The sequence below is a fragment of the Pseudomonas sp. Tn43 genome (assembly GCF_014192635.1).
GTDB lineage: Bacteria > Pseudomonadota > Gammaproteobacteria > Pseudomonadales > Pseudomonadaceae > Aquipseudomonas.
The window spans coordinates 172,771-287,388 of record NZ_JACHYG010000002.1; the positions used below are offsets into that span (position 1 = coordinate 172,771).

Consider the following 114,618-nt stretch of genomic DNA (forward strand, 5'->3'; position numbering starts at 1 on the left):
GCCAAAAATTCAGCTGCCTTAAGCACTGAGCTGGCCCGAGCCGATACGTTGTGACAAGGCTTGGGCGGCGGGAAGCGAGGTGAGTGGACCACTGATAGCCTCGCCGTCCTGCATCAGATACCAACAAGCGAGTAACCCTCTCGCCCTGAGCGTTGCGGGAACGGCGCTGCCGATAACAGACATGATCTGGACCTGAGTCATAAGTACCTCCATTAATCTATGGAGCTACCTTACGGATCGGACGCTTGAACGGACAATCAACGCTTTCGATAGTCGTCATTGATGCCAATGAGTCCTGCGTTCAATCCACTACTTGATCGAGCATATGCACCAGTTCCCGCTCATTGAGCAGGCCTTTGCGCACCAGGTTTTCTGCCAGCAGCGAGAGAAACTTTGCGCTGCGATGGCCTTCCAGGTGTTTGAGTTCGGTCAGTGCGTTGTACACCTTGCCGGAAGTGCACAAGCCGACAATGCGATGCGGGTTTTGTGTGGGCATGTAGGCCGTCCTAGTTGTTATCAACCTGTTGTTTATGGACAGTTCCAAGCTTGCGGACCTGACATGGCATCAATATGACCAACTTTAGCTGTCGATACTGTCCCGACAGCGACCTTGGCGAGATGTATTCAGACTGCGTCCAGCCAGTGGTCATAAAAAGGCCCCGCTGTTACAGCGGGGCCTGATGAGCGTGTTACCAGCGGTCGCCACGATAATAGCCATGGGGATGGCCGTAATAGCCGCGCGGTGGACCATACGCACGTGGCGGACCGTAATAGATAGGGGCCGGGCGGTAGTAATAGATCGGTTGTTGTACGTACACCGGCGCCGGTTGGTAATAAACAGGCGGTGGCTGCACGTATACCGGTTGTGGCTGCACGTAAACCGGTTGCTCGACATACACTGGCCGGTCACGACTGATAATTGCTGAGCCGATGATTGCCGAGCCGACGATCGCACCAAACACAGCCGGACCTTCCCAGCCACGACCACCTGCATCTGCCTGCCCTGCGATAGCGAGAGCACCGATCAGCAGGGCTACTGTGGGGATTTTACGGATCATGATAGTTCCTCGGTTCTTCGACCCGGCGCTCGCGTCTGCAATAGACTCAAGTTGTCGCGGGGATACTTCTAAGACAGCTTTTTTCTGAAAATCAGCACAGCCATTGGGTAAATTTTGTGTAAGGTCTGTACCGGCTTCTTTACGCTCCTGTGTGCCTACCGTGGACAGGCTTTTATGATTGATCAGACCTGATGGAATGGCTAATCCCGTCCATCTGAAAGTGTTATTGAAGGAGATTGCAATGCAGATGAACCCCAACAGAGACACTCAATTGTGCATGTCGCTTTCGGGGCGTCCCGGCAACTTCGGCCTGCGGTTTCACAACCATCTGTACGAACAACTGGGTCTGAATTTCTACTACAAGGCTTTCAGCAGCCAGGACTTGCCGGGCGCCGTGGGCGGCATCCGCGCCTTGGGCATTCGGGGGTGCGGGGTATCGATGCCATTCAAGGAGGCTTGTATTGCGTTGGTCGATGAGCTGGATGCATCGGCTGAGGCTATCCAATCGATCAACACTATCGTCAACACCAACGGTCACCTGAAGGCTTACAACACCGATTACATTGCCATTGCCCAATTGCTTGAAACCCATCAAGTGCCCAAGGATTCGACTTTTGCCCTGCGCGGCAGCGGCGGCATGGCCAAGGCTGTGGCCAGTGCGTTGCGTGATGGCGGCTACGAAAACGGCGTAATCGTGGCCCGTAACGAGCCCGCCGGGCGTGCATTGGCTGAATCGTTGGGTTACTCATGGCAGGCGGAGTTGGGAAGCGACCGCCCGCGGATGCTGATCAACGTCACGCCCATTGGCATGGCGGGCGGGCCGGAAGCGGATCAACTGGCGTTCGAGCCAGAAGCCATCGCTGCGGCCGAGACTGTCTTCGATGTGGTAGCAATCCCCTCGGAAACACCGTTAATCGTGCGCGGTCGTGCCGAAGGCAAACGGGTCATCACCGGGCTGGAAGTGATTGCGATCCAGGCACTGGAACAGTTCGTGTTGTACACCGGCGTGCGGCCGACTGATGAGCAATTCCGCAAAGCCGTGGCGTTTGCCCGCAGCTGACAGTTGACTGTACTGGCCCCATCGCGGGCAAGCCCGCTCCCACAGGTCCAGCGTTGGGAACGGACTTGCCCACTCGGTCTCCTGCCAACCCCCCAAGAGTTGAACGCAAACCCGTGGCGAGGGGGCTTGCCCCCGTTCGGCTGCGAAGCAGTCGTAAACCTGTTACTTGGGATTTTAATTTGAAATGCCGAGGCCGCTTCGCGACCCAACGGGGGCAAGCACGGGCGTCTGTTTGGCTATTCGAGGCGAGCCAAGCGCTCTTCCAGTGCCGCAATCCGCGCTTCAAGCTCTTCGATTCGCTCAACCGACACGCCGCTACTGGTACTACGTTCCACCGGATTCTGTCGGGCAGCCAGGATCGCTTCGATGTCCGCCGGATCGCCCAGTGCATGCATGTAACGGTCTTCGCGCTGGCCAGCCTGGCGCGGGATCAATAGCGCCAGGCCTCTGGCGATCAAACGCTCAAGTTGATGCACCACCTGCTCGGCGTCTTCGAAGTCGTGCATGCGGCCACTGCGGGTCAGCAGTTCGTTGACCGTCTGCGGGCCACGCAGAAACAACAACCCCGTCAGAATCACCTGCGCCGGCACCAGTTCCAGCGCCTTGTCGACCCGATGCTCCCAGCGGTCGGCACGGCTGCCCATCACCAGTCTGGTAAAGCCGCGCCCCTCCAGGACGCGCAAGCTCTGGCCGACCTGGCCCTGGCTCAAGTTCATCACCGGTTCGCGGCTGGTTTTCTGATTACAGGCAATCACCAGCGCATTGAGCGTCAGCGGATAAGTTTCCGGGCTAGTGGCCTGTTTCTCGATCAACGAGCCCAGAATACGAATTTCCGTGCTGTTGAGCCGCGGTTCGTCGAAGGTCGTTTCTTGCTCAGTGCTCATCGCGCTTTTCCCTATGCAGTCGAAGCATGCAGTCGAAGCCGACTAGCCTAATCCTTGCAGGATAAAAGACAAGCCGCAGGGCAGTCGCGCATGGCTATAATCGCTCCACGTTTTTACTCCTGTCACCACACGAGACCAATCATGACTATTTCCCTCTACGCCGCTTCCGTTCCGGTTTTCCAGCAAATGCTCAATGCCCTGAGCAACAACCTGAGCAAGGCCGAAGCCCACGCTACCGCGAAAAACATCGACCCGAACGCGTTCCTGCAAGCCCGTCTGTACCCGGACATGTTCCCGTTGGTGCGTCAGGTACAGATCGCGGTAGATTTCGCCAAAGGCGTATCGGCGCGTCTGGCTGAAGTCGAACTGCCGAAATATGACGACACCGAAACCACCTTCGCCGAACTGCAAGCATTGATCGCCAAGGTTCTGGCCTTCATCGGCGAGATCAAGCCTGAGCAGATCAACGGCAAGGAAGGCATCGAGATCGTTACCCGTCCGGGCACCCCTAAAGAGAAGCGCTTCACTGGCCAGGCTTACTTGCTGAGCTACGGTTTGCCGCAGTTTTTCTTCCACGTCACCACCGCTTACGCACTGCTGCGTCACAATGGCGTGGAAGTGGGCAAGCGCGATTACATGGGCGCGTTCTAAACCGCCAGGAACAAAAAAGCCCGCCAAGGTGTAAGCCTTGGCGGGCTTTTTCGTTTTGCTGTCCTACGGGAACGTTGTTACGCCAGACGCCGGGCTTCCCGGGCTTTCTGGGTCTTTTGATCCTCGCCCTGGCACGCCGCTGCGGTGAACAACACGTCAGTGGAGGAGTTCAGCGCGGTTTCCGCCGAGTCCTGCAACACACCGATGATGAAGCCGACCGCGACCACTTGCATGGCGATTTCGCTCGGGATGCCGAACAGGCTGCATGCCAGCGGAATCAGCAACAGCGAGCCGCCGGCCACGCCCGAGGCGCCACAGGCGCAGATTGCCGCGACAATGCTGAGCAGGATGGCCGTCGGAATATCCACGGCGATGCCCATGGTGTGCACGGCGGCGAGGGTCAACACGGTGATGGTGATCGCCGCACCGGCCATGTTGATGGTAGCGCCGAGCGGGATCGACACCGAATAGGTATCTTCGTGCAGACCCAGACGCTTGCTCAGCTCCAGGTTGACCGGGATGTTCGCCGCCGAACTGCGAGTGAAAAACGCAGTGATGCCGCTCTCGCGCAGGCAGGTGAATACCAGCGGATACGGATTGCGACGCAGCTTCCAGAACACGATCGCCGGGTTCATCACCAGCGCCACGAACAGCATGCAGCCCAGCAACACGGCCAGCAGATGCATGTAACCGATCAAGGCGCCGAAACCGGAAGTGGCGAGGGTCGAGGCCACCAGGCCGAAGATCCCCAGCGGCGCAAAGCGGATCACCACCCGCACGATAACCGTTACGCCATTGGACAAATCACCCAGCACCTCGCGGGTGGTTGCACCGGCATGGCGAATCGCAATGCCCATGCCGATCGCCCACGCGAGAATACCAATGAAATTGGCGTTCATCAGTGCGCTGACCGGGTTATCGACCACGCTCAGTGCCAGGCTTTGCAGCACTTCGCTGATGCCGCCCGGTGCGCTCACCGCAACATCCTGGGTAGCCAGCACCAGGCTCGACGGAAACAGCGTACTGGCGACCACTGCCACGACGGCTGCCGCGAAGGTGCCCAGCAAATACAGAAACAGAATCGGCCGGATGTGGGTTTCCTGGCCATGTTTATGGTTGGCAATCGACGCCATGACCAACACGAATACCAGAATCGGCGCGACAGCCTTGAGTGCCGACACGAACACTTTGCCAATGAAGGCGGTGGATTTGGCCAACTCGGGCGCGAACAACGCCAAGGCAATCCCGGCGATCAGGCCGATGATGATTTGGGTGACCAGGCTGCTGCGTTTCAGGCGTTGCAAGAGCGAAGGGGATGAAGCGGTCATAACGGCATCTCTGATTTTATTAGGGTGCAGGGTTCTACTCATGCAGCAAAAAGCCGGGCAGGCCACATGGAGGGAACCGAAGGGTCGCTACATCAATGCCTTGAGGCCGATGAGCAAAGTATAAGTACCGCGGGCCGCGGACTTTATCACAGCGTAGCCATGATCCTTCAGACCTGTGACGATCTGCCGCCCGATGGCTCAACGCGATTTGCAGGTTCGTGCAACCTCGTCCGCAAACACTCTGTTAAGCTTCGCCATCCTCATTTTCAAGTTTTGCCAGTGAGCCTTCGGGCTGTCGCTGGTGTCGTCGTTTTCTGGAGTTCTGCATGCTGTTGCCCATTCTTCTGTTGTCCGCCGCCGGTTTTACGGTGTTGACCACGGAATTCATCATCGTCGGCCTGTTGCCGGCAATCGCCCGTGACCTGAACGTCAGCATCCCTCAAGCGGGTTTGCTGGTGACCCTGTTCGCCTTTACCGTGGCCGCTTTCGGACCGTTCCTGACCGCGTACTTTGCAAGGTTTGAACGGCGCAAGCTGTTCATCAGTGTGCTGATCATGTTCGGCCTGGCCAACACGCTGGCGGCACTGGCGCCGAACATCGGGGTGATGGCCATTGCGCGATTGATTCCGGCGCTGGGGTTGCCGGTGTTCTGGGCGTTGGCCAGTGAAACCGCAGTGGATATCGTTGGGCCGGACTACGCCGGGCGAGCGATCGCCAAGATCGGTTTCGGCATTGTCTGCGCCACGGTGTTCGGCATTCCCGTCGGCACGCTGATTTCCGATGCGTTCGGCTGGCGCAGTGCTTTCGGCATTCTGGCGGTGATCGCGTTTGCCAAGGCGTTGCTGCTGTTTATCTACCTGCCGAAAACCAACCTGCATCAGCATCAGGTGAGCTTCCGTTCGCAGTTCAAAATCCTGCGCAGCCCATTGATGTTGGGGCATGTGCTGTTATCGATCCTGGTGTTCAGCGGCATGTTCACCGCGTACACCTACCTGGCGGACATTCTTGAGCGGCTTGCCGGTTTCAACGGCACGGTAGTCGGCTGGTGCCTGATGGGCTTTGGCGCGGTCGGCTTGATCGGCAACTCGCTGGGCGGCCGTGCGGTGGATCGACATCCGTTGATCGCTTCGGTGACATTCTGTGCCTTCATGATTGCCGGCATGGTGGCCTTGGTGCCGAACATTCACTCACCCCTCGGTCTGGCGGCAGCGATGGGAATTTGGGGCGTGACTCAGGCCGCGCTGTTCCTGGTCAGCCACGTGCGCCTGATGAAGGCTGCTCCTGAAGCACCGGCCTTCGCTGCATCGCTTAACATCGCCGGGGCCAATCTCGGAATCGGTCTGGGCGCGATGGTCGGTGGGCGAGTGATCGACCATGTGGGCCTGGGTGGCCTGGGATTCGCGGCGGCCGCTTTTATCCTGGTCTCGATCTTGTTGGCGATGGCGCTGATGACGTTCAAGCCTCGGGAAATCTGCGCCTGAGGCCTCACATCTCGACAAACAGCTCGCGTCGGGCGCCTTCGGTAATGGCGACAATGCCGGGGTGCTTGACTTTGCGTTCCACGGAGATGGCGTAGAACGACTCTCGTACCGCATCGGTCTGGCCGATCAACTCCACGTCGCATTGGCGTTTCACTTCGTCGGCAATCACGCTCGGGCCGATGAATATTCCGCTGCCGGATTGGCCGAAGGCCTGCATCAGGGCGCTGTCGTCGAATTCGCCGACGATCCGCGGCTGGATCTGCTGTTCGGCAAACCAGCGTTGCAAGCGACTGCGCACCACGGTTTCCGGCCCGGGAATCAACAGTGGGGCGCCGTGCAGGCTGTGGGGGAATTGCTGGCCATACCGCGTCGCCAATTCTGTGGTGGCGAAGAAGCTGATGCCGCATTCGCCGAGCTTCTGGCTGTAGCCCTTGATGTCCAGATTGGAGGGCATCGGGCTGTCGGAAATCACCAGGTCAAGGCGCTGAATCGCCAGGTCGGCAAGCAAGCGTTCCAGTTTGTCTTCGCGACAGGTGATACGCAGGGGCTCGCTCAATTCCATGGTCGGTGCGATCAGGCGATAAACGATGGATTTGGGCACCACGTCGGCGACGCCTACCCGAAACAGAATCTGTTGCTCATTGGGCTGCGCCCGCAGCATCAATTCCAGTTCGCCACCGAGTTGGAACATCTGCTCGGCGTAAGGGAGCGTCTGACGCCCGGCTTCGGTGAGTTCCAGCTGCCGGCCGACCCGGCGAAACAACTCGATGCCATAGGTTTGCTCGAGCAGGGAAATCTGCCCGCTGATGGTCTGTGGCGTCAGGTTCAATTGCTCGCAGGCGCGCACAATGCTGCCGGTCTTGGCCACCACCCAGAAATAATGCAGCTGCCGGTAATTCAACATGTTGGTGAAACCCCTTGTTCACATCATCCGTAGGCGTACGCCATATGGATTCGTCAAAACCGAAGTATAACCGCTGAAAATACGAATTTTTCTGAAGTGTTTGCTTCCTTAGAATGCTTCGTCATCGACGGATCGCCTTTTCGGTTCTGTCTGTTCTATCGAGGGAAGCATCATGAAGCTTAAAACCACGGCACTGTTAATCACGTCTTTACTGGTGTTGGCCGGTTGCGACCAGGCCGAGAAAAGCGCTCAGCAATTGATGGGCAAGGCTGCCGAAAGCGCCAAACAGGCGATTGACGATACCCACAAAGCGGCAGAGCAAGCGCTTAGCGATGCCACGGGCGGTTTGATCAGTAAAAAAGAACAATCGGCCAAAGAGACGGACAAAACCGACTCTTCGTCCCAGGAAATCTAAACCGTTTAAACGAGTCAGGACTGACCCATGGAATATTTTTTAGAACTTGCTGCAAGCCCCACCGCCTGGGTCGCCCTGGCCACGCTGGTGGTGATGGAAATCGTACTCGGCATCGATAACCTGATCTTTATCTCGATCCTCACCAACAAACTGCCCGAACAGCATCGCCAGAAAGCGCGGCGCATCGGTATTGGCATGGCGTTGATCCTGCGCCTGGCGCTGTTGAGCACCATTGCGTTCATCGTCCAACTGACCGAGCCGGTGATCGATATTCTCGGCCAGGCGTTCTCTTGGAAGGACATGATCCTGATTGCCGGTGGCCTGTTCCTGTTGTGGAAGGCGACCACCGAGATCCATCACAGCCTGGACCCGGCGCCGGATGATCCGACCTCGGCCACCTCGACCGTGACCCTGGGTTTTGCTGCTGCGATCGGTCAGATCCTGATGCTGGACATGGTGTTCTCCATCGACAGCATCATTACCGCCGTCGGCATGACTGAGCATTTGCCCATCATGATCATCGCGGTGGTGGTGTCGGTACTGGTGATGTTGCTGGCCGCAGACCCTCTGGCCAAGTTCATCAACGACAACCCGACGGTGGTGATGCTGGCGCTGGGCTTCCTGATCATGATCGGCATGACGCTGATCGCCGAAGGTTTCGGCGCCCACGTACCGAAAGGCTACATCTACGCGGCCATGGCGTTCTCGGCCACCATCGAAGGCTTGAACATGCTGTCGCGTCGGGTAAAGCAGAAGCGCATCGCCGCTCAAGCGTAACCTTCGTTAAATGAAACGGCCGCCTGAACTTGAAAAAAGTCCAGGCGGCCGTTTTCGTTTGGATAATCGAGAAACGCCGGTCAGTGCGCGGTGACGGGGCGGGCAGCCGGCTGATCGGTTTTCGCCGCGGGCGCCGATTGAGCCGGGTGGTGATGATGCCGGCGGGTAATGCGCAAAACGCCCCACAGCATGGCTGTGGCCACGGCCAGCCAGCCGAAGATCAACATTACAATGGTCATTGTCAGGCTCATCAGTGCCTCCTCTTTGCCCTGCATCGGGCACTCGCACACACTTTGCAACTGACAGTCTAGCCCTTGCTGTATTTCAGGCTATTGACCAAAGGTCGTTTGGCACCAACCTGTTCGCTCTATCGAATGCAATCAACTGCCGGTTAAGGCTATACCGCTGCCGTGCGGCGTCCTATGATCGACGGCCAAGCCGGGAGTGCCGATACCCGGCGTTTGAACAAGAGAGTGATGATGGTGCGGGTATTTTCTCGAATTCGATCTTTAGTGCTGATCGCTGGCTGTGTTGCCGGCCTGGCGGGTTGTGCGGGAAGCGTGGCGCCTGAGATCAAACGTCTGCCAGAGCGTGTCGAACTCAGCGGTACATTTTATCGAGGGCAAAGTTACCAAAGCGGGCCCCAGGTGCTGGCCAGCCTGCTGTCCGGGCAGGGCATCGTGATAACCCCGGGGTTGCTCGACAAACCCCTGCATTTGCCGGGTGCCGAGGACCGTTTGCAGCAGAACATGCAAGATCTTGCCCGTGAATACGGGATGGTGGTCTATCCCCTCGACAGCCATTTGCCGGCGCTGCTGGCCCAGGTTGCGGCCGGTTACCCGGTAATGGTGCGCTTCACTGAAGGCGCGGCGTTCTGGGCAGAACCCCGATACGCCATCCTTGCCGGTTATAACCGGCAGAAACAGACAGTGTTGCTGCGCGCCGGGATGGATCGTCGGTTGCTGATGGGGTTCAGCGCCTTTGAATCGGCGTTCGAGAATGCCGGTGGCTGGGCCGTATTGATCCAGAAGCCCGACCAGATTCCGGCCAATGTCGATCAGCAGCGCTGGCTGAAAGCGGCGAGCGATCTTGCCCAGTCAGGTCAAGAACGAGCGGCAGCCCGGGCGAAAAAAGCGTTGAGCGCACCGTAGTTCCGTTCGTCATCTTGCAGGGCACCACTCAGGGTTATTGGTCTCTCATATAAAGGGCCCGGTTACTTTACCGGGTCGTGATCAGGAGGCGCCCATGGCTCATTCCAATACCCCTGTCGGCCCGCACTCATCCGAGCATTCGTCTGATAATGAGTTGGGCTTCGACCCCGATTCTCCGGACCTCGCCGATCCTCAGGTCGATCCCATCGGCCCTGCCAAAGCGCCGAAGGATGTAAAGCCGGGTGAGGCGGGAAAAAAGGCTCCCGCGAAGCCTTACGATCCACTTGGCGATCTCAAACCCAAGTCCTAGTGAGGTGCATATGTCTACCGATTCGAGCTTCGACGACAAACGTCCAGATCCTCCAGACAGTGTTCCAACCACCCCCGAGGCGGATCTGGATCCGGTGATGGACCCGGACAGCCCATTGCGGGACCCGTTGGCCAGGCCGACCGTGGTACCCACCAAGCATCCGCAAGGCTGGAAAGACCCAAGTGCGGGGGATGGCATTCCGGATGACGATCAGATGCCGTTGCCCAATGATTAGTCCTGGATAAAAAAAGCCCCGAAAATTCGGGGTTTTTTTATTTTGGAGGCGTTTGGGGTTTATTTCGATGCTTCAACCACGCCGGTTTGGCGATGCTTGAGATTTTTGTCGGATTTGTACTGCAGGGCTACGGCCGGCACGCTGGCGCTCTTGCCGGTTTCGACCCAGCTGCGAATCCGGCTGGCATCGGCAAAGTGCGTGTACTTGCCGAAGGCATCGAGAATCACCAGTGCCATTGGCCGATCGCTCATATGGGTCACCAGCACCAGGCAGTGACCGGCCGCGTTGGTAAAGCCGGTTTTGGTCAGTCTGATGTCCCAGTTTGGCTTGTTGACCAAATGGTCGGTGTTGCGAAAACCCAGGCTGTAATTGGGTTTACGGAACCTGACGGTTTTTTCCTTGGTGGTGCTCAGTTGAGTCAATAGCGGGTATTTATGTGCAGCGATCAGCAGCTTGCTCAGGTCGCGAGCGGTGGACACATTGCGAGGAGAGAGGCCTGTCGGTTCGACAAAATGCGTACTGGTCATTCCCAGCGCTTTGGCTTTGGCGTTCATGGCGGCAATGAACGCAACATAACCGCCCGGATAGTGATGAGCCAGGCTGGCAGCTGCACGGTTTTCCGAGGACATCAGGGCAATCAGCAGCATCTCTCGGCGGGGCAATTCGCTTTTGAGCTTGACCCGGGAAAACACGCCTTTCATTTCCGGGGTGTCGCTGATGTTGATGGAAAGATATTCGTCCATGTTCTGCCGGGCTTCTACCACCACCAGACCAGTCATCAGTTTGCTGACGGATGCGATTGGCACTACGACGTCAGGGTTGCTGGCATAGATCACTTTGTTGGTTTGCATATCCATCAGCAAGACACTGCCGGAAGCGATCTTCAGTTGTGAGGTGTCTCGAGGTGCGGCGGTGGTTTCTGCAGCGTTGATCGTTGGCGTGGTGAAAGTCCCTGTAAATGCAAAAAACAGGCTCAGAATTGAAAGACGGATTTTCACGCTGGCGGACTCATAAAAGGTGGATATACCGTTTTGTAACGGGCTGTTTCTTTAAAAAGCGACGCATTTTAGGAGTATGGCTGAAGAACTGTCGATGGTTGTTCGATGTTCGATGAAAGTGCCTGGGCGCCCGATAAAAACGGTTTTTTCCGGCGGATGGTCGAGTTTTTTCTGCAGGCAAAAAGAACCCCGCGACTGGCGGGGTTCCTTTATGCGGCGTTGCAAGCCAGGGTGAACTCAGCCGTGCAGCGTTTCCGCGGCGTACAGCGTGTTTTCCAGCAGGCAGGCGCGGGTCATCGGGCCAACGCCACCCGGCACCGGAGTGATCCAGCCGGCGCGGGGCAGGGCGGTTTCATAGATCACGTCACCGACCAGCTTGCCGTCTTCCTGGCGATTGATGCCGACGTCGATCACGATCGCGCCTTCCTTGATCCACTCACCTTTGACCAGGCCCGGCTTGCCAGCGGCCACTACCACCAGGTCGGCGCGACCGACATGGCCCGCCAGGTCTTTGGTGAAACGGTGGGTAACGGTCACGGTGCAACCGGCCAGTAGCAGTTCCATTGCCATCGGACGGCCAACAATGTTGGACGCCCCGACAATGACCGCGTCCATCCCGTACAGATCGGCACCGGTGCTTTCCAGCAGCGTCATGATGCCTTTTGGTGTGCACGGACGCAGCAGCGGAATACGTTGGGCCAGACGGCCGACGTTATAAGGGTGGAAACCGTCGACATCCTTGTCAGGACGAATGCGCTCCAGCAATTTGGAGGCGTCCAGATGCTCGGGTAGGGGCAGCTGAAGCAGAACGCCGTCAATTGCCGGGTCCTCGTTCAGGCGATCGATCAGATCGGCCAGTGCTTCTTGAGTGGTTTCGGCAGGCAGGTCATAGGCTTGGGAAAGGAAGCCGACCTCTTCACAGTCTTTACGCTTGTGCGAGACATAAACCTGAGAGGCAGGATCGCTGCCGACCAGGATCACCGCGAGGCCTGGCGTGCGCAGACCTTGCTGGCGACGCTCGGCGACTCGTTTGGCGATCTGCTGGCGCAGGCTGGCGGCGATCGATTTGCCGTCGATTAGTTGTGCAGTCATTGCGCGTGATTAACCATCGAGAGGGGAAAAAAAGAGAGCGCATTCTCGCATGTCATGAGGTGAGGGCAAAGGCGCTTGGTCTGCAAATTCCCCTAACTCCTTTAATTAAATGAATTTTTTTTAAAAAGGATTTGACGACCTCCGGGGGGCTCTATACTATTCGTCGCACTTGTCGGGCACAGCCTAGCACTGGTTGAGAAGGTCGAGCGGAGTTACGCTTCCGCAAGACTGTAAAGCACTTAGTTTGTAGTCCTTCAAGGGTACAGATTAACAAGGCGCCCGTAGCTCAGCTGGATAGAGCATCCGCCTTCTAAGCGGATGGTCGCAGGTTCGAGTCCTGCCGGGTGCGCCATTAGGCAGCTTTGGCACAAGTAGCGCGATATGGTGGGCGTAGCTCAGTTGGTAGAGCACGGGATTGTGACTCCCGTTGTCGTGGGTTCGATCCCCATCGTCCACCCCATATTTCGAAAGGCGCCAGATTAACAATCTGGCGCCTTTGCTTTAACAGCTTCAATCCGCGGATGTGGTGGAATTGGTAGACACACTGGATTTAGGTTCCAGCGCCGCAAGGCGTAAGAGTTCGAGTCTCTTCATCCGCACCAAATAAAGCTTCACTCTTGCCAGTCGGCTTGGTTGGGGCTCAGCAAAGAAGTTGTTTGGCTTCTTTGTCACGCAATATGGTGGGCGTAGCTCAGTTGGTAGAGCACGGGATTGTGACTCCCGTTGTCGTGGGTTCGATCCCCATCGTCCACCCCATATTTCGAAAGGCGCCAGATTTAACAGTCTGGCGCCTTTTTTGTTTCAGTGGTTTGAGTATTGGCGGCTGCAGGTTGTGGTTCATCGTATTTATATTTCTCGATGATGCTCGATTTGCCCGCCGATCCCCTTCGCAGGGGCGACTGTCAGGGATGTATTGCCGAATGCTTCTATATATAGAAGGATGGGGGCAGAGCCCTGGCATGACTGGCTGTATTTGCTAACAAGGCGAGGCACAACCGTTTGTCCCCGCCTATAAATTGCCTGCTGCTTTTTTACCCGTTTTCAGTAGGGTGACTTCTTGAGTTTGACCCACTAGAATGCATGCCCTTGATTCTGGGGTCGGAAACGGCCGGCTAACGTCTGTGCAACGAGGAATATCCATGCAAGTTTCTGTTGAAAATACTACTGCTCTTGAGCGCCGCATGAGCGTCACCGTGCCGGCTGAGCGCATCGAGAGCCAGGTCAACAAGCGTCTGCAGCAGACCGCCCAAAAGGCCAAGATTGCTGGCTTCCGTCCAGGCAAAGTGCCAATGAGCGAAATCAAGCGCCGTTTCGGTGCTGACGCTCGCCAGGAAGCTGTAGGCGACGTGATCCAGTCTTCTTTCTACGAAGCTGTGGTTGAGCAGAAGCTGAACCCGGCTGGTCAGCCTTCGATCGAGCCTAAATCCCTGGAAGCAGGCAAGGACCTGGAATACGTCGCTACTTTCGAAGTATTCCCTGAGTTCACCGTTGCCGGTTTCGAAGGCATCACTGTCGAGCGCCTGAGCGCTGACGTGGCAGACGCCGATCTGGACAAGATGCTGGAAATCCTGCGCAAGCAGAACACTCGTTTCGAAGTTGCCGATCGCGCTGCCCAGAACGAAGATCAACTGAACATCGATTTCGTCGGCAAAGTCGACGGTGAAGTGTTCGCTGGCGGTTCCGCCAAAGGCACCCAGCTGGTACTGGGTTCCGGTCGCATGATTTCTGGCTTCGAAGACGGTCTGGTTGGCGCTAAAGCCGGCGAAGAGCGCGTTCTGAACCTGACCTTCCCTGAGGACTATCAGAACCTCGACCTGGCAGGCAAAGCCGCTGAGTTCACTGTAACCGTGAACACCGTTTCCGAGCCTAAACTGCCAGAGCTGACCGAAGAATTCTTCGCTCAATTCGGCATCAAGGAAACCGGTCTGGAAGGCTTCCGCACCGAAGTTCGCAAGAACATGGAGCGCGAACTGCGTCAGGCGATCAAATCCAAGGTCAAGAATCAGGTTATGGACGGTCTGCTGGCCACCAACCCGATCGAAGTGCCAAAGGCTCTGCTGTCCAATGAAGTTGACCGTCTGCGCGTGCAGGCTGTTCAGCAGTTCGGCGGCAACATCAAGCCTGACCAACTGCCGGCCGAGCTGTTCGAAGAGCAAGCCAAGCGCCGTGTTGTGCTGGGTCTGATCGTGGCTGAAGTGGTCAAGCAATTCGACCTCAAGCCTGATGAAGCCCGCGTTCGCGAGATGATCCAGGAAATGGCTTCGGCTTATCAGGAGCCTGAGCAAGTTGTGTCTTGGTACTACAAGAATGACCAGCAACTGAACGAAGTTCGTTCGGTTGTGCTGGAAGAGCAAGTTGTGGATACTGTTCTGCAGAAAGCTAGCGTGACCGACAAATCGGTCTCTTACGAAGAAGCGGTCAAGCCGGTAGAAGCTCCACAAGCCGACTGATTGTTTTTGCGGTAAGAAGCACACACCATAAGCCAGCTCTCGAGCTGGCTTATGCGTATTCAAGACATAACTATTTGGGAGTGACTGCAGAGCATGTTCCGTAATTCGTATATTCAGCAGAACTCTGATATCCAGGCCGCAGGCGGCCTGGTCCCGATGGTTGTCGAGCAATCTGCTCGTGGCGAACGCGCCTATGACATCTACTCGCGCCTTCTCAAGGAGCGAGTGATCTTTCTGGTTGGTCCGGTAGAGGACTACATGGCCAACCTGATCTGTGCGCAACTGCTGTTCCTTGAAGCGGAAAACCCGGACAAGGACATCCATCTCTATATCAATTCGCCGGGCGGTTCGGTGACGGCAGGCATGTCGATCTATGACACCATGCAGTTCATCAAGCCAAACGTGTCGACCACCTGTATTGGTCAAGCGTGCAGCATGGGCGCGTTTCTACTGACGGCCGGTGCCCAGGGCAAGCGTTATTGCCTGCCGAACTCGCGTGTGATGATTCACCAGCCACTGGGTGGTTTCCAGGGCCAGGCCTCGGATATCGAAATCCATGCCAAGGAAATCCTCTTCATTCGTGAGCGTCTCAACACGCTGATGGCCAAGCATAGCGGGCGCACGCTTGAAGAAATCGAGCGCGATACCAACCGCGATAATTTCATGAGTGCAGAAGCCGCGCGTGAATACGGGTTGATCGATGAAGTGATCAATCAGCGCCCCGCTTAAATTAAGCAGCTCAAAATAAGGTGGGTCGGCAGGTCCGATCACCTGCGGGCTTGAAAAAGCCCGCAATAGCCTTCATCTTGTGTTGCAAGCCTATCGGATTTGGATCGAACGAATGACTGACACCCGCAACGGCGAGGACAACGGCAAGCTGCTCTATTGCTCCTTCTGTGGCAAAAGCCAGCATGAAGTACGCAAATTGATTGCCGGCCCCTCGGTCTTTATCTGCGACGAGTGCGTCGACCTGTGCAATGACATCATCCGTGAGGAGGTGCAGGAAGCCCAGGCCGAAAGCAGCGCGCATAAATTGCCTTCGCCTAAAGAAATCAGCGGCATCCTTGATCAGTACGTGATTGGTCAGGAGCGTGCGAAAAAGGTTCTGGCCGTAGCGGTGTACAACCACTACAAGCGTTTGAACCAGCGTGACAAAAAAAATGACGACGTCGAACTCGGCAAAAGCAACATCTTGCTGATCGGCCCGACAGGCTCGGGTAAAACCCTGCTTGCCGAAACACTGGCCCGCTTGCTGAACGTTCCGTTCACCATCGCCGACGCAACCACCCTCACCGAGGCGGGTTATGTCGGTGAAGATGTCGAGAACATCATTCAGAAGCTGCTGCAGAAGTGCGATTACGATGTAGAAAAAGCCCAGATGGGCATCGTCTATATCGATGAAATTGACAAGATCTCGCGCAAGTCTGACAACCCGTCGATCACCCGGGACGTTTCCGGTGAAGGCGTGCAACAGGCCCTGCTCAAGTTGATCGAAGGTACGGTTGCCTCTGTTCCGCCTCAGGGCGGTCGCAAGCATCCGCAGCAGGAATTCCTTCAGGTCGACACCCGTAACATCCTGTTCATCTGCGGTGGTGCGTTCTCTGGTCTGGAAAAGGTTATTCAAAACCGTTCCACCAAGGGTGGCATTGGTTTCAACGCGGAAGTGCGCAGCAAGGAAGAAGGCAAGAAAGTCGGTGAATCCCTGCGTGAAGTCGAGCCTGACGATCTGGTCAAGTTCGGTCTGATCCCGGAGTTTGTCGGTCGTCTGCCGGTGCTTGCCACGCTGGACGAGCTTGATGAGGCTGCGTTGATGCAGATTCTCACCGAGCCGAAAAATGCACTGACCAAGCAGTATGCCAAGCTGTTCGAGATGGAAGGTGTAGACCTGGAGTTCCGGACTGACGCGCTGAAATCGGTCGCCAAACGTGCCCTGGAACGCAAAACCGGTGCCCGTGGTCTGCGTTCGATTCTCGAAGGTGTATTGCTCGACACTATGTATGAAATCCCCTCGCAGTCCGAGGTGAGTAAAGTAGTGATCGATGAAAGCGTTATAGAAGGCAAGTCCAAGCCACTGTATATCTACGAAAACAGTGAGCCGACTGCCAAGGCAGCGCCGGACGCCTGAGCGTCACACTGCTGAAATAAAGAAGGGGCCTTCGGGCCCCTTTGTTATTGTGGGAGCTGGCTTGTCGGATCGCCGCCCGCTGCGAAGGCGACAGGGCCACCGAACCTGATTTTTTTGGACCATGCAGGCGCTAACGTAAGCAGCGATCTTTAAAGTGGTTTTTTTATCCGCTTGTTTTTTTTGAAAACAGCCCCCATCTTGGTTTCAAGCTTACTTCCATCTGTTTACGGCCTTATGGCCGCCGTAGAGGCGAAATCATGAAGACAACCATCGAATTGCCTCTCCTGCCATTGCGTGATGTCGTGGTTTATCCGCACATGGTAATCCCGCTGTTCGTGGGGCGCGAGAAATCCATCGAAGCCCTCGAGGCTGCGATGACGGGCGACAAGCAGATCCTTCTGCTGGCTCAGCGAAATCCTGCTGATGACGATCCCGGTGAAGAAGCACTTTATCGCGTAGGTACCATCGCTACTGTTCTGCAGCTGCTCAAGCTGCCTGACGGCACAGTCAAGGTTCTTGTCGAGGGCGAGCAGCGGGGCGCCGTGGAGCGCTTCAGCGAAGTCGACGGCCACTGCCGCGCCGAAGTCTCGCTGATCGACGAAGCGGACGCGCCTGAGCGCGAGTCGGAAGTGTTCGTCCGCAGCCTGTTGGCTCAATTCGAACAATATGTGCAGCTGGGCAAGAAAGTCCCCGCTGAAGTCCTGTCGTCGCTTAACAGCATCGACGAGCCAGGCCGCTTGGTCGATACCATGGCCGCGCACATGGCCCTGAAAATCGAGCAGAAGCAGGAAATTCTCGAAATCATCGATTTGTCCGCCCGGGTCGAGCACGTACTGGCGTTGCTGGATGCCGAGATCGATCTGCTGCAAGTCGAAAAACGCATTCGCGGCCGCGTTAAAAAGCAAATGGAGCGCAGCCAGCGCGAGTACTACTTGAATGAGCAGATGAAGGCCATTCAGAAAGAGCTGGGCGACAGCGACGAAGGCCACAACGAAATCGAGGAGCTGAAAAAGCGTATCGATGCCGCCGGCCTACCGAAAGACGCATTAGCCAAGGCTCAGGCCGAACTGAACAAGCTCAAGCAAATGTCGCCCATGTCCGCGGAAGCGACGGTGGTGCGTTCGTACATCGACTGGCTGGTTCAAGTGCCTTGGAAGGCCCAGAGCAAAGTGCGCCTGGACCTTGCCCGTGCCGAAGACATTCTCGATGCAGACCACTACGGTCTGGAAGAAGTCAAAGAGCGGATTCTCGAATACCTCGCCGTGCAGAAGCGGGTGAAGAAGATACGTGGTCCGGTGTTGTGCCTGGTCGGTCCTCCGGGGGTGGGTAAAACTTCCCTGGCGGAGTCGATTGCCCATGCCACCAACCGAAAATTCGTGCGCATGGCCCTCGGCGGTGTGCGCGATGAAGCTGAAATTCGCGGTCATCGCCGGACTTACATCGGTTCGATGCCAGGAAGATTGATTCAAAAGATGACAAAGGTGGGGGTCCGCAACCCGCTGTTCCTGCTCGATGAAATCGACAAAATGGGCAGTGACATGCGTGGCGATCCGGCATCGGCGTTGCTGGAAGTACTTGATCCCGAGCAGAACCACAACTTCAACGATCACTATCTGGAGGTCGATTACGACCTGTCTGATGTGATGTTCCTGTGCACCTCCAACTCCATGAACATCCCGCCTGCGCTGCTGGACCGGATGGAAGTGATTCGTCTGCCGGGCTACACCGAAGACGAGAAGATCAACATCGCTGTCAAATATCTTTCGCCGAAGCAGATTGCGGCCAACGGTCTGAAGAAAGGCGAGCTGGAATTCGACGCCGAAGCGATCCGCGACATCATCCGCTACTACACCCGCGAAGCTGGTGTACGTGGGCTGGAGCGCCAGATTGCCAAGGTCTGCCGCAAGGCAGTCAAAGAGCATGCAATGGAAAAACGCTTCTCGGTGAAAGTCACTGCCGACATGCTCGAACACTTCCTGGGCGTGCGCAAATTCCGTTACGGTCTGGCTGAATCGCAAGATCAGATCGGCCAGGTTACAGGCTTGGCATGGACGCAGGTCGGTGGCGAGTTGTTGACCATCGAAGCCGCGGTCGTGCCGGGCAAAGGCCAGCTGATCAAAACCGGTTCTCTGGGTGACGTGATGGTCGAATCGATCACTGCAGCACTGACCGTTGTTCGCAGTCGTGCGAAGAGCCTGGGGATTCCCCTGGACTTCCATGAGAAGCGCGACACTCACATTCATATGCCGGAAGGGGCAACGCCCAAAGATGGCCCTAGCGCCGGTGTGGGCATGTGCACGGCCCTGGTCTCTGCATTGACTGGCATTCCTGTGCGCGCAGATGTTGCCATGACCGGCGAAATTACCTTGCGTGGTCAGGTGCTGGCGATTGGTGGTTTGAAAGAAAAACTGCTGGCTGCTCACCGTGGCGGAATCAAGACAGTGATCATTCCTGAAGAGAACGTGCGCGATTTGAAGGAAATTCCTGACAATATCAAGCAAGATCTACAGATTAAACCCGTTAAATGGATTGACGAGGTCCTGCAAATTGCGCTGCAATACGCGCCGGAGCCCTTGCCGGATGTGGTTCCGGAGATCGTTGCAAAGGATGAAAAACGCGAGACTGACTCTAAGGAAAGAATTAGCACGCATTAGTACGCATTTGCCTGGGGGGCTTGTTGACAGTTTTTTAGAGCCCTTGTTATAAAGCGGCTCTTAAGTGTCTGTAGGCCATTCAGCACTCGTTTTTTGCTTTCACCAAAAACTTAGAATCAAACTCAAATAGATATAAGGGGACTTAGAGTGAACAAGTCGGAACTGATTGATGCTATCGCTGCATCCGCTGATATCCCGAAAGCTGCTGCTGGCCGTGCGCTGGACGCTGTAATCGAATCCGTCACTGGCGCTCTCAAGGCTGGCGACTCTGTTGTTCTGGTTGGTTTCGGTACCTTCTCCGTAACTGATCGTCCAGCTCGCATCGGTCGTAACCCACAGACTGGCAAGACGCTGGAAATCGCCGCCGCCAAAAAACCAGGTTTCAAAGCCGGTAAAGCACTGAAAGAAGCTGTCAACTAAGTTCGATTCAGGTTTTTGCCTATCCGGGTCGGGGTCATTCCTGACTTGGCAGCGGAGCGGTAGTTCAGTCGGTTAGAATACCGGCCTGTCACGCCGGGGGTCGCGGGTTCGAGTCCCGTCCGCTCCGCCAGTTACGAGAAGGCGCATCCTCGGATGCGCCTTTCTTCTATCCGGATTCTACCCACGCTCCACGGTTGCCTAATTTTGAAGTTCAACCGTTTCTGGGGGACGCATGCTGCAGAATATCAGGGACAATTCACAAGGCTGGATTGCCAAGACCATTATCGGGATCATCGTTGTACTGATGGCTTTCACCGGTATCGAGGCCATTTTCCAGGCGACGACCAACAGCCAGGACGCGGCCAAGGTCAATGGTGAAGAAATCAGTCAAAACGAGCTGAATCAGGCGGTTGATATGCAACGCCGTCAGCTCATGCAACAGCTTGGCAAGGATTTCGATGCTTCCTTGCTCGATGAAAAAATGCTGCGCGAGTCGGCCCTCAAAGGCCTGATCGATCGCAAACTGCTGCTGCAAGGCGCGGAAAAATCGAAATTCGCTTTCTCCGAAGCGGCTTTGGATCAGGTGATCCTGCAAACGCCTGAATTCCAGGTGGATGGCAAGTTCAACGCCGATCGCTTCGATCAGGTGATCCGTCAACTGGGCTATAGCCGTATGCAATTTCGCCAGATGCTGGCTCAGGAGATGCTGATCGGTCAGCTTCGCGCTGGCTTGGCCGGTAGCGGTTTTGTCACCGATGCACAGGTTCTGGCCTTCGCTCGTCTGGAAAAACAGACCCGCGATTTCGCCACCTTGAACGTCAAGGCGGATCCTGCGGCGGTGAAACTGACTGACGAAGAAGTCAAAGCCTACTACGACGAACACGCCAAGGAATTCATGACGCCGGATCAGGTGGTCATCGACTACCTCGAATTGAAGAAAGCCTCTTTCTTTGATCAGGTCAGCGTCAAGGACGAAGACCTGCAAGCGGCGTATCAGAAAGAAATCGCGAACCTGTCGGAGCAACGCCGGGCTGCGCATATTCTGGTCGAAGTGAACGATAAGGTGACCGAGGCGCAAGCCAAGGCCAAAATCGAAGAAGTGCAGGCGCGTCTGGCCAAAGGCGAGAAATTCGAGGCTCTGGCCAAGGAGTTCTCCCAGGATCCTGGTTCGGCGAACAATGGCGGTGACCTCGGTTATGCCGGTCCAGGCGTCTACGATCCAGCGTTCGAAAAAGCCCTGTATTCATTGGCCAAGGATCAGGTTTCGGAGCCGGTTCGTACTGACTTCGGTTTTCACCTGATCAAGCTGCTGGGCGTTGAAGCCCCTGAAGTCCCGACGTTTGCCAGCCTGAAAGACAAGCTGACCCGCGAGCTCAAGACCCAGCAGGTCGAGCAGCGTTTCGTCGAGGCGACCAAGCAATTGGAAGACTCGTCGTTCGAAGCCTCCGATCTGGCCCAGCCGGCACAAGACCTGAAGCTGACTGTCCTCACATCCGCGCCATTCGGCCGGGAAGGTGGCGAAGGTATTGCGGCCAACCGTGCCGTAGTGACCGCTGCGTTCAGTCCTGAAGTACTGGATGAAGGTGCCAACAGCACCGCCATCGAGCTGGACCCCGAAACGGTGATCGTGCTGCGCGTCAAGGAACACCGCAAGCCTGAGCAACTGCCGCTGGAAAGCGTGGCTGCCAGCATCCGTACGCAGTTGACCAAGGAGCATGCCAGTGCTGCCGCCAAGACCAAGGCTGATCAACTGATCGTCAGCCTGCGCGATGGCAAGACTGCACTGGACCAGGCGATCGAAGGCCAGAGCTGGAAAGTGACTCAAGCTGCGACTCGCGCTCAGGAAGGGATCGACCCAACCGTGCTGCAAGCGCTGTTCCGCATGCCCAAGCCTGTCTCCAAAGACAAGCCGACTTTCAGCAGCGTGACCTTGGCCGATGGTAGCCTGGTGATCGTGCGTCTGAATGCCGTGAACGAAGCTGCGGCGCCGACCGAAGAAGAGAAGGTCCAGTACCGTCGCTTCCTCGCCTCGCGCATTGGCCAGCAAGACTTCGCGGCTTACCGCAAGCTGTTGGAAAGCGAGGCTGAGATCAAGCGTTTCTGATGCTTGGCTGAGTTTCCTGCCACATGAAAAAACCCTGGCCTGACAGCCGGGGTTTTTTTATGGGCGAGGATCAAAGGGTCGCAGGCTGCGATTCTTGACCTCCGTGCGAACGGGACTTTTTCCTGTCAATGACAGTCAGTAGACTTGTAACTGTTTCAAGACACTAAACGGTGCGACGCTAAGCATCGATCTGTTGCACAATACGACCCGAACCGTTTGCCTCAGGATGTTCAATGTTTAGATCAATTCCCATGCGGGTTGTGGGGCTGGCCGTGGTGCTGGCCGCCGCTGCCGGTTGTTCATCAAAGAAAGCCGCCATCTACGAGCATGAGAACTTCGACGATTCCGGAACGTTTTCGCGCAATTACCCGGTGACCGATAAGCAAACCTGCGAGGCCGCCCGTCGGGCTTTGCTCAGCCAGGGTTACATCATCACCAGTAGCGATCCGAAGCTGGTCAGCGGTCACAAGAGTTTCCAGCAGACTGGCGATACCCACATGGAGATCAGCTTCAACGTGGTCTGTGCCGATGATGGCAGCGAGGGTCACCACTCGACCATGTTCGCTAACGCCCTGCAGGACCGTTATGCGTTGAAAAAGACCAACAACTCCGCCAGCCTCGGTGTTGGTGTGCTGGGCTCGGTATCGATGCCGATCGGCTCGTCCGACGACTCGATGGTCAAGGTCGCCAGTGAAACCGTGTCCTCGGCCAAGTTCTACGAGCGTTTCTTTGCCCTGGTCGAATTGTTCCTGCCGCCGGAAGCGAAGAAGGCGGCGCACATTACCGAGAAACCGAAGACTGATCTGGGTGTCCCTGAAGTCAAGGCAGCGCCGGCTCAGTCGGCACCGACCCCGGCGGCAGAACCGGCGCCTGCTCCTGCTCCTGCGCCGGCAGCTGAACCTGCTCCAGTGCCGGCAACTGAACCTGCACCTGCCGAAACCACTCCAGCCAGTTCAGAGCCTGTTGTGCCACCTGCTGAAACGGCGCCGATTACCCCGGTGCAAAGCAGCGACCCGACTTCGTCCATCGAAACAGTGGCTCCACCGGCGGATTCAAGCAACCTGCCAGCACCGACCGAGCCGATTTTGGCCCTGCCTGTCTCGGGTCAGTAAAGGACGATGTTACGGGTCGGGTCAGACGACGCCGATCCGGTAACAGTTCCAAGATTGATCCACATCAAATCGAGCTGTATTCCTACCGCTCGTATCGAAAAAATCCTGTGATAAATTCCTGACCACCTGCTACGTTTTATTGAGAGCGCCCTGGTGTCATGCCCGTGTCATTTTTCTTTCATGCGGGCACTTTATGCTCAGGGCACTGGTCATTTATTCAGACGATTTTTTCAGCAAGCGATGGGGGTTTAATAATGGACGATTATCAAGAAGAACTGCTCGAATACCAGGCGTACGAACTGGACCCGCTGGAGCCGGCCGAAGACGCTACCGAGCTTTAGAGGACGTTCTCAATGAGTGTCCCCGCCGCGCCGGGTCTGCTGTTGTGCAGGGCAGGCGTGAGAAGCGTGCACGCCCCCTAACCTTACTCGGACTGGCGATGACTGCGACGAAACTCGCCGGGGGTCTGGCCGTTCCAGCGTTTGAAAGCCCGTTGAAAGGCTTCCGCTGAGGCAAAACCCAGCAGGTAGGCGATTTCCCCGAACGCCAGTTCGGTGTCGCGGATGTAAGTCATGGCGAGGTCGCGGCGTGTGTCGTTGAGAATGGCGCGAAATTGCGTGCCTTCCTCGGCGAGTTTGCGACGCAAGGTCCAGGTCGGCAGCTTCAGGCGTGCCGCCACTTCTTCCAGGTCGGGTTCCCGACCCCCATTGAGCAACGGCCCCAGTAGCTGAGTGATGCGTTCGCGCAGGCTGCGGGTGCGTGTCAGTTGTTCCAGTTCCCGTTCACACAGTTGCAGCAGGTGCCGCCAGGTACTGGGGCAGTGCTGCGGATTTCGCTGGGCCAGGCTGTCCAGGTTCAGGCGCAGTTGATTCTGTTCGGCGCCAAACTGAATCGGACAATTCCCCAATACGGCGTAGGCCTCGCGGTAATCCGGTGCTTCAAACTCGATCTCGATCCGTTCAGCATGCAGCGGGGCAGGGCTTACGCTGGACAATTGATGCAACCAGCCGGCGATGATCGAATCCACTACGAAGCGGTTATAGGCGTTGTAGGGGGTGATCGAATAGAACCGCAACCAGGCGCCGTGGGCGTCTTCATGAAAGCTCGATTGGCCGCGATAGTTGGAGCCGTACAACGCTTCGAAACGAATCAGGCAGCGCGCTGCTTCTCGCACGGTGGGAGCCTGTGCGGCGGTGACTCCGGCCAGGCCAGCCTGGCTCAGGCGGCTCAGCTGGCCCATGCGCAAACCCAGTGCCGGGTCGTCAGTCAGCTGGATGGCCCCGTGACCCAGGCGCATGTAGCGGGGGATCGAGAGACGGGCGCCGGCCTCGGCCAGTCGCGCGGCGTCGAGGCCGTACTGTTCGAGCAGCGGTTGAGGGTCCAGTCCATGGCTGCGCACGGCGTCAGCCAGGCTATGGACGAAGCCTACCGACAAATCCCCGAGGCGCATCGGTTGTGGTTTCATCGCCTACAGCCAAAGGTTCAGCAAACGTGCGCCCCGGGCATTGCCGTCGGCAAACTGCTGCCCGTTGCTGCTGAGGAAGCTTTGACCGGCGCTGCCCTTGTCCCAGAACTGACCACGCAGGAACACGCTCATGCCGGCGATGGTCTGGCTGCCGGACGGTTGGGCAATCAGCGTCAACCGATGCCAGGCCTGAGCTTCACTGAGTTCGCCAGCCTTGAGGCTGACAGCGCTCGGTGCGGGCTGGCCTTTGTAACCGGGCCATGGTTGATCCCAGGACCCGCGCCCGACGACGAACGCCGGGACCGCTACCAGTTGGGCACTTTGATTGTCGAGTTTGCGATAGTTGTCCGGATACCAACTGTCACTGCCGATCAGCACGCCCAAGCGTCCGGCCGGTGTTTCGACGACGTTGATCGTGTGCTCGGAATTGGCTTCGACAGTGCCGTGCCCAGCGAAAGTCGGGTGCATTTGCCGCTGCGGCTGGCCGATCGGCAAACCGTCGCGACCGAACACGACGCTGCTGTTGTACAGGGCTCCGCGACCAATCTTCAGGGTGCCGTCGCTGACACTCGGTTCGGGTAGCACGATGGAACCGGCCACCAGGGTCACGTTGAATTCTTTCGCCAGGCCGCCGAACAGCGCCTGGTAATTCCTGGCCATTTTCCTGGCTTTCATCCGCAGGTGCGCGTCGTCGAGACGGTTGCCGCCCTCGGCACTGATCAGGGCGCGGAGGAACTGCAACGGGTTGCTCACCGCCAGCCAGTTCATCGCTTCCTTGAGCGTGGTGGCCTGGTACAACTCATCTTTTTCGCCACTGATCATCAGCCAGGTACCGATATGTTCGGGCAGTACGACGATGGTCTTTTCATTGAGCAAGCCCTGATCCTGAGCCTTCTGCAAGTAAGCTGCGAGCTTGCGGTGCAAGCGCTCGGGGCTTTGGTAGTCGGTGGGGAACAGCTCGGGCTGGATACCCAACAGGTTGCCGCGATTGGCGGGAGTGCCCTGATCGACCGCGAGACTGATGCGCAAATCAGACAGGTAATGACCCATCGGACGATCCGCGGCCCACATGGCGTAGGTCGTGAAGGCGGCGATCAACGCCATGGGGAGGGTCAGGTACAAAAATTTGCGCATGGGGAAACAGTCAGCGGCCGTGTACAGGGTTCGCGACTAGGGTAGGGCCCATGCCCGCGCTTGCCAAGGGGCGCTGCACATTTGGATCAATAAGTTGTCAGTTACGGTCATTGAGTGACAGCGGTGCGACTCTTAGTCTGTCGAACATGACTGATGGGAGCCGCAGAGTTCCTGCATTTTTTCCGTGATCGCTCGTTGTGGAGTTACCGATGGCCGCCGCTCATTACCCGCACCTGTTGGCCCCGCTGGACCTGGGTTTTACCACGTTGCGCAACCGCACCTTGATGGGCTCGATGCACACCGGCCTTGAGGAAAAGCCCGGCGGCTTCGAGCGTATGGCCGCCTACTTCGCCGAGCGTGCCCGTGGCGGCGTTGGCCTGATGGTCACCGGCGGTATCGGCCCGAACGATGAGGGCGGGGTTTACTCCGGCGCGGCCAAGCTGACCACCGAGGAAGAGGCGCTCAAGCACCGGATCGTCACCCGCGCGGTGCACGAGGCGGGCGGCAAGATCTGCATGCAGATTCTTCATGCCGGGCGTTATGCCTACAGCCCCAAACAAGTGGCTCCAAGCGCGATCCAGGCGCCGATCAATCCGTTCAAGCCTAAAGAGCTGGACGAGGAAGGCATCGAGAAACAGATCGGCGATTTCGTCACTTGCTCGACCCTGGCACAGAAAGCCGAGTATGACGGCGTCGAGATCATGGGCTCCGAAGGTTATTTCATTAATCAGTTTCTCGCGGCTCACACCAACCATCGCACTGACCGCTGGGGCGGCGCTTACGAAAACCGCATGCGCCTGCCGGTGGAAATCGTCCGTCGGGTGCGCGAAGCGGTCGGCCCGAATTTCATCATTATCTTCCGCCTGTCGATGCTCGACCTGGTGGAAGGGGGCAGCAGCTGGGAAGAGATCGTGCAATTGGCCAAGGCGATCGAGCAGGCCGGTGCGACGATCATCAACACCGGTATCGGCTGGCACGAAGCGCGGATTCCGACCATCGCCACCAAAGTGCCGCGTGCGGCGTTCAGCAAGGTCACGGCCAAACTGCGCGGTTCAGTGAACATTCCGCTGATCACCACCAACCGCATCAACACCCCGGAAGTCGCTGAACAGATCCTGGCCGACGGCGATGCCGACATGGTGTCCATGGCCAGGCCGTTCCTCGCCGACCCGGATTTCGTCAACAAAGCCGCGGCCGGTCGTGGCGATGAAATCAACACCTGCATCGGCTGCAACCAGGCATGCCTGGATCACACTTTTGGCGGCAAGTTGACCAGTTGCCTGGTGAACCCGCGGGCTTGTCATGAAACCGAACTCAATTATCTGCCGGTGCAGCAGATCAAGAAAATCGCTGTGGTCGGGGCCGGTCCCGCCGGTTTGTCTGCCGCCACTGTGGCCGCCGAACGTGGTCATCAGGTGACGTTATTCGATTCGGCCTGCGAAATCGGCGGCCAGTTCAACATCGCCAAGCGTGTGCCGGGCAAGGAAGAATTCTTCGAAACCCTGCGCTATTTCAACCGCAAGTTGCAGACCACCAACGTCGAGCTGTGCCTGAATACCCGTGTGGATGTGGCGAAGCTGGTCGAGGGCGGTTACGACGAGATCATCCTGGCGACCGGCATTGCGCCTCGGGTGCCGGCGATTCCGGGCGTCGAGCACACCAAGGTGCTGAGCTACCTGGACGTGATCCTGGAGCGAAAACCGGTGGGCAAACGCGTCGCGGTGATCGGCGCTGGCGGTATCGGTTTCGACGTGTCGGAGTTCCTTGTGCATCAGGGCGTGGCCACCAGTCAGGACCGGGAAGCGTTCTGGAAAGAGTGGGGCATCGACACACACCTTCAAGCGCGCGGCGGTGTTGCGGGGATCAAGGCTGAGCCCCATGCGCCGGCCCGTGAAGTGTTCCTGTTGCAACGCAAGACATCCAAGGTCGGCGACGGCTTGGGCAAAACCACTGGCTGGATTCACCGCACCGGCCTCAAGAACAAGCAGGTGCAGATGCTCAACAGCGTCGAGTACCTGAAGATCGACGATGAAGGCCTGCACATCCGCATCGGTGAAAGCGGCGAACCGCAGGTGCTGGCGGTGGATAACATCGTCATCTGCGCCGGGCAGGATCCATTGCGTGAATTGCAGGAAGGCCTGGTTGCGGCCGGGCAGAATGTGCATTTGATCGGTGGCGCGGATGTGGCGGCGGAGCTGGATGCCAAACGCGCGATCAATCAGGGTTCGCGGTTGGCGGCTGAGTTGTAATGGCGTAGGCAGGCTTAGCTTGCCAATGGCCTTCGCGGGCAAGCCTCGCTCCTACAGGTTTCGAGTTAAAGCACCATGGGGTGAGCAGCCTGAAGCTTGTAGGAGCGAGGCTTGCCGCGAAGGCGTCCTGTCTGCTGCTAAGATGCCGGCTCTTTACATCGAGCCGGCATCAATGCTTTCCCCACCAGACTGGCTACCCCAAGCCCCCCTCGAGCCCCTTCACCTCGACTGGCTCACCACTGCCGGCATCGACGTCGCGATCTTGCGTCTGGACCGGATCGACCCGCTGATCAGCGGCAACAAGTGGTTCAAACTCATTGAACACCTCAAAGCCGCCGACCGGGCGGGTGCCCAAGGCATCATCAGCCTGGGCGGGGCCCATTCCAACCATCTCCATGCATTGGCCGCAGCGGGCAAACGCTTCGGTTTCACCACGGTCGGCCTGCTGCGTGGGCATCCGCATGACACTGCGACGGTAAAGGACTTGCAGGCATTCGGCATGCACTTGCACTGGTTGGGTTATGGCGGTTATCGCGCGCGCCATGAACCGGGCTTCTGGCAGCCTTGGCGGGAGCAATACCCCCAGCTGCATCCAGTGCCGGAAGGTGGCGGCGGTTTGCCTGGGGCGAAGGGCTGCAGGCGGCTCAAGGAGATGGCCTGCGAGCAACTGAGTGCTTTGGGCTGGAGCCATTACGACGGCTGGTGGCTGGCCTGTGGAACGGGCACCACTCTGGCCGGCCTGGTGCTGGCCGAGGCGGGCGAACATCCGGTGTATGGCGCACTGGCGGTGCCTGACGATCATGGTGTGGCGCAGCAGGTCGAATCGATTCTGCACGAGGCGCAATTGTTGACGACGGCTTATGAATTGTTCGACACCAGCCGTGGTGGTTTTGCCAAAGTCGATCCGCTGTTACTCGAGTTCATCGCGCAAACTGAACAGGCCAGTGGCATTCCTCTCGAGCCGCTGTACACCGGCAAAGCGCTGCTGGCGCTCAAGCAACAAATCGAGGCCGGTAAATTTGCCCGGGGCACGCGCCTGATCTTCATCCACACCGGTGGCTTGCAGGGGCGCCGGGGGTTCAGTTGACACACCTTTGTGGTGAGGGGGCCTGAGACCGACGGGCTGTTCAATGCTCTGAATCACAAAAAAGCGCCAGTTCCGTCAAATGAGCTGGCGCTTTTTTGTGAGCAGAGCGATGCAATCAATTGGTTTGCGGCATCTCGCCGTTGGCCAGGCGCTTGTTGATGTCGGCAATTACCTGGGGCAAGTCGGTGATGGTGTCGATCATGTAGTGTGGCCGCGAGCCTTCGAACATCGCGTGAATGCGCTTGCGTTCGCTGGCCAGTTTATCGCTGCCCAGGGCGCGATAGCCTTCGTAGTCCAGGCCCAGCGCGTTGCCGGAACAGATCAACGCCACGGTCCACATGCCGGCGCGTCGCCCTTCGAGAATGCCCGGCACCGTGTCGTCGATCTTCACGCAGGCCGCGACGTCGTCGATGCCCAGGGCGATCACGTTGGCCAGTGCCTGAGCCGGCCAAGGGCGACCGTTGGGCACTTCGTCGGTGGCGACTACGTGATCGGCGACATAGCCGTTGGTGGCGGCCAGTTCGACGACTTTGTCCATGACCTGTTTCGGGTAGCCGGAGCATGAACCGATCTTGATCCCTTGCTGACGCAGGTTGGCGATGGTGTCCAGGGCGCCGGGAATCAGGGCCGAGTGTTCGGCGATTTTTTCGATCTGCAGCGGCATGAAGCGTTGATAGATGGCGGTGACGTCATCGTCGGTCGGGGTACGACCGAACACATTGCGGTAACGCTCGGCGACTTGCGGTTGATCGCACAGGGTACGAATGTGGTCCCACTTGCCCATGCCCATCGGCCCGCGAGCTTCTTCGATAGAGACCTGCACGTCGAACTCGGCAAAGGCTTCAACGAAAATCTGCGTCGGGGCGAAGGAACCGAAGTCGACCACGGTGCCGGCCCAGTCGAGGATGGCGGCCTGGAGTTTGGTTGGGTTGGTGTAGTTCATGTAAATGATCCCGTGTAGGAGCGAGGCTTGCCCGCGAAGAACGATAATTCGGTTTAACTGACGGACCGTGTCGTCTGCATTCGCGGGCAAGCCTCGCTCCTACAGAGGACGGTGGTGTGGTTTAGATGTCGATGACTTCCATCTCGCGCAGCACCTCGGCGACCGCCGCCACTGCGGCGTGCATTTCGGCCTGGTTGACGTGGCCGATGCAGCCGACGCGGAAGGTTTCGACCTGGGTCAGTTTGCCGGGGTAGAGGATGAAACCCTTGGCCTTGACCCGCTCGTAGAATTCCTTGAACTGATAGCGCGGGTCTTTCGGCGCGTGGAAGGTAACGATGATCGGTGCCTGGATCGCGGCGGGCAGGAAGCTGCGCAGCCCTAATCTGGCCATTTCCTCGAGCAGCACCTGGCAGTTATTGGCGTAGCGCTGATGCCGAGCGGGCAAGCCGCCTTCTTCGTTGTATTGCAGCAGCGCTTCGTGCAGTGCAGCGACCACGTGGGTCGGCGGGGTGAAGCGCCATTGGCCGGTCTTGGCCATGTAGGTGTGCTGGTCGAACAAGTCCATCGCCAGTGAATGCGAATTGCCAGCGGCACTGGCCAGCGCTTCTTTGCGAGCAAAAACGAAGCCCATCCCCGGGACGCCTTCCAGGCATTTGCCCGAGGCAGCGATCAATGCGTCGAACGGCACATCTTGGGCGTCAATCGGCAGGGCGCCAAACGAGCTCATGGCGTCGATGATCAGGCGTTTGCCGTGTTGCTCGATGACGTGGGCGATGTCCGCCAGCGGATTGAGAATGCCGGTGCTGGTTTCGCAGTGAATCAGCGCAACGTGGGTGATGCTGGCATCGGCACGCAGCAGGCGGTCGACGTCGGCGGCGGTGGTCGGTTCGTCTTCGGCGGTTTCGAACGTGCTGAACGAACGGCCGAGCACTTCGCAGATTTTCGCCAGGCGTTTGCCGTAGGCGCCGTTGATCAGCACCAGAACCTTACCGTCGCGAGGCACCAATGTGCCGATGGCCGCTTCGACCGCGAACGTGCCGCTGCCTTGCAACGGCACACAGTGATGGCTGTCAGCGCCGTTGATGATCGCCAGCAATTGTTCACAGAGGCTGGCAGTCAATTGATTGAAGCGGTCATCCCATGACCCCCAGTCGACCATCATTGCCTGACGGGTGCGGCTCGATGTGGTCAATGGGCCGGGGGTGAGCAGGATGGGCTCGGCAGTACTCATTCTTGTGTCCTCGCAAAAGCTCAGTGGGATGAAGCTACGGGACATAAATTGCAATTCGGTGAGCTATCAATCAAATTGTTTGTTGTTATGCCAGCCATCAGTGAGGGTTATTCATGAATCTGTTCCAGCTGCGCGCCTTCGATGCCGTGGCCCGCGAAGGCAGCTTCACTCGCGCCGCCGAGCGCCTGTTTATCAGCCAACCGGCCGTCACCGGGCACATCAAGGCGCTGGAGGAGCACTACCAGATCACCTTGTTGCGCCGCACCGCGCGGCGCGTCGAGTTGACGGAGGAGGGCACCAAACTGGCGGCCATCACCCGTGCGATGTTTGGGCTGGCCGAAGAGGCCCAAGTGATGCTGGAAGCCAACCGGCAGTTGCTCACCGGGCGCCTGGAAGTGGCGGCGGATGGGCCGCACATGGTCATGCCGATGCTTGCCAGTCTGCGTGCGCGTTATCCGGGGATCACCGTGAACCTGCGGTTGGGCAATGCCCAGGAAACATTGGCGGCGTTGCTGTCCGAGCATGCCGACGTGGCGGTGCTGACCGAGGTCGAGCCGCGCAAGGGGCTGCACTTGCAAGCGCTGAGCGAGTCGAGGATTTGTGCGTTGGTGCCCGCAGGTCATCCGTGGTCGCAGAAATCGAAAGGAGTGCCGCTCAAGGATCTGGACCAGGTGATCATGGTCTTGCGTGAACCGGGTTCGATTACCCGACGCACATTCGACGATGCCTGCGCTCAGGCCAAGGTCAATCCACGGGTGTTGCTGGAGCTGGACAGCCGCGAGGCGGTGACCGAGGCCGTAGCCGCCGAACTGGGCGTGGGGATTGTGTCGTCGGTGGAAGTCAGCCATGACCCGCGAGTGGCGGCAGTACCGATGATTGGCGAAGGTCTGATCAATCGGCACATGATCGGGTGCATGGAGCGACGGCGGGATTTGCGGTTGATACAGGCGTTTTTCGGGTTGGCGCCCTATCCGAATTGATCGTGGAGCCCCCGTAGGAGCTGCCGAAGGCTGCGATCTTTTGATCTTCGCATTTAAAAGCCAAATCAAAAGATCGCAGCCTTCGGCAGCTCCTACGGGGGACCGTGTATCAACTCAAGCTTTCGTGAACCATCTCCAGAAACGTCGCCACCACTCGCCGCGAACTCTGCTCGCGCAAGCACACCAGCGTTTCCGTCAGCCGCCGTGTGCAATCGGTAATCGGCAATGCGCACACTCGCGAATCCGCGCCGAATTCCGCGGCCGACACCACCCCCACACCAATCCCGACCACCACTGCCTCGCGCGCCGCTTCCCGGCCTTCGACTTCAATCGCCGGACGGATGCGCAACCCCGCCCGGGCCATTTCTTCTTCCAGGGTTTGCCGTGTCACCGAGCCGATTTCCCGCAGCACCAGCGGTGTGTCGTCCAGGTCCGCCAGGCAGATGGACTCACGATCGGCCCATGGATGATGGCGTGAAACGAACGCCACCATCGGGTCATTGCGCAGCGGCAACGAGAGCAAACGTTCGTCGCTGACATCGCGGCCCAACAGGGCCAGATCGGCCTGGTAGTTGAACAGCCGAAACAGCGATTCGTCGGTGTTGCCGGTTTCGATTTTCACGCTGATGCCGGGGTAGCGCTCGCAGAACCGCGCGATTTGCGGCAACACATGCACCGGCGCATCCACCGCCAGAATCAGGCTGCCGGTCTGCAACGCCTGAGAGGCGTGAAGCAACTCCTGGGCCTCGGCTTCGATGACGAACAGCCGCTGGGTGATGCTCAACAGGCGCTCGCCCAGATCAGTCAGGCGCACGGAGCGCTTGTTGCGGTGGAACAGCAACACACCGAAACGCTCTTCAAGCTTGCGCACTTGATCGGAAATCGCTGGTTGCGTCAGAAACAGCCGCTCGGCGGCCTTGGTAAAGCTTCCGTGGACCGCTACGGCGTGGAAGGCTTTGAGCTGGGCGTGGGATACCGACATCGAACTCTCCAGTAACGGCCAGTAACAAGCTGAGCTTATATTGGAAATACGATAAATCGATTTCACTTATTAATCAGTAATTGTTTTTATCCGCTTCAGCCCCGGTGACTGCTCAGTCGAAACAGCACCGGCGGCCATGAGCCTGTGCGTGCAATCAGCAGGACTCATCTGACCGGTATCGCCTCAGGGAACGGGTGATATCGCAGTGCTCAACAATAAAAACACAGGCGTTTTCTTCCAATTCTGCCGGCACACTCACCCCCGAGGTCAGAACCACAATGAACAGTTCCATCGGTACCATCAAGCGTTGGCGCGTGCAGATTTTCGCCATTACCTGGCTCGCGTATGCGGCGTTCTATTTCACCCGTAAAGCCTTTTCCGTGGCCAAACTGGGGATCGCCGAAGACCCTACGTTCACTCTCGACAAAATGGCCATGGCCAATCTGGACGCCATCTACCTGGCGGCTTACGCCATCGGGCAATTCACCTGGGGCATCCTGGCCGACCGCTTCGGGCCACGGGTCGTGGTGCTCGGCGGATTGCTGATTTCCGCGATAGCCGCGCTGGTGATGGGCAGCTTTGCCACATTGCCGATTTTCGCCACGTGCATGCTGATTCAAGGGCTGGCGCAGTCCACCGGATGGTCGGGGTTGTGCAAGAACATCGGCAGTTTCTTTCCCGCCGAGCAACGTGGGCGAGTGTTGGGTTTATGGAGCTCCTGCTACGCCTTTGGCGGGCTGGTGGCATCGCCGTTTGCAGGCTGGTGGGCGTACACGCTGATCGGCACCTGGCAGGCGGCGTTCATTTCCAGTGCGGCGGTGGTTGGGCTGGTCGCCGTGCTGTTTTTTATTTTTCAACGCAACAAACCGGAAGACGTCGGCTTGCCGGCGGTGGAGCCGGAACCTGCATTAACCGCCAAAGAGGCGCACGCTCAAAGCAAGATCAGCGTTCTGGAGCCGCTGCGTGAAATCCTGCGCAATCGCACGGTGTTGGTGCTGGGGCTGGCGTACTTTCTGTTGAAACCGGCGCGCTACGCGATTCTGCTGTGGGGGCCGGTGATCGTTTTCGAGCAAATGCCCACAGTGGGCAAGGTCGGCGCAGCGATCATCCCTACCGCGTTCGAACTGGCCGGGTTGCTCGGGCCGATCCTGCTGGGCCTTGCCTCAGACAAACTGTTCGGTGCCCGACGCATGCCGGCCTGTGTATTGAGCTTGTTGGCGCTCACGGTTTCCCTGGCGCTGTTCATGGGCGCGTTGCATACCGGCAGCGTGTTGCTGGTGGTGGCGCTGCTGTTCGTCATGGGCCTGACCCTGTACGGGCCGGATTCGATGATCAGCGGCGCGGCGGCCATCGATTTCGGCACCGCCAAGGCCGGTGCCACGGCAGCGGGATTCGTCAACGGTTGCGGCTCGGTTGGGGCGATTCTCGGCGGGCTGCTGCCAGGTTACTTCGACTCGGTCACGGTATTCATCGTTTTTGCCGGTTGCGCGTTGTTTTCAGCGCTGGTGTTGATTCCTCACTGGAACAGTCGTCCGGCGGGTCTGCGGGCCGAAACAGCCTTTGTGCCTAACCAACCGATAACCGTAAAACCCCTGCGTACATAAGGATTACCCCCATGAGACCTTACTGGCTGGAACAGGCGCTGGCGGCCGAGTCCTGCGCGCCGTGCGAACCTTTATCCGGTAATACCCGCACCGACGTCTGTATTGTCGGTGGCGGCTACACCGGCTTGTGGACCGCCATCATGCTCAAGCAGCAGCACCCCGAACTGGACGTGCTGCTGATCGAAGCAGACATCTGCGGTGCCGGTGCCAGTGGACGCAACGGTGGTTGTGCGCTGTCCTGGTCGGCCAGGTATTTCACCCTGGAGCGGTTGTTCGGCGTCGAGGAGGCGGTGCGGCTGGTCAAGGAATCCGAGCGCAGCATCCACGCCATCGGCGCCTTCTGCGAACAGTACGCGGTGGACGCCGATTACCGTCTCGACGGCACGCTCTACACCGCCACCAACCACGCCCAATGCGGCTCGACCGACGCGGTGATTGCCGCGCTGGAGCGCAACGGCATCAACTCTTTCACCCAGCGACCATTAGCGGATGTACAGCGAATGGCCGGTTCCGGTAAACACCTGGAAGGCTGGTTTTCTCCGGCTGCTGCGAGTATTCAGCCGGGTAAACTGGTGCGCGGCTTGCGTCGGGTGGCCTTGCAGCTGGGAGTGAGGATTCATGAAAACACGGCGATGACCGGCTTGTTGGAGGGTAAGCCTGCGCAGATTAAAACTCCCCATGGCACAGTCCGCGCCGACCGGGTGGTGCTGGCGATGAATGCCTGGATGGCCCGGGCGTTTCCACAGTTCGAACGCAGTGTGGCGATTGTTTCCAGCGACATGCTGATCACCGAGCCACGGCCGGATTTGCTCCACGAGATCGGTTTGACCAGCGGCGTGACAGTGCTTGATTCGCGGATTTTCGTGCACTACTACCACAACACCCCGGACGGTCGAATCATGCTCGGCAAGGGTGGCAATACCTTCGCCTACGGTGGTCGAATGCTGCCGGTGTTCGATCAGCCATCGCCTTATGCCGGCTTGCTGCAGCACAGCCTGAGCGAGTTCTTCCCGGCGTTCGCCAAGGTCAAGGTCGAGGCCACCTGGAACGGGCCTTCGGATCGTTCTGTTACCGGTTTACCGTTCTTCGGCCAGATGAGCGCCAGCGGCAATGTGTTCTACGGTTTCGGTTATTCCGGCAGTGGCGTCGGGCCTTGCCATATGGGCGGGCAGATTCTTGCCTCAATGGTGCTGGGGCTGGACAACGCCTGGACGCGTTCGCCTTTGGTGAATGGCCCGTTGGGCTTTTTTCCGCCCGAGCCGATCCGCTACCTCGGCTCATTGATGGTGCGCAACGCCATCCGCCGCAAGGAACGCGCCGAGGATCATGGGCGCCGACCACGGCACCTCGATGTGCGGCTCGCCAAATTTGCCGCGGTTGCGGGCAAGGCCGACAAGGGGTGAAACTCAAGGTGCGAGATCCGGGCGGTTGACCAGCCAATCGAGCAGCAGGCGGCCATCGCGGCGCGGCTCGGGAGCAGGCCGGGAAGGCTTCGGATGGCCCATGCCGGCACACAGCACCGGCCTGTCCGGATCGCTGTCCAGAAAACTGATCAATACGTCGGTGCCGGCCGTGGGCAGTCTGTCCGGATCGATCCGACCGTTCGGCGTTGTCAGGGCGACCGGTAGCCAGAGACCGGCCGCTTCATCCGTCTCCAACGTTGGCGTCGGCCATAGCCTGACCTGTATCCGGCCTTGGTCATCGAGTGCCGCCGGTTGCCCGGCGAGGCCGAGCACTCGGGCGGTCTGATAGCCTGGAATACTCGGCTTGATCTGTTTAAGTGCCGGCCTGAAGACTGTTGACCAAGGGATGGCTGTGAATTGATTGCTGTAGTGCCGCCCCTTGTCGGGCTGATCCTGGGCGAGAATCGAGGGCTGCTGCCCATGGTGCCGGATATCGGTGAGCAACCACTGATCGTTGAAACTGGAAAGCGGATGCTGCGCCACTTGCAGGATCCGTCCACTGCACAATTCGCTCTGGTTGCTTTGGCCGTGGATCTGCCGTTGCGGGCAACGCAGGCGTTCCAGGCGTCGGCGGCTGAGCTGGTCTTGATGAAGCTGCGCGGGTGCTGGACGTGCCGTTACCGGGCCCGTTCTGGCGAGCATGTGATTCGCCGCGCCATCGCCGATCACCGGCGCGCCGCGGTTTCTGGCGTCCCATCGCGCCGGGGCGGGGGTCAGCTCATGGCGCTGGAACAGTTCGCTGATCACCGGCAACCCGGCGCCATTGAATGTGTCGTCCTGGAACGGCATCAATAATGGCTCCTGGGGGAAACTCAAGCTGTCATCGGCCAGCACCAGCAGGTGTCCGTCGGGCTGATGTTCGAAGTGATAGTGGATGCCTTCTTCTTCGCATAGCCGCTGCAGGAAAGCCAGATCGCTTTCATCGTACTGAATACAAAAAGGCCGGGGCGGGTAGCAGCCGTTTGCCAGTTCGAAACGGTAGCTGTGTTCGGGTAATTGATGCTCCTCCAGCAATTGACGCACGATTGCGGGGACGCTGAGACGATGAAACACCCGACGCGAACAGTGTCGATCCAAGTGTTGCAGACGGGGCGTCAGCACCAGGGAATAGCCGACCCGGTGCGGGCCGCGATGTTCGCGACTGACGCTGTGGATCACGCCGTGAATGCCCTGGTCATCCGCCAGCCGCAAAAACGCCGGTTGTTGCAGCCATTGGTCGAGGTGCATCGGCGGTGCGAAGCCGATCACGTCGATGTCGAATCGATAGGGCTGGTTGAGACCTTCACGGCCGCTGAACTGCAACACCTGCAAACTCAAACCGCCGTCGAGCAGTGTCAGGGTAAAGGGGCTTTCCTTATCGTTGTGCATCAAACGCGCTTCTGCCAGGGGAGGATGGGGCGCAGAGGGTACGAAACCACAGCCCTGAAGCGTCACCGCAAATCGACTTTTCAGAATCGCCCTACAAACACTGGTGAAGATGTCGATGCGTGACGAGGCGAAGATCCTGGAATTTTTGGTCGATTGGCATCTTTAGGCCGTATAAACTTGCGCCATGCGTCGGCCAATAGATGTCTCGGCGCCACAGATCAAGAGAGTGAGTAATGGGCGCACAGTGGAAGGTTAAACACAAAGAAGCGGCAGCCAACGCCAAGGGCAAGATCTTCGGCAAACTGGTGAAAGAAATCACCATTGCTGCGCGCAACGGTGCCGATACCGCCACCAACGCACACCTGCGTCTGGTGGTCGAACAGGCGAAAAAAGCCTCGATGCCCCGCGAAACCCTGGAACGCGCGATCAAGAAAGGCTCCGGCCAGCTCGGCGAAACCGTGCAGTACCATCGTGTGACGTATGAAGGGTTCGCACCGCATCAGGTGCCGCTGATCGTTGAATGCGTGACTGACAACATCAACCGCACCGTCGCTGAAATCCGCGTCGCCTTCCGCAAGGGCCAGTTGGGCGCTTCCGGTTCGGTGGCCTGGGACTTCAACCACGTCGGCATGATCGAGGCGTCCCCGGACAGCCCGGACGCCGATCCGGAAGTGGCCGCGATCGAAGCCGGTGCCCAGGATTTCGAGCCAGGCGAAGACGGCGCGACGCTGTTCCTGACCGAACCTGCGGACCTGGATGCGGTCCAGAAAGCGCTGCCTGAGCAGGGTTTCACCGTATTGTCGGCCAAGTTGGGCTACCAGCCGAAGAACCCGGTCAGTGGCTTGAGCGATGAGCAGATGGCAGAAGTCGAAGCCTTCCTCGAAGGCCTCGATAACCACGATGACGTGCAGGACATGTTTGTCGGGTTGGCGGGTTAAGCGGTCCCGACAGTTTGTGGTCTGACTTGTGGCGAGGGCCTTGTGGCGAGGGGGCTTGCCTGTGGCGAGGGGGCTTGCCCCCGTTCGGTTGCGCAGCAGCCGTCGCTTTTGGGGGCGCTTCGCAACCCAACGGGGGCAAGCCCCCTCGCCACAGGTCCACCATGTCCCCGGTCCAAACAGTATGTTTTGCGGTCAGAAACCATTCAACTCCCGCACAACCTCACTGAACCCCGGCCGCGCCAGCACATCCGGCTGACAGCAGCGCTGCTGTAAATCCTCTAACGCGACCCGCTGATCTTCGTTTAACCCCGAGTCGATCCGCGCCAGCAATTCCCCCAGCAAAACCCCGAACGCCCGCACTTCGATCCGTTGCAGCGCGCGGCTTTCAAGGCTGTCTGCGGTGGCATGGAACGATGCCGCGCCAAAATCCCCCAACAGGCAATCACCGTGTTCATTCCACAGGATGTTGTGAGCATAGAGGTCGCCATGAGTGATGCCTTGGCGGTGCAAATGTTCAGCCACTGAAGCAATGCCACTGGCGATGCGCAACGCCACGCCAGCGCTGAACCGGGTATCGTCGGCGTAGACGTCGCGGGTGCAGGACGCCAGGCTCGGCAGCCCGGCCAGGTTGCGGTAACTCGGATCGATCAATTGCATCACCAGCCCGGCCGTTTGCTGCGGGTGATCGACAATTCGGCCCTCGACCCGGATCAGATTGGGGTGCAAGCCGGCGGTGATGCAGGCATTCATCTCATGCAGCGGTGAGCCATCGCTGGTCATTTCGCCTTTGTAGAGTTTTACCGCGACATGTCTGGTTTGTTCCCACAACGCCTGATAAATGACTCCGGACGCGCCTTCACCCAGTTTCTTCTCCAGGCTCAGCCCCGACCATGAAATGCTCGCCGTGGCTTCAAGCGCCGCCGCATCGGCTTCGGTTTCCAGCGGGTTACCGGCATACGCCAGCCAAGTCAGGCTCGGCAGGGTCAGCAGCCATTCGGGGAGTTCGGTGAGCTGATTGGCGGCGATACGGATCAGTTCGAGTCGATGGCACTGGCTCAGGCTTTCGGGCAAACGCTGTAACCGGTTGCCGGCGAGCATGAGCTTTTGCAGATGCGGGCGTTCACCCAGTTCAGTCGGCAGGCTCGTGAGGCGGTTGTCAGTCAGGATCAGCCAGCGCAGCAGTGGCGGCAGGGCGGCGCCGGGCACATTTTCGATGGCGTTGGCCTTGAAACCGATCATCGTCAGCGCGGCGCATTGACCGAGGCAGGCGGGCAGTTCGGTAAACAGGTTGTCCGAGCAGAACAGCACGCGCAGCCGGGTCAGGCGATGCAAATCATCCGGCAGGCTGCGCAAGGCATTGCCGCTGAGGTTGAGCACTTCCAGCGAGTCCGCCAGGTCGAAGATTTCCCGGGGGAATTCTGTCAGGCCGCAGGCCAGGTCCAGACGGGTGATGCCCGACAATTGGCCGGCGCGCAGTTGGGCGAGGGTATCCATGGGCAAGTTCGCTATTGATCAGGAGAAGGGCCTGGTGGCCCTGAAAATGGGCGACATGATAGCGGGAAAGTCGGGCTTGGCCTCGTCGATCGCGATCGCAGTCGTCAGATACTGCTTCATCGCCTCGACCTGACCACGGGTCTTGTCGGTGGTTAGGACGGACCCAATGTGTGCGAGCCTGCTCGCGATGGCGGTGTATCAGTCGACATTGAATGTTGAGTGTACCGGCCTCATCGCGAGCAGGCTCGCACACAGGGGAATGGTGGTGATCAGAACTGCGCAGTTTGCTTGAGCATCTGCGCCGCCGGTGTATCACTCGGGCTGACCATCGCGTAGTTGTAACCGGCCCCCGACCAATACTCGGCCTGCAACTCACCATCGTTGCGGCTCCCCCGAGGCAGGAGGAAGTTTTTCGGCCCGGGTGGACGGACGTAGAAGCTGACTTTATGGCCGCTCTGATTTTCATAAACCACCATCGCCGCCGGCCCTTGTTCAGTGCTGAGCAACCGTCCGCTGACGGGTGTGTATCCAGAAGCGGTCAGGTTTGGCAGGCGTTGCGCCTGACTGAAATACCGGTCGAGCCAGCCCTGCATATCGCCGTCATCGCTGACTTTGTAGTCCGCCGGCAGGATGCCTTGCTGGGCAATCAATCGGTAGGCCTGCATGGCATCGGTCATCGGCAGGGAGGTGCTGACCAGGGTCATTTGTCGCGCCTGCCAACCGCCCAGTCCGCCGACACTGACCGCCATCAGCAACACCGCGGCGCTGGCCAGATGGCGGCGCGACTGGCGTGCGACTCGCTGGCGAATCATCGCCGGGTCGAGTTGCGGGTTGGCCGGTTGTTGCAAGGCGCCGCTCAGGGCTGCGCGCAATTGTTGGGCATCGTGTTGCCAGGCGCGAACTTGCGCCGCCACCTCGGGATTGCCGGCCAGATAAATCTCCACCCGATGGCGGTCGGCGTCGCTGAGTTGGTGATCGATGTAGGCGTGCAGGTCGCATTCACTGGGAGGCATGCTGATCATTTGAGTCTCCGCAGAGAAGGGGGAGCGATTTCGCCGTCGCTGAGCTGGCGCAAGGCCTGACGTGCGCGGGACAGACGCGACATCACGGTGCCGATGGGAACCTCGAGAATCTCGGCGACCTCCTTGTAACTCAAGCCTTCCACCGACACCCAGAGCAGCAATGCACGCTGCTCGGTGTTGAGTCGATCGAACGCTTGCAGGGTCGATTGGGCAATCACCGTACGTTCTACCGAAGGCTGCGCATCGTCACCTCCGGTAAAAAAATCGAGCATGCGTGCATAACGTCGGGAGCGGCGACGGGCGTCCAGAAACTGCCGATAAAGAATTGCAAACAGCCAGGCGCGCAAGTCGCCCTCGGGACGTTTGCTGTCCCAATTCGACAGCGCCCGTTCAAGACTGGCTTGCACCAGATCGTCGGCGCTGCTGGGGTTGCGCGTCAGCGATACGGCGAAACGCCGCAGCCTGGGAATGATTTCACGCAAATGTCCGTCGAGGTTGTTCATGGAAAAAGCGTGTTCTCTGGCGGTGATGATGGGCACTGAAAAGAAGGACGCCGGCCGCAGCAGGTTATTCCCTCTGAAAGAAAATTTTGTAGGAGATTTCTGATGGATTTGTAATCCATGTAATGGCATCGAACTTCGTGGCTCAACCATGCAGCGCACAGGCAATCAGCCCAGCTTACTAACCAGGCTGCGCAGATCACCCGTGCTTGAACATTGATTGAGCCTGAAGAGATTTTTTGACATGCAAGAGTGCCAAGTTCCCCTTGAATCGGCAGCGGCCTGCTCGCTGCTTTCCAGCGATGCCCAGCAAGCGTGGCAGCGATTCGGTCGTGGGCCAACGGTTCGGCCAGATTTTCCGCTGATCCATCACGCCATCGAAGCTCAAGCCGCGGCCAACCCGCGAGGCATTGCTGCTCATCATCTGGAGGAGACCATTAGCTATGGCGAATTAAACCGGCAGGCCAACCGACTGGCCGCAGTGTTACGTCAGAAGAGCGTGAGCCCGGGCGATCACGTGGCCTTGTTTGTGGAACGTTCCATCCCGATGCTGGTGGGCATCCTGGCAGTATTGAAAGTGGGCGCTGCCTATATCCCTCAACACGTGGGGATTACTCCCGCCGCGCAATTGCGCCACATCATGGAAGTGGCCTCCACGCGTGTGGTGCTGACGCTGTCGAGCCTCGAGTCGCGAATTCCCCTGGCGTCACAGCAGCTCTGCATTTGCCTCGATGAGTTCATGAAGCTGGAATCAACGGCCGCAGACGACCTCAATGAGGGCTATTCGCTGACCGCGACACCAGACCCACAGTGTTTTGTTCTGTTCACCTCCGGCACCACTGGCCTGCCCAATGGGGTGCGGGTGACCCAACGCAATGTGTGCAACATTCTGCTGACAGCGCCTGGCAATCTCGGCCTGCGCCCCGGGCTCAAGGTGGGGCAGATACTTAACATTGCCTTTGACATGGCGGCCTGGGAAATACTCGGTTGTCTGGCTCATGGCGCAACGTTGATGATCCGTGGCAAGGACATCGGCCAGACTGCCGAACAATGCGATGTGCTGATCGCCACGCCCTCGATTCTCGGCACACTCGATCCCTTGCGTTGTCAGCAAATCAAGGTCGTGGCCCTTGCCGGAGAGCCGTGCCCGCAACCTCTGGCGGATCGCTGGTCCTCGTTCTGCACTTTCTACAATGCCTGTGGCCCGACCGAAACCACCATTATCAATACCCTGCAGCATTACCGGGGCGCAGGTGCGTTGACGATAGGCAAACCCACGCCCAACAACACGGTGTACGTACTGGACGAGGCGGGCCAGCTCTGCAACGTGGGTGAGCAAGGCGAGATGTGGGCCGGTGGCGACTGTGTGACGGCCGGTTATTTGGGGAACCCGGCGCTGACCGCCGAGCGTTATCGGCCTGATCCGTTTCTGGGGCAGGGCCGGATGATGTTCCGCACACGTGATCTGGGGCGCTGGACAGCCAACGGAGAACTTGAACACCTGGGACGCGTCGATGATCAGGTCAAGGTCAGAGGGTTTCGAGTAGAGCTTGACGCTGTTTCGGCCGCTCTGGAATCAACGGACCGCTGCGAGCGGGCGGTCACGTTGAAACTCGACAGTCGCCATCTGGTGGCCTTCGTCTATCCGCTTGCCACGGACATCGATGCTGCAAGACGTCGCTGTGAAGAACGGCTTGCCTACTATTGCGTCCCTTCGCTGATCCTCGCTGTGGAGCACATTCCACTGACATCACGGGGCAAGGTCGACAAGCGCTTGTTGCTGGAATGGGCGATGACGCATCAGGCCGACCTCGATGCGGCAAGCAGGCAAGGGGTGAGCGCATGAGCGGGATGATTCCGGCCACCACGCTGCCCGCAAAACGCGCGTTATGGCGGCGATTGGGAACGTTGTCGATATTTTCACATTACAACCGTCTGGTTGCCTTGGTGCTTGCGCTCAATATTGCAGCGCTGGCGCATGGGCTGACCGCGGGGCAGTGGTGGACATCCTCGGGGATTGTGCTTGAGGCGCTGTCGGGTTTGGTGGTGGCCAATCTGTCGATGGCGATTTTGATTCGCCAGCAATACATCATCAATCTGCTGTTCTGGCTGGCAACCCGGGCGCCCACTTGCTGGCCACTGGCGATTCGCCGCTCACTGGCCAAGGTTTATCACTTCGGCGGCCTGCACAGCGGTGGCGCGCTGGCGGCGATTGGCTGGTTCGCGGTGTTGTGTGGCTCCTTGATCTGGCACTGGACTGCGGGCCTGGGCGAGACTTCCCCGGCCTTGCTGGGCGTAAGCGCCGGATTGCTGAGCATCTTGCTGTTGGTGGCGACGATGGCTCATCCATGGATTCGCGCACGTTTTCATAACGGGTTCGAACGAATGCACCGCTTTGGTGGATGGTCCGCACTGGGCCTGTTCTGGGTTTGGACCGTACTGTTTACCCGGGATCAGAATCCGCAGGTCGCCGTGCACGAGGTGCTATCAACGTCGGTGCCGTTCTGGATGCTGTTTGTGCTGACGTTCAGTATTGCCTTGCCATGGTTTCGCCTGCGCAAAGTGCCGGTGCAACTGATCAGGCCTTCTTCCCATGCGGTGATCGCCCGTTTTGCCCATGTCACGCCGTTTGCCGGCTCGTCCAACGCAATCAGTCTCAACCCGCTTATGGAGTGGCATTCCTTTGCCAATATTCCCACACCGGGTGAAGCGGGTTTTCGCCTGATCATTTCCCGGGCGGGTGACTGGACCGGCGAGCTGATCGAGCAGATGCCGACTCATGTCTGGGTCAAAGGCATCACCACCGCTGGCGTGGCCCATATCGAAACCCTGTTCAAATCGGTGGTGTACATCGCCACGGGCAGTGGCATCGGGCCGGTGTTGCCCCATTTGCTGGCCAAACAGGTGCCGATACGTCTGGTCTGGTCGACGCGTAGCCCCCGAAAAACCTACGGTGACGAACTGGTGGAAGAGATTCTGCGGGCCAATCCTGACGCCTTGATCTGGGACACCGATGTGCTCGGCAAGCCAGACCTTGTGCATCTGGCCTATGACGCCGTTCGAACGTTCGGTGCCGAGGCGGTGATCTGCATTTCGAACCAGACGCTCACTCAGCGAGTGGTTGAGGAAATGGAGGGGCGGGGCATTCCGGCCTATGGCGCAATCTGGGATTCCTGATGCTGGCCAAGCGTATTTTTCATTCAAACCTTTCACCCGCATCCAAAGAGGTCACCATGCACACACTGATCGAACGTCTTGATCGAGTGGTATTGATTCGTCTCAATCGTCCCCAGGCCAGGAATGCTTTGAGCTCGGCCCTTATGCGCGAACTGCTGGACACCTTGCAACGACTGGATCGCGACCCCGGCGTCGGTTGTTTCGTGATCACCGGGACGCAGGATTTTTTTGCGGCTGGCGCCGATATCAAGGAAATGTACGAAAAGTCTTATCTGGACATGGTTCACGAGGATTATTTTGCCGAGTGGGAAGCCTTTGCCGCGTTACGTACGCCCAAGCTGGCCGCTGTTGCCGGTTATGCCTATGGCGGCGGTTGTGAGTTGGCCATGATGTGCGATCTGATCTTCGCCGCGGATACGGCTTGGTTTGGCCAACCGGAAATCAAATTGGGGGTGATGCCTGGCATGGGAGGCACCCAGCGTCTGACACGCCTGATCGGCAAGGCGAAAGCCATGGACATGATTCTGACCGGACGCTCGATGTCGGCCGAAGAAGCGGAACGGGCAGGACTGGTATCGCGTGTAATCGCTGCCAGCGATCTACTGGAGCAATCCTTGGTGGTCGCGCAGACGATCGCCGGTTTCGCCAAAACCGCCACCTTGGCTGCGCGTGAAGCGGTTGACCGGGCTTTGGAGTCGGGATTGCACGATGGCCTTCTGTATGAGCGCAGAGTGTTTCATGGTTTGTTTGCCACGCAGGGGCAAAAGGAAGGTATGCAGGCGTTTCTGGAGAAGCGTGCCCCGCGTTTTAACCGTGTTTGAGGAGGCTTGAGGATCCGCCGCTCGCGGCGCTTTGAAAGAAACTACAGTTCAGGGGGAATAATCCTACGTGACGTTCGTCTCATAGGTCTTTTCCCCCGATGCCCTGGAGACTTTCATGGTTGATCGTTCATCTACAACAGGGCCCTCTCGGCCACCGTTGAGTGCCGCGAGCCTGACATTGCGCCTGACCGGCATTGCCGTGGTGGTCGCGGCGCTGGCCGGGGCTTTTGCCTACGTCAATGGCACGCTCGACCCACAACGCCTGACGCCAAAAGACTTGATCAATGTGCTGGAGAAAAATAACGGCGTGCACCCGGGATTCCGTCGCAATCACGCCAAAGGCGTGTGCGTGATCGGGCATTTCGAAAGCAGCAACCAGGCGCGCGAATATTCCAGTGCCCAAGTATTCAATGAAGCGCGGACCCCGGTGGTGGGGCGTTTCGCGCTGCCTGCCGGCAATCCTTACGCGCCGGACAACAGCGTGCCGATCCGCAGCCTGGCGCTCCGTTTTACCCAGGCCAACGGTCAGCAGTGGCGCACCGGGATGAACAGCATGCCGGTGTTCCCGGTGGGCACGCCCGAGGCGTTCTATCAGTTGCAACAAGCACAGTCACCGGATCCGGCAACCGGCAAACCGAATCCGGCGGCGGTGTCAGCGTTCTTTGGTTCTCACCCTGAAGCCGCGCCGTTTCTGGCCTGGATCAAGACGGCCAAACCTTCTGCCAGTTACGCGACAGAGACTTATAACAGCGTCAACGCGTTTTACCTGGTGAACGCGGCCGGTCAGCGGCAAGCGGTGCGTTGGAGCATGACGCCAGTGGCTCAGGACGCGGCCGGTGCAACGGCCGCCGAGGGCAGTGATTTCCTGGAGAAAGACTTGGTGCAGCGCTTGTCTGCCGGACCGCTGCGTTGGCAGTTGAACATCACCTTGGCGAACCCTGGGGACCCGACCAACGATGCGAGCAAAGCCTGGCCCGACGGCCGAAAAGTGCTGAACGCGGGCACGCTGGTGCTCGAAAGCACCCAACCGCAACTCAATGGCGAGTGCCGTGACATCAACTACGACCCACTGGTATTGCCCAGCGGTATCGAAGGCTCCGACGACCCGCTGCTCGCCGCTCGCTCAGCGGGTTACGCCCGTTCTTACCTGCGCCGCGCCAGCGAAGTGAAGCAGTTACCCAACGCCAAACAGGAGTCTCAACAATGAGCGCTCAACCGACTCATTTCGCGCCATTGGCGCGGCTGCTGCACTGGCTGATGGCGCTGATGATCCTCTCGATGCTGTTTATCGGCGCGGGCATGGCCGCCTCGGTATCCGAACGCCATCAGTGGCTGATCCAGCTGCACAAACCTTTGGGCGTTGCGATTCTGCTGCTGGTGATCGTGCGTCTGGCCGTGCGTTTTTCGACCCGCCAACCACCGCTGCCGGCAGACCTGCCAGCCTGGCAAGCGTTCGCGGCCAAGGCTTCGCATGCGCTGCTGTATGCCTTGATGCTGATTTTGCCGCTACTGGGCTGGGCAATGATTTCGGCCGCTGGCGATCCGGTAATGCTCAGTAGTTCGTTGCAGTTGCCGTCGATTCTGCCAGCGAATGCGCAGGTGTTTGCGTTCCTGCGCAACGCGCATGGGTACCTGGCGTACCTGCTGTTTCTGACCGTGTTGCTGCATTTGGCGGCGGCGTTGTTTCACGGTTGGGTGCGTCGGGATGATGTGCTGAACAGCATGCTGCGGGGTAAGGATCGCGGGTGATCCGGGTTGCTGAAAAATGTGGCGAGGGGCTTGCCCCCGTTGGGTTGCGAAGCAGCCCTAAATGCGACAGGTCAGGCATACCGCGTTTAATCGGTTTACGACTGCTGCGCAGCCGAACGGGGGCAAGCCCCCTCGCCACAGGTGTTGGGTGTTTTGGTGGCGAGCGTCATCCAGCAATAAATCAGCGCCACCGCATTGATGCCCGGAAGATTGTGTGCGGATCGCTGCCCAGTGAAAACTTCAAAAGATCGCAGCCCTCGGCACAAGCCTGCGATCTTTTGACCCAAGGACATTCAGCGCAGGATATCGACCATGTCGGCGATGGTTGTCAGCACATCCTTGCCCAATTGCTTGGAGCGTTTGCCGGACCAGCCGGTCAGTGGGTTCGGTGCGTCATTGTGGTCTTTGAAGGGCATTTCCAGGGTCAGCGACAGGCAGTCGAACTTCTGGCCGACGCTGTTGCAGGCCAGGGTCATGTTGGCTTTGCCCGGCTCGTCGCGGGTGTAGCCATGTTTGGTCTGGAAGTCTTTGGTCTGATGTTTCAGATGACTGCGGAAATGCTCTTCGAGTTTTTCGATGCGCGGCGTATAGCCCGGGTTGCCTTCGCAACCGGCGGTGAACACGTAGGGGATTTCTTCATCGCCATGGATGTCGAGGAACAGGTCGACGCCGTATTTTTCCATCTGCTGCTGAACGAACAGTACTTCCGGGGTAGCTTCCTGGCTGGCGCTCTGCCAGGCGCGGTTCAGGTCCTGGCCCATGGCGTTGGTACGCAAATGACCGTGGAAGGCGCCGTCCGGGTTCATGTTCGGCACCAGGTACAGGTCGGCGCTGGCGAGGAATTTTTTCAGCACCGGATCGTCGTGTTTTTCCAGACGCTCGATAACCCCTTCCATGAACCACTCGGCCATGTGTTCGCCGGGGTGTTGCTGGGCAATGATCCAGACCTTGCGCTGACCTTCGGCACCCGTACCTTTGCGCAATAACTGGATGTCGCGACCTTCAACGCTTTTGCCGGTGGCGAGCAATTCGGCGCCGGCTTTGGTCAATGCCTGTTCGATCAGCCAGTCATGACGGCTCCGGCTGTAAGGTTCGAAATAGGCGAACCAGGCATGGGTGGCAGTGGCTTCGAGACTGAAACGCAGGCAGTCACCTTCGAAGATGGTTGGCACCCGGAACCAGTTGACGTGGTCATAGGACGCCACTGCCTGATAGCCATCCCAGGCTTTGTTGTACGAGGATTTACTGGCGTTGTTCAGGCGAAACCAATGCTCTTCACCGACATGCAGACCGCTGGCCTTGAAGTGAAACCACTGGAAATGCTGGCTGCGAGTGTCTGGCTTGATCGCCAGCAGCGCTTGCAGAGGATTGCTGATGTCCAGCACTTCGATGTTGCCACTGTCGAAGTTCGCGCTGATGTCGAAAGAAGATCTAGCCACGGCCATAACCAATTCCTGCATATGATTTTTATGGCTGCTACTTTACACGCAAGGGAGCGAGAAACCGGGGGAAATTGCGAGGGTAAAAAGGGGGGGCGTCCTCCTTGACGCCGATGCAGCTTAGAGACTGTGCAAGTGATTCTCAAGTGCTATTTTTCGTTAGTTTGGCCCAATGCTGCCGGGCTTCTCTTGCCAACAGATATTCTTTTGATATCATCCGCGCCAATCGAATTTGCAGCACCCACAGACTTCATTAGCCTGAAGCCATAAGCCAGAAAACTGGCAAAAAAAAGACCCGGCAAAAAGCCGGGTCAAAAACCGTGATTAGCCTGATGAGGAGATAGTCCAGGAGACCGACCTAAGGTCCCTGGTCCATCGACTGATCTCGCGACCAGCTGCATGCAATAATAATCATTATCATTTGCAAGTCAAATGTTTTTATCTGCGTGATTGGAAAATTCTTTCCTTTCTCCTCCAGCGTATTCGCCTCAGTCCTGCTATGCCCCTTCCAGGGATCGGTCGACCATCGCCTTGGCCATGTCGATCATGTGCACCGTCGAAAATGCCAGATCCCGGCTTGCGCCCTGCAGCTGGTTGGCTGATTCATGCGCGGTGGCAGCGGCACAGCGCAACAGATCCGAAGCATGGACCAACGCCTCTTCGCTGCTGATGTTACGGTTCACATCGAAGAAACGTTCTTCGCTGGCCTCATCTGACACAGCTGGTTTCAAGTAATAGTCCAGTGCCCGCTGCGCGGCGGCCGAGCCTTTTGGCGAATTGAGTGTGGTGTCGAATTGCATGTCGGGCAGGGTAATGCTGGGAATGGTCATGACGATGGCAAGCTCCGTGAGAGATTCAAATCCGTGAGCCCAGCTTAGTACTTACTGTATTTGTGTCTTTAATTTAAATACTACAATTTGTGTTTTGTTGGTCGGAGTCCCCCACGTATCGTGCCGCACATGGATAAATGGATTGAATTGGTCAAGGCCAAAATGAGTGAACTCAAAGTCACTCAAGAAATACTCGCCGAGCGCATCGGAATGTCCCAGGGCGGTGTCGGCCATTGGCTGAATAAACGTCGCCAGCCCGGCATTCAAGAGATGAACCGTGTCTTGCAGGCGCTGGGAATGGACTACCTTGAAGTCGCGATGGTGATCCGTGAACCGCAAGCCTCTCAGGATGATGAGCAAATCCCCCTGACGCAAAAGTACAACCCGTACTTTCGCTACCCGGTCAGTGATTGGCGGGAAACCGGGGAGGTGCGCGATGGCGAACTATCGGCTTACGGCGCCTCATCGACTGCCAGCACGCCGCGCTTCGAGCTGTCCGATTACCATGCCCAGGGCGCGGCGTTCTGGTTGGTGGTGGTCGGTGATGCGATGACTGCACCCACGGGGGTGAGCATTGCCGCGGACATGTTGATTCTGGTGGACCCGGCCATCGTGCCCGAGCCTGGCAAACTGGTGATCGCCCAATGGCCCGGCAGCGCCGAGGCGGTTTTTCGCAAGCTGATCGAAGAGGGCGGGCAGCGTTACCTGGTCCCGCTCAATCCGACCTATCCGAAAGCCCTTTTCACCGAGGAATGCCGAATTATCGGCGTAGTGGTTCAGGCGACTGCCAAATTCTAATCAGATCGGTCCTCGCAACGCGTAGGACCGATCTTCATTTCACGCCGGTTCCAACTCCACCAATGCACTGCCTTCGCTGACCATTTCGCCTTCCTGGCAATACAACGCTTTGATAATCCCAGCGTGAGGCGCGCGAATGCTGTGCTCCATTTTCATCGCTTCCAGCACCACCAATTGCGCCCCGGCGTCGACCGTTTGCCCAGCCTCCACCAGCACTCGCACGATGCTGCCGTTCATGGGCGCGGTGAGTCCGCCCTGATGGCTGTGACTGGCTTCGACGGCACTGATCGGGTCATACGGCTCGATGCGGCGCAGCTCACCATCCCATTGCAGATACAGCGTATCGCCCCGGCGGATTGCCCGGTGCTGGCGGCGCAAACCGTTGTGTTCGGTCAGCAGGGATTCACCCTTGAGCTGCGCGGTATGAGCATCGGCATCACCCAAAGTCAGCGCCCGGTCTTGCTCTTCGCAACTCAAATGCAGGGTGAATTCTGTAGGCAGCCCAATACGCAAACCATTGTTAATCGCCCAAGGCGAACTCAAGTCATCGGTGCGTGAAACAGTCGGCTGGCTTTGCGCGAACGCCTGGGCGGCGGCTTGCCAGAATTCATCGCTGAGGTCTGAAGGTGCTGGCAGCAGCTGTTCCTGATATCGCGGAATAAAACCGGTATCCAGTTCTGCCGCGGCAAATGCCGGGTGGCCGATGATCCGGCGCAGGAAGTTGATGTTGGTCTTCAATCCGCCGATGGCAAACTCATCGAGCATGCTCAGCAAACGCAGCCGCGCCTGCTCACGGTCTTCACCCCAGGCGATCAGCTTGCCGAGCATCGGGTCGTAGAACGGCGAAATTTCGTCGCCTTCTTCGACGCCACTGTCGACGCGACGCCCCGGCCCTGCGGCGGATTCGCGATACAACGCCAGACGCCCGGTGGCTGGCAGAAAATCGTTGCCCGGGTCTTCGGCATACAGCCGCACTTCGATCGCATGACCGATCAGCGGTACCTGATCCTGGGTTATCGGCAACGCTTCACCACGCGCTACGCGGATCTGCCAGGCCACCAGATCGAGGCCGGTGATGGCTTCTGTCACCGGGTGCTCCACTTGCAGGCGCGTGTTCATCTCCATGAAGAAGAACTCACCGCGCGCATCCAGCAAAAACTCCACAGTGCCGGCGCCGACGTAACCGATGGCCTGTGCCGAGCGCACAGCGGCTTCGCCCATGGCGCGACGCAGTTCCTGGCTCAGGCCTGGGGCGGGCGCTTCCTCGACGACTTTCTGATGCCGGCGCTGGATCGAGCAATCACGTTCATTGAGGTACAGACAGTTGCCATGCTGGTCGGCGAATACCTGGATTTCCACGTGACGTGGCTTGAGCAGGTATTTCTCCACCAGCATCCGCGAGTCGCCGAATGATGACTGCGCTTCACGTTGCGCCGAGGCCAGGGCTTCAGCCAGTTGGCTGACGTCCTCGACGACTTTCATGCCTTTACCGCCGCCGCCCGCCGTGGCTTTGAGCAGCACCGGATAACCGATGCGTGCGCAAGCATCGCGGAAGGTGTCGAGGTCTTGGGCTTCGCCGTGATAGCCGGGAACCAGTGGCACGCCTGCAGTTTCCATCAGGGCCTTGGCCGCGGACTTGCTGCCCATCGCGTCGATGGCCGAGGCGGGCGGGCCGAGGAAGATCAGGCCGGCCGCTTCAATTGCGCGGGCGAACCCGGCGTTTTCCGAGAGAAAACCATAACCGGGATGAATCGCCTGAGCGCCGCTGGCTTTCGCGGCGGCGATCAGTTTGTCGATTTGCAGGTAACTGTCGGCGGCTTTGCTGCCGCCCAGATCAACGCGGATATCGGCTTCGCGACTGTGCCGGGCATCGCGGTCGGTGGCGCTGTGCACGGCCACGGTGGTCATGCCCAGGGCTTTGGCGGTGCGCATCACCCGGCAAGCGATTTCGCCGCGGTTGGCCACCAGCAAGGTGGTGAGTACAGGTGCGCTCATCAACGCGGCTCCTTGAGGGTGGTTTCGGCTTGCCAGGTTGGCGAGCGTTTTTGCAGGAAGGCGCGCAGGCCTTCCTGGCCTTCGGGGCTGACGCGGATTCGGGCGATGGCGTTTTCGGTGTAGCGCCGCAGCGCCGGGGTCAGCGCGCCGTGGCCGACTTCACGCAGCAAATCCTTGCTGGCGCGCATGGCCGCCGGACTGTTGAGCAGCAGGTTGTCGACCCATTGATCGACTTTCTGCTCCAGTTCAGCCATCGGGTAGCTCTCCGACAACAAGCCGATTTCCCGGGCCCGCTGCCCGCCGAACCGTTCGGCGGTCAAGGCATAGCGGCGTGCTGCGCGCTCGCCGATGGCTTGCACCACGAACGGGCTGATGACCGCTGGTGCCAGGCCGATACGGACTTCCGACAGGCAGAACTGCGCGTCGTCGGCACCGATGGCCATGTCGCAGCAACTGATCAGGCCCAGCGCGCCGCCATAGGCCGCGCCTTGCACCACGGCCAGCGTCGGGATTTTCAGCTTGGCGAGGTTGTACATCAATTCCGCCAGTTCCCGGGCGTCGTCGAGGTTGGTGTGGTAATCGAGTTCGGCCGATTGCTGCATCCAGGCCAGATCGGCGCCGGCGCTGAAATGCTTGCCACGCCCACGGATCAGCAGAAAACGCAGGCTGGCATCGCTCGATACTTTGTCCAGCGCGAGGATCAGTTCGCGGATCATTTCGGCATTGAAGGCGTTGTTCTTTTCTTCACGGCTGAGCCACAAGGTCGCAAAACCTCTTGGATCGCTCAGCAGTTCGAGGGTGTTGAAGTCGCTCATGTTTGTCCGTCTCCACAACTCTATTCTGTAGGATCGAGGCTTGCCCGCGAAGCAAGCGCCGCGGTGTACCTGTTGCACCGCGTCATACCGGTTCGCGGGCAAGTCGGAACACCGCCCGCTCGCTCCTACAAGGTCGGATCACATCCGGAACACGCCGAAGCGGCTCGGTTCGATTGGTGCGTTCAGCGACGCCGACAAGGCCAGGGCCAACACATCGCGGGTCTGCGCCGGGTCGATGACACCGTCATCCCACAACCGGGCGCTGGAATAGTAGGGGTGACCCTGCTCTTCGTATTGATCGAGAATCGGTTGCTTGATCTCGGCTTCCTGCTCGGCGCTGAAACCATGGCCACCGCGCTCGGCTTGCTCACGCTTGACCTGCACCAGCACGCCCGCCGCCTGTTCGGCCCCCATCACGCCAATCCGCGCGTTTGGCCACATCCACAGGAAGCGTGGATCGTAAGCCCGTCCACACATGCCGTAGTTACCGGCACCGAAACTGCCGCCGATGATCACGGTGAATTTCGGCACCTTGGCACACGCCACGGCAGTCACCAGTTTCGCGCCATGCTTGGCAATGCCGCCGGCTTCGTATTTCTGGCCGACCATGAAACCGGTGATGTTTTGCAGGAACAGCAATGGAATGCCGCGCTGGCAGGCCAGTTCGATGAAGTGCGCGCCTTTCTGCGCGGCTTCGGCGAAGAGGATGCCGTTATTGGCGAGTATCGCGATCGGGTAACCGTGCAGGTGGGCAAAGCCGCAGACCAATGTCGTGCCGAACAATGCCTTGAATTCATCGAACACCGAGCCGTCCACCAGACGCGCAATCACTTCGCGCACGTCGAACGGTTGCTTGGCATCCGCCGACACCACGCCATACAACTCGTCACTGCTGTACAGCGGCGCGATTGGCGTGCGTTGTTGCAGTTCGCCCAGTTTGCGCCAATTGAGGTTGGCGACGCTGCGTCGGGCCAAGGCGATGGCGTGTTCATCGCTCTCGGCGTAGTGGTCGGCGACGCCGGAAATCTTGCAGTGGACATCGGCCCCGCCGAGGTCTTCGGCGCTGACCACTTCACCCGTCGCGGCCTTCACCAGCGGTGGGCCGGCGAGGAAAATCGTTGCCTGCTGACGGACCATGATTGCTTCATCGGCCATCGCGGGGACATAAGCACCACCGGCGGTGCACGAGCCCATGACCACCGCAATCTGCGCAATGCCCATAGCGCTCATGTTGGCCTGGTTGAAGAAGATCCGCCCGAAGTGTTCGCGGTCCGGGAACACTTCATCCTGACGCGGCAAGTTGGCGCCGCCGGAGTCCACCAGATAGATGCAGGGCAGGCGATTCTGTTGGGCGATGGTTTGCGCGCGCAGGTGTTTTTTCACCGTCAGCGGGTAATACGAGCCGCCTTTCACAGTGGCATCGTTGGCGACGATCATGCATTCGACGCCTTCCACCCGGCCGATTCCGGCAATTACGCCAGCGGCCGGAACGTCTTCGCCATAGACCGCGTAGGCCGCCAGTTGGCAGATTTCCAGAAACGGCGAACCCGGATCGAGCAGACGATTGATCCGTTCACGCGGCAGCAGTTTGCCTCGCGATGTGTGGCGTTCTTGAGCCTTCGGGCCGCCACCTTGCTGCACTTGGGCGAGCAGGGTGTGCAGGGCGTCGACCTGCTTGAGCATTGCCGCGCTGTTGGCCGCGAACTCCGCTGAACGAGGGTTGAGCTGGGTATGCAGGATAGCCATGTGCAGCTCCGTTTAGCGGGTTTCGTTGAACAGTTCGCGACCGATGAGCATGCGACGGATCTCACTGGTGCCGGCGCCGATTTCGTACAGCTTGGCGTCACGTAGCAGACGACCGGCCGGGAATTCGTTGATGTAGCCGTTGCCACCGAGAATCTGGATCGCGTCGAGGGCCATCCGGGTCGCGCATTCGGCGCTGTAGAGGATGACGCCGGCGGCGTCCTTGCGCGCGGTTTCGCCGCGCTCGCAGGCCTGGGCCACCGCGTAGAGATAGGCGCGACTTGCGTTGAGTTGGGTGTACATGTCGGCGACTTTGCCCTGGATCAGCTGGAATTCGCCGATGCTCTGGCCGAACTGTTTGCGGTCATGGATATACGGAACAATCAGGTCCATGCAAGCCTGCATGATCCCGGTCGGGCCACCCGACAACACAACGCGCTCGTAGTCGAGGCCGCTCATCAGCACTTTCACGCCACCGTTGAGCATGCCGAGGATGTTTTCTTCCGGCACTTCGACGTCATCGAAAAACAGCTCGCAGGTGTTCGAACCGCGCATGCCAAGCTTGTCGAATTTGTTGCTGCGGCTGAAACCCTTCCAGTCACGTTCGACGATGAACGCGGTGATGCCGTGGGGGCCTTTTTCCAGGTCAGTCTTGGCGTAGATCACGTAGGTATTGGCGTCAGGGCCGTTGGTGATCCAGGTTTTGCTGCCGTTGAGTACGTAATGGTCGCCACGTTTGTCGGCGCGCAGTTTCATCGACACCACGTCGGAACCGGCATTCGGTTCGCTCATGGCCAAGGCGCCGATGTGCTCGCCGCTGATCAGTTTCGGCAGGTATTTGCTTTTCTGTTCGTGAGTGCCGTTACGGTTGATCTGGTTGACGCAAAGGTTGGAATGAGCGCCGTAAGAGAGCGCGACCGAGGCCGATCCTCGGCTGATTTCTTCCATGGCGACAACATGGGCCAGATAGCCCAGGCCCGCACCGCCGTACTCTTCCGGCACGGTGATGCCCAGCAGGCCCATGTCGCCGAATTTGCGCCACAGGTCAGCGGGGAACAGGTTGTCGATGTCGATCTGAGCAGCGCGCGGGGCGATCTCTTTGGCGACGAAGGACTGAACCTGATCGCGCAGCATGTCGATGGTTTCACCGAGGGCAAAGTTCAGGGATGGGTAGCTCATGGGGCACCTTTTGGCTTTTTTGTAGGGTGGGGAGGGCAGTGATTCGGCTCTCACCTTTACGTTAACGTAAGCCTGTGACGAATGGCTGTCAATCACCCTTTACGTTAACGTCAACTTGAGCGAGAGTAGAGCCAGTTTCGACACGGTAAAGCGGACCGACTCTGTGGGAGCGGGCTTATGTGGCGAGGGGGCTTGCCCCCGTTGGGCCGCGCAGCGGACCCAGGATCTGCGAGCGCTGCGCACTCTAACGGGGGCAAGTCCCCTCGCCACACAAGCCCGCTCCCACTGGTCGCCGGTAAAGCCCACTAATAAAGACAATAGGGGTCATCATGGATCAACCCAGTGCAAGCCCGCAGCGCAGCTATACCCGTGGTTCCCAGGATAAAGCCTTGCTGGCGATAACCATCGGGCAGGCGTTTGATAATACGGTCGCGCAATACCCGAACGGGGAGGCGCTGGTCGTGCGCCATCAGCAATTGCGCTACACCTGGCAGCAGCTGTCAGAAGCCGTCGAGCTGCACGCCCGGGCATTTTTGGCGTTGGGCTTGCAGGCCGGTGACCGGCTCGGCATCTGGGCGCCGAACTGTGCCCAGTGGTGCATCAGCCAGTTCGCCAGTGCGAAAATCGGCGTGATCCTGGTCAACATCAACCCGGCTTACCGCAGTTCCGAACTCGAATACGTGTTGAAGCAATCCGGTTGCCAATGGCTGGTCTGTGCCGGGGCCTTCAAAACCTCCGACTATCACGGCATGTTGCAAGGATTGGCACCGGAACTGGCAGAGCAAGCCATCGGCCAGTTACAGAGCGAACGCCTGCCGGAACTGCGCGGCGTGATCAGCCTGGATGCACAGCCGCCATCGGGTTTCCTTCCGTGGTCGCAACTGACCGATCTGGCGGCCAGCGTGTCGGTCGAGCAATTGCGGGAACGCCAGGACAGCCTGCATTTCGACCAGGCAGTGAACATTCAGTACACCTCAGGCACCACCGGTTTCCCCAAGGGCGCGACCCTCAGCCACTACAACATTCTCAACAACGGCTACATGGTCGGCGAAAGCCTCGGGCTGACGGCCAATGATCGGCTGGTGATCCCGGTGCCGCTGTATCACTGCTTCGGCATGGTCATGGGCAACCTCGGCTGCATCACCCACGCCAGCACCATGATTTACCCCAACGACGCCTTCGATCCATTGCTGACGCTGAGCACCGTCGCCGAAGAAAAAGCCACCGCGCTTTACGGCGTGCCGACCATGTTCATCGCCATGCTCGATCAACCCCAGCGCGCCGAGTTTGATTTGTCGAGCCTGCGCACCGGGATCATGGCCGGGGCGACCTGTCCGATCGAAGTGATGCGTCGGGTCATCAATGAAATGCACATGAGCGAAGTGCAGATTGCCTACGGCATGACGGAAACCAGCCCCGTGTCTTTGCAGACCGGTCCGTCAGACGAGCTGGAATTGCGCGTCACCACTGTTGGCCGAACCCAGCCGCAACTGGAAAGCAAAATCATCGACGAGGCGGGCAACCTGGTACCGCGCGGCACCATCGGTGAGCTGTGTACTCGAGGTTACAGTGTGATGCTCGGCTACTGGAATAACCCGCAGGGCACCGCCGAGGCTATCGATGAGGCGGGCTGGATGCACACCGGCGATCTGGCGAGCATGAACGACGAAGGTTATGTGTGCATCGCCGGGCGTAACAAAGACATGATCATCCGCGGCGGTGAGAATATTTACCCACGGGAGCTGGAAGAGTTCTTCTTCACCCACCCGGCGATAGCCGACGTGCAAGTGATCGGTATTCCTTGTTCCCGTTATGGCGAAGAGATCGTTGCCTGGATCAAATTCCACCCCGGCCACAGCGCTACCGAGCAGGAACTGCAAGCCTGGTGCAAGGAGCGCATTGCGCACTTCAAGACACCGCGTTACTTCAAATTCGTCGAGGAATTTCCGATGACCGTGACCGGGAAGATCCAGAAATTCCGGATGCGTGAGATCAGTATCGAGGAGCTCAGGGTAAACGAACGGTAACCCAATCCCTGTGGGACCGGGCTTGCCCGCGATGGCGTCAGACCAGTCGACATCAATGTTGAATGTTCCGGCCTCATCGCGGGCAAGCCCGCTCCCACAGGAGACGTGGAAACCTGAACGACAGAAAGCACAAAGGGGAGCCGAAGCTCCCCTTTAATTTTGTCGTACGTGCTCTTTTTTTATTATTGAGGGGCGGTCTGTTGTTGTTTTTGGTAACCGTGGCCCTTTACCGCTGTTTTTTGTCGATCCCCATCCGGGATCAAGAGCAAACGTATTTTTTTGAGCGCTGATCTACTTTTTCGCCAAGCGATCCAACCAGTTCGGGAGCTACCTGAAGGTAGTTTTATTGTTCTCTGCCCGGTTGCGGGTAACTTCGAAAAGCACCCTGAAAAGCACATCTTCTCCAAAAAAATCTGTTAGCTGCGTCTCTGCCGTGTTGTTCTTGTTATGTCAGAGTCGTTACGTCTTATTTTTATTGGTTTGCAGTTTTTATTCTTGTTATGCCATAGAGATAGCAGAAGCCGTGCCAACTTTTTAAAACCCTTTAAAATCAATGGTTTGAGTTTTTCGTGAGGGTTTTTATCCGAGCCAAACCTGACAATTTGTTTCCGTGTTACTCGTTTCCGCCCACGTTTCAGCACACGCGGTAACACCTGGACACATCCACCTTGTCACTGCGCACTGCGGGCTTTGGCCACGCGTGAACCGGTAGGGCGCCCCAGCACTGTGCAAATCTGTTGGCCGGCGCGGATCAAGGCGTCCAGGTCGATTCCGGTTTCGATACCCAGGCCGTTGAGCAGGTAAACCACATCTTCCGTCGCGACATTCCCGCTGGCGCCCTTGGCGTAGGGGCAGCCGCCAAGGCCGGCGACGGAGCTGTCGAACACCGCGATGCCTTCCAGCAGGCTGGCGTAAATGTTGGCCATGGCCTGGCCATAGGTATCGTGAAAGTGCCCGGCCAGTTTTTCACGTGGCACATCGGCCGACACCACTTCGAACATCTTGCGGGTGGCGCCAGCGGTGCCGGTGCCGATGGTGTCCCCTAGCGAAACCTCGTAGCAGCCCATCGCATAGAGCTCACGAGCAACCCGGGCGACGTGTTCCGGTGCAATGTCACCTTCATAAGGGCAGCCCAGCACGCAAGACACGTAACCGCGCACGCTGACGCCGTGTTGTCTAGCGGCGTCCATGATTGGCACGAAGCGTTCCAGGCTTTCGCTGATCGAACAATTGATGTTGCGTTGGGAAAACGATTCGGACGCAGCGGCGAACACCGCGACTTCCTTGACCCCGGCGGCGATGGCATCTTCAAAGCCCCGCAGGTTGGGGGCGAGGGCGCCATAGGTCACGCCCGGTTTGCGCTGGATCTGCGCGAAGACTTCGGCGGAACCGGCCATTTGCGGCACCCATTTGGGCGAGACGAAACTGCCGACTTCTATGTAACCCAGGCCGGCAGCGGTCAGTGCATCGACCAGTTGCACCTTGTCTGCAACGCTGATGGGTTGGGCTTCGTTTTGCAGACCGTCGCGGGGGCCGACTTCGACCAGGCGTACGTGGCTGGGTAGGGACATGGCAATGGACCTGTGCTGATTGTCTGAATGCTGGGAAAACCCTGTGGGAGCGGGCTTGTGTAGACCTATTGGACGGCCTGCTGGCTTTTGATCGTTTGCTCCAAGGCCTGAGTACAGCGCTCTTCGGCCGTATCGAGCTCAAGTTTCATCTGTTCGATGTCCAGCAGTTGCTGTTCGAGTTGTTCCCGACGCTCGGCGATTTTCGCCAGCATGCTGTGCAGTTGCTTGGTGTTACCGCTGGAGGGGTCATAGAGCTCGATCAGCTCGCGGCATTCGGCCAGGGAAAAACCTATGCGTTTGCCCCGCAGGATCAGCTTCAGGCTGACCTTGTCACGGGGCGAGTAAATGCGTTCCTGACCGCGACGCTCGGGGCAGAGCAGGCCTTGCTCTTCATAGAAGCGAATGGCCCGGGTGGTGATGTCGAGCTCGCGGGCGAGGTCGGAAATGCTATAGGTCTGGCTGCTCATGGAAGCGCTCGAAAAAGGTCATGGCGCTAAGCTAATGGCAGGTTGACGTTTACGTCAAGGGGCATGAATTTATGGTGCTGCTGACGACCTCTTCGCGGGCAAGCCTCGCTCCTACAGGGGAATGCATTTCAAACCGTAGGAGCGAGGCTTGCCCGCGAAGAACGATGACGCGGCGCAAAGGCCCTACACCTTGTCCAGCTTCTTCTCATGCGCCGTAACCTGCTGGCACAACTCGATTATTTGCTCGCGCATCCAGCGGTTGGCCGGATCCTGGTCAGTGCTTTCGTGCCAGTAGAGGTGAGTTTCCACCGGCGGAACTTCCTTGACCGGCAGGTTCACCGCGTACAAGTCATGGCGACGGGCGAAGCGTTCCGGCACGGTCATGACCATGTCGGTCTGTTGCAGCACCTGGGAGGCCATCAAGTAGTGCTGGGAGCGCAGGGCGATCTTGCGCTGGATGCCCATTTTGCCCAGGGCCAGGTCGACATAACCCAGACCGCTGCGCCGGCTGGAAATATGGATGTGGGTCAGGGACAGATAATCGTCGAGGGTGAATTTCTCTTTGCCCGCCAAGGGATGGCCCTTGCGCATGGCGCACACGTAACGGTCCTCCATCAACTTGACGTGACGCACCTGGGGGTCAGTGTTGAGTGGCGCATCCACCGCGAAATCAAGACGCCCGGCCGCCAATTCCTTGGTGGTCTCGCGACGTTTGGACAGGAAACTCTCGATGATCACCGTCGGCGCCAGGCGTCGCAGGCGCTGGAACAGCGGCGGCAGGATCACCGCTTCAGTGAGGTCGGTCATGCTGATGCGGTAAGTCTTGACCGCCTGCAACGGATTGAAAATACGGCTTTCCTGCACCGACACCCGCAGCAAGGAGAGGGCGTTGCGCACGGGGCCGATGATGTTCTGCGCCATCGGCGTGGGCACCATGCCTTGGGCGGTACGCACGAAAAGCGGATCGTTGAAGGTCTCGCGCAGGCGGGCCAGAGCGTTCGACACCGCGGGTTGAGTAATGCCGACAATCTGCCCGGCGCGCGTCAGGTTGGCTTCGGTGTAGATCGCGTCGAAGACGATGAAAAGGTTGAGGTCGACCTTGCTCAGATTCATTGCGCTGCGCTCTCTGTTCTTGTTATCAGGAAGGGGGCTCGATCAGTCGATCATATATCGGTGATGAATGTTAATACACGCCGAGAATAGGCTAGGTAAATTATCAATGCTGTTCTAGCATCGATTGCATCACCTGAACAACCTCCCTTCAGAAGGTAACCGCCCATGGATTTCGCTTATTCGCCCAAAGTGCAAGAACTGCGTGAGCGCGTGACCGCGTTCATGGATACCTACGTTTACCCCGCCGAAGCGGTGTTCGAACGCCAGGTCGCCGAGGGCGATCGCTGGCAGCCGACAGCGATCATGGAGGAACTCAAACTCAAGGCCAAAGCTGAAGGTTTGTGGAATTTGTTCCTGCCCGAATCCGAACTCGGCGCCGGCCTGAGCAACCTCGAATATGCGCCATTGGCGGAAATCATGGGCCGCTCACTGCTGGGTCCTGAGCCGTTCAACTGCTCTGCGCCCGACACCGGCAACATGGAAGTGTTGGTGCGTTACGCCAATGAAGAACAGAAGCAACGCTGGCTCGAACCGCTGTTACGCGGCGAGATTCGCTCGGCGTTCGCCATGACCGAGCCGGACGTGGCCTCGTCCGACGCCACCAATATGGCCGCCCGCGCTGTGCGTGATGGCGACGAGTGGGTGATCAACGGCAAGAAATGGTGGACCTCTGGCGCCTGCGATCCGCGCTGCAAAATCCTGATCTTCATGGGCCTGAGCAACCCGGATGCACCGCGCCATGCGCAGCACTCGATGATTCTGGTGCCGGTGGATACCCCGGGCGTGAAAATCGTGCGGCCGCTGCCGGTGTTCGGTTACGACGATGCGCCTCACGGCCACGCCGAAGTGCTGTTCGAAAACGTTCGGGTGCCGTACGAAAACGTCCTGTTGGGTGAAGGACGCGGCTTCGAAATTGCGCAGGGTCGCCTCGGCCCAGGCCGAATTCACCACTGCATGCGTTCGATCGGCATGGCTGAGCGTGCGTTGGAGCTGATGTGCAAACGTGCGGTCAACCGCACTGCGTTCGGTAAACCCCTGGCGCGTCTGGGCGGTAACATCGACAAAATCGCCGACTCGCGGATGGAGATCGACATGGCGCGCCTGCTGACATTGAAAGCGGCGTACATGATGGACACCGTCGGCAACAAGGTGGCCAAGAGCGAGATCGCGCAGATCAAAGTCGTGGCGCCGAACGTCGCATTGCGGGTGATCGACCGGGCGATCCAGATCCATGGCGGGGCAGGGGTTTCCAACGATTTCCCGTTGGCCTACATGTATGCCATGCAACGCACCCTGCGTCTGGCCGACGGCCCGGACGAAGTGCACCGCGCGGCGATCGGCAAGTTCGAGATCGGCAAATATGTGCCGAAAGAGATGATGCGTAGCGGGCACTGACAGGCACCGCGTCATCGTTCATCGCGGGCAAGCCCGCTCCCACAGTTGCAGTGGTGTTCACAGATTTTGTGTACGACACGGACACTGTGGGAGCGGGCTTGCCCGCGATGGGGTCAGCCGACTCTCTACATCAGTATCTGATTCAATACACCCAAACCTCCACCCGCCGATTCTTGATCCGTCCCTCATCCCCGCTGTTGGTCGCCACCGGCATCTGGGCGCCGAACCCGCGAATCTCGCGAAACACCACGCCGCTTTTCACCAGTTCTCGCCGCACCGCCATGGCCCGCAGTTTCGACAGCAGATCGGCCCGCGCGGGGTCGCTCTTGGCGTCGCCAAACCCCACCAGTGTCACCTGTCGATTGGTTTTGTGGTGCTGCTTTATATAGTCGAGCACCCGCGACAGGTCTTGTCGGGCCTTGTTATCCAGCGTCGCGCTGCCTTCTTCGAAGCGAAAATTCACGGTCAGGCGCTGGGCATGACGGCTCAGAGCCTGATACCCCTCAGGCATCAGCGCATTCGGCGTGACGGCCATGGCCTGAACCGTTTGTGCAACAAAGCCATTGGCCGCGACGATTGCCTGGCCTTTGCTGCTCTGGGCAAACTTCACCAAGGCCTTGGCCCAAGGGTTTTTCACAGTCGGCGGCAGGTAAAGGAACAGCCGCCGGGACAGCGGGTAGTCTTCCGTCGCGATCAGGCTATTGACCGGCAGCATGGCCTGGGAGTCGCCATCGACAATGGCCACGGCTTTGGCCTGGCGCACATAGGGCAAACCGATGAAGCCAATGCCTTGCGGGTCCAGACTGACCGCGTCGGACAATTGCTCGCTGGATTCGAAGCGTTTCGCGTTGCCGCTCAGGGTTTTCCCACGGGGGCTGAGGACCAGTTCCTTGAATGTGTCATAGGTACCCGATTGGTCATCTCGCGCGTAAAGATGAATCGTCCCACCACTGCTGCCGAGTGCTTCCCAGGTTTTCGCTTCGCCGCTGAAGATTCGCGCCAGTTGTTCGGTGTCGAGTTGCTTCAGCGGATGGTGCGGATGAAGGATGATCGCCAGCCCGTCAATGGCGATGACTTGCTCGGCAACCGGGCTTTTCAGATCGCCCAGTGGCTCAAGATTCAGTCGTTCGCTGTCCTTTATCGGGCGCGACGAAGCCGCGAGATCGGCAGAGGCGATTCTCAGGGCTTTGAACCCGGTGCTGGAACCATGGGCCGCGACCTCCACCTCCACTCGGCGTCCCTGAACGGTTTCGCCGACGATGCGTTGTTCGTTGGCTTTGTCCGGGGCTTGCCTGTGAACCTTGAGCAGGCCCTGTTCACGCATCAAACCCTCGACCAGCGCTGGGCCCAATGCTGCGCCGATGGTGTTCGAGCCCTGGATGCGCAACACCGGGCCCTGTTCGGGCGTCGGCAAATCGCCGGCCGACACTTTTAACGGCACCAGGGCGACGAGTATCGACACAAACAACACGCGCAGCGTCATGCCGGCACCTTATAAGCCTGGGAAAGTGCCGGGAGAATAAGTCAGTAAGGTTTCTGAACGATGACAGTGATCGTTCCCATGCTCTGCGTGGGAACGCCGCCGAGGACGCTCCGCGTTCCGCTCTTGAATGTGACGCAGAGCGTTACGGGATGCATTCCCACGCAGAGCGTGGGAATGATCATTCTGTAGGCTGCGATCTGTTGCTTTTAGCTCAACTCAAGCCAGATCGGCGCGTGATCGGAGGGCTTTTCCATTGCGCGCAAATCGTAATCCACGCCGGCATCCTTCACGCGCGGCAACAACCCATGGGATGCCATGATCAGGTCAATCCGCAGCCCGCGCTTGGGCTCATCTTCAAACCCGCGGCTGCGGTAGTCGAACCAACTGAAACGGTCGGCAATATCAGGGTTCAGGTGACGGAAACTGTCGACCAGGCCCCAATTTTTCAGGCGGGCCATCCATTCGCGCTCTTCGGGCAGGAAGCTGCATTTGCCGGTTTTCAGCCAGCGCTTCATGTTGTCCGGGCCAATGCCGATGTCACAGTCTTCCGGGGAAATGTTCACATCGCCCATCACCACAATCGGCTGGTCGTTGCTGAACCGGCTTTCCAGCAATTGTTGCAAATCGCTGTAGAAACGTTCCTTGGCCGGGAATTTGGTGGGGTGATTACGGCTTTCGCCCTGTGGGAAATAGCCGTTCATGATGGTCACCGGCACGCCATTGGCGTCGGCGAACGTGCCCCAGATGAAGCGCCGTTGGGCATCTTCTTCGTCAGTAGCGAAACCTTTATGCAGTGCAATCGGTTCCTGGCGCGAGAGCAGGGCCACGCCGTAATGGCCTTTTTGCCCGTGGAAATGCACGTGATAACCCAGAGCCTGAATCTCGTCCAGGGGGAACTGGTCGTCGTGAACTTTGGTTTCCTGCAACCCGATCACGTCCGGATTATGCTTTTCAATCAGCGCCGCCAGCTGATGCGGGCGAGCGCGCAGCCCGTTGATGTTGAAGGAAACGATCTTCATTGGTCGGCAGTCCTGGCAAAAGTGCGATGCTAGCTGACATGTAGGAATGGGGCCAGCCTTGGGGTAAGGCGATTCGTGGTGTTCTGTCAGAGATGTGTTGGCAGATCGGGCCTCTTTGCGGGCAAGTCTCGCTCCTACAAATTGGGTGTTGATCATTTAATCGTGGCTCGACGCGAACCTTGTAGGAGCGAGGCTTGCCCGCGAAGGCGTCAGCCCGGTCGATGAAGCTCCCGGCTTGGTCTATACCTGTCTGGGGAACTGTGAAGCCACCCAAAGGCTCGTACCAATAAGAACGTGGCCTTCTGAGCCGCGCCCAGGGGAGAACGACCGTTATGCCCGAAACCTCGACCGCCATTGCCGATATCCACATGCTCGACAGCGGCTATTCCCGCGAAGCACGTTCCTTGTTGTATCAGGCGTACCGGCACGAGCCGACATTCGGCTATCTGTTCGAGGCCGAGCGCCCCGGTTACGAACAGCGAGTACGGGCGACGGTGCGCGAACTGGTCAAGCAACACTTTCTTCAGGAGTTGCCAGCCATCGGCCTGCTGGTCAATGACCGTTTGATCGGCATCGCCCTGATCGCACCGCCGCAACGCCGCCTGGGCATCACCGAAAGCTGGGCCTGGCGCCTGCGAATGGTGCTCAGCACCGGATTTCGCTGTACCCGACGCTACCTCGATTACCATGCCGCCGTCATGGCGTGCGTGCCGTCCGATGCGGTGCATGTTTTGCCATTGCTGGGGGTTCACCCGCAATTCCAGGGCAAGCATTTCGGCGAACAACTGCTGCAAGCGGTGCACAACTGGTGCGCCGTCGATGAACACTCCCAAGGCGTGATCCTCGACACCGGGAATCCTCGTTATCTGGAGTTCTATAAACGACAAGGCTATGAGGAAATCGGTGAAGTAGCAGTCGGCCCGATTCTTGAGCACGTGTTTTTCCATGCGAATCCGCAGGTGTTACAAACGGCAACGGCATAACAGTAGAACTTTCGCGGCAGGTCAGGCTCTATCAGGCCCCCAGGCTCGTGATAGCATCCGCGCTATGAAGTTTTCCGGAAGATTTACCAGTGGCGTGCTGATGCTGATCTTCAGCGGTGCGGCGCTGGCGCAAAGTGAATTGGATGTGCGGATCAAACCGTCCAACGATGAACTGAAGGCCAATATAGAAGGCTATATCGGTAGCCTCGGCGATCGCGATGAAGAAGCCTTGCTGCGCTTCAGTCGCGGCGCCGAAGAACAGGCGCGCAAGGCCGCCCAGGCCTTGGGTTATTACCAGCCGCAAATCGACAGCGACGTGAAGGGCGGCAAGACGCCACGCCTGGTGCTGAACATCGAACCCGGTGAGCCGATCCATTTGCGCAACGTCACGATGCGCGTCGACGGCCCGGCGGCCTCCCTCAAGTCCTTTCGAATGCCCAAAAGCGATCTGCTCAAACCCGGTGCGGTGCTTAACCATGGCCGTTATGAGGACGCCAAGCGGCTGATCCAGAACCAGGCTTCGCGTTATGGCTTTTTCAGTGGGCGCTTCACCCGCCAGAAACTCCTGGTGGACCCGCGCGCCGGTGTCGCCGACATCGAATTGATCTACGACAGCGGCCCGCGCTATGCGCTGGGTAAAGTCAGTTTTGAAGGTGACACGCCATTCGATGAAGACCTGCTGCAACGCATGGTGCCGTTCAAGGCTGGTACGCCCTACGACTCCGAACTGATCGCCGAACTCAATCAGGCGCTGCAATCGAGCGGCTATTTCGAGGGCGTGCGCGTCGACGCGGCGCCGACCGCGTCCAAGGACGACGTGATCCCGGTGGCGGTCAAACTCCAAACCCGCAAGCCACGGACCATGGGCCTCGGTCTGGGCTTTTCCACGGATGTCGGTCCACGGGCCAAAGCCAACTGGACGCGGCATTGGGTCAATCCCCAAGGGCACAGTTATGGCTGGGAGGCCGAGATTTCGGCGCCACGGCAGAACGTCGGGCTGTTTTACGACGTGCCGCTGGACCCGCCGCTGACCGACAAACTGCGCTTTGCCGGTGGTTATCAGAACGAAGAGATCGCCGGCACTGATACCCTCAGCAAATTGCTGACCCTCGGCCCCGAATGGCACAGCAAGTTGCCCAGCGGCTGGCAGCGGGTGGTGTCCCTCAAATGGCAGCACGAGGAATACAAACTCGGTGACGATTCGGGGCTCAGCACGTTGCTGATGCCCGGTGTGAGTTATTCCTATCTGAAAAGCGACAACCGCATCGATCCGCACAACGGTTATCGCCTGCAATTCGAAACCAAAGTCGCCAAGGAAGGATTGGGTTCGGACACCAACTTGCTCTACGGCACGGCGCTGGTCAAAGGCCTGACCACAGTCTTCGACAAACACCGTTTTCTCGGTCGGGTGCAGGTCGGCGGCAGCGCCACCAACGGGTACAAATCGGTGCCGCCGTCCTTGCGCTTCTTCGCCGGTGGCGATCAGAGCGTGCGCGGTTACGACTACCAGAGCCTGTCCCCGGAAAACTCCGATGGCGACCGTATCGGTGGCCGCTACATGGTGGCCGGCAGCGTCGAGTATCAATACTCCGTCGCCGAAAAATGGCGGGTCGCCACCTTCATCGACCAGGGCAACTCCTTCAACACACTTGAACTGCCGAACCTCAAGACCGGCGTCGGTATTGGTGTGCGCTGGGTCTCGCCGGTAGGGCCGATTCGCCTCGACCTGGCCCACGCGATGGACGACGACGGCGGCATTCGACTGCACTTTTCCATGGGGCCTGAGCTGTGAATCGTGGTTTGAAAATAACGCTGCTGGCGATTCCGGCGCTGCTGATGCTGATCGTGCTGACACTGGTCTGCGTGCTGGGCACTCCGGCGGGCAGTCGTTGGGCGCTCGGGTTTGTGCCGGGTTTGACCGTAGAGAATTTCCAGGGCCGTTTGGGCGGGCAGTGGAGCGCCGATCATCTGGTATGGAAGCAGGACAGCAGCCGGATTGAACTGGACAAGGCGATTTTCGCCTGGTCGCCGTTGTGCCTGATGCGCATGACGTTGTGCATCGAACAATTGCAGGTCGAGCAGGTCAGCCTGCAATTTCCGCCGGGCGTGGAGGAGGAAAGCAGCGGGCCGATCAGCCTGCCGGACTTGCAATTACCGCTGGCCATTGAATTGGGCGACGTCAAAATCGGCCGCTTGCTGTTCAACGGCAGTGAAGAGCTCAAGGGGCTGCAACTGGCGGCACACTGGACCGAGAAGGGTTTGCAGATCGACTCGGTGCATTTGCAACGTGATGAACTGAGCCTGAACCTGTCCGGCCTGTTGCAACCGAGCGGTAACTGGCCGCTGACCGCCGAAGGCAAACTGACGCTGCCGGCGCCCCAGCCTTGGACACTGGCCCTGAAAGTAGATGGCGATCTGCTGAAAACCCTGAACCTGAAAGCCGACAGCAGCGGCTACCTGAACGGCCAACTCACTGGTGAACTGCAACCGCTGGCGGAAAACCTGCCGGCAAAAGTGCGCATCACCGCCGACGGCTTCAAACCCGCCGCCGATCTACCCGATACCCTGCAACTCAATCAACTGGAACTCACGGGCGACGGCGACCTGAAAAACGGTTACCAGTTGCTCGGCAAAGCCACGTTACCCGCAGAGCAAGGCCCGGTTGCGCTGTTGCTGCAAGGCAAGGTCGACGCTAGGGGCGCGCAGATCGCCGGCCTCGACCTGACGGCCAACGACAAACAAAGCCTCAAACTCTCCGGGCAAATGGACTGGAGCAAAGGCCTGAGTGCTGATGCAAAAATCGACTGGCTGGATTTCCCGTGGCATCGCCTCTATCCGCTGATCGACGAGCCGCAAGTGGCGCTGCGCAGCTTCAACGGTGAAGTCTCCTACACTGACGGCAACTACATCGGTAACTTCAAAGCCGCACTGGATGGCCCGGCCGGGGCGTTCAGTCTGAACAGCCCGTTCAGCGGCGATCTGAGCAAAATCCACCTGCCGCAATTCAAACTCGAAGCCGGGCAGGGCAAGGCCGAAGGACACCTGAATCTGCAGTTCGCCGACGGTGTCGCCTGGGATACGGCGCTGGACCTCTCGGCAATCAACCCGGCGTATTGGCTCGCGGAGTTGCCAGGTACCTTGGCTGGGCCATTGCGCAGCAAAGGCGAGATGAAAAATGAACAACTCAGTCTGACTGCCGACCTGGACCTCAAAGGCAAGCTGCGCGGGCAACCGGCGGTGTTGCAAGCCAAGGCCGAGGGTGGCGGCGAGCAATGGAACCTCAGCGCGTTGCAGATTCGCCTTGGCGACAACAGCATCATCGGTCAGGGCAGCCTGCAACAGAAACTCACCGGCCAGATCGACATCAAGATGCCGCGTCTGGCCCAGCTCTGGCCGCAACTGCGCGGTCAGCTCAATGGTCGGGTCGATGTCGCCGGCACGCTCAAGGCGCCACAAGGCAAGCTCGGTCTGCAAGGCACGCAACTGGCCTTCGAAGACCATCGCCTGAAAAGCCTCAATCTGGACGCTACCCTCGACAGCGCCCAGCGGGCAAAAATCGACCTCAAGGGCAGCGGCATTCAGACCGGCGACACGTCACTGGGCACATTGACCGCCAGCGGTCAGGGCGACATCAAAAACCAGAAACTCGCCCTCGATCTGCAAGGACCGAAGCTGAAATTGGCGCTTGGTCTCGACGGCGCGCTGGACAAGGGCAATTGGCGTGGGCGTCTGGCCAGTGGGCTGATCCAGGCCGGTGGCCAGGACTGGAAACTGCAAAACCCGGCGAAACTTGAGCGACTGGCGGACGGCAAAATCAACTTCGGCGCTCATTGCTGGATCTCCGGCCCGGCCAGCCTGTGCGGCGAAGATCAGCGCTTGATGCCCGAGCCGAAGCTGCGTTATCACCTCAAACAGTTCCCCATCGACAGCCTCGCCCAATGGTTGCCGAAGGATTTCGCCTGGCAAGGCAAGCTCAACGCCGACCTGCAACTGGACTTGCCGGCCAGCGGCCCGAACGGCCTGGTCAGCATCGACGCCAGTGGCGGCACCTTGCGTATGCGCGAGAAGGAACAATGGCTGGACTTCCCGTACCAGACCCTGAAACTCACCAGCAAACTCACGCCAAAGCGCATCGACACCGACCTCAACTTTGTCGGCGGCAAACTCGGTGAACTGATGGTTCAGGCGCAGATCAACCCGCTGGCGAATAACAAACCACTGACCGGTTCATTCCGCCTCAGTGGCCTGGACTTGTCGGTGGCGCGGCCGTTTGTGCCAATGGTCGAGAAACTCACCGGGCATTTGAGCGGCAGCGGCACCTTGTCCGGCGGACTGCTGGCGCCGCTGGTCAATGGCAACCTTGAGCTGCGCGATGGCGAAGTCTCCGGGCCTGAACTGCCCATGGCCCTCGAAGCCTTGCAACTTCAAGCGGTGATTGCCGGCGAAACCGTGCAACTGAACGGCGGCTGGAAAAGCGGCAAGACCGGGCAGGGCAGCCTCAATGGCAACATTGCCTGGGGCCAGGCGTTGGTGGTGGACCTGGCGCTCAAGGGTTCGCAATTGCCAGTCACCGTCGAGCCCTACGCCGCGCTGGAAGTTGCCCCGGACCTGAAGATCTCCGTAAAGGACGACAGATTGGCAATCGTCGGCAAAGTGCTGGTGCCCAAGGGCGAGATCATCGTGCGCGAGTTGCCGCCATCGACTGTCAAGGTCTCCGATGACACGGTGATCGTCGGCCAGCAGACCGAAGAGGGCAAACCGCCGATGGCCATGGCAATGGACATCGACGTCGTGGTGGGCCAGGACAAACTGAGTTTTGCCGGCTTCGGCCTGACCGCCAACCTGCAAGGCCAGGTGCATATCGGCGACAACATGGATACCCGTGGCGAGCTGTGGCTCAACGAGGGGCGTTATCGCGCCTACGGTCAGCGACTGACGGTGCGCCGGGCACGATTGTTGTTCGCAGGTCCCATCGATCAGCCGTACCTCGACATCGAAGCGATTCGTCAGACCGACGATGTCATCGCCGGCATCCGCTTGAGTGGCAGTGCCGAGCAGCCGACCACGCAGATCTTTTCCGAACCGGCGATGAGTCAGGAGCAGGCGTTGTCTTATCTGGTGCTGGGGCGTCCGCTGAGCACTACCGGTGAAGACAACAACATGCTCGCCCAGGCTGCCCTCGGGTTAGGTTTGATGGGCAGTTCGGGGGTGACCAGCGGCTTGGCCAAGAACCTGGGCATTCAGGACTTTCAGCTCGATACCGAAGGCAGCGGCGCCAACACCTCCGTGGTGGCCAGCGGCAACATTTCGGAAAAACTCAGCCTGCGTTATGGCGTCGGCGTATTCGAACCGGCCAACACCATCGCCTTGCGCTACAAACTGAGCAAAAAGGTCTACCTCGAAGCCGCCAGCGGCGTGGCCAGTTCGCTGGACATCTTCTACAAGCGGGATTTCTAACTCCCCAAGATCAAAAGATCGCAGCCTTCGGCAGCTCCTGCAAAGGCCGCGTACATCCATATTCATGGGCGTACGCAATACCGTAGGAGCTGCCGAAGGCTGCGATCTTTTTGGTTTTTAGGGCGTAACGAAATCAAACGGCGCCAACGCAAACCCTTGCTCATCCACCTGCAACGCCCAGCCCTGACGATCCCAATCCCCCAACACAATGCGTTTGGCCGCCTGCTCGCCAATCTGCAACTTGTGGATGGCGGGGCGATGGGTGTGGCCGTGGATCAAGGTTTTCACGCCATAGGCCTGCATGACCCGCGGCACTTCTTCCGGCGTGACATCGACAATGTCATTGGCCTTCATCCGCGTCTGCGCCCGGCTTTCACTGCGCAACTTGCGCGCCAGTTTATGACGAGTGCGCAAGGGCAGGTGCCGCAGGATGAACAGGGTGATCGGGTTACGCAGGTAGCGTCGTAGCTTCATATAAGCTTCGTCGCGGGTGCAGAGGCTGTCGCCGTGCATCAACAGCACTGGCTCGCCGTAAAACTGCACGACACTCGGGTCTTTCAACAACGTGCAGCCGGCCTGTTTGCAGAAGGCCTGGCCAAGCATGAAGTCGCGATTGCCGTGCATCAGAAAAATGGCCGTGCCGCTGTCGCTCAAATCCCGCAGGGCCTGGCAGATGGAACGCTGGAAGGGCGTCATGGCATCGTCGCCAATCCACGCCTCGAAAAAGTCGCCCAGAATGTACAACGCACTCGCTGAGCGGGCACGTTCAGCGAGCAAATCCAGAAACGCCCGGGTAATGTCCGGGCGCTCCTCTTCCAGATGCAAGTCTGAAATCAGCAGTATCACTCAATGATCTCGGCTTTCTCGATGATCACGTCTTCTGCGGGTACGTCCTGGTGGCCGGCTTTGGAAGTAGTCGCCACGCCTTTGATCTTGTCGACCACGTCAGTGCCGGCAACCACTTCTGCGAATACGGCGTAGCCCCAGCCCTGAACGGTCTTGGCGCTGTGGTTCAGGAAGCTGTTATCAGCCACGTTGATGAAGAACTGGGCGGAAGCCGAATGCGGTTCCATGGTACGGGCCATGGCGACGCTGTACTTCTTGTTCGGCAGGCCGTTGTCGGCTTCGTTCTGGATGCTTGGGCGCTTGTCTTTCTTTTCTTTCATGCCTGGCTCGAAACCACCGCCCTGGATCATGAAGTTGCCGATGACACGGTGGAAAATGGTGTTTTCGTAATGGCCGGCTTTGACGTATTCGATGAAGTTGGCAACAGTCAGTGGTGCCTTTTCAGCGTTCAGCTCCAGGACGATGTCGCCGAAGTTGGTGGACAGTTTGACTTGGGTCATGATGAGTACTCATTCTAGGAATTCGTGGGTTTCGGGGCTCTACAGCCCTCAACCGGTCCGGCCAGTGTCGGCCAAGGTGCGCAGTTTAGCGTGCCGGGCGCGAATTTCGAGGCTGTTTTTCATTGGCAACCGATTAAATGCAACCGATTGCCGGCCTGCTCTGTCAGCCACTTGACAGCATCGGCTATGATAAGCCCCTTTGATTTATAACAGCCGCTTTGATTTGGCCAACTGGCCGCGCACTTGTACGTTCAAGGATCCTATGAGCAAGCCCACTGTCGACCCGACCTCGAATTCCAAGACCGGTCCTGCCGTACCGGTCAATTTCCTGCGCCCGATCATCCAGGCGGACCTGGACTCGGGTAAGCACACGCAGATCGTCACCCGTTTCCCGCCTGAGCCCAACGGCTACCTGCACATCGGTCACGCCAAGTCGATCTGTGTGAACTTCGGCCTGGCCCAGGAATTCGGCGGCGTCACGCACCTGCGTTTCGACGACACCAACCCGGCCAAGGAAGACCAGGAATACATCGACGCAATCGAAAGCGACGTCAAATGGCTGGGCTTCGAATGGTCCGGTGAAGTGCGCTATGCCTCGCAGTATTTCGACCAGTTGCACGACTGGGCGGTAGAGCTGATCAAGGCCGGCAAGGCCTACGTCGACGACCTGACCCCCGAGCAAGCCAAGGAATACCGTGGCAGCCTGACCGAACCGGGCAAAAACAGCCCGTTCCGTGACCGCTCGGTTGAAGAAAACCTCGACCTGTTCGCCCGCATGAAGGCCGGCGAATTCAAGGACGGCGCACGCGTGCTGCGAGCCAAAATCGACATGGCTTCGCCGAACATGAACCTGCGCGACCCGATCATGTATCGCATTCGTCACGCGCATCACCACCAGACCGGCGACAAGTGGTGCATCTACCCGAACTACGACTTCACCCACGGTCAGTCGGATGCCATCGAAGGCATCACGCACTCGATCTGCACCCTGGAGTTCGAAAGCCACCGTCCGCTGTACGAATGGTTCCTCGACAATCTGCCCGTGCCGGCGAAGCCGCGTCAGTATGAGTTCAGCCGCTTGAACCTGAACTACACCATCACCAGCAAGCGCAAGCTCAAGCAGCTCGTGGACGAGAAACACGTCAATGGCTGGGACGATCCGCGCATGTCCACGCTGTCGGGTTTCCGCCGCCGTGGCTACACGCCGAAATCGATCCGCAACTTCTGCGAAATGATCGGCACCAACCGTTCCGACGGCGTGGTCGATTTCGGCATGCTCGAATTCAGCATCCGTGACGACCTCGACCACAGCGCCCCACGTGCCATGTGCGTGTTGCGTCCGCTGAAAGTCGTGATCACCAATTACCCGGAAGGCCAGGTCGAAAACCTCGAATTGGCGTGCCACCCGAAAGAAGACATGGGCGTGCGCGTTCTGCCATTCGCCCGTGAAATCTACATCGACCGTGAAGACTTCATGGAAGAGCCGCCGAAGGGCTACAAGCGCCTGGAGCCAAACGGCGAAGTGCGTCTGCGCGGCAGCTACGTGATCCGTGCCGACGAAGCGATCAAGGACGCCGATGGCAATATCGTAGAACTGCGTTGCTCCTACGATCCTGAAACCCTGGGCAAGAACCCGGAAGGCCGCAAGGTCAAAGGCGTGGTGCATTGGGTGCCGGCCGCCGCCAGCGTCGAGTGCGAAGTGCGTCTGTACGATCGTCTGTTCCGTTCGGCCAACCCTGAAAAGGCCGAAGACAGCGCCAGTTTCCTGGACAACATCAACCCTGACTCGCTGCAAGTTCTCACTGGTTGTCGTGCCGAGCCTTCGCTGGGCAATGCACAGCCGGAAGACCGTTTCCAGTTCGAGCGCGAAGGCTACTTCGTCGCGGATATCAAGGACTCGAAACCGGGCGCTCCGGTATTCAACCGTACCGTGACCTTGCGTGATTCGTGGGGCCAGTGATTCAAGGAACAACATAAAGTGCTAACGATCTACAACACGCTCACCAAGAGCAAAGAAGTTTTCAAGCCGCTGGATGGCAATAAGGTGCGCATGTACGTCTGCGGGATGACCGTGTACGACTACTGCCACCTGGGCCATGGCCGCAGCATGGTCGCGTTCGACCTGGTGACCCGCTGGTTGCGGTTCAGCGGTTACGACCTGACGTACGTGCGTAACATCACCGATATCGAAGACAAGATCATCAATCGGGCCAAGGAGAACGGCGAGCCGTTCAACGTGCTGACCGAGCGCATGATCACCGCGATGCATGAGGATGAGGCGCGCCTCAACATCCTCAAACCGGACATGGAGCCGCGGGCCACCGATTACATCGCTGGCATGCAAAGCATGATCCAGACCCTGATCGACAAGGGCTACGCCTACGCCCCAGGCAATGGCGACGTGTACTACCGCGTCGCCAAGTTCATGGGCTACGGCAAGCTGTCGCGCAAGAAGATCGAAGACCTGCGCATCGGCGCGCGCATCGAAGTCGATGAGTCCAAGCAGGACCCGCTGGACTTCGTGCTGTGGAAAGGCGCCAAGCCAGGCGAGCCGAGCTGGCCTTCGCCATGGGGCGACGGTCGTCCGGGCTGGCACATCGAGTGCTCGGTGATGTCCACCTGCTGCCTGGGCGAGACTTTCGACATTCATGGCGGCGGCAGCGACCTCGAGTTCCCGCACCATGAAAACGAAATCGCCCAGAGCGAAGCGGCCACCGGCAAGACCTACGCTAACGCGTGGATGCATTGCGGCATGATTCGTATCAATGGCGAGAAGATGTCCAAGTCCTTGAACAACTTCTTCACCATTCGCGATGTGCTGGAAAAGTACCACCCGGAAGTCGTGCGTTACCTGCTGGTGTCGAGCCACTATCGCAGCGCGATCAACTATTCGGAAGACAACCTCAAGGACGCCAAAGGCGCGCTCGAGCGTTTCTACCATGCGTTGAAAGGCCTGCCGAACGTGGCGCCTGCTGGCGGCGAAGCCTTTGTCGAGCGTTTCACTCAGGTGATGAACGACGACTTCGGTACGCCGGAAGCCTGCGCGGTGCTGTTCGAGATGGTCCGCGAGATCAACCGTCTGCGCGAGAGCGATCTGGATGCGGCGGCCGGTCTGGCGGCTCGTTTGAAAGAATTGGCGAGCGTGCTGGGTGTGTTGCAACTCGAAGCCGATGACTTCCTGCAGGCCGGTGCCGAAGGGCGGGTCGATGCAGCTGAGGTCGATGCACTGATCCAGGCTCGTTTGACGGCTCGTGCCAACAAGGACTGGGCCGAATCCGACCGCATCCGCGACCAGCTCACCGCCATGGGCGTAGTGCTGGAAGACGGCAAGGGCGGCACGACCTGGCGATTGGCTGACTGATGATCGTTCCCACGCTCTGCGTGGGAATGCAGCCCGGGGCGCTCTGCGTCTCTTTCGAGAGCCAAACGCGGAGCGTCCGTTGAGGCATTCCCACGCGGAGCGTGGGAATGATCAGTCACCTGCCTGGCGCAATCGCTTGTAAAGGGTATTACGACTAACCCCAAGTCTGCGGGCTAAATGGGAAATATTCCCTCCAGCCGCCTGCAACTGCCGATTCAATTCCTCGGCATCATTGAGGTCGACGATTATCGGCTCCGGCGAATCCACCGGCTCCATCTCCAGATCGACAAAAAAATCATCCGGCAAATGCTCCGGCCGCACGGGTTGTTCCTCGGCCATGGCCAATGCCACCTGCATCACACTGCTGACCTGGCGCAAATTCCCCGGCCACGGATGACGACTGAACAGCGCCATTACTTCACGGCTCAAGCCAGCCCATTGGCTCGGTTCGCGGTGCTGTTCCCACAGCCGTTTGAACAACGCTTCCTTATCGCTGCGTTCCCGCAGTGGCGGCAGTTCCAGGGTCAATCCGCCGATGCGGTAATACAGATCCTCACGAAACCGACCCAGCTGAACCTGTTCGCGTAGCGAGCGGTTGGTCGCTGAAATGATTCGAATGTCCACCGGGAACAACTCGCTGCTCCCCACCGGTTGCACACAACGCTCTTGCAATACCCGCAGCAGCCGGGCCTGGGTCGGCAGCGGCATGTCGCCGATTTCATCGAGGAACAGGGTGCCTTTGTCGGCCTTGCGGATCAGTCCGATGCTGCCTTTCTGATTGGCACCGGTGAACGCGCCTTTTTCATAGCCAAATAATTCGGACTCCACCAGTTCGGCGGGGATCGCTGCACAGTTGACGGCTATGAACGGTTGTTTACTGCGCGAGCTGGCCTGATGCAGCGCTTTGACGAAGACTTCCTTGCCAACCCCGGTTTCCCCATGAATGAGCAGCGGAATGTCCTTTTCCAGCAAGCGCTCGGCCTGGCGCACGGCTTTTTCCACGCGGCTGTCGCCAAAATGCAGGGTGTTGAGGCTGATGGCGGCGGGCGCGGGTACCGTGGGTTCAGCCCGCTCAGGTTCAGAAAACAGACGGGCCCGAATCGGCGCCTGTTTCGGCCGTTTCAGCAGGCACTGGAACCGGTTACGTCCCGAGGCTTGCAGGGCAAATGGCACATCGTCCGGTTGGTTCAGCAATTCCAGCAATGAGACTTTGAACAGGCTTTCGACACTGACCCGCGACAGGCTGATGCCCAGCAGATTGTCGGCCCGGCGATTGGCCGACAGCACCTGACCGGTTTCGTCGAAGATCAGCAACCCGGCCCATTGGCTGTCGAGGTTGTTCAGCCCGGTGTTGAAGGTCAACTGGAAATGCTGGCCGTGGAACAGGTTGAGGATCAGCCGGTTCTCCACGGTCTGGCTCATCATCTTGACCATGCCCAAGGTATGCGACGGCGGCAGATAGCTGTCGCTGGACACATCCAGCACCGCGATCACCTTGCGCTCGGCATCGAAAATCGGCGCGGCGGACCCAGTCATGAAGCGGTTGGCCTTGAGAAAATGTTCATCGTGCTCGATGTGCACTGCCTGTTCGCACGCCAACGCGGTGCCGATCGCATTGGTCCCGCTGCAACGCTCCATCCAGCTGGCGCCGGCGCTGAAACCGCGAGTCAGGCTCGGCTCGATGAAACGCTGGGTACCCCAGGACGTCAGCACCTGGCCCTGATTGTCGGCGAGCATGATCAGGCAATTGGAGTTGCTGAGGATGTTCTCGTAATAGGGCAGCACTTCCTGATGGGTGGTCTGCACCAGTGCATGCTGGCTCTCCAGCAACTGGGCGATGCCATCGGCGGGTAGCTGATCGAACGCTGGCGTACTTTGGTGATCGAGCCCGAACGCGCGGCAGCGTGACCAGGAATCCTGGATGATGGCGTCGTGGGAGAGCGGCGGGGCAGGTGCGGCCATGGCAGTCGATCTCTGAGCAAGCTTTTATTGTTTTTATGGGTTTCACGCACAAGAGCACATTTCGCACGTGTTTCTGGCACGACGCATACCAGCCAGGCTTGCCGGCGAAGGCGATTTCGACGACGCCTTCGCCGGCAAGCCTGGCTCCTACAGGGCAATGTGTGGCTGAAACGTCTGTAGAGTGTTGTTCACTATTGTTCATTGTCAATCTTTGAACTGTTCAATTGTTCAGTCGCGGTTGTTCATTTCTGTTCAGCTACGAACGCGGTTGTTCCTCCATTTGAAGGATTTTCAAGCCAGATCAATCGCTTGGGATTTCTGGCACGAATGTCGCTGTAGTGCACCGGTCGCTTGACTCCAATAATAAAAAGGCCGAGCCATGTCACTAGTCCTGGAGCACGTCAGCCGTACCGTCGAAGGGCAAACCTGGATCGACGATGCGTGCCTTAACTTCGAACCCGGATCGTTCAATGTTTTGCTCGGTCGCACCCTGTCCGGCAAAACCAGCCTCATGCGCCTGATGGCAGGTCTGGACAAGCCCGACAGCGGTCGCATCCTGATGAACGGCGTCGACGTCACTCAACGTCCGGTGCGTTTACGTAATGTGTCGATGGTCTATCAGCAGTTCATCAATTACCCGACCATGACGGTGTTCGAGAACATCGCCTCGCCGCTGCGCCAGTCCGGCGTTTCCAACGAGCTGATCCAGAGCAAAGTGCTGGACACCGCGAAGATGCTGCGTATCGAGAAATTCCTGCAGCGGTATCCTTTGGAACTTTCTGGCGGTCAGCAACAGCGCACGGCCATGGCCCGGGCGCTGGTCAAGGATGCCGAGCTGATTCTGTTCGACGAGCCGCTGGTCAACCTCGACTACAAGCTGCGCGAAGAGCTGCGCCAGGAAATGCGCGAGCTGTTCAAGGCCCGGCAGACCATTGCGATTTATGCCACCACGGAACCCAATGAAGCCCTGGCGCTGGGCGGCACCACCACGATTCTTCACGAAGGTCGGGTGATTCAGAGCGGCAAGTCCTCCGAGGTGTACCACCAGCCGCAAACCGTGCTGGCGGCGGAGCTGTTTTCCGAGCCGCCGATCAATCTGATGCCGGGGCGCATCGCCGGCAATGAAGTGAGTTTCGCCAATTTCGTGCACTTCCCGTTGAACGTCGATCTGCGACCGGTGGGCGAGGGCGAGTTCCGTTTCGGTGTGCGCCCCAGCCACATTTCACTGGTGCCGAGCAACGACGACGATCTGGAATTGGCGGTGACCGTCGAGGTGGCCGAGATCAGCGGTTCGGAAACTTTCTTGCACGTGCGCAACGAGTATTTCCTGCTGGTGCTGCACTTGCCGGGTGTTCACGAATACGATGTAGATGCTCCAATTCGCATCTATATCCCGACCCATAAACTGTTTGTGTTCGATAGTCAGGGGCGGCTGGTCCAGGCGCCTGGTCGACGCATTGCGAGGGTTGCCTGATGGCCGAGATCCGTTTGCAGAACCTTGCCCACAGCTACACAGCAACACCGGCCGGCCCTGAGGATTACGCGATTCGCGAGATGGACCACGTCTGGGAGCAGGGCGGTGCCTATGCGCTGCTAGGGCCTTCGGGGTGCGGCAAATCGACCTTGCTCAACATCATTTCCGGGTTGCTCAGCCCGTCTCAGGGCCAGGTGCTGTTTGACCGTAAAGTGGTCAACGAGCTGACTCCGGAAAAGCGCAACATTGCTCAGGTTTTCCAGTTTCCGGTGGTCTACGACACCATGACGGTGTTCGATAACCTGGCCTTCCCGTTGCGCAATCAAGGCATGGCGGAAGCGAAAATTCACACCAAGGTGCAGGAAATCGCCGAAGTCCTCGACCTTCAGGCACTGCTGTACAAAAAGGCGCGCAACCTTACCGCCGATGAAAAACAGAAAGTCTCCATGGGCCGTGGGCTGGTGCGCGATGACGTGTCGGCGATCCTCTTCGATGAACCGCTGACGGTGATCGACCCACACCTGAAATGGAAGCTGCGGCGCAAGCTCAAGCAGATCCACGAGCAGTTCAATATCACCATGGTCTACGTCACCCATGATCAGCTCGAAGCTTCGACCTTCGCTGACAAGATCGCGGTGATGTATGGCGGCCAGATCGTGCAGTTCGGTACGCCACGGGAATTGTTCGAGCGACCGAGCCACACCTTTGTCGGTTATTTCATCGGCAGCCCGGGGATGAACCTGATCGAGGTCCAGTCACAAGCCGGCGGTGTCGGTTTTGCCGGGACTCATTTGCCGTTGTCCGACGCGATGCAGAAACGAATCGCCGAGTCCGAATGGAAAACCCTGAAGGTCGGCATTCGTCCGGAGTTCGTTCACGTGTGGGACGAACCCTGTGATGACGCGATGCAGGCACAGGTCGTACACGTCGAGGACCTTGGCACCTACAAGATCATGACCCTGAATCTCGACGGCGCTGCGCTCAAAGTTCGCCTGGCTGAAGACAAACCCGTGCCCGAAGGCACGGCGTACATCAGTTTTCCGGCGCAATGGCTGATGGTCTATGCCGATGATTACCTGTTGGAGGTGCGGCCATGAACAAGGTGCAGAACAACAAGGCCTGGTGGCTGGTGTTGCCGGTGTTCCTGTTGGTGGCGTTCAGTGCGGTGATCCCGATGATGACCGTGGTCAACTACTCGGTGCAGGATATCTTCGATCAGTCCAGCCGCTACTTCGTCGGTGCCGACTGGTACAGGCAGGTGCTGCTCGATCCACGATTGCATGACTCGCTGCTGCGTCAGTTCATCTACTCCGGCTGCGTGTTGTTGATCGAAATCCCGTTGGGTATCGCCATCGCCCTGACCATGCCGACCAAGGGCCGCTGGTCGTCGCTGGTGCTGATCATTCTGGCGATCCCGCTGCTGATTCCGTGGAACGTGGTTGGCACCATCTGGCAGATTTTCGGCCGGGCCGACATCGGTTTGCTCGGCTCGAGCCTAAACGCCATGGGCATCAACTACAACTATGCGGCCAACACCATGGATGCCTGGGTCACGGTGTTGGTGATGGACGTCTGGCACTGGACGTCGCTGGTGGCGCTGTTGTGTTTCTCCGGTTTGCGGGCGATTCCGGACGTGTATTACCAGGCGGCGCGGATTGATCGGGCGTCGGCCTGGGCGGTGTTCCGACACATTCAGTTGCCCAAGCTCAAAAGCGTGCTGCTGATCGCGGTGATGCTGCGGTTCATGGACAGCTTCATGATCTACACCGAACCCTTCGTGCTGACGGGGGGCGGTCCGGGTAATGCCACGACCTTCCTGAGTCAGACGCTGACCCAAATGGCCATCGGGCAATTCGACCTCGGCCCGGCGGCTGCATTCTCGCTGGTGTACTTCCTGATCATCCTGTTGGTGTCGTGGCTGTTCTATACCGCCATGACTCACGCTGACGCCAATCGGTGAGGCCTGCCATGAGCAAGAGAAAGCTTATCCCGTTGCTGATCTACATCCTGTTCCTGCTGGTGCCGATCTACTGGCTGCTGAACATGTCCTTCAAGAGCAACACCGAAATCCTCGGCGGTCTGACCCTGTTTCCCCAGGATTTCACCTTCGCCAACTACACGGTGATCTTCACTGACCCGAGCTGGTACACCGGTTATCTCAACTCGCTGTATTACGTGAGCCTCAATACGGTGATCTCCCTGAGCGTGGCGCTGCCAGCGGCGTATGCGTTTTCGCGCTATCGTTTCCTCGGCGACAAGCACCTGTTCTTCTGGCTGCTGACTAACCGCATGGCACCACCGGCGGTGTTTCTGTTGCCATTTTTTCAGCTGTATTCCTCGATCGGGTTGTTCGATACCCACATCGCGGTGGCGTTGGCGCACTGTCTGTTCAACGTGCCGTTGGCGGTATGGATTCTTGAAGGCTTCATGTCCGGCGTTCCCAAGGAAATTGACGAAACCGCCTACATCGACGGCTACAGTTTCCCCAAGTTCTTCGTGAAGATCTTCGTCCCGCTGATCGGCTCCGGGATCGGTGTCACGGCGTTTTTCTGCTTCATGTTTTCCTGGGTCGAGCTGCTGCTGGCGCGAACCCTGACCTCGGTGAACGCCAAACCCATCGCGGCGGTGATGACCCGCACGGTCTCGGCGTCCGGCATCGACTGGGGCGTACTGGCGGCGGCGGGGGTGTTGACCATCCTGCCGGGCATGCTGGTGATCTGGTTTGTTCGCAACCACGTGGCCAAGGGCTTTGCCCTGGGCCGGGTATGAGGAACTGATGATGGAATGGATGAGTTGGACTGGCCCCACGGCGGCATTCTTCAGCGTCATTGCCATGATCCTGACGGGTATGACGACCTGGGAATTGCGTTCGCCGAGCATCCCTCGGCGTGGTTTTTTGCCGATTGCCACGACCCGTGGCGATCGATTGTTTATCGGTCTTCTCGGCAGCGCCTACCTGCATTTGCTGGTAATCGGCGTCACCGACTGGAGCATCTGGGTGGCGTTCGCGTTGTCCCTGGTGTGGCTGTTGGCTGTGATGCGTTGGGGCTAGTCGAAATCGATCGGCATGCATGTCCCGAAACCTAAACAGGAGGTCTCTATGTTCGACAAGAACAATAAGCTGCGACATAGCGTTTCATTGGCAGCCATGCTGGCACTCAGTGGTTTGAGTGCTGCGGCCTGGGCCGATGCCTATGAAGACGCCGCCAAGAAATGGATTGGCAGCGAATTCAAACCGTCCACCCTGACCCCGGAACAGCAGCTCGAAGAGTTGAAATGGTTTATCAAGGCGTCCGAGCCGTTTCGCGGGATGAGCATCAAGGTGGTTTCGGAAACCATCGCGACCCACGAATATGAATCCAAAACGCTGGCCAAGGCCTTTACCGAGATCACCGGGATCAAGCTGACCCACGACCTGCTGCAGGAAGGCGACGTGGTGGAAAAGCTGCAGACCCAGATGCAATCGGACAAGAATATCTATGACGGCTGGGTCAACGACTCCGACCTGATCGGTACGCATTTTCGCTACGGCAAGACCGAATCGATCACCGACCTGATGGCCAACGAAGGCAAGGCCTACACCTCACCGACCCTGGACCTCAAAGACTTCATCGGTATCTCGTTCACCACCGCGCCGGATGGCAAAGTTTATCAACTGCCCGACCAGCAGTTCGCCAACCTCTACTGGTTTCGCGCCGACTGGTTCGAGCGGGCGGATCTGAAAGCGAAATTCAAAGAAAAATACGGTTATGAACTGGGCGTACCGGTGAACTGGTCGGCCTATGAAGACATCGCCAAATTCTTCAGCGAAGACGTCAAGGAAATCGACGGCAAGCGTATCTATGGGCACATGGACTACGGCAAGAAAGACCCGTCCCTGGGCTGGCGCTTTACCGATGCCTGGTTCTCCATGGCGGGTGCCGGCGATAAAGGCATTCCCAACGGCTTGCCGGTAGATGAGTGGGGCATCCGTGTCGAGGATTGTCATCCGGTGGGCTCCAGCGTGACCCGCGGCGGCGATACCAACGGCCCGGCGGCGGTGTATGCGACCACCAAGTACGTGGACTGGATGAAAAAATACGCGCCACCGGAAGCGGCGGGCATGACCTTCTCCGAATCCGGGCCGGTGCCGTCCCAGGGCAACATCGCCCAGCAGATCTTCTGGTATACCGCGTTTACCGCCGACATGACCAAACCGGGCCTGCCGGTGATGAATGCCGACGGCACGCCGAAATGGCGCATGGCACCCTCGCCGAAAGGCCCGTACTGGGAGGAGGGCATGAAGCTCGGTTATCAGGACGCCGGTTCCTGGACCTTCCTCAAGTCCACGCCTGAAAAGCAAAAACTCGCAGCCTGGCTGTACGCGCAGTTCGTGACCTCGAAAACCGTATCCCTGAAGAAAACCATCGTCGGCCTGACGCCGATCCGCGAGTCGGACATCAACTCGCAAGCCATGACCGACCTGGCACCGAAACTGGGTGGTCTGGTGGAGTTCTATCGCAGCCCGGCCCGCGTGCAATGGACCCCGACCGGGACCAACGTGCCGGACTATCCACGTTTGGCCCAACTGTGGTGGAGCCACATTGCTGAAGCGGCCAGTGGCGAGAAAACACCGCAACAGGCACTGGACGGTCTGGCCAAGGATCAGGATGCAATCCTGACCCGTCTGGAGCGCTCCAAGGTACAACCGACCTGCGGGCCGAAAATGAATCCTGAGCGGGATGCCCAGTACTGGTTCGATCAGCCGGGTGCGCCGAAAGCGAAACTGGCGAACGAGAAGCCGAAGGGCGAAACCGTGAGCTATGCCGAACTGCTGAAATCGTGGGAGGCGGCGCGTAAGTAAACAGCGGGACCGCGTGAGGCAAAACGGCACCGCAACAGGTGCCGTTTTTATTTGTCTCTGTGCCACCGCCATCGCGAGCAGGCTCGCTCCCACATTGAACCGCATTCTTTCTGACAGAACGTCGTCCCCTGTGGGAGCGAGCCTGCTCGCGATGGCGTCATTGAATACGCCGCAAACACTTCAGGTCAGCGCCGCCAGTTGTTGAACCGTGTCCGGAAAACGCTCAACCAGCCGGATCAGCGTTGTCGCCTGAGCATTAGGTTTCGCCCGCCCTTGCTCCCAGTTCTCCAGCGTCCGGGTGTTGGTGCGCAAGTACATCGCGAATACCGAACGGGAAAGGTTGAGCTGTTGGCGTATAGCTACCACTTCCTCGGCAGTGATTGGCACCAGTTTTGGCAGTTTGACCTTGTGGGTTCGCAGCGTGACCTTGCCTTGGCGCTCGTCGGCCAAGGCTTCAAGGCCTTCCATCAGTTCGGCAAAAATGTCACGTTTCATAGTGGGATCTCGTGTTGATTTCGCTATATAGAGTTTGTCTGAAAAGTTTCTTCTGGGAAGGCGACAAGTCGTTTTGCTCGTGTTTGCTATATACGGTGAACAGCCAGAATTGATCAAAACCCGACCACCAGTAATAAATCACCCTTAGTCCACTGCGCTTGCCTTTGCCTCGTCGCTGGTCGGAGAAACGGACCTTTCGCAACCCGCCCATACCTTCCACCAGGTCGCCGGTTTCCGGGTTTTTCAGCAGCTCCAGTTGAAAGCTGCGAAACAGTTCGTCGTCCAGGTAGTCATTTCGATGCTTTTGAAATGCGGGTAATTCGATAAAAAGAGCGTCCATGTTCTGTACGTTACCTGCGTATATTTCTATCACAAGAATCGAATAGGTCAAGGCTTCTGTGCCTGCCATTTCGGTCAAGTCATTACATTAAAGTCGAAGGCGGGATCGGGATGTAGGACGCGGCTGATTCATCCGCGAGGCGATTCTGGATATCGGGGAGGAGAGGGGCGAGCAATAAGGATCAAAAGTTTACGCAATACCCTGTAGGAGCTGCCGAAGGCTGCGATCTTTTGATCTTGTCCCCAAAACGCAAAAACGGCACCCGAAGGTGCCGTTTTTGTTTGTTACCGAGTATCGCTAAGCGATCAACCCGCCAACCCCGATTGTTGAACCAGGTTCAGCAGCGGCTGCGGGTACAGGCCGAGGAAGAACGCCAGTACGGCAATCGCCAGCAGCATCACGCCGCCTGCACGTTGTTCCCAGTGCAGTTGCGCATCGTGGCGACGCAGGTTCGGTTCGATCAGGTACAGGGTGACCATCACTCGCAGGTAGTAGAAGACGCCAATGGCGCTACCCAGTACCAGGGAGCCGACCAGCCACCATTGCTGCGACTCGACACCGGTGGCGATGATGTAGAACTTGCCGATGAAGCCCGCGGTCAGCGGGATACCGGCCAGGGACAGCATCATCACGGTCAGGACGGCGGTCAGGTACGGACGGCGCCAGAACAGGCCGCGGTATTCGTACAGGGCGTCCGCGTCACGGCCGTTGTACGGCGAGGACATCAGGGTGATCACACCGAACGCACCAAGGCTGGTGATCACGTAGGTGACCAGGTACACGCCGATGGCTTCCACGGCCAGGCCTTTGCTCGCCACCAGGGCGATCAGCAGGTAACCGAAGTGAGCGATGGACGAATAACCCAGCAGACGCTTGAGGTTGCTCTGGGTCAGTGCCAGCAGGTTACCGAACAGGATCGAGGCGATGGCGATGAGGGTCAGCACGTCGCTCAGCACGCCACTGCTCGCCGCTGGCGAGATCTGGAACAGACGCACCATCACCGCGAACACAGCGACTTTCGAGGCGGTGGCCAGGAACGCCGCCACCGGCGCCGGAGCACCTTCGTAAACGTCCGGGGTCCAGAGGTGGAACGGTACCAGCGACAATTTGAACGCCAGGCCGATCAGCATCATGCCCAGGCCCAGTTGAGCCAGCGAACTTGGCAGGCCGGTGGCCGCCAGGGCCTGACCGATGCCGTTGAAGCTCAGGCTGCCGGAATCGGCGTAGAGCAGGGCCATGCCGAACAACAGGAACGCGGAACCGGCAGCCGACAGCACCATGTACTTGATGCCGGCTTCCAGCGAACGCTTGTTGAAGAAGGCATACGCCACCAGACCGTAAACCGGTACCGAGAGCAGTTCCAGACCGACGAACAAGCCAGCCAGGTGCTGCGCGCTGACCAACACCAGGCCACCGGCGGCGGACATCAGGATCAGCAGGTAAAGTTCTTCACGGTTGCCCGGGTAACCCGAACCGCCATCGCCCAAATAGGCGTGGGCGAGGGTTACACAGGCGAGGGTGGCGACCAGGATCAGCGCCATGTACAGGCAGGCGAAGGTGTCGATCTGCAGCAATGGCGTCACGGCCAGCGGCGCGACTTTCAGGGCTGGCAGGATCGACAGCAGCGCCAGGTTCAGACCTGCCACCGACAGCAGGAAGGTCTGTGAGTGGTTGCGGCGCCATGCGATAGCCAGCATCACCACGATGATCGTGGCGCTGGTGATCAACAACGGCGCAAGCGCGATAAAGTGTTGAGTCGTGAATTCCATAGCGCTCTTACCGGGCCGAAGCGAGTTGAGTGAAGGCGGTGCCGAGCCACTGCTGCACGCCATGCATCGTCGCGGCAGAGGTATCGAGGAACGGTTGCGGGTACACGCCGATGTAAATCAGCAGCGCCGCAAGCCCGACCACCATGATCAGTTCGCGACCGTCCATGCCATGCAGCACCGCGTCCGATTTGGACGGGCCGAAGAAGGCACGGTGGACCATGATCAGCGAGTAGACCGAACCGAACACCAGGCCGGACGTCGCAATCACGGTAATCCATGGGGCGCTGGCGAAGGTGCCGATCAGGATCAGGAACTCACCGACGAAGTTACCGGTCGCCGGCAAGCCCAGGGACGCGGCGGCGAAGAACAGGCTCAGAGCCGGCAGGTAGGCAATCTTCGACCACAGGCCACCCATTTCACGCATATCGCGGGTGTGGGTACGCTCGTACAGCTGACCGGAGAGGATAAAGAGTGCCGCGGCCGACAGACCGTGCGCCAGCATCTGCATCACTGCGCCCTGCAGCGCCAGTTGGCTGCCGGAGTAGATGCCGATCAGTACGAAGCCCATGTGGGAAACGGACGAGAAGGCAATCAGACGCTTGATGTCGGTTTGTGCGAAAGCCAGGAACGCGCCGTAGAAGATCCCGATCAGACCCAGGGTCATCGCGAACGGCGCGAATTCGGCCGAGGCGTTCGGGAACAGCGGCAAGGCGAAACGCAGCAGGCCATAGGCCGCAGTCTTCAACAAGATACCGGCCAGGTCCACGGAACCCGCGGTCGGCGCCTGGGCGTGAGCGTCAGGCAACCAGGAGTGAAACGGTACGACTGGCAGCTTGACCGCGAAGGCGATGAAGAAGCCGAGCATCAGGATGTACTCGGTGGTCGTCGACATCTTGGTTTTCAACAGGTCGGCGTAGTTGAAGGTAATCACGCCGGTGTCATTGAAGTTGACCAGTACCAGGCCCAGGATCGCCACCAACATGATCAGGCCGGAAGCCTGGGTGAAGATGAAGAACTTGGTCGCCGCGTAGATCCGGGTTTTCTTGCCGTCCGAAGAACTGTGACCCCAGAGCGCGATGAGGAAATACATCGGCACCAGCATCATTTCCCAGAAGAAGAAGAACATGAACAGGTCGAGGGCGAGGAACACGCCGACGACGCCGCCCAAAATCCACATCAGGTTCAGGTGGAAGAAGCCCACGTGACGCTGGATCTCTTTCCACGAGCAGAGTACCGAGAGGACACCCAGCAGGCCGGTCAGCAGGATCATCAACAGCGACAAGCCGTCGAGGGCCAGGTGCACGTTGATGCCGAAACGCTGGATCCAGACGTGTTTGAACTCAATCACCCAGGTCGGATCGGCGCCAGGCGCCGGTGCAAATGAATAGTCACCGTTGGCCCACAGCCAGAGGCCAAGGGAGAGCAGCAGGGACATGGTGATCAGCGCAATCCAGCGGGGGAGGGTAGCGCCGAAGCGCTCACCCATCCAGCACAGCAGGCCGCCGATGAAGGGGATCAGGATTAGCCAGGGCAGAATCATGACGGGCTCGTTTCCTTTCGCAAGTTCGCAAGGTTCATATCAGACCGCTACCAGCACGACGGCGCCGACTACCAGCACGGCACCAGCAGCCATCGAGGCGGCATACCAACGCAATTGACCGGTCTCGGTACGGCTCAGGGCGGTGTGACCGCCTTTGGCCATACGCGGGATCAGACCGATGGTCTGGTCGAGCGGGTCTTTGCGCAGAATGTGGCTGATCGCAAGGTAAGGCTTGACGAACAGTTTGTCGTAGATCCAGTCGAAGCCCCAGGCAGCGAACCACCAGGCCGAAAGGAAGCGGCCGACGCCGCTGTTGGCGATGGCGGTGACGAAGCGGCGCTTGCCGAGGAACAGCAGCGCGGCCAGCAGGATACCGGCCAGGGCGATGGCGCCCGAGGCGATTTCCAGACTGTGCTTGGCGTCGCCGCCGGCATGGCCGACGCTTTGTGGCAGTACATCGTGCAGCGGCGGAACGATCATCGCGCCGACGAACGTCGACAGTACGATCAGCACCGACAGTGGCAACCAGTGAGCAATGCCGTGACCGGCGTGCGCTTCGGTCTTCGCTTCACCGTGGAACGCGATGAAGATCAGGCGGAAGGTGTACAGCGAGGTCATGAAGGCACCGACCAGACCGGCATAAAGCAGGCCTTGGTTACCGCTGGCGAACGCTTCCCAGAGGATTTCATCCTTGGAGTAGAAGCCCGCGGTCACCAGAGGCAAGGCCGCCAGGGCCGCGCCGCCGACGATGAAACTGGCGTAGGCCAGTGGCAGCTTCTTCCACAGGCCGCCCATCTTGAAGATGTTCTGCTCGTGGTGGCAGGCAACGATCACCGAACCGGATGCAAGGAACAGCAGTGCCTTGAAGAAGGCGTGGGTCATCAGGTGGAAGATCGCGCCTTCCCACGCACCTACGCCCAGGGCCAGGAACATGTAGCCGATCTGGCTCATGGTCGAATAGGCGAGGATACGTTTGATGTCGGTCTGCACCAGTGCGGCAAAACCTGCCAGTACCAGCGTCACACCACCCACGACACCGACCAGGTGCAGAATGTCCGGCGCCAGGGCGAACAGGCCGTGGGTACGGGCGATCAGGTAGACACCGGCGGTCACCATGGTCGCGGCGTGGATCAGTGCCGAAACCGGGGTCGGGCCGGCCATCGCATCCGCCAGCCAGGTTTGCAGCGGCAGTTGCGCGGATTTACCGACAGCGCCACCCAGCAGCATGAGGGTCGCCAGCACGATCCAGAAGTCGCCGGCCTTGAAATGCTCAGGCGCCTTGACCAGCAGTTCCTGAATGTTCAGCGTGCCCAACTGCTGGAACAGGATGAACAGGCCGATGGCCATGAACACGTCGCCGACGCGGGTCACGATGAAGGCTTTGAGTGCCGCGTTACCGTTGTTGCGGTTGCTGTAGTAGAAACCGATCAACAGGTAGGAGCACAGGCCCACGCCTTCCCAGCCGAAGTACACGAACAGCAGGTTATCGGCCAGGACCAGGAACAGCATGCTGGCGATAAACAGGTTGGTGTAGGCGAAGAAGCGCGAGTAACCGGCTTCACCGCGCATGTACCAGGATGCGAACAGGTGGATCAGGAAGCCAACGCCGACCACCACACCCAGCATGGTCAGGGACAGACCATCCAGGTACAGCGCGAAGTTAGGCGTGAAGCCTTCCACCGCCATCCACTGCCACAACACTTGGGTGTAGTGACCGCCTTCAGGGGGCGCAACGTTGAACTGCCAGATGATGTAAGCCGTGACGATTGCCGACAGGCCAATGGAGCCGACGCCGATCAGCGCCGAAAGGTTTTCCGAGAGGCGTCCACGGGAGAACGACAGCAGCAGGAAACCGATGAGAGGGAATACGAAAGTCAGATAGAGAAGGTTCATCCGCGCATCTCGCTGGCAGCGTCGATATCGAGAGTGTGGAAGCGGCGATACAGCTGCAACAGAATCGCCAGGCCAATACTGGCCTCGGCGGCTGCCAGGCTGATCACCAGGATGAACATGATCTGTCCATCCGGCTGACCCCAGCGGCTACCGGCAACGATGAACGCCAACGCGGAGGCATTCATCATGACCTCCAGGCTCATCAGCACGAAGAGAATGTTGCGCCGGACCATCAGGCCGACCAGACCGAGGCAGAACAGGATGCCGGCGACCGCCAGACCATGCTCCAAAGGGATAGCAGGCATCGTCATTGCTCCTTGGCTTCGTTGCGGCCCAAGTGGAACGCCGTGACGGCTGCGGCGAGCAGCAGCATCGAGGCGAGTTCGACCACCAGCAGATACGGGCCGAACAGGCTGATGCCCACGGCCTTGGCGTCTACGGTGGTGTGGCCGATGGCCTGACCGCTGGCATCGCTGAACAGTACGTACAGCAGTTCAACCAGCAGCAGGGCGCCGAGGGCGACGGGGCCCAGCCAAATGCCGGGCTTGAGCCAGACGCGCTCTTGCTGAACCGAGGCCGGGCCCAGGTTCAGCATCATCACCACGAACACGAACAGCACCATGATGGCGCCGGCGTAGGCGATCACTTCCAGGACACCGGCAAACGGTGCGCCGAGGGCGAAGAACGTCATGGCCACGGCGATCAGCGAAATGATCAGGTAGAGCAGGGCGTGCACGGGGTTGGTGTTGGTGATCACGCGAAGCGTGGACACAACAGCGATACCCGATGCGAAATAGAAAGCGAATTCCATCTTTCTTCCTTAAGGCAGCAAGCTCTTCACGTTGATCGGCTGGGCTTCATTCTGCGCGGCGCCTTTAGGCTTACCGGCAATCGCCATACCTGCAACACGATAGAAGTTGTAATCAGGGTTTTTGCCGGGGCCGGAGATCAAAAGATCTTCTTTCTCGTACACCAGGTCCTGACGTTTGAACTCGGCCATTTCGAAATCCGGTGTCAGCTGGATCGCGGTGGTCGGGCAGGCTTCCTCGCAGAGGCCGCAGAAAATGCAGCGCGAGAAGTTGATGCGGAAGAAGTCCGGGTACCAGCGACCGTCTTCGGTTTCAGCTTTCTGCAGCGAGATGCAACCCACCGGGCACGCCACGGCGCACAGGTTGCAGGCTACACAACGCTCTTCGCCGTCGGGGTCGCGGGTCAGCACGATACGCCCACGGAAGCGCGGCGGCAGGTACACGGGTTCTTCCGGGTATTGCAGCGTGTCGCGCTTGCGAAAGGCATGGCCGAAGATCATCACCAGGCTGCGAAGCTGGGTGAAGAAGCCATGCACGATGTCAAAAATGTACTTCATGATTCTCTATCCTCACTGAGCCGCGACGGCGGGCGTGTTGAGCAACACGACCGCAGCGGTCACCAGCATGTTGACGAGGGTCAGCGGCAGGCAGAACTTCCAGCTGAAATCCATCACTTGGTCATACCGTGGGCGCGGAATCGAGGCGCGCAACAGGATGAAGAACATGATGAAGAACGCGGTTTTCAGCGCGAACCAGATGAACGGGATCTGCGGCAGAATGCCGAACGGACCGTGCCAGCCACCGAAGAACAAGGTCACCAGCAGCGCCGAAATCAGCACGATGCCGATGTACTCACCGACGAAGAACATCCCCCATTTCATGCCGGCGTATTCAATGTGGTAACCGTCGGCCAGTTCCTGTTCCGCTTCCGGCTGGTCGAACGGGTGACGGTGAGTCACGGCGACACCAGCGATGAAAAAGGTCAGGAAACCGAAGATCTGCGGAATGATGAGCCACATGTTCTGCGCTTGGTATTCAACGATGTCGCGCATGTTGAACGAGCCGACCTGGATCACGATGCCCATCAGCGACAGGCCCATGAACACTTCGTACGACACGGTTTGTGCCGAGGCCCGCAAGCTGCCCAACAGGGCGAACTTGTTGTTACTCGACCAGCCGGCGAACAGCACCGCGTAGACCGACAGACCGGCCATGGCGAAGAAGAACAGGATGCCGATGTTGATATCCGCCACGCCCCAGGTCGGGGTGATCGGGATAATCGCGAAGGCCATCAGCAAGGCGCTCATGGCCACGACCGGCGCCAACGTGAAGATCACTTTGTCGGCGAACGGCGGGGTCCAGTCTTCCTTGAAGAACATCTTGATCATGTCCGCGGCGATCTGGAACGCGCCGAACGGGCCGACGCGGTTCGGACCGTAACGGTCCTGCCAGAGGGCGAGCAGACGACGCTCGACCCAGCTCAACAGCGCGCCGCACACCACCACGGCGAGCAGAATCACGATGGCCTTGAGGACCGCGATGATTACGTCGATCACTTCAGGAGTGAACCAGGTCATAGCGCTGCCTCCTGCAGACCGTCAACGGATTGGCCAAAGATCGCTGGCGGGATGCCGGCGATACCGGCCGGCAATGCGACCAGACCGGCGCCCAGCTCCTCGTTGATACGCAGTGGCAGACGCAGGGTCTGGCCGGCCACGTTCAGGCTCAGCAGGGCACCGTCATTGACGCCCAGACGATCGGCTTCGGACTTGGCCAGCGACAGGTAAGGGGCTGGAATGCGTTCCTGGACCGGCGCGGCTTTGGAAGAGTTTTCTTCGCTGCCGAACAGGTGGAAGAACGGCACGACCTGCCAGGTGCCCGGAGCTGGGTTGAACGCGCGCGGAACACTGGCGAACCAGTTCAGCGAATCACCGGTGCTTTCGATCAGGCGAATGCCCGGGTCGCCGGCGCGGAGATGACCACCGACTTCGTCCTGGAACTTGTTCCAGGCTTGCGGCGAGTTCCAGCCCGGAGACCAGGCGAATGGCACTTGCTGACGCGGTTCGGCCGAGCCCGAGTAACCTTCCATGGAGAACGAGAACGCCGTGTCGTTGTCTTGGGACGTACGCGGTTCATGCACGCTGATATCGGCGCGCATGGCGGTCCGGCCGCTGTAACGCAGCGGTTCGCGAGCCAGTTTCAGGCCTTTGATACGGAACGCGGCAGACGGTGCGGCCTCGACGATGCGCGCCAGTTGCGGTTTGCTCGCAGCAACGGCAGCGGTGACGTGGTCCAGTTGGGTCCAGTCGATCGGCTGGTTCAGCAGGGTCGAACGCAGGGCATGCAGCCAGCGCCAGCCTTCGTGAACCAGAATGCTTGCGTCGAGGTAAGTCGGGTCGAAGACCTGGAAGAAACGCTGGGCGCGGCCTTCCTGGCTGACCAACGTACCGTCGCCTTCAGCGAAGCTGGCCGCTGGCAGCACCAGGTGCGCGCGATCGCTGGTGGCGGTCTTCTGATGGTCGGCCACGATCACCACTTTTGCGGCGTTCAGGGCAGCATCGACACGGCCTTTGTCGGTACGGGTGTACAGATCGTTTTCCAGCACGACGATGGCGTCGGCCTTACCGTCGATCACCGCTTGCAGGGCCGCGTCGACCGAGTCACCACCGAGCATGGCCAGGCCGAGGCTGTTGGCTTCTGGCACGATCAGGCTGATGGAGCCGTTCTTCTCGCGCAGCTTCAGGGCTTTGGCAATGTTTGCAGCAGCTTCGATCAACGCCTTGGAACCCAGCGAGGTGCCGGCAATGATCAACGGACGCTTGGCAGCGAGCAGGGCGTTGGCGATGCGCTGAGCCAGTTCGAGGGCTTCAGCGTCCAGGCCTTCAACGGCCGGCGCGCTGGCATCGAGGGCGTGAGCCACGGCGAAACCGATGCGAGCCAGGTCGTCGGGAGCGGCGTGAACGCATTCTTCAGCCACGTCGTCGAGCTTGGTTTCAGCCAGGCTGGCGATGAACAGCGGGTTCAGCGCGTCCTGACCGATGTTCTTCACCGCGGCATCGAGCCACGGCTGAACGCGCATGGCGTCGGCCATGTCTTCGGCCTTGCCCTTGACCGATTGACGCAGGGCCAGGGCCATACGCGCAGCCGTCTGGGTCAGGTCTTCGCCGAGGACGAAAATCGCATCGTGATCTTCGATGTCGCGCATGTTCGGGATCGGCAGCGGGCTGTCTTTGAGCACCTGCACAACCAGGCGAATGCGCTCAAGTTCAGCAGCTTCGATACCGGAGTAGAAATGCTCGGCACCGACCAGTTCCAGCAACGCGTAGTTGCTTTCGAGGCTGGCGCGCGGCGAACCGATGCCGACGATGTTGCGACCACGCAGCAGGTCAGCGGCTTTATCCAGCGCTTCGTCGAGGCTCAGCTTGGCGCCGTTGGCCAGCAGTGGCTGACGCGGGCGGTCTTCGCGGTTGACGTAGCCATAGCCGAAACGGCCACGGTCGCACAGGAAGTACTGGTTCACCGAACCGTTGAAGCGGTTTTCGATGCGACGCAGTTCGCCGTAACGCTCGCCCGGGGAAATGTTGCAACCGCTGGAGCAGCCATGGCAGATGCTCGGCGAGAATTGCATGTCCCATTTACGGTTGTAGCGCTCGGAGTGGGTCTTGTCGGTGAACACGCCGGTCGGGCAGACCTCGGTGAGGTTGCCGGAGAACTCGCTTTCCAGCACGCCGTCTTCAACGCGACCGAAGTACACGTTGTCGTGGGCGCCGAATACGCCGAGGTCGGTGCCGCCGGCGTAGTCCTTATAGAAGCGCACGCAGCGATAGCAAGCGATGCAGCGGTTCATTTCGTGGGAAATGAACGGGCCCAGTTGCTGGTTCTGGTGAGTACGCTTGGTGAAGCGATAACGGCGCTCGTTGTGGCCGGTCATCACCGTCATGTCTTGCAGGTGGCAGTGACCGCCTTCCTCACAGACCGGGCAGTCGTGAGGGTGGTTGGTCATCAGCCATTCAACGACGCTTGCGCGAAACACTTTCGCTTCTTCGTCGTCGATGGAGATCCAGCTGCCGTCGGTGGCGGGGGTCATGCAGGACATGACGATCCGACCACGCTTGTCGTTCTCGTCGGTGTACTGCTTGACCGCGCACTGGCGGCAAGCGCCAACGCTGCCAAGGGCTGGGTGCCAGCAGAAATAAGGGATATCGAGGCCTAGCGACAGACACGCCTGTAACAGGTTGTCTGCCCCATCGACTTCGAGCTCTTTGCCGTCTACGTGGATAGTGGCCATGGTTCAAAGTTCTTCGTTGGCCCGGTGTCAGCGGGCGTGGCTAATGGAATCTTGTTATTCGCGTGAATCAACACAGCCGTTTACGGCGTCATCACACGACAAAGCGAAGGGCACGGACCCTTCGCTTTTTTAAGCGTTTACGCGCCGACTACGATCGGCTTTGCCAGAGGCGGGACGACGGCGCTGGTGGGCGCGATGCCGGCTTCGAACTCTGGACGGAAGTATTTGATGGCGCTACCCAACGGCTCCACGGCACCCGGTGCGTGTGCACAGAAGGTCTTGCCAGGGCCGAGGAAACCGACCAGACCCAGCAGGGTCTCGATATCGCCGGCTTGCCCTTCACCGTTCTCGATCGCGCGCAGCAGCTTGACGCTCCACGGCAGACCGTCACGGCACGGGGTGCAGAAGCCACAGGATTCGCGGGAGAAGAACTCTTCCATGTTGCGCAGCAACGACACCATGTTGATGCTGTCGTCCACCGCCATGGCCAGGCCGGTACCCATACGGGTGCCCACTTTGGCGATGCCGCCGGCATACATTTGTGCGTCCAGGTGCTCCGGCAACAGGAAACCGGTACCGGCACCGCCTGGCTGCCAGCACTTGAGCTTGTAACCGTCGCGCATGCCGCCGGCGTAGTCTTCGAACAGTTCGCGACCGGTGATGCCGAACGGCAATTCCCACAGGCCAGGGTTCTTGACCTTGCCGGAGAAGCCCATGAGCTTGGTGCCCATGTCTTCGCTGCCTTCGCGGGCCAACGATTTGTACCAGCTCACGCCGTCGGCAATGATCGCCGGCACGTTGCACAGGGTTTCAACGTTGTTCACGCAAGTCGGCTTGCCCCACACGCCTACGGCGGCAGGGAAGGGCGGCTTGGAGCGCGGGTTGGCGCGGCGGCCTTCGAGGGAGTTGATCAGTGCGGTTTCTTCACCGCAGATGTAGCGCCCGGCGCCGGTGTGCACGAACAGCTCGAAATCAAAGCCGCTGCCCAGGATGTTCTTACCCAGCAGGCCTGCTGCCTTGGCTTCTTCCACGGCACGGTTGAGGTGCTTGGCGGCGGTGGTGTATTCGCCACGCAGGAAGATGTAGCCACGGTAGGTTTTCAGCGCGCGAGCACTGATCAGCATGCCTTCGATCAGCAGATGGGGCAGTTGCTCCATCAGCATGCGGTCTTTCCAGGTGTTCGGCTCCATCTCATCCGCGTTGCACAGCAAGTAGCGGATGTTGATGGATTCGTCCTTTGGCATCAGGCCCCACTTCACGCCCGTGGGGAAGCCTGCACCGCCGCGGCCCTTGAGGCCGGAGTCTTTCACGGTCTGGACGATGTCGTCCTGGGCCATGTCGGCGAAGGCTTTGCGCGCAGCGGCGTAACCGTTCTTGGCCTGGTATTCGTCGAGCCATACGGCTTCGCCGTCGTCACGCAGACGCCAGGTGAGCGGATGAGTCTCGGCCGAACGCTTGATGCGGTTGGCAGGACCGAAGGAAGTCAGGGTCATACGTAGCCCTCGAGCAGTTTGGCAACACCGGCAGGCTGCACATCACCGAATGTGTCGTCGTCGATCATCAACGCCGGCGCCTTGTCGCAGTTGCCGAGGCAGCAGACCGGCAGCAGGGTGAAACGACCGTCGGCAGTGGTCTGGCCCAGGCCGATGCCCAGCTTGCTCTGGATTTCGCTGACCACCGACTCGTGGCCGCCGATGTAGCAGACCATGCTGTCGCAGACGCGAATGATGTGACGGCCCACGGGCTGACGGAAGATCTGGCTATAGAACGTTGCCACGCCTTCAACGTCGCTGGCGGGGATGCCAAGGATTTCGCCAATGGCGTAGAGCGCGCCATCAGGCACCCAGCCACGTTCCTTCTGGACGATCTTCAGGGCTTCGATCGACGCCGCGCGCGGGTCTTCGTAGTGATGCAGCTCATGCTCGATGGCCGAGCGCTCGGTTTCGCTCAGGGCGAAACGGTCTGTCAGGATAAGCGTGCTGTTCATGCTTAACGGTCCACGTCGGCCATAACGAAATCGATACTACCCAGGTACGCGATCAAGTCCGCGACCATGCTGCCTTTGATCACCGAAGGGATCTGCTGCAAGTGCGGGAAGCTTGGGGTACGAATCCGGGTGCGGTAGCTCATGGTGCCGCCATCGCTCGTCAGGTAATAACTGTTGATGCCCTTGGTCGCTTCGATCATCTGGAAAGATTCGTTGGCCGGCATGACCGGGCCCCACGAAACTTGCAGGAAGTGCGTGATCAGGGTCTCGATGTGTTGCAGCGTGCGCTCTTTGGGCGGCGGCGTGGTCAGCGGGTGATCCGCCTTGTACGGGCCTTCCGGCATGTTGCGCATGCACTGCTCGATGATCTTGATGCTCTGGCGCATTTCTTCGACGCGAACGATGCAACGGTCGTAGGCATCGCCATTGGCCGCCAGCGGCACTTCGAATTCGAAGTTTTCGTAACCCGAGTAAGGGCGCGCTTTACGCAGGTCGAAATCGCAACCGGTCGAACGCAAGCCTGCACCGGTGACGCCCCATTCCAGGGCTTCCTTGGTGTTGTAGGCGGCGACGCCGATGGTCCGGCCACGCAGGATGCTGTTGTCCAGTGCGGCTTTCTGGTATTCGTCCAGACGCTTTGGCATCCACTCGACGAAATCCTTGACCAGTTTTTCCCAGCCGCGCGGCAGGTCGTGGGCGACGCCACCGATGCGGTACCAGGCCGGGTGCAGACGGAAACCGGTAATGGCTTCGATCACCGTGTACGCCTTCTGACGGTCGGTGAAGGTGAAGAACACCGGGGTCATGGCGCCGACGTCCTGGATGTAGGTCCCCAGGAACAACAGGTGGCTGGTGATCCGGAAGAACTCGGCCATCATGATGCGGATGACGTCGACCTTCTCGGGCACCTTGATGCCGGCCAGCTTCTCGACCGAGAGCACGTACGGCAGGTTGTTCATCACGCCGCCGAGGTAGTCGATCCGGTCGGTGTACGGAATGAAGCTGTGCCAGGACTGACGCTCGGCCATCTTCTCGGCACCACGGTGGTGGTAACCGACGTCCGGCACGCAGTCGACGATCTCTTCACCGTCCAGCTGCAGAATGATGCGGAACGCCCCGTGCGCCGAAGGGTGGTTGGGGCCCAGGTTGAGGAACATGTAGTCCTCGTTCGCACCGGAACGCTTCATGCCCCAATCTTCAGGCTTGAAGCGCGCGGCTTCTTCCTCAAGCTGTTGCTTGGCCAGCGTCAGGCTGAACGGGTCGAATTCGGTGGCGCGGGCCGGGAAGTCCTTGCGCAGCGGGTGGCCTTCCCAGGTCGGCGGCATCATGATGCGCGTCAGGTGCGGGTGACCGGCAAAGTTGATGCCGTACATGTCCCACACTTCACGCTCGTACCAGTTGGCGTTTGGCCACAGACCGGTAACGGTCGGTACGCTGAGGTCGCTCTCGGACAAGGCGACCTTGATCATTACGTCACTATTACGTTCGATCGACATCAAGTGATAGAACACAGTGAAGTCGGCGCCGCTTGGCAGCCCTTGACGCTTGGTGCGCAGACGCTCGTCCACGCCGTGCAGGTCATAGAGCATGACGTACGGCTTGGGCAAGTTGCGCAGGAAGGTCAGGACTTCGACGAGTTTGGCGCGGGCAACCCAAAGCACCGGCATGCCGGTGCGGGTCGGCTGGGCGCTGAACGCCTCCGGGCCAAAACGATTGTTCAGTTCGACGACCACATCCTGGTCGTCTGCCTTGTAAGGCGGGATGTACAGAGCACTGCCTGTAGTCATGGTTATTTATCGCTTTCGGTCAACGTAAAGAATGAAGCCAGTTTCTCGTTTCTTTGTAAGAACAGATCTGGATCAGACTTCGTCGGGGCTGCGCAGGTTGGTTACCTGAATACGCTGTTCGCGGCGCTTTTCCTTTTCGGAAGGCATCTCGGCGCGATAGACGCCTTGATCACCAACGACCCAGGAAAGTGGGCGACGCTCCTGGCCAATCGACTCCTGCAACAGCATCAAGCCTTGCAGGAAAGCTTCAGGGCGGGGCGGGCAGCCAGGCACGTAGACGTCCACGGGCAGGAACTTGTCCACCCCTTGAACGACGGAGTAGATGTCGTACATGCCACCGGAGTTGGCGCACGAACCCATGGAGATGACCCATTTAGGCTCGAGCATTTGCTCGTAGAGACGCTGAATGATCGGCGCCATCTTGATGAAGCAGGTACCGGCGATAACCATGAAATCCGCCTGACGCGGCGATGCCCGGATAACCTCGGCGCCAAAGCGCGCGATGTCGTGGGGCGCCGTGAAGGCGGTGGTCATTTCCACGTAGCAGCACGAAAGACCGAAGTTGTACGGCCACAGGGAGTTCTTGCGCCCCCAGTTGATCGTGCCGTTGAGCACGTCTTCGAGCTTGCCCATGAAAATGTTTTTGTGGACTTGATCTTCTAACGGATCGGAAACGGTTTCCCGTTTGCCAATCGGATACTGCTCGTTAGGAGCATCGGGGTCGATCCTGGTGAGATTGTATTGCATTGCCAAAGCCTCATTGTTTCAGCTTCGCTTGCCGCTTGCGCCGAGCTTCCGGAGCCCAGTCAAGGGCGCCCACTCGGAATAGGTAGACAAGACCTGCCAACAGAATTGCTATGAAAACGAGAGCTTCGACGAATCCGGTCCAGCCGCTTTCGCGGACGGACACAGACCAGGCAAAGAGAAAAAGGGCTTCGATATCGAAGATCACGAAGAGCATCGCGACCAGATAGAATTTGGCTGAGAGCCGCAAGCGGGCGCCACCGGTAGGTAGCATGCCGGACTCGAACGGTTCGTTTTTGCTGCGGCCCCAGGCTTTTGACCCGAGGAGGCTGGAGACGCCGAGCATGAAGGCGCAAAGGCCGCCGACACCCAGAAGGAAAATGGCAAAGCCCCAGTTGTGGGCCATGAGTCCGGTCGCTTCGGGCATGCTGGAAATCCTTAACAGAGAGCAAAGGTCTCTGAGCTTGAAAAGAAACAAAGCAGTGACGATATGTCGCAGCAATCAATCGCGGTGATTTTATGGCTAAACACCGAGCAAGTAAAATTCAGATAGCGAAATTATTTACAAGAATAAGGACATAGCATGCCTCCAAAGACCTGTAGCCCATGCCGCTCGGGCATTAGCGGGGGTTTTGTCAAATATGTTTTGTAGGGAATGTAACGAACATACTTGCCGCTAAATGATAATCAATATTATTTGTCGCGCTTTTCAAACTGTTTAACAGGTGAGTGGCTGGGAAGTTGTCTTATATGCGCGTTACTGCAAGTAGCGGGCGCCCCCGTTTTACCCTCTTTTTCTGATCGCGACACCGCTCTGGATCAATGTTTTTGTCCGCCTGAGTCTGTAGGGGCGAGGCTTGCCCGCGAAGAATGCGCTGCGGTTTTTCAGGCATACCGCGTCATCGTTCTTCGCGGGCAAGCCTCGCTCCTACAGAGGGGAGGGAAATCGCAGGCAAAAAAACGCCCCGAACCAGTCGGGGCGTCAGATGTGCAGCGCTGCGGTTAGCTTTCTGTTCGGCCCGCAGCGGCTGATGTCTCAGGCGAAGCAGATCAGTGGAACTGTTCTTCTTCGGTCGAACCGGTCAGCGCGGTTACCGAGGACGTGCCACCCTGGATCACGGTGGTCATGTCGTCGAAGTAGCCGGTGCCCACTTCCTGCTGGTGAGCCACGAAGGTGTAACCCTTGGCGGCGTCAGCGAATTCCTGCTCTTGCAGCTTCACGTAGGCGGTCATGTCGTTGCGGGCGTAGTCGTGCGCCAGGTTGAACATGCTGTGCCACATGTTGTGAATGCCGGCCAGGGTGATGAACTGGTGCTTGTAACCCATGGCGGACAGTTCGCGCTGGAACTTGGCGATGGTCGCGTCGTCCAGGTTTTTCTTCCAGTTGAAGGAAGGCGAGCAGTTGTACGACAGCAGTTGGTCCGGGTATTCCTTTTTGATCGCTTCAGCGAAGCGACGTGCTTCTTCCAGATCCGGCTTGGCGGTTTCGCACCAGATCAGGTCGGCGAACGGCGCGTAGGCCAGGCCGCGAGCGATGGCCTGGTCGAGGCCGGCGCGCACTTTGTAGAAGCCTTCCTGGGTGCGTTCACCCGTCACGAATGGCTGGTCATACGGGTCGCAATCGGAAGTCAGCAAGTCGGCTGCGTTAGCGTCGGTACGGGCCAGGATGATGGTCGGTGTACCGGCCACGTCAGCGGCCAGACGAGCAGCGGTCAGCTTCTGTACGGCTTCCTGGGTAGGAACCAGTACCTTGCCGCCCATGTGACCGCATTTTTTCACGGAAGCCAGTTGGTCTTCGAAGTGAACGCCGGCGGCGCCTGCTTCGATCATGCTCTTCATCAGCTCGTAAGCGTTCAATACGCCGCCGAAACCGGCTTCAGCGTCAGCCACGATCGGTGCGAAGTAATCGATGTAGCCTTCGTCGCCCGGGTTCTTGCCGGCTTTCCACTGGATCTGGTCGGCACGACGGAACGAGTTGTTGATGCGCTTGACCACGGTCGGAACCGAATCCACCGGGTACAGCGACTGATCCGGGTACATCGATTCGGCGGAGTTGTTGTCCGCAGCTACCTGCCAGCCCGACAGGTAGATCGCCTGGATACCGGCCTTGACTTGTTGCACAGCCTGGCCGCCGGTCAGGGCGCCCATGCAGTTGACGAAATCTTTCTCAGGACGGAAGGACGGCTTGGCACCCTGGGTGACCAGGTTCCAAAGCTTTTCGGCGCCCATTTTTGCAAAGGTGTGCTCAGGTTGAACCGAGCCACGCAGACGGACGACGTCAGCAGCGGAGTAATTGCGTGTCACGCCTTTCCAGCGCGGGTTTTCAGCCCAATCTTTTTCGAGGGCTGCAATTTGCTGTTCGCGTGTCAGTGCCATGGAGATAAACCTCGTCGCGTCTTTGATAAAAGTCGTTCTTGGTGAAAATTCCTGCTCCTGCCAAATACGCCTTTTTAAGGGGAATAAAAGGCTGCTCGCTGACCAGAAGCTTAGGCGCTCAAGGCGGGGTTTGGCGGGGAGGGCGACGGGATGAACGATGGGCTCGAGGGGAAGTGAGCAGGTAAGGGCGAACTGGCGAGCGCATTCGGGCGTCGTGGGCCTTGGTGCGAACTTCAGTGTGGAGCCGGGTTACCTATTACGCTTCCGTCCCTCGGGACAACTTCGTTCCAGTCGGCAACCTCGTCAAACACACCTTGTGGGCGGTACAGACACGAATCGGCTCGCGGGGTAGGGTGCGAACAGCGACTCGAAAGCCCTTGCCAGGGCCTCTGATTAGCGGGAGCGAGGCCATCATGCCTTTGCTTTTTTGGCTCGTCAAACGTTTTGTAGTGCTTTTTTTCAGGCACTACATCTTTGGTCTAATACGACTAATCAGTCAGTTTTTGGTGCTTTAGTCCAACGTATCGACTTTCACCCGCAGCGTCATGTCATCCCGGCCCTGGGTCGAGTAGCTGCGGGTCTGGTCTTGTTTGTCGGCCTGAGTCTGGCGATTCACGCCGGCCAGGGTGATCCACTCGCCCAGGCGACCGCTGACGGTTGTGTCGGTACTTTGCACGTTCACTACATCGGAACGTTCCTGGCTCATCCGGTCACGGTTAGTGCTGATTGCCAAATGAACGATGTCACCGGTGACGCTGGCGGTGACGTAGAAGCCTTGGGTGACATTGCGGTATTCAGTCTCGCTGCGCAGGTCGCCATAGGAATCGGTCTGTGTGCTGGTGAGCGGCACACTCTGGCCAACCTGGATCAGCGCCGGTGTGCCTTCGCTGGCCTGAACCTGTTGAATGCCGCCGTCACGGCTGTCGGTGCTGTGATTGATGATGCGCGTCTGGCTCGGCCTGGCACCGTTCACCGAGTAACCCTGATCGCCCTGGAAGTTGTTTTCGTTGGTGTCGACGGTGATCAGCAGGCGCTTGGCGGCCACGTCGAGTTGGTTGATCACGGCCTTAAGTTCATCGATCTTGCGTTGTTCTGCGTTGACAATCAGCTGATTGCCATAGGCGCTGACCTGTCCGTCCTTGCCGATGAAATTCTGCGCCACCGGCAGCAGGTCGGCGCTGGTGCGATAGTTCAGGGGCACGATCTCGGTGGCGGCCATGACTGAAAAACTGCAGGTCAGTAGCAACATGGTGAGCCGGGTGCGTAGGGACATATCCGTTATCTCCGCCTTCAAAGTCTTGATATTGCCAGTTTGTCGGCCTGCGGTGGGGCAAGTTGAATCGTAGACAGCAAAACGCCCCGGCATCGGAGGATGGCGGGGCGTGATCGTTCCCACGCTCCGCGTGGGAATGCAGCCTGAGACGCTCTGCGTCACTGCCGCGAGGGGGCGCGGAGCGTCCCAAGAGGCGCGTTCCCACGCGGAGCGTGGGAACGATCAGTTACAGGGTCTCAGGCGGAGTGACGCACCATGTCCACATGCGGAATCCCGGCTTCCAGGAATTCCTCACTGACCATGCTGAAACCCAGACGCTCATAGAACGCCGTGGCCTGCACTTGCGCGCTCAGCATCTGCTGCTTCAGCCCGCGCTTCTCGGCTTCACCGATCACCGCTTGCATCAGCGCATCGCCGACTTTCAAGCCGCGCCAGTCCTTCAGTACCGACACCCGGCCAATGTGACCATCTGGCAACAGCCGAGCGGTGCCGATCGGAAAGTCACCTTCAAAGGCCAGAAAGTGGACCGCCGTTGCGTCATCGGCATCCCATTCCAGCTCAGGCGGAACGGATTGCTCGGCGATGAACACCGTCTCACGAATGCGCCGGATCTCGGCGTTGTCCTTTTGCCAGTCTGCGACACGTACGTGAATTTTATTCATCAGCAAACCCCAGGCTGCCTTGCTTGACCAGCTCGCACAGCAGGCCGCGACCGTCTTCGTCGATCAGCCACTCGCCGATGTTGTCGATGTGTAGCGCATCGGCAGCACAAATCATCTTCAGCAGTTCGCGCAATTTGCCCGGCAGATAACGGCTTTGTCCGCTGGCAAACAGCAGCAGGTCGTCATCAACTTCGGACCAGGCCAGCCGCGCGCTTGGGTTGCGGATCAGCACCGCGCCTTGCTCAAGGCTGGCGAGCAGGTCGTCTTCTTCGACTTCTTCCGGGCCCACCACCAGTTCCGGGTAGCGCGGTTCGGTCATGAACTGGCCGAACCAGGTCAGCAGCAGGCGCTCGTCGCTCATGTGCTCGGCCAGCAAGCTTTTCAGGCGATCAAGGGCGTCGTGCTGGATCTGATGAGGATCGGCCGCTGGCAGGGCGTCGGCGTCGGTGTAGCGCTCTTCATCCGACAGGAACTGGCTGAGGAAATCAGTGAAGTGGGTCAGCACCTCAGCGGCGCTCGGTGCGCGGAAACCGACCGAGTAGGTCATGCAATTGTCAACGGCCACGCCGCAGTGAGCCAGACGCGGCGGCAAGTAGAGCATGTCGCCCGGTTCCAGCACCCATTCCTCGGTGGCGTCGAAATCAGCGAGGATGCGCAAGTCGGCGTGTTGCAGCAGCTTGCTCTCGGAATCGCACATCTGGCCGATTTTCCAGTTGCGCTTGCCGTGACCCTGCAGCAGGAACACATCGTAATTGTCGAAGTGTGGGCCAACACTGCCACCCGGGGCGGCGAAGCTGATCATCACATCGTCGACGCGCCAGCTCGGCAGGAAGCGGAAGTTCTCCAGCAGCTCAGCGACTTCGGGCACGAACTGGTCGACCGCTTGAACCAGCAGGGTCCAGTCGCGTTCCGGCAGTTTGCTGAATTCGTCTTCGGCGAACGGACCGCGGCGCAATTCCCAAGGACGCTCGCCGTTCTCGATCACCAGGCGCGATTCGACTTCTTCTTCCAGCGCCAGGCCGGCCAGTTCGTCGGCGTCGATCGGGCTTTCGAAATCAGGAATCGCCTGACGGATCAGCAGGGGTTTTTTCTGCCAGTAGTCACGCAGGAATTCGCGCGCCGTGATGCCGCCCAGAAGTTGAAGAGGAATGTCAGGATTCATGTGTAACCTATTGAAAAAAAGTACTTTTCAGACGGGAATAAAAACGCCCGGCGCTGCCGGGCGTCTCAAACGGGTAAAGCGGTCGATCAGATGCGTTTGGCTTGCGCTACAGCGTTTCCGATGTAGTTGGCCGGGGTGAGCAGTTTCAGCTCGGCCTTGGCTTGCGCAGGCATATCCAGCCCGTCGATGAAGGTCTGCAGCGCTTCAGGGCTAATGCCCTTGCCGCGAGTCAGCTCTTTCAACTTCTCGTACGGGTTTTCGATGTTGTAGCGGCGCATCACAGTCTGGATCGGCTCGGCCAACACTTCCCAGCAGGCGTCCAGGTCAGCAGCAATCTTCTGCTGGTTGAGCTCCAGTTTGCCGATGCCTTTGAGGCTGGCTTCGTAGGCGATCACGCTGTGGGCGAAGCCGACGCCGAGGTTGCGCAGTACGGTGGAGTCAGTCAGGTCGCGCTGCCAGCGGGAGATAGGCAGTTTGCTCGCCAGGTGCTGGAACAATGCGTTGGCGATACCGAGGTTGCCTTCGGAGTTTTCGAAGTCGATCGGGTTGACCTTGTGCGGCATGGTCGAGGAACCGATTTCGCCGGCGATGGTGCGCTGTTTGAAATAACCCAGGGAAATATAACCCCAGATATCGCGGTCGAAGTCGATCAGGATGGTGTTGAAGCGCGCAATCGCGTCGAACAGCTCGGCAATGTAGTCGTGCGGTTCGATCTGCGTGGTGTATGGGTTGAAGCCCAGGCCCAGTTCGTCTTCGATGAAGGCGCGGGCGTTGGCTTCCCAGTCGATCTCAGGGTAGGCCGACAGGTGAGCGTTGTAGTTGCCGACAGCACCGTTGATCTTGCCCAGCAGCGGAACGGCGGCGACTTGAGCGATCTGACGCTCCAGACGGTAAACCACGTTCGCCAGTTCTTTGCCCAGGGTGGTCGGCGAAGCCGGTTGACCGTGGGTGCGCGACAGCATCGGCACGTCAGCGAAACGGATGGCCAGTTCGCGAATGGCTTCGGCAGTCTGGCGCATCAGCGGCAGCATTACATCATCACGGCCTTCGCGCAGCATCAGGGCGTGGGACAGGTTGTTGATGTCCTCGCTGGTGCAGGCAAAGTGGATGAACTCGCTGACGGCAGCCAGTTCCGGCAACTTGGCCGCTTGCTCTTTGAGCAGGTACTCAATGGCTTTGACGTCGTGGTTGGTGGTGCGCTCGATCTCTTTGACACGCTCGGCGTGCTCCAGGGAGAAGTTTTCCGCCAGGGTGTTCAGCACCGCGTTGGCTTCGGCGGAGAACGCCGGCACTTCGCTGATGGCAGGGTGAGCGGCCAGGCGCTGGAGCCAGCGCACTTCAACCAGAACGCGAGCACGGATCAGGCCGTATTCGCTGAAAATCGGGCGCAGGGCCTGGGTTTTGCCGGCGTAGCGGCCGTCAACAGGGGAAACCGCAGTGAGCGAAGAGAGCTGCATGGGGTGTTCTCGGACAGTCGGGCAACGAAATGGGGCGCGTATCATACATGAAAAAATCCGCCGGTCCGTTGCCAACTGACCGGCGTATTACGCGTTACTGACTACAAAACGGTATTGCGGGCGCGGTTCAGCTGCTGCGCATCAGCGGGTAAAGCTCTTTAAGCAATTTGCGCCGGCTGATCACTAACTGCCAGCGATGACCGCCCAACTGCCGCCACAGGCGTGCCGATCGAATGCCGGCCAGCAACAGCGCACGAATTTTCGAGGCATTGCTCGGTTGTTGCAGGTTGCGCATGTCGCCATGCACTTGAATCCGTTGGCGCAGGGTGCTCAGGGTGTCCTGATACAACGCACCGCAGGCGGCGATCACGTTTTCGTGAGCCGGGCCGAAGTGCTCGACCTGGGACTGAATCTGCGGCAGACGCTTGCCGATCTCGTCCAGCATGTCGTTGCGCTTGGCCAGCTGACGCTCCAGGCCGAGCATCGCCAGCGCATAGCGCAGCGGTTCGCGCTGAAGGGTGCTTGGGTCGCGTTCCAGAGCGCCAATCAATGCGCGGTAACCTTCACGCAGATTGATGTCGTCACCACCATAAACTTCCAGCGTGTCCTTGGGGTCGCGAATCAACAGGCTGCCGAGCATGCAGGTCAGCCCGGCTTCATTTGTCTGGCCGGTCTTGGCGATCTTGTCGACCAATACGGCGGCGAGAAACACACCGCCCAGGGCCGTCAGTTGCTCTTGAGTCGGGCTCATGGACGCTGGTCCTTGCTGGTCCAGGGTTCGGCCACTTCGATCACGCCGCCGCCGAGACAGATTTCACCGTCGTAGAACACCACGGATTGCCCCGGGGTGACCGCGCGTTGCGGGTCGTCGAAAGTCGCGCGGTAGCCGGTGGCGGTTTTTTCCAGCGTGCAGGGCTGGTCGCTTTGACGATAGCGGACTTTGGCGGTCAAGCGGCGCGGTTCGCTCAGGTCGATCGGGTTGACCCAATAGATGTCTGAAGCGAGCAGGGCGCGGGAGAATAGATACGGATGGTCATTGCCCTGGCCAACGATCAATTCGTTGTGTTCCAGGTCCTTGATCAGCACGTACCACGGCTCGTCACTGGCGTCTTTCAAGCCGCCAATGCCCAGGCCCTGGCGCTGGCCGATGGTGTGGTACATCAAGCCGTGGTGACGGCCGATGACTTCGCCTTCGGTGGTCTTGATCTCGCCGGGCTGGGCCGGCAGGTATTGCTTGAGAAAGTCGCTGAAGCGGCGTTCGCCGATAAAGCAGATCCCGGTGGAATCCTTTTTCTTCGCAGTGGCCAGGTTGTGTTTCTCGGCAATCGCGCGCACTTCGGGTTTTTCCAGCTCGCCGACCGGGAACAGGGTCTTGGCGATCTGTTCGCCGCCGACGGCGTGCAGGAAGTAGCTCTGGTCCTTGTTCGGATCCAGGCCCTTGAGCAATTCGGTGCGGCCATCGATGTCACGGCGACGCACGTAGTGGCCGGTGGCGATCAGGTCGGCGCCGAGCATCATGGCGTAGTCGAGAAACGCCTTGAACTTGATTTCACGGTTGCAAAGGATGTCCGGGTTCGGTGTGCGACCGGCCTTGTACTCGGCCAGGAAATGCTCGAACACGTTGTCCCAGTACTCGGCGGCGAAGTTGGCGGTGTGCAGCTTGATGCCAATCTTGTCGCACACGGCCTGAGCGTCCGCCAGGTCATCCATGGCGGTGCAGTATTCCGTTCCATCGTCCTCTTCCCAGTTCTTCATGAACAGGCCTTCCACCTCATAACCCTGCTCGATCAGCAGGAGAGCGGAAACGGAAGAGTCCACGCCGCCGGACATGCCGACAATGACGCGCTTCTTTTGTGTGTCAGAAGGGGCTGGATCACGCATAGGGATTCAATGAGTGTCTTGAAAAAGGACGCGATTCTAGCAGGCTCAAGCCTGCAAGGCTAAAGAGAAGGGCGGATCAGCTCGAGGCTGAAGTGTTTACCGTCCAGATAATCATCGATACAGCGGATGATCAGCTCACTGCGCCAGTTTGCGCGCTGTTGCAGCAGTTCGTCACGCGTCAGCCATTTTGTGCCGACGATGCCGTCGTCCAGCTGATAGTCCGGGTGGTGTTTGAGCGGTTTTGCGGTGAAGCAGACCCGCTGATAAGTCACGCCATTGCTTGGCGCGGTGTAGAGGTAAATGCCTACCACGCCCGTCGGCTCTATGTCCCAGCCGGTTTCCTCGAGGGTTTCGCGCACGGCGGCTTCGATCAGGGTTTCGTCCGGGTCCAGATGGCCGGCGGGCTGGTTGAGTACCGTTCGTCCGTGCCTGAACTCTTCGACCATCAGAAAGCGACCATTGTCCTCGACGATGGTGGCGACGGTGATGTGGGGTAGCCAATCCATAGGGTTTTCCTCTGTGCGGTCTTCGGCAAACTGAAGATCAAAAGATCGCAGCCTTCGGCAGCTCCTACAAGGATCGGTGTAGGAGCTGCCGAAGGCTGCGATCTTTTGATCTTTTAAAAACACAAACCCCGGCACGAGGCCGGGGTTTGTGGTGTTCCCTTACAACCTTAAACCAGCGCTGCGATCGCGGCGTTGAAGGTTGCGCTCGGGCGCATGGCCTTGCTGATCAGTTCGGCATTGGCGTGGTAGTAACCGCCGATGTCCACTGGCTTGCCCTGGACGGCGTTGAGCTCGGCAACGATGGTCGCTTCGTTCTCGGTCAGGGTTTTGGCCAGTTCGCCGAACTGCGCTTGCAGTGCAGTGTCTTCGGTCTGGGCGGCCAGGGCTTGAGCCCAGTACAGCGCCAGGTAGAAGTGGCTGCCGCGGTTGTCGATGTTGCCGACTTTGCGCGATGGCGACTTGTTGTTATCCAGGAACTGGCCGGTGGCCTGATCCAGGGTCTTGGCCAGTACCAGCGCTTTAGGGTTGTTGTAGGTAACACCCAAGTGCTCGAGGGACGCAGCCAGGGCCAGGAACTCACCCAGGGAATCCCAGCGCAGGAAGTTCTCTTCCAGCAGCTGTTGAACGTGCTTGGGTGCCGAACCGCCGGCGCCGGTTTCGAACAGGCCACCGCCGTTCATCAGTGGAACGATCGACAGCATCTTGGCGCTGGTGCCCAGTTCCATGATCGGGAACAGGTCGGTCAGGTAGTCGCGCAATACGTTGCCGGTCACCGAGATGGTGTCCTTGCCTTCGCGAGTGCGGTCCAGGGTGAACTTCATCGCGTCGACAGGCGACATGATGCGGATGTCCAGGCCTGCGGTATCGTGATCCTTCAGGTAAGCCTGAACTTTCTCGATCACTACGCCGTCGTGGGCGCGCATCGGGTCCAGCCAGAAAATCGCTGGAGTGGCACTTGCGCGGGCACGGTTGACGGCCAGTTTGACCCAGTCCTGGATCGGTGCGTCTTTGGTCTGGCACATGCGGAAGATGTCGCCGGCTTCAACCGATTGTTCCAGCAGGGTGCGGCCAGCGCTGTCGGAAACCCGAACCACGCCGTTTGCCTTGATCTGGAAAGTCTTGTCGTGGGAGCCGTACTCTTCGGCTTTCTTCGCCATCAGGCCAACGTTTGGCACGCTGCCCATGGTGGTTGGATCGAAGGCGCCGTTAGCCTTGCAGTCTTCGATCACCGCCTGGTAGATGGTGGCGTAGCAACGATCCGGGATCACAGCCTTGGTGTCGTGCAGCTGACCGTCGGTGCCCCACATTTTGCCGGAGTCACGGATCATGGCCGGCATCGAAGCGTCGACGATGACGTCGCTAGGCACGTGCAGGTTGGTGATGCCTTTGTCGGAGTTGACCATGGCCAACGACGGACGAACGGCGTAGACCGCCTGGATGTCCGCTTCGATCTGCGCTTGCTGCTCGGTCGGCAGGGTTTTGATACGGGCGTACAGGTCGCCGATGCCGTTGTTCAGGTTGAAGCCGATCTGTGCCAGCACGTCAGCGTGCTTGGCCAGTGCGTCTTTATAGAACTCGGCAACGATCTGGCCGAACATGATCGGGTCGGAGACCTTCATCATGGTGGCTTTCAGGTGAACCGACAGCAGCACGCCTTTGGCTTTGGCGTCTTCAATCTCGGCTGCGATGAAGCTGCGCAGAGCGTTTTTGCTCATGACCGCGCAATCGAGGATCTCACCGGCTTGCACGGTGGTTTTTTCTTTCAGGACGGTGGTGGTGCCGTCTTGAGCGATCAGCTCGATTTTGACCGCGTCAGCGGCGTCGATCAGGGCAGCTTTTTCGCTGCCGTAGAAATCGCCGGTGCTCATGTGAGCGACGTGGGACTTGGAGTCTTTGGTCCAGGCGCCCATTTTGTGCGGGTGCTTGCGCGCGTAGTTCTTGACCGACAGCGGGGCGCGACGATCGGAGTTGCCTTCGCGCAGAACCGGGTTTACCGCGCTGCCTTTGATCTTGTCGTAACGCGACTTGGCGAGCTTGTCGGCATCGCTGGTTACGGTTTCCGGGTAGTCCGGCAGCGCGAAGCCCTGGGCTTGCAGCTCTTTGATCGCGGCCTGCAGTTGCGGAACCGAAGCGCTGATGTTCGGCAGCTTGATGATGTTGGCTTCAGGTGTAACGGCCAGGTCGCCCAGTTCGGCGAGGTGGTCGGCTACGGCTTTGTCACCCAATTGCTCGGGGAAGCTGGCCAGAATGCGCCCTGCAAGAGAGATATCGCGGGTTTCAACGGCGATATCAGCCGAGGCGGTGAAAGCCTCTACGATAGGCAACAGTGAATAGGTGGCGAGGGCTGGGGCTTCGTCGGTGAAGGTATAGATGATCTTCGAGCGGGTGGGCATATTCGGATTAACTCTCTCTTCTTTGCTAAGCGTGCGCAGAAACTCGAGGGGCGCCGGGTAAGCGCGTTCGTTCAAAGTCATCCATGAGCCGAATGTCGAGGTTTCTTCGCGGTGATGTTGGGTGCATCAGTCGAGCGTCAAGCGGGTGGACTGCGATAACAATCCGGCTTATTCGGGCCCAACGTCTTGTGATAGAGCGGTCGGCCGTAGTGACTCTGTGGTCAGCGGCGGCATTATACATAGGTAGCTGGCAATCTGCCGATGGTTCATATGCAACGTTTTTCGTCCATTGGTCTAAAGGTCGCAGGGAGCGGCGACGCGTAAAGTCGCTCGCCGTGCTTGAGTTTGGCGCTTTTCCCTTTGCTTTCAGGCTTGTACGTCGCGAACAGTGCAGCTTTGCGGCCAATGGGCGGAACATAGGGTTTGCGCGCCGATTTAACTGGGGTACGCTCAAACGCAGCCAGATGTTCAATCCAAACAATGGAGTACAGCATGGGATACAAGAAGATTCAGGTTCCAGCCGTCGGCGACAAAATCACCGTCAACGCAGACCATTCTCTCAATGTTCCTAACAACCCGATCATCCCCTTCATCGAAGGCGATGGTATTGGCGTTGATATCAGCCCGGTCATGATCAAGGTTGTCGATGCTGCTGTTAAGAAAGCTTACGGCGGCGAGCGCAAAATTTCCTGGATGGAAGTCTACGCCGGGGAGAAAGCGACTCAGGTTTACGATCAGGACACCTGGCTGCCTCAGGAAACCCTGGACGCGGTCAAGGATTACGTGGTTTCCATCAAGGGCCCTTTGACCACCCCGGTCGGTGGCGGCATCCGTTCCCTGAACGTGGCCCTGCGTCAGCAACTCGACCTGTATGTGTGCCTGCGCCCGGTGCGCTGGTTCGAAGGCGTGCCGAGCCCGGTCAAGAAGCCAGGCGATGTCGACATGACCATCTTCCGCGAAAACTCGGAAGACATTTATGCCGGTATCGAATGGAAGGCCGGTTCGCCGGAAGCGACCAAGGTCATCAAGTTCCTTAAAGAAGAAATGGGCGTCACCAAGATCCGTTTCGACGAAAACTGCGGTATCGGCGTCAAGCCGGTTTCCCTGGAAGGCACCAAGCGCCTGGCGCGCAAGGCCCTGCAGTATGTGGTCGACAACGACCGCGACTCGCTGACCATCGTGCACAAAGGCAACATCATGAAGTTCACCGAAGGTGCCTTCAAGGAATGGGCCTACGAAGTGGCTGCTGAAGAGTTCGGCGCGACCCTGCTCGACGGCGGTCCGTGGATGCAGTTCAAGAACCCGAAAACCGGCAAGAACGTCATCGTCAAGGACGCCATCGCCGACGCCATGCTCCAGCAGATCCTGCTGCGCCCGGCCGAGTACGATGTCATCGCGACCCTGAACCTCAACGGCGACTACCTCTCCGACGCCCTGGCGGCCGAAGTGGGTGGTATCGGTATCGCGCCGGGTGCCAACCTGTCCGACACCGTGGCCATGTTCGAAGCGACCCACGGGACCGCGCCGAAGTACGCCGGCAAAGACCAGGTCAACCCGGGTTCGTTGATCCTGTCCGCCGAGATGATGCTGCGTCACATGGGCTGGACCGAAGCGGCTGACCTGATCATCAAAGGCACCAACGGCGCGATTTCTGCGAAAACCGTGACCTATGACTTCGAACGACTGATGGAAGGCGCGAAACTGCTGTCCTCTTCCGCGTTTGGTGATGCGCTGATTTCGCATATGTGAGCCGCACATATAAGTGAATCAGCACAAAAAAACCGCCTTCGGGCGGTTTTTTATCACTGGATGATCAGATTGCGTCAGCTCGATACCGATTCCTGTTGTCGGGCGGCGGTCGCAGCCTGTTCGTTGGCATTGTCAATCAGTGCAATTTTCACCGCGTGAAGTCCCTTTGGGCCCTGGATAATCTCGAAACTTACGGCTTGTCCGGCTTTGAGGGTCTTGTATCCGTCCATCTCAATGGCCGAATAGTGGGCAAAAAAATCGATATCCTTGCCATCCTCGTCACGACCTTCTCTGGCGTCGGTGTTAATGAAACCGAACCCCTTGGCATTGTTGAACCATTTCACCTTACCGACAGCCATACCCATATCCCTCTGCAACAGACTCCATCACTGGAGTATCATCCAGTTAATCCGCAGTCTAATCTTTCAAATAGATTGACTCCGCGGACCTTTTTTACCCACTGTGGGCTCTATTGTTTGTAACACCGATTTTCCGATAGTCAAGGTGACCGGGCAGTCGGAGTTGAAATCCTCGATGGCAGCCCCCACCACTGTATTCGCACAACTGACGAACCTTTCTTTCCATGCATGCAATCAGCCAGATTCGACTAACATTCAATCAGGATCGCCCTGATTTACACGACGACGATTCCGCAGGCATTGCTGTTCAGGAGGCTAAGCCTGCTTTACAGGCGCCACCGATGTATAAGGTGGTTTTATTCAACGATGACTACACACCGATGGATTTCGTCGTCGAAGTGCTCGAGGTGTTTTTTAACCTGAATCGCGAGC

The 114,618-nt window shown here is 58.9% G+C and carries 101 protein-coding genes and 5 tRNA genes (2 of these 106 cut by a window edge); 49 read left to right on the forward strand and 57 right to left on the reverse strand.

Annotated features, from left to right (window positions below; all coding sequences use genetic code 11):
- Positions 1-22, forward strand: the final stretch of a protein-coding gene (locus FHW68_RS05050; protein ID WP_095633969.1) for an AI-2E family transporter. The gene continues 1,040 nt to the left of window position 1, outside the view; the window shows 22 of its 1,062 coding nt (coding positions 1,041-1,062); its start codon lies beyond the left edge, outside the window; it ends in the stop codon at positions 20-22.
- Here the strand turns inward: FHW68_RS05050 and FHW68_RS05055 are convergent.
- The 3 genes from FHW68_RS05055 to FHW68_RS05065 form a co-directional block, all read right to left on the reverse strand.
- Positions 19-201 carry a hypothetical protein gene (locus FHW68_RS05055; RefSeq protein WP_183679143.1) on the reverse strand — a complete coding sequence of 61 codons (183 nt, stop codon included), beginning with the start codon at positions 199-201 and terminating at the stop codon, positions 19-21. The two genes, FHW68_RS05050 and FHW68_RS05055, sit on opposite strands and share 4 nt — an antisense overlap.
- 100 nt (positions 202-301) lie before the next feature.
- Positions 302-496, reverse strand: coding sequence for a hypothetical protein (locus FHW68_RS05060; protein WP_095633967.1), 195 nt, complete (start codon positions 494-496; stop codon positions 302-304).
- A 193-nt stretch (positions 497-689) separates the two neighbouring features.
- A complete protein-coding gene (locus FHW68_RS05065; RefSeq protein WP_095633966.1) occupies positions 690-1,058 on the reverse strand; it encodes a hypothetical protein in 369 nt (122 codons plus the stop codon).
- 241 nt (positions 1,059-1,299) lie between these two features.
- Here FHW68_RS05065 and FHW68_RS05070 point away from each other — a divergent pair, with 241 nt between their 5' ends.
- Positions 1,300-2,118 carry a shikimate 5-dehydrogenase gene (locus FHW68_RS05070; protein ID WP_183679145.1) on the forward strand — a complete coding sequence of 273 codons (819 nt, stop codon included), beginning with the start codon at positions 1,300-1,302 and terminating at the stop codon, positions 2,116-2,118.
- Between the two features lie 236 nt (positions 2,119-2,354).
- Here FHW68_RS05070 and FHW68_RS05075 read toward each other — a convergent pair whose 3' ends face one another.
- Entirely contained in the window at positions 2,355-3,002 is a 648-nt protein-coding gene (locus FHW68_RS05075) for a YceH family protein (protein WP_095633964.1), read from the reverse strand.
- 141 nt (positions 3,003-3,143) lie between these two features.
- Here FHW68_RS05075 and FHW68_RS05080 point away from each other — a divergent pair, with 141 nt between their 5' ends.
- A complete protein-coding gene (locus FHW68_RS05080) occupies positions 3,144-3,653 on the forward strand; it encodes a DUF1993 family protein (protein WP_095633963.1) in 510 nt (169 codons plus the stop codon).
- Positions 3,654-3,730: 77 nt separating this feature from the next.
- Here FHW68_RS05080 and sstT read toward each other — a convergent pair whose 3' ends face one another.
- Positions 3,731-4,981 (reverse strand): serine/threonine transporter SstT, encoded by a 1,251-nt coding sequence (gene sstT, locus FHW68_RS05085; RefSeq protein WP_183679147.1) that lies wholly within the window; start codon positions 4,979-4,981, stop codon positions 3,731-3,733.
- A 326-nt stretch (positions 4,982-5,307) separates the two neighbouring features.
- On the opposite strand from sstT, the gene FHW68_RS05090 reads away from it, so the two are divergent.
- Complete coding sequence (locus tag FHW68_RS05090; RefSeq protein WP_183679149.1) at positions 5,308-6,462, forward strand: MFS transporter; 1,155 nt, start codon at positions 5,308-5,310, stop codon at positions 6,460-6,462.
- Between the two features lie 4 nt (positions 6,463-6,466).
- Here the strand turns inward: FHW68_RS05090 and nhaR are convergent, their stop codons facing one another.
- The gene (nhaR, locus tag FHW68_RS05095; RefSeq protein WP_095633960.1) at positions 6,467-7,366 is read right to left on the reverse strand and encodes a transcriptional activator NhaR; all 900 of its coding nucleotides are present in this window, start codon (positions 7,364-7,366) and stop codon (positions 6,467-6,469) included.
- Between the two features lie 172 nt (positions 7,367-7,538).
- On the opposite strand from nhaR, the gene FHW68_RS05100 reads away from it, so the two are divergent.
- Both FHW68_RS05100 and FHW68_RS05105 read left to right on the forward strand, forming a co-directional pair.
- Positions 7,539-7,781 carry a hypothetical protein gene (locus FHW68_RS05100; protein ID WP_095633959.1) on the forward strand — a complete coding sequence of 81 codons (243 nt, stop codon included), beginning with the start codon at positions 7,539-7,541 and terminating at the stop codon, positions 7,779-7,781.
- A gap of 27 nt (positions 7,782-7,808) precedes the next feature.
- Positions 7,809-8,558: a TerC family protein gene (locus FHW68_RS05105; protein WP_095633958.1), complete on the forward strand. Its 750-nt coding sequence runs from the start codon at positions 7,809-7,811 to the stop codon at positions 8,556-8,558.
- Positions 8,559-8,638: 80 nt separating this feature from the next.
- Here FHW68_RS05105 and FHW68_RS05110 read toward each other — a convergent pair whose 3' ends face one another.
- Complete coding sequence (locus FHW68_RS05110) at positions 8,639-8,809, reverse strand: hypothetical protein (RefSeq protein WP_183679151.1); 171 nt, start codon at positions 8,807-8,809, stop codon at positions 8,639-8,641.
- A 171-nt stretch (positions 8,810-8,980) separates the two neighbouring features.
- Here FHW68_RS05110 and FHW68_RS05115 point away from each other — a divergent pair, with 171 nt between their 5' ends.
- The 3 genes from FHW68_RS05115 (at position 8,981) to FHW68_RS05125 (ending at position 10,254) form a co-directional block, all read left to right on the forward strand.
- Positions 8,981-9,709, forward strand: a complete 729-nt coding sequence (locus FHW68_RS05115; protein WP_095633957.1) for a hypothetical protein — start codon at positions 8,981-8,983, stop codon at positions 9,707-9,709.
- 94 nt (positions 9,710-9,803) lie between these two features.
- Positions 9,804-10,019, forward strand: coding sequence for a DUF6021 family protein (locus FHW68_RS05120; protein ID WP_095633956.1), 216 nt, complete (start codon positions 9,804-9,806; stop codon positions 10,017-10,019).
- Between the two features lie 10 nt (positions 10,020-10,029).
- Positions 10,030-10,254, forward strand: coding sequence for a hypothetical protein (locus FHW68_RS05125; RefSeq protein WP_095633955.1), 225 nt, complete (start codon positions 10,030-10,032; stop codon positions 10,252-10,254).
- Positions 10,255-10,313: 59 nt separating this feature from the next.
- Here FHW68_RS05125 and pbpG read toward each other — a convergent pair whose 3' ends face one another.
- Both pbpG and folD read right to left on the reverse strand, forming a co-directional pair.
- A complete protein-coding gene (gene pbpG / locus FHW68_RS05130) occupies positions 10,314-11,252 on the reverse strand; it encodes a D-alanyl-D-alanine endopeptidase (RefSeq protein WP_095633954.1) in 939 nt (312 codons plus the stop codon).
- 237 nt (positions 11,253-11,489) lie between these two features.
- Positions 11,490-12,344, reverse strand: a complete 855-nt coding sequence (gene folD, locus FHW68_RS05135; protein WP_095633953.1) for a bifunctional methylenetetrahydrofolate dehydrogenase/methenyltetrahydrofolate cyclohydrolase FolD — start codon at positions 12,342-12,344, stop codon at positions 11,490-11,492.
- A gap of 275 nt (positions 12,345-12,619) precedes the next feature.
- Between folD and FHW68_RS05140 the strand changes: the two genes are divergently transcribed.
- The 12 genes from FHW68_RS05140 (at position 12,620) to FHW68_RS05195 (ending at position 23,209) form a co-directional block, all read left to right on the forward strand.
- Positions 12,620-12,696, forward strand: a tRNA-Arg gene (locus tag FHW68_RS05140).
- Positions 12,697-12,728: 32 nt separating this feature from the next.
- Positions 12,729-12,804, forward strand: a tRNA-His gene (locus tag FHW68_RS05145).
- A gap of 57 nt (positions 12,805-12,861) precedes the next feature.
- Positions 12,862-12,946 (forward strand) — tRNA-Leu (locus FHW68_RS05150).
- Between the two features lie 78 nt (positions 12,947-13,024).
- A tRNA-His gene (locus tag FHW68_RS05155) sits at positions 13,025-13,100 on the forward strand.
- Positions 13,101-13,483: 383 nt separating this feature from the next.
- Entirely contained in the window at positions 13,484-14,794 is a 1,311-nt protein-coding gene (tig, locus tag FHW68_RS05160) for a trigger factor (protein ID WP_183679153.1), read from the forward strand.
- A 93-nt stretch (positions 14,795-14,887) separates the two neighbouring features.
- Positions 14,888-15,523: an ATP-dependent Clp endopeptidase proteolytic subunit ClpP gene (clpP, locus tag FHW68_RS05165; protein WP_007901795.1), complete on the forward strand. Its 636-nt coding sequence runs from the start codon at positions 14,888-14,890 to the stop codon at positions 15,521-15,523.
- A gap of 112 nt (positions 15,524-15,635) precedes the next feature.
- Positions 15,636-16,919: an ATP-dependent Clp protease ATP-binding subunit ClpX gene (gene clpX / locus FHW68_RS05170; RefSeq protein WP_008048848.1), complete on the forward strand. Its 1,284-nt coding sequence runs from the start codon at positions 15,636-15,638 to the stop codon at positions 16,917-16,919.
- Positions 16,920-17,176: 257 nt separating this feature from the next.
- Positions 17,177-19,573: an endopeptidase La gene (gene lon / locus FHW68_RS05175; RefSeq protein ID WP_095631615.1), complete on the forward strand. Its 2,397-nt coding sequence runs from the start codon at positions 17,177-17,179 to the stop codon at positions 19,571-19,573.
- Between the two features lie 147 nt (positions 19,574-19,720).
- Positions 19,721-19,993, forward strand: coding sequence for an HU family DNA-binding protein (locus tag FHW68_RS05180; RefSeq protein ID WP_002552737.1), 273 nt, complete (start codon positions 19,721-19,723; stop codon positions 19,991-19,993).
- Positions 19,994-20,046: 53 nt separating this feature from the next.
- Positions 20,047-20,123: transfer RNA gene (locus FHW68_RS05185), tRNA-Asp, on the forward strand.
- Positions 20,124-20,225: 102 nt separating this feature from the next.
- The gene (locus FHW68_RS05190) at positions 20,226-22,097 is read left to right on the forward strand and encodes a SurA N-terminal domain-containing protein (protein ID WP_183679155.1); all 1,872 of its coding nucleotides are present in this window, start codon (positions 20,226-20,228) and stop codon (positions 22,095-22,097) included.
- A gap of 233 nt (positions 22,098-22,330) precedes the next feature.
- Positions 22,331-23,209 carry a DUF2242 domain-containing protein gene (locus tag FHW68_RS05195; protein WP_095631613.1) on the forward strand — a complete coding sequence of 293 codons (879 nt, stop codon included), beginning with the start codon at positions 22,331-22,333 and terminating at the stop codon, positions 23,207-23,209.
- Positions 23,210-23,633: 424 nt separating this feature from the next.
- Here the strand turns inward: FHW68_RS05195 and FHW68_RS05200 are convergent, their stop codons facing one another.
- The gene (locus tag FHW68_RS05200) at positions 23,634-24,674 is read right to left on the reverse strand and encodes an AraC family transcriptional regulator (RefSeq protein ID WP_183679157.1); all 1,041 of its coding nucleotides are present in this window, start codon (positions 24,672-24,674) and stop codon (positions 23,634-23,636) included.
- A gap of 3 nt (positions 24,675-24,677) precedes the next feature.
- Positions 24,678-25,808: a nitrilase-related carbon-nitrogen hydrolase gene (locus tag FHW68_RS05205; protein WP_183679159.1), complete on the reverse strand. Its 1,131-nt coding sequence runs from the start codon at positions 25,806-25,808 to the stop codon at positions 24,678-24,680.
- A gap of 209 nt (positions 25,809-26,017) precedes the next feature.
- Between FHW68_RS05205 and FHW68_RS05210 the strand changes: the two genes are divergently transcribed.
- Positions 26,018-28,057, forward strand: a complete 2,040-nt coding sequence (locus FHW68_RS05210; protein WP_183679161.1) for an FAD-dependent oxidoreductase — start codon at positions 26,018-26,020, stop codon at positions 28,055-28,057.
- Between the two features lie 172 nt (positions 28,058-28,229).
- Positions 28,230-29,144, forward strand: a complete 915-nt coding sequence (locus tag FHW68_RS05215; protein WP_183679163.1) for a 1-aminocyclopropane-1-carboxylate deaminase/D-cysteine desulfhydrase — start codon at positions 28,230-28,232, stop codon at positions 29,142-29,144.
- A gap of 115 nt (positions 29,145-29,259) precedes the next feature.
- On the opposite strand, the gene phnX is transcribed toward FHW68_RS05215, so the two are convergent.
- Together phnX and FHW68_RS05225 are read right to left on the reverse strand one after the other, a co-directional pair.
- On the reverse strand, positions 29,260-30,087 hold the full coding sequence (gene phnX, locus FHW68_RS05220; RefSeq protein ID WP_095631607.1) for a phosphonoacetaldehyde hydrolase: 828 nt from the start codon (positions 30,085-30,087) through the stop codon (positions 29,260-29,262).
- A gap of 121 nt (positions 30,088-30,208) precedes the next feature.
- Entirely contained in the window at positions 30,209-31,318 is a 1,110-nt protein-coding gene (locus FHW68_RS05225; protein WP_183679165.1) for a 2-aminoethylphosphonate--pyruvate transaminase, read from the reverse strand.
- A 113-nt stretch (positions 31,319-31,431) separates the two neighbouring features.
- Here FHW68_RS05225 and FHW68_RS05230 point away from each other — a divergent pair, with 113 nt between their 5' ends.
- Positions 31,432-32,298: a LysR substrate-binding domain-containing protein gene (locus FHW68_RS05230; protein WP_183679167.1), complete on the forward strand. Its 867-nt coding sequence runs from the start codon at positions 31,432-31,434 to the stop codon at positions 32,296-32,298.
- Between the two features lie 109 nt (positions 32,299-32,407).
- On the opposite strand, the gene FHW68_RS05235 is transcribed toward FHW68_RS05230, so the two are convergent.
- Entirely contained in the window at positions 32,408-33,280 is an 873-nt protein-coding gene (locus FHW68_RS05235; protein WP_183679169.1) for a LysR family transcriptional regulator, read from the reverse strand.
- 278 nt (positions 33,281-33,558) lie between these two features.
- Here FHW68_RS05235 and FHW68_RS05240 point away from each other — a divergent pair, with 278 nt between their 5' ends.
- Both FHW68_RS05240 and FHW68_RS05245 read left to right on the forward strand, forming a co-directional pair.
- Positions 33,559-34,884 carry an MFS transporter gene (locus FHW68_RS05240; RefSeq protein WP_183679171.1) on the forward strand — a complete coding sequence of 442 codons (1,326 nt, stop codon included), beginning with the start codon at positions 33,559-33,561 and terminating at the stop codon, positions 34,882-34,884.
- 11 nt (positions 34,885-34,895) lie between these two features.
- Positions 34,896-36,287: an FAD-dependent oxidoreductase gene (locus FHW68_RS05245; RefSeq protein WP_183679173.1), complete on the forward strand. Its 1,392-nt coding sequence runs from the start codon at positions 34,896-34,898 to the stop codon at positions 36,285-36,287.
- A 3-nt stretch (positions 36,288-36,290) separates the two neighbouring features.
- On the opposite strand, the gene FHW68_RS05250 is transcribed toward FHW68_RS05245, so the two are convergent.
- Positions 36,291-37,715, reverse strand: coding sequence for a type VI secretion system Vgr family protein (locus tag FHW68_RS05250; RefSeq protein ID WP_183679175.1), 1,425 nt, complete (start codon positions 37,713-37,715; stop codon positions 36,291-36,293).
- Between the two features lie 233 nt (positions 37,716-37,948).
- Here FHW68_RS05250 and FHW68_RS05255 point away from each other — a divergent pair, with 233 nt between their 5' ends.
- Complete coding sequence (locus FHW68_RS05255) at positions 37,949-38,653, forward strand: YebC/PmpR family DNA-binding transcriptional regulator (RefSeq protein WP_095631600.1); 705 nt, start codon at positions 37,949-37,951, stop codon at positions 38,651-38,653.
- Positions 38,654-38,845: 192 nt separating this feature from the next.
- On the opposite strand, the gene FHW68_RS05260 is transcribed toward FHW68_RS05255, so the two are convergent.
- Positions 38,846-40,147 (reverse strand): protein kinase, encoded by a 1,302-nt coding sequence (locus FHW68_RS05260; protein WP_183679177.1) that lies wholly within the window; start codon positions 40,145-40,147, stop codon positions 38,846-38,848.
- On the opposite strand from FHW68_RS05260, the gene FHW68_RS27195 reads away from it, so the two are divergent.
- Positions 40,146-40,280 carry a hypothetical protein gene (locus tag FHW68_RS27195; protein WP_256582813.1) on the forward strand — a complete coding sequence of 45 codons (135 nt, stop codon included), beginning with the start codon at positions 40,146-40,148 and terminating at the stop codon, positions 40,278-40,280. The two genes, FHW68_RS05260 and FHW68_RS27195, sit on opposite strands and share 2 nt — an antisense overlap.
- 136 nt (positions 40,281-40,416) lie before the next feature.
- Here FHW68_RS27195 and FHW68_RS05265 read toward each other — a convergent pair whose 3' ends face one another.
- Positions 40,417-41,169: an anti-sigma factor gene (locus FHW68_RS05265; protein WP_183679179.1), complete on the reverse strand. Its 753-nt coding sequence runs from the start codon at positions 41,167-41,169 to the stop codon at positions 40,417-40,419.
- Positions 41,166-41,672 (reverse strand): sigma-70 family RNA polymerase sigma factor, encoded by a 507-nt coding sequence (locus tag FHW68_RS05270; RefSeq protein ID WP_183679181.1) that lies wholly within the window; start codon positions 41,670-41,672, stop codon positions 41,166-41,168. Before FHW68_RS05270 ends, FHW68_RS05265 begins: the two co-directional genes overlap by 4 nt.
- A 241-nt stretch (positions 41,673-41,913) precedes the next feature.
- Between FHW68_RS05270 and FHW68_RS05275 the strand changes: the two genes are divergently transcribed.
- The 5 genes from FHW68_RS05275 (at position 41,914) to FHW68_RS05295 (ending at position 47,416) form a co-directional block, all read left to right on the forward strand.
- Positions 41,914-43,515: an amino acid adenylation domain-containing protein gene (locus FHW68_RS05275; protein ID WP_183679183.1), complete on the forward strand. Its 1,602-nt coding sequence runs from the start codon at positions 41,914-41,916 to the stop codon at positions 43,513-43,515.
- Positions 43,512-44,846: a hypothetical protein gene (locus tag FHW68_RS05280; RefSeq protein ID WP_183679185.1), complete on the forward strand. Its 1,335-nt coding sequence runs from the start codon at positions 43,512-43,514 to the stop codon at positions 44,844-44,846. Before FHW68_RS05275 ends, FHW68_RS05280 begins: the two co-directional genes overlap by 4 nt.
- A 56-nt stretch (positions 44,847-44,902) precedes the next feature.
- Complete coding sequence (locus FHW68_RS05285) at positions 44,903-45,667, forward strand: enoyl-CoA hydratase-related protein (protein ID WP_183679187.1); 765 nt, start codon at positions 44,903-44,905, stop codon at positions 45,665-45,667.
- Between the two features lie 115 nt (positions 45,668-45,782).
- Positions 45,783-46,874, forward strand: a complete 1,092-nt coding sequence (locus FHW68_RS05290; protein WP_183679189.1) for a catalase family peroxidase — start codon at positions 45,783-45,785, stop codon at positions 46,872-46,874.
- Positions 46,871-47,416, forward strand: coding sequence for a cytochrome b (locus FHW68_RS05295; RefSeq protein ID WP_183679191.1), 546 nt, complete (start codon positions 46,871-46,873; stop codon positions 47,414-47,416). The genes FHW68_RS05290 and FHW68_RS05295 overlap by 4 nt, the downstream gene beginning before the upstream one ends.
- A 293-nt stretch (positions 47,417-47,709) precedes the next feature.
- On the opposite strand, the gene FHW68_RS05300 is transcribed toward FHW68_RS05295, so the two are convergent.
- Positions 47,710-48,861 (reverse strand): carboxypeptidase family protein, encoded by a 1,152-nt coding sequence (locus FHW68_RS05300; RefSeq protein WP_183679193.1) that lies wholly within the window; start codon positions 48,859-48,861, stop codon positions 47,710-47,712.
- A gap of 491 nt (positions 48,862-49,352) precedes the next feature.
- Positions 49,353-49,685 carry a DUF6124 family protein gene (locus FHW68_RS05305; RefSeq protein WP_183679195.1) on the reverse strand — a complete coding sequence of 111 codons (333 nt, stop codon included), beginning with the start codon at positions 49,683-49,685 and terminating at the stop codon, positions 49,353-49,355.
- Between the two features lie 129 nt (positions 49,686-49,814).
- Between FHW68_RS05305 and FHW68_RS05310 the strand changes: the two genes are divergently transcribed.
- Positions 49,815-50,483: a LexA family transcriptional regulator gene (locus FHW68_RS05310; protein ID WP_095631588.1), complete on the forward strand. Its 669-nt coding sequence runs from the start codon at positions 49,815-49,817 to the stop codon at positions 50,481-50,483.
- Between the two features lie 39 nt (positions 50,484-50,522).
- Here the strand turns inward: FHW68_RS05310 and FHW68_RS05315 are convergent, their stop codons facing one another.
- The 4 genes from FHW68_RS05315 to FHW68_RS05330 form a co-directional block, all read right to left on the reverse strand.
- Positions 50,523-52,478, reverse strand: coding sequence for an acetyl/propionyl/methylcrotonyl-CoA carboxylase subunit alpha (locus FHW68_RS05315; RefSeq protein WP_183679197.1), 1,956 nt, complete (start codon positions 52,476-52,478; stop codon positions 50,523-50,525).
- The gene (locus tag FHW68_RS05320) at positions 52,478-53,293 is read right to left on the reverse strand and encodes a gamma-carboxygeranoyl-CoA hydratase (RefSeq protein ID WP_183679199.1); all 816 of its coding nucleotides are present in this window, start codon (positions 53,291-53,293) and stop codon (positions 52,478-52,480) included. The genes FHW68_RS05315 and FHW68_RS05320 overlap by 1 nt, the downstream gene beginning before the upstream one ends.
- A 138-nt stretch (positions 53,294-53,431) precedes the next feature.
- Positions 53,432-55,039 (reverse strand): carboxyl transferase domain-containing protein, encoded by a 1,608-nt coding sequence (locus tag FHW68_RS05325; protein ID WP_183679201.1) that lies wholly within the window; start codon positions 55,037-55,039, stop codon positions 53,432-53,434.
- 12 nt (positions 55,040-55,051) lie between these two features.
- Positions 55,052-56,215 (reverse strand): isovaleryl-CoA dehydrogenase, encoded by a 1,164-nt coding sequence (locus tag FHW68_RS05330; RefSeq protein ID WP_183679203.1) that lies wholly within the window; start codon positions 56,213-56,215, stop codon positions 55,052-55,054.
- Between the two features lie 329 nt (positions 56,216-56,544).
- Here FHW68_RS05330 and FHW68_RS05335 point away from each other — a divergent pair, with 329 nt between their 5' ends.
- Positions 56,545-58,242, forward strand: coding sequence for an AMP-binding protein (locus tag FHW68_RS05335; protein ID WP_183679205.1), 1,698 nt, complete (start codon positions 56,545-56,547; stop codon positions 58,240-58,242).
- A gap of 671 nt (positions 58,243-58,913) precedes the next feature.
- Here the strand turns inward: FHW68_RS05335 and FHW68_RS05340 are convergent.
- The 3 genes from FHW68_RS05340 to FHW68_RS05350 all read right to left on the reverse strand — a co-directional run bounded on the left by FHW68_RS05340 (position 58,914) and on the right by FHW68_RS05350 (position 61,393).
- Positions 58,914-59,813, reverse strand: coding sequence for a hydroxymethylglutaryl-CoA lyase (locus FHW68_RS05340; protein WP_095631582.1), 900 nt, complete (start codon positions 59,811-59,813; stop codon positions 58,914-58,916).
- 65 nt (positions 59,814-59,878) lie between these two features.
- Positions 59,879-60,280: a MerR family DNA-binding transcriptional regulator gene (locus tag FHW68_RS05345; RefSeq protein WP_095631581.1), complete on the reverse strand. Its 402-nt coding sequence runs from the start codon at positions 60,278-60,280 to the stop codon at positions 59,879-59,881.
- A 183-nt stretch (positions 60,281-60,463) separates the two neighbouring features.
- Complete coding sequence (locus tag FHW68_RS05350) at positions 60,464-61,393, reverse strand: LysR family transcriptional regulator (protein ID WP_095631580.1); 930 nt, start codon at positions 61,391-61,393, stop codon at positions 60,464-60,466.
- 165 nt (positions 61,394-61,558) lie between these two features.
- On the opposite strand from FHW68_RS05350, the gene FHW68_RS05355 reads away from it, so the two are divergent.
- Positions 61,559-62,788, forward strand: coding sequence for an acyl-CoA dehydrogenase (locus FHW68_RS05355; protein WP_095631579.1), 1,230 nt, complete (start codon positions 61,559-61,561; stop codon positions 62,786-62,788).
- 142 nt (positions 62,789-62,930) lie between these two features.
- Here the strand turns inward: FHW68_RS05355 and FHW68_RS05360 are convergent, their stop codons facing one another.
- Entirely contained in the window at positions 62,931-64,271 is a 1,341-nt protein-coding gene (locus FHW68_RS05360) for a substrate-binding domain-containing protein (RefSeq protein WP_095631578.1), read from the reverse strand.
- 206 nt (positions 64,272-64,477) lie between these two features.
- Positions 64,478-65,290, reverse strand: coding sequence for an exodeoxyribonuclease III (xthA, locus tag FHW68_RS05365; protein ID WP_095631577.1), 813 nt, complete (start codon positions 65,288-65,290; stop codon positions 64,478-64,480).
- 332 nt (positions 65,291-65,622) lie between these two features.
- Here xthA and FHW68_RS05370 point away from each other — a divergent pair, with 332 nt between their 5' ends.
- From FHW68_RS05370 to FHW68_RS05380, 3 genes are all read left to right on the forward strand, one after another.
- Positions 65,623-66,273 carry an N-acetyltransferase gene (locus FHW68_RS05370; RefSeq protein ID WP_095631576.1) on the forward strand — a complete coding sequence of 217 codons (651 nt, stop codon included), beginning with the start codon at positions 65,623-65,625 and terminating at the stop codon, positions 66,271-66,273.
- A gap of 64 nt (positions 66,274-66,337) precedes the next feature.
- Positions 66,338-68,065 carry an autotransporter assembly complex family protein gene (locus tag FHW68_RS05375; RefSeq protein ID WP_183679207.1) on the forward strand — a complete coding sequence of 576 codons (1,728 nt, stop codon included), beginning with the start codon at positions 66,338-66,340 and terminating at the stop codon, positions 68,063-68,065.
- On the forward strand, positions 68,062-71,730 hold the full coding sequence (locus tag FHW68_RS05380) for a translocation/assembly module TamB domain-containing protein (protein ID WP_183679209.1): 3,669 nt from the start codon (positions 68,062-68,064) through the stop codon (positions 71,728-71,730). The genes FHW68_RS05375 and FHW68_RS05380 overlap by 4 nt, the downstream gene beginning before the upstream one ends.
- A 117-nt stretch (positions 71,731-71,847) precedes the next feature.
- Here FHW68_RS05380 and lpxH read toward each other — a convergent pair whose 3' ends face one another.
- Both lpxH and FHW68_RS05390 read right to left on the reverse strand, forming a co-directional pair.
- Positions 71,848-72,576, reverse strand: a complete 729-nt coding sequence (lpxH, locus tag FHW68_RS05385) for a UDP-2,3-diacylglucosamine diphosphatase (RefSeq protein WP_095631573.1) — start codon at positions 72,574-72,576, stop codon at positions 71,848-71,850.
- Complete coding sequence (locus FHW68_RS05390) at positions 72,573-73,076, reverse strand: peptidylprolyl isomerase (protein WP_095631572.1); 504 nt, start codon at positions 73,074-73,076, stop codon at positions 72,573-72,575. The genes lpxH and FHW68_RS05390 overlap by 4 nt, the downstream gene beginning before the upstream one ends.
- Before the next feature lie 262 nt (positions 73,077-73,338).
- Here FHW68_RS05390 and FHW68_RS05395 point away from each other — a divergent pair, with 262 nt between their 5' ends.
- Both FHW68_RS05395 and cysS read left to right on the forward strand, forming a co-directional pair.
- On the forward strand, positions 73,339-75,036 hold the full coding sequence (locus FHW68_RS05395; RefSeq protein ID WP_095631571.1) for a glutamine--tRNA ligase/YqeY domain fusion protein: 1,698 nt from the start codon (positions 73,339-73,341) through the stop codon (positions 75,034-75,036).
- 18 nt (positions 75,037-75,054) lie between these two features.
- A complete protein-coding gene (cysS, locus tag FHW68_RS05400) occupies positions 75,055-76,437 on the forward strand; it encodes a cysteine--tRNA ligase (protein WP_183679211.1) in 1,383 nt (460 codons plus the stop codon).
- A gap of 111 nt (positions 76,438-76,548) precedes the next feature.
- On the opposite strand, the gene FHW68_RS05405 is transcribed toward cysS, so the two are convergent.
- Positions 76,549-78,399: a sigma-54-dependent Fis family transcriptional regulator gene (locus tag FHW68_RS05405; protein ID WP_095631569.1), complete on the reverse strand. Its 1,851-nt coding sequence runs from the start codon at positions 78,397-78,399 to the stop codon at positions 76,549-76,551.
- Between the two features lie 379 nt (positions 78,400-78,778).
- On the opposite strand from FHW68_RS05405, the gene FHW68_RS05410 reads away from it, so the two are divergent.
- From FHW68_RS05410 to FHW68_RS05435, 6 genes are read left to right on the forward strand one after another with little or no spacing between them, the layout of a single operon-like run.
- Positions 78,779-79,873 (forward strand): ABC transporter ATP-binding protein, encoded by a 1,095-nt coding sequence (locus tag FHW68_RS05410; protein WP_095631568.1) that lies wholly within the window; start codon positions 78,779-78,781, stop codon positions 79,871-79,873.
- Positions 79,873-80,970: an ABC transporter ATP-binding protein gene (locus FHW68_RS05415; RefSeq protein WP_183679213.1), complete on the forward strand. Its 1,098-nt coding sequence runs from the start codon at positions 79,873-79,875 to the stop codon at positions 80,968-80,970. Before FHW68_RS05410 ends, FHW68_RS05415 begins: the two co-directional genes overlap by 1 nt.
- Positions 80,967-81,833, forward strand: coding sequence for a carbohydrate ABC transporter permease (locus FHW68_RS05420; protein ID WP_095631566.1), 867 nt, complete (start codon positions 80,967-80,969; stop codon positions 81,831-81,833). The genes FHW68_RS05415 and FHW68_RS05420 overlap by 4 nt, the downstream gene beginning before the upstream one ends.
- Before the next feature lie 8 nt (positions 81,834-81,841).
- A complete protein-coding gene (locus tag FHW68_RS05425; RefSeq protein WP_183679215.1) occupies positions 81,842-82,642 on the forward strand; it encodes a carbohydrate ABC transporter permease in 801 nt (266 codons plus the stop codon).
- Between the two features lie 10 nt (positions 82,643-82,652).
- Positions 82,653-82,925 carry a DUF2160 domain-containing protein gene (locus tag FHW68_RS05430; protein WP_183679217.1) on the forward strand — a complete coding sequence of 91 codons (273 nt, stop codon included), beginning with the start codon at positions 82,653-82,655 and terminating at the stop codon, positions 82,923-82,925.
- A 48-nt stretch (positions 82,926-82,973) separates the two neighbouring features.
- On the forward strand, positions 82,974-84,716 hold the full coding sequence (locus FHW68_RS05435) for an ABC transporter substrate-binding protein (RefSeq protein ID WP_095631563.1): 1,743 nt from the start codon (positions 82,974-82,976) through the stop codon (positions 84,714-84,716).
- 180 nt (positions 84,717-84,896) lie between these two features.
- On the opposite strand, the gene FHW68_RS05440 is transcribed toward FHW68_RS05435, so the two are convergent.
- The 24 genes from FHW68_RS05440 to FHW68_RS05555 all read right to left on the reverse strand — a co-directional run bounded on the left by FHW68_RS05440 (position 84,897) and on the right by FHW68_RS05555 (position 112,078).
- Positions 84,897-85,211 (reverse strand): DNA-binding transcriptional regulator, encoded by a 315-nt coding sequence (locus FHW68_RS05440; protein WP_095631562.1) that lies wholly within the window; start codon positions 85,209-85,211, stop codon positions 84,897-84,899.
- Positions 85,201-85,551, reverse strand: a complete 351-nt coding sequence (locus FHW68_RS05445) for a toxin (protein ID WP_095631561.1) — start codon at positions 85,549-85,551, stop codon at positions 85,201-85,203. The genes FHW68_RS05440 and FHW68_RS05445 overlap by 11 nt, the downstream gene beginning before the upstream one ends.
- A 305-nt stretch (positions 85,552-85,856) precedes the next feature.
- A complete protein-coding gene (nuoN, locus tag FHW68_RS05450) occupies positions 85,857-87,320 on the reverse strand; it encodes an NADH-quinone oxidoreductase subunit NuoN (protein ID WP_095631560.1) in 1,464 nt (487 codons plus the stop codon).
- A gap of 7 nt (positions 87,321-87,327) precedes the next feature.
- The gene (nuoM, locus tag FHW68_RS05455) at positions 87,328-88,860 is read right to left on the reverse strand and encodes an NADH-quinone oxidoreductase subunit M (protein ID WP_095631559.1); all 1,533 of its coding nucleotides are present in this window, start codon (positions 88,858-88,860) and stop codon (positions 87,328-87,330) included.
- Between the two features lie 39 nt (positions 88,861-88,899).
- Positions 88,900-90,753 carry an NADH-quinone oxidoreductase subunit L gene (nuoL, locus tag FHW68_RS05460; RefSeq protein ID WP_183679219.1) on the reverse strand — a complete coding sequence of 618 codons (1,854 nt, stop codon included), beginning with the start codon at positions 90,751-90,753 and terminating at the stop codon, positions 88,900-88,902.
- Complete coding sequence (gene nuoK, locus FHW68_RS05465) at positions 90,750-91,058, reverse strand: NADH-quinone oxidoreductase subunit NuoK (protein WP_007905077.1); 309 nt, start codon at positions 91,056-91,058, stop codon at positions 90,750-90,752. Before nuoK ends, nuoL begins: the two co-directional genes overlap by 4 nt.
- Before the next feature lie 2 nt (positions 91,059-91,060).
- Positions 91,061-91,564, reverse strand: coding sequence for an NADH-quinone oxidoreductase subunit J (nuoJ, locus tag FHW68_RS05470; RefSeq protein WP_095631557.1), 504 nt, complete (start codon positions 91,562-91,564; stop codon positions 91,061-91,063).
- Positions 91,565-91,573: 9 nt separating this feature from the next.
- Positions 91,574-92,119: an NADH-quinone oxidoreductase subunit NuoI gene (gene nuoI / locus FHW68_RS05475; RefSeq protein WP_218228028.1), complete on the reverse strand. Its 546-nt coding sequence runs from the start codon at positions 92,117-92,119 to the stop codon at positions 91,574-91,576.
- Between the two features lie 12 nt (positions 92,120-92,131).
- A complete protein-coding gene (nuoH, locus tag FHW68_RS05480; RefSeq protein ID WP_095631555.1) occupies positions 92,132-93,139 on the reverse strand; it encodes an NADH-quinone oxidoreductase subunit NuoH in 1,008 nt (335 codons plus the stop codon).
- On the reverse strand, positions 93,136-95,850 hold the full coding sequence (nuoG, locus tag FHW68_RS05485) for an NADH-quinone oxidoreductase subunit NuoG (protein WP_183679221.1): 2,715 nt from the start codon (positions 95,848-95,850) through the stop codon (positions 93,136-93,138). Before nuoG ends, nuoH begins: the two co-directional genes overlap by 4 nt.
- Before the next feature lie 137 nt (positions 95,851-95,987).
- Positions 95,988-97,343 (reverse strand): NADH-quinone oxidoreductase subunit NuoF, encoded by a 1,356-nt coding sequence (gene nuoF / locus FHW68_RS05490; protein WP_095631553.1) that lies wholly within the window; start codon positions 97,341-97,343, stop codon positions 95,988-95,990.
- Positions 97,340-97,837: an NADH-quinone oxidoreductase subunit NuoE gene (nuoE, locus tag FHW68_RS05495; protein WP_007905058.1), complete on the reverse strand. Its 498-nt coding sequence runs from the start codon at positions 97,835-97,837 to the stop codon at positions 97,340-97,342. Before nuoE ends, nuoF begins: the two co-directional genes overlap by 4 nt.
- A 2-nt stretch (positions 97,838-97,839) precedes the next feature.
- Positions 97,840-99,624: an NADH-quinone oxidoreductase subunit C/D gene (gene nuoC / locus FHW68_RS05500; protein ID WP_095631552.1), complete on the reverse strand. Its 1,785-nt coding sequence runs from the start codon at positions 99,622-99,624 to the stop codon at positions 97,840-97,842.
- Between the two features lie 72 nt (positions 99,625-99,696).
- Positions 99,697-100,371 (reverse strand): NADH-quinone oxidoreductase subunit B family protein, encoded by a 675-nt coding sequence (locus FHW68_RS05505; protein WP_007905053.1) that lies wholly within the window; start codon positions 100,369-100,371, stop codon positions 99,697-99,699.
- A gap of 10 nt (positions 100,372-100,381) precedes the next feature.
- Complete coding sequence (locus FHW68_RS05510) at positions 100,382-100,795, reverse strand: NADH-quinone oxidoreductase subunit A (protein WP_007905050.1); 414 nt, start codon at positions 100,793-100,795, stop codon at positions 100,382-100,384.
- A 623-nt stretch (positions 100,796-101,418) separates the two neighbouring features.
- Positions 101,419-102,744 carry an isocitrate lyase gene (gene aceA / locus FHW68_RS05515; RefSeq protein WP_095631551.1) on the reverse strand — a complete coding sequence of 442 codons (1,326 nt, stop codon included), beginning with the start codon at positions 102,742-102,744 and terminating at the stop codon, positions 101,419-101,421.
- A gap of 511 nt (positions 102,745-103,255) precedes the next feature.
- The gene (locus FHW68_RS05520; protein WP_183679224.1) at positions 103,256-104,017 is read right to left on the reverse strand and encodes a secretin N-terminal domain-containing protein; all 762 of its coding nucleotides are present in this window, start codon (positions 104,015-104,017) and stop codon (positions 103,256-103,258) included.
- A 236-nt stretch (positions 104,018-104,253) separates the two neighbouring features.
- Complete coding sequence (locus FHW68_RS05525) at positions 104,254-104,679, reverse strand: GNAT family N-acetyltransferase (protein ID WP_095631549.1); 426 nt, start codon at positions 104,677-104,679, stop codon at positions 104,254-104,256.
- A complete protein-coding gene (locus FHW68_RS05530; protein ID WP_183679226.1) occupies positions 104,672-105,841 on the reverse strand; it encodes a cupin domain-containing protein in 1,170 nt (389 codons plus the stop codon). The genes FHW68_RS05525 and FHW68_RS05530 overlap by 8 nt, the downstream gene beginning before the upstream one ends.
- A gap of 86 nt (positions 105,842-105,927) precedes the next feature.
- Positions 105,928-107,298: an adenylosuccinate lyase gene (gene purB / locus FHW68_RS05535; RefSeq protein WP_183679228.1), complete on the reverse strand. Its 1,371-nt coding sequence runs from the start codon at positions 107,296-107,298 to the stop codon at positions 105,928-105,930.
- 127 nt (positions 107,299-107,425) lie between these two features.
- Positions 107,426-108,049 (reverse strand): high frequency lysogenization protein HflD, encoded by a 624-nt coding sequence (gene hflD, locus FHW68_RS05540; RefSeq protein ID WP_007905037.1) that lies wholly within the window; start codon positions 108,047-108,049, stop codon positions 107,426-107,428.
- The gene (gene mnmA / locus FHW68_RS05545) at positions 108,046-109,179 is read right to left on the reverse strand and encodes a tRNA 2-thiouridine(34) synthase MnmA (protein WP_095631546.1); all 1,134 of its coding nucleotides are present in this window, start codon (positions 109,177-109,179) and stop codon (positions 108,046-108,048) included. Before mnmA ends, hflD begins: the two co-directional genes overlap by 4 nt.
- A 59-nt stretch (positions 109,180-109,238) precedes the next feature.
- Complete coding sequence (locus FHW68_RS05550; RefSeq protein ID WP_095631545.1) at positions 109,239-109,685, reverse strand: NUDIX hydrolase; 447 nt, start codon at positions 109,683-109,685, stop codon at positions 109,239-109,241.
- 167 nt (positions 109,686-109,852) lie between these two features.
- Positions 109,853-112,078: an NADP-dependent isocitrate dehydrogenase gene (locus FHW68_RS05555; RefSeq protein WP_095631544.1), complete on the reverse strand. Its 2,226-nt coding sequence runs from the start codon at positions 112,076-112,078 to the stop codon at positions 109,853-109,855.
- Positions 112,079-112,570: 492 nt separating this feature from the next.
- Here FHW68_RS05555 and icd point away from each other — a divergent pair, with 492 nt between their 5' ends.
- Positions 112,571-113,827: an NADP-dependent isocitrate dehydrogenase gene (gene icd, locus FHW68_RS05560; RefSeq protein ID WP_007905029.1), complete on the forward strand. Its 1,257-nt coding sequence runs from the start codon at positions 112,571-112,573 to the stop codon at positions 113,825-113,827.
- Positions 113,828-113,901: 74 nt separating this feature from the next.
- Here icd and FHW68_RS05565 read toward each other — a convergent pair whose 3' ends face one another.
- On the reverse strand, positions 113,902-114,186 hold the full coding sequence (locus FHW68_RS05565) for a cold shock domain-containing protein (protein ID WP_095631620.1): 285 nt from the start codon (positions 114,184-114,186) through the stop codon (positions 113,902-113,904).
- Positions 114,187-114,410: 224 nt separating this feature from the next.
- On the opposite strand from FHW68_RS05565, the gene clpS reads away from it, so the two are divergent.
- On the forward strand, positions 114,411-114,618 hold the 5' portion of the coding sequence (gene clpS, locus FHW68_RS05570) for an ATP-dependent Clp protease adapter ClpS (protein WP_015094394.1). Its footprint extends 155 nt past the window's final position; only the first 208 of its 363 coding nucleotides appear in the window; its start codon is at positions 114,411-114,413; its stop codon lies beyond the right edge, outside the window.

Coding starts and splice junctions, on each gene's coding strand:
- FHW68_RS05445 (WP_095631561.1), bottom strand. CDS start 85,551: ATGGACGCTCTTTTTATCGAATTACCCGCATTTCAAAAGCATCGAAAT.
- icd (WP_007905029.1), top strand. CDS start 112,571: ATGGGATACAAGAAGATTCAGGTTCCAGCCGTCGGCGACAAAATCACC.
- FHW68_RS05250 (WP_183679175.1), bottom strand. CDS start 37,715: ATGCACAACGATAAGGAAAGCCCCTTTACCCTGACACTGCTCGACGGC.
- FHW68_RS05430 (WP_183679217.1), top strand. CDS start 82,653: ATGGAATGGATGAGTTGGACTGGCCCCACGGCGGCATTCTTCAGCGTC.
- FHW68_RS05260 (WP_183679177.1), bottom strand. CDS start 40,147: ATGGATACCCTCGCCCAACTGCGCGCCGGCCAATTGTCGGGCATCACC.
- nuoN (WP_095631560.1), bottom strand. CDS start 87,320: ATGGAATTCACGACTCAACACTTTATCGCGCTTGCGCCGTTGTTGATC.
- nuoK (WP_007905077.1), bottom strand. CDS start 91,058: ATGCCTGCTATCCCTTTGGAGCATGGTCTGGCGGTCGCCGGCATCCTG.
- FHW68_RS05555 (WP_095631544.1), bottom strand. CDS start 112,078: ATGCCCACCCGCTCGAAGATCATCTATACCTTCACCGACGAAGCCCCA.
- FHW68_RS05070 (WP_183679145.1), top strand. CDS start 1,300: ATGCAGATGAACCCCAACAGAGACACTCAATTGTGCATGTCGCTTTCG.
- nuoH (WP_095631555.1), bottom strand. CDS start 93,139: ATGACCTGGTTCACTCCTGAAGTGATCGACGTAATCATCGCGGTCCTC.
- FHW68_RS05390 (WP_095631572.1), bottom strand. CDS start 73,076: ATGACCCAAGTCAAACTGTCCACCAACTTCGGCGACATCGTCCTGGAG.
- FHW68_RS05335 (WP_183679205.1), top strand. CDS start 56,545: ATGGATCAACCCAGTGCAAGCCCGCAGCGCAGCTATACCCGTGGTTCC.
- FHW68_RS05435 (WP_095631563.1), top strand. CDS start 82,974: ATGTTCGACAAGAACAATAAGCTGCGACATAGCGTTTCATTGGCAGCC.
- FHW68_RS05265 (WP_183679179.1), bottom strand. CDS start 41,169: ATGATCAGCATGCCTCCCAGTGAATGCGACCTGCACGCCTACATCGAT.
- nuoG (WP_183679221.1), bottom strand. CDS start 95,850: ATGGCCACTATCCACGTAGACGGCAAAGAGCTCGAAGTCGATGGGGCA.
- phnX (WP_095631607.1), bottom strand. CDS start 30,087: ATGAACTACACCAACCCAACCAAACTCCAGGCCGCCATCCTCGACTGG.
- nuoI (WP_218228028.1), bottom strand. CDS start 92,119: ATGAAGTACATTTTTGACATCGTGCATGGCTTCTTCACCCAGCTTCGC.
- FHW68_RS05195 (WP_095631613.1), top strand. CDS start 22,331: ATGTTTAGATCAATTCCCATGCGGGTTGTGGGGCTGGCCGTGGTGCTG.
- FHW68_RS05255 (WP_095631600.1), top strand. CDS start 37,949: ATGGGCGCACAGTGGAAGGTTAAACACAAAGAAGCGGCAGCCAACGCC.
- FHW68_RS05100 (WP_095633959.1), top strand. CDS start 7,539: ATGAAGCTTAAAACCACGGCACTGTTAATCACGTCTTTACTGGTGTTG.
- FHW68_RS05215 (WP_183679163.1), top strand. CDS start 28,230: ATGCTTTCCCCACCAGACTGGCTACCCCAAGCCCCCCTCGAGCCCCTT.
- nuoE (WP_007905058.1), bottom strand. CDS start 97,837: ATGAACAGCACGCTTATCCTGACAGACCGTTTCGCCCTGAGCGAAACC.
- FHW68_RS05405 (WP_095631569.1), bottom strand. CDS start 78,399: ATGGCCGCACCTGCCCCGCCGCTCTCCCACGACGCCATCATCCAGGAT.
- FHW68_RS05440 (WP_095631562.1), bottom strand. CDS start 85,211: ATGAAACGTGACATTTTTGCCGAACTGATGGAAGGCCTTGAAGCCTTG.
- xthA (WP_095631577.1), bottom strand. CDS start 65,290: ATGAAGATCGTTTCCTTCAACATCAACGGGCTGCGCGCTCGCCCGCAT.
- FHW68_RS05305 (WP_183679195.1), bottom strand. CDS start 49,685: ATGACCATTCCCAGCATTACCCTGCCCGACATGCAATTCGACACCACA.
- FHW68_RS05420 (WP_095631566.1), top strand. CDS start 80,967: ATGAACAAGGTGCAGAACAACAAGGCCTGGTGGCTGGTGTTGCCGGTG.
- FHW68_RS05225 (WP_183679165.1), bottom strand. CDS start 31,318: ATGAGTACTGCCGAGCCCATCCTGCTCACCCCCGGCCCATTGACCACA.
- FHW68_RS05115 (WP_095633957.1), top strand. CDS start 8,981: ATGATCGACGGCCAAGCCGGGAGTGCCGATACCCGGCGTTTGAACAAG.
- FHW68_RS05060 (WP_095633967.1), bottom strand. CDS start 496: ATGCCCACACAAAACCCGCATCGCATTGTCGGCTTGTGCACTTCCGGC.
- FHW68_RS05325 (WP_183679201.1), bottom strand. CDS start 55,039: ATGGCTATCCTGCATACCCAGCTCAACCCTCGTTCAGCGGAGTTCGCG.
- FHW68_RS05275 (WP_183679183.1), top strand. CDS start 41,914: ATGCAAGAGTGCCAAGTTCCCCTTGAATCGGCAGCGGCCTGCTCGCTG.
- FHW68_RS05340 (WP_095631582.1), bottom strand. CDS start 59,813: ATGTCCCTACCCAGCCACGTACGCCTGGTCGAAGTCGGCCCCCGCGAC.
- hflD (WP_007905037.1), bottom strand. CDS start 108,049: ATGAGCCCGACTCAAGAGCAACTGACGGCCCTGGGCGGTGTGTTTCTC.
- FHW68_RS05505 (WP_007905053.1), bottom strand. CDS start 100,371: ATGCAATACAATCTCACCAGGATCGACCCCGATGCTCCTAACGAGCAG.
- FHW68_RS05080 (WP_095633963.1), top strand. CDS start 3,144: ATGACTATTTCCCTCTACGCCGCTTCCGTTCCGGTTTTCCAGCAAATG.
- FHW68_RS05120 (WP_095633956.1), top strand. CDS start 9,804: ATGGCTCATTCCAATACCCCTGTCGGCCCGCACTCATCCGAGCATTCG.
- FHW68_RS05190 (WP_183679155.1), top strand. CDS start 20,226: ATGCTGCAGAATATCAGGGACAATTCACAAGGCTGGATTGCCAAGACC.
- FHW68_RS05200 (WP_183679157.1), bottom strand. CDS start 24,674: ATGAAACCACAACCGATGCGCCTCGGGGATTTGTCGGTAGGCTTCGTC.
- FHW68_RS05055 (WP_183679143.1), bottom strand. CDS start 201: ATGACTCAGGTCCAGATCATGTCTGTTATCGGCAGCGCCGTTCCCGCA.
- FHW68_RS05350 (WP_095631580.1), bottom strand. CDS start 61,393: ATGAATCTGAGCAAGGTCGACCTCAACCTTTTCATCGTCTTCGACGCG.
- FHW68_RS05375 (WP_183679207.1), top strand. CDS start 66,338: ATGAAGTTTTCCGGAAGATTTACCAGTGGCGTGCTGATGCTGATCTTC.
- mnmA (WP_095631546.1), bottom strand. CDS start 109,179: ATGCGTGATCCAGCCCCTTCTGACACACAAAAGAAGCGCGTCATTGTC.
- nuoM (WP_095631559.1), bottom strand. CDS start 88,860: ATGATTCTGCCCTGGCTAATCCTGATCCCCTTCATCGGCGGCCTGCTG.
- FHW68_RS05520 (WP_183679224.1), bottom strand. CDS start 104,017: ATGTCCCTACGCACCCGGCTCACCATGTTGCTACTGACCTGCAGTTTT.
- FHW68_RS05345 (WP_095631581.1), bottom strand. CDS start 60,280: ATGAGCAGCCAGACCTATAGCATTTCCGACCTCGCCCGCGAGCTCGAC.
- FHW68_RS05230 (WP_183679167.1), top strand. CDS start 31,432: ATGAATCTGTTCCAGCTGCGCGCCTTCGATGCCGTGGCCCGCGAAGGC.
- FHW68_RS05330 (WP_183679203.1), bottom strand. CDS start 56,215: ATGAGCTACCCATCCCTGAACTTTGCCCTCGGTGAAACCATCGACATG.
- lon (WP_095631615.1), top strand. CDS start 17,177: ATGAAGACAACCATCGAATTGCCTCTCCTGCCATTGCGTGATGTCGTG.
- FHW68_RS05125 (WP_095633955.1), top strand. CDS start 10,030: ATGTCTACCGATTCGAGCTTCGACGACAAACGTCCAGATCCTCCAGAC.
- FHW68_RS05530 (WP_183679226.1), bottom strand. CDS start 105,841: ATGAATCCTGACATTCCTCTTCAACTTCTGGGCGGCATCACGGCGCGC.
- FHW68_RS05290 (WP_183679189.1), top strand. CDS start 45,783: ATGGTTGATCGTTCATCTACAACAGGGCCCTCTCGGCCACCGTTGAGT.
- FHW68_RS27195 (WP_256582813.1), top strand. CDS start 40,146: ATGGGCAAGTTCGCTATTGATCAGGAGAAGGGCCTGGTGGCCCTGAAA.
- FHW68_RS05065 (WP_095633966.1), bottom strand. CDS start 1,058: ATGATCCGTAAAATCCCCACAGTAGCCCTGCTGATCGGTGCTCTCGCT.
- aceA (WP_095631551.1), bottom strand. CDS start 102,744: ATGGCACTGACACGCGAACAGCAAATTGCAGCCCTCGAAAAAGATTGG.
- sstT (WP_183679147.1), bottom strand. CDS start 4,981: ATGACCGCTTCATCCCCTTCGCTCTTGCAACGCCTGAAACGCAGCAGC.
- FHW68_RS05310 (WP_095631588.1), top strand. CDS start 49,815: ATGGATAAATGGATTGAATTGGTCAAGGCCAAAATGAGTGAACTCAAA.
- FHW68_RS05315 (WP_183679197.1), bottom strand. CDS start 52,478: ATGAGCGCACCTGTACTCACCACCTTGCTGGTGGCCAACCGCGGCGAA.
- FHW68_RS05300 (WP_183679193.1), bottom strand. CDS start 48,861: ATGGCCGTGGCTAGATCTTCTTTCGACATCAGCGCGAACTTCGACAGT.
- tig (WP_183679153.1), top strand. CDS start 13,484: ATGCAAGTTTCTGTTGAAAATACTACTGCTCTTGAGCGCCGCATGAGC.
- nuoF (WP_095631553.1), bottom strand. CDS start 97,343: ATGACCCTGACTTCCTTCGGTCCTGCCAACCGCATCAAGCGTTCGGCC.
- nhaR (WP_095633960.1), bottom strand. CDS start 7,366: ATGTTGAATTACCGGCAGCTGCATTATTTCTGGGTGGTGGCCAAGACC.
- FHW68_RS05510 (WP_007905050.1), bottom strand. CDS start 100,795: ATGCCCGAAGCGACCGGACTCATGGCCCACAACTGGGGCTTTGCCATT.
- FHW68_RS05105 (WP_095633958.1), top strand. CDS start 7,809: ATGGAATATTTTTTAGAACTTGCTGCAAGCCCCACCGCCTGGGTCGCC.
- FHW68_RS05415 (WP_183679213.1), top strand. CDS start 79,873: ATGGCCGAGATCCGTTTGCAGAACCTTGCCCACAGCTACACAGCAACA.
- FHW68_RS05285 (WP_183679187.1), top strand. CDS start 44,903: ATGCACACACTGATCGAACGTCTTGATCGAGTGGTATTGATTCGTCTC.
- clpP (WP_007901795.1), top strand. CDS start 14,888: ATGTTCCGTAATTCGTATATTCAGCAGAACTCTGATATCCAGGCCGCA.
- FHW68_RS05090 (WP_183679149.1), top strand. CDS start 5,308: ATGCTGTTGCCCATTCTTCTGTTGTCCGCCGCCGGTTTTACGGTGTTG.
- FHW68_RS05210 (WP_183679161.1), top strand. CDS start 26,018: ATGGCCGCCGCTCATTACCCGCACCTGTTGGCCCCGCTGGACCTGGGT.
- nuoJ (WP_095631557.1), bottom strand. CDS start 91,564: ATGGAATTCGCTTTCTATTTCGCATCGGGTATCGCTGTTGTGTCCACG.
- FHW68_RS05525 (WP_095631549.1), bottom strand. CDS start 104,679: ATGAATAAAATTCACGTACGTGTCGCAGACTGGCAAAAGGACAACGCC.
- FHW68_RS05425 (WP_183679215.1), top strand. CDS start 81,842: ATGAGCAAGAGAAAGCTTATCCCGTTGCTGATCTACATCCTGTTCCTG.
- purB (WP_183679228.1), bottom strand. CDS start 107,298: ATGCAGCTCTCTTCGCTCACTGCGGTTTCCCCTGTTGACGGCCGCTAC.
- nuoL (WP_183679219.1), bottom strand. CDS start 90,753: ATGAACCTTCTCTATCTGACTTTCGTATTCCCTCTCATCGGTTTCCTG.
- folD (WP_095633953.1), bottom strand. CDS start 12,344: ATGACTGCACAACTAATCGACGGCAAATCGATCGCCGCCAGCCTGCGC.
- FHW68_RS05320 (WP_183679199.1), bottom strand. CDS start 53,293: ATGAGCGACTTCAACACCCTCGAACTGCTGAGCGATCCAAGAGGTTTT.
- FHW68_RS05370 (WP_095631576.1), top strand. CDS start 65,623: ATGCCCGAAACCTCGACCGCCATTGCCGATATCCACATGCTCGACAGC.
- FHW68_RS05280 (WP_183679185.1), top strand. CDS start 43,512: ATGAGCGGGATGATTCCGGCCACCACGCTGCCCGCAAAACGCGCGTTA.
- clpX (WP_008048848.1), top strand. CDS start 15,636: ATGACTGACACCCGCAACGGCGAGGACAACGGCAAGCTGCTCTATTGC.
- FHW68_RS05395 (WP_095631571.1), top strand. CDS start 73,339: ATGAGCAAGCCCACTGTCGACCCGACCTCGAATTCCAAGACCGGTCCT.
- FHW68_RS05360 (WP_095631578.1), bottom strand. CDS start 64,271: ATGACGCTGCGCGTGTTGTTTGTGTCGATACTCGTCGCCCTGGTGCCG.
- FHW68_RS05205 (WP_183679159.1), bottom strand. CDS start 25,808: ATGCGCAAATTTTTGTACCTGACCCTCCCCATGGCGTTGATCGCCGCC.
- FHW68_RS05550 (WP_095631545.1), bottom strand. CDS start 109,685: ATGGATTGGCTACCCCACATCACCGTCGCCACCATCGTCGAGGACAAT.
- FHW68_RS05235 (WP_183679169.1), bottom strand. CDS start 33,280: ATGTCGGTATCCCACGCCCAGCTCAAAGCCTTCCACGCCGTAGCGGTC.
- nuoC (WP_095631552.1), bottom strand. CDS start 99,624: ATGACTACAGGCAGTGCTCTGTACATCCCGCCTTACAAGGCAGACGAC.
- FHW68_RS05110 (WP_183679151.1), bottom strand. CDS start 8,809: ATGAGCCTGACAATGACCATTGTAATGTTGATCTTCGGCTGGCTGGCC.
- FHW68_RS05270 (WP_183679181.1), bottom strand. CDS start 41,672: ATGAACAACCTCGACGGACATTTGCGTGAAATCATTCCCAGGCTGCGG.
- FHW68_RS05075 (WP_095633964.1), bottom strand. CDS start 3,002: ATGAGCACTGAGCAAGAAACGACCTTCGACGAACCGCGGCTCAACAGC.
- FHW68_RS05410 (WP_095631568.1), top strand. CDS start 78,779: ATGTCACTAGTCCTGGAGCACGTCAGCCGTACCGTCGAAGGGCAAACC.
- FHW68_RS05245 (WP_183679173.1), top strand. CDS start 34,896: ATGAGACCTTACTGGCTGGAACAGGCGCTGGCGGCCGAGTCCTGCGCG.
- FHW68_RS05295 (WP_183679191.1), top strand. CDS start 46,871: ATGAGCGCTCAACCGACTCATTTCGCGCCATTGGCGCGGCTGCTGCAC.
- FHW68_RS05240 (WP_183679171.1), top strand. CDS start 33,559: ATGAACAGTTCCATCGGTACCATCAAGCGTTGGCGCGTGCAGATTTTC.
- FHW68_RS05565 (WP_095631620.1), bottom strand. CDS start 114,186: ATGGCTGTCGGTAAGGTGAAATGGTTCAACAATGCCAAGGGGTTCGGT.
- FHW68_RS05355 (WP_095631579.1), top strand. CDS start 61,559: ATGGATTTCGCTTATTCGCCCAAAGTGCAAGAACTGCGTGAGCGCGTG.